The 113,471-nt window shown below is 60.3% G+C and carries 107 protein-coding genes, 2 tRNA genes and 2 pseudogenes (2 of these 111 only partly in view); 46 read left to right on the top strand and 65 right to left on the bottom strand.

Annotated features, from left to right (window positions below; all coding sequences use genetic code 11):
- The 16 genes from OC71_RS16700 to hutC form a co-directional block, all read right to left on the bottom strand.
- A protein-coding gene (locus OC71_RS16700) for a glucan biosynthesis protein G (protein ID WP_161794907.1) crosses the window boundary here: on the bottom strand, window positions 1-967 show its 5' portion. Its footprint begins 818 nt before the window's first position; only the first 967 of its 1,785 coding nucleotides appear in the window; the start codon lies at window positions 965-967; the stop codon falls past the left edge of the window.
- A 307-nt stretch (window positions 968-1,274) separates the two neighbouring features.
- A complete protein-coding gene (gene dtd, locus OC71_RS16695) occupies window positions 1,275-1,712 on the bottom strand; it encodes a D-aminoacyl-tRNA deacylase (protein WP_041071491.1) in 438 nt (145 codons plus the stop codon).
- Entirely contained in the window at window positions 1,709-2,680 is a 972-nt protein-coding gene (gene pip, locus OC71_RS16690; RefSeq protein ID WP_003220824.1) for a prolyl aminopeptidase, read from the bottom strand. Before pip ends, dtd begins: the two co-directional genes overlap by 4 nt.
- Window positions 2,681-2,784: 104 nt before the next feature.
- A complete protein-coding gene (locus OC71_RS16685) occupies window positions 2,785-3,702 on the bottom strand; it encodes an alpha/beta hydrolase (protein ID WP_041071488.1) in 918 nt (305 codons plus the stop codon).
- Window positions 3,702-4,649, bottom strand: a complete 948-nt coding sequence (locus OC71_RS16680) for a choline ABC transporter substrate-binding protein (protein WP_041071485.1) — start codon at window positions 4,647-4,649, stop codon at window positions 3,702-3,704. The genes OC71_RS16685 and OC71_RS16680 overlap by 1 nt, the downstream gene beginning before the upstream one ends.
- A 253-nt stretch (window positions 4,650-4,902) precedes the next feature.
- Entirely contained in the window at window positions 4,903-5,706 is an 804-nt protein-coding gene (gene hutG / locus OC71_RS16675) for an N-formylglutamate deformylase (RefSeq protein WP_041071482.1), read from the bottom strand.
- 10 nt (window positions 5,707-5,716) lie between these two features.
- Complete coding sequence (gene hutI, locus OC71_RS16670) at window positions 5,717-6,922, bottom strand: imidazolonepropionase (protein WP_041071479.1); 1,206 nt, start codon at window positions 6,920-6,922, stop codon at window positions 5,717-5,719.
- Between the two features lie 89 nt (window positions 6,923-7,011).
- The gene (gene hutH, locus OC71_RS16665) at window positions 7,012-8,544 is read right to left on the bottom strand and encodes a histidine ammonia-lyase (RefSeq protein ID WP_041071476.1); all 1,533 of its coding nucleotides are present in this window, start codon (window positions 8,542-8,544) and stop codon (window positions 7,012-7,014) included.
- 116 nt (window positions 8,545-8,660) lie between these two features.
- Entirely contained in the window at window positions 8,661-10,184 is a 1,524-nt protein-coding gene (hutH, locus tag OC71_RS16660; protein ID WP_041071473.1) for a histidine ammonia-lyase, read from the bottom strand.
- 144 nt (window positions 10,185-10,328) lie between these two features.
- The gene (locus OC71_RS16655) at window positions 10,329-11,159 is read right to left on the bottom strand and encodes a glycine betaine/L-proline ABC transporter ATP-binding protein (RefSeq protein WP_047601084.1); all 831 of its coding nucleotides are present in this window, start codon (window positions 11,157-11,159) and stop codon (window positions 10,329-10,331) included.
- Window positions 11,156-12,007 (bottom strand): proline/glycine betaine ABC transporter permease, encoded by an 852-nt coding sequence (locus OC71_RS16650; protein WP_007949591.1) that lies wholly within the window; start codon window positions 12,005-12,007, stop codon window positions 11,156-11,158. Before OC71_RS16650 ends, OC71_RS16655 begins: the two co-directional genes overlap by 4 nt.
- An 83-nt stretch (window positions 12,008-12,090) precedes the next feature.
- Window positions 12,091-13,059: an ABC transporter substrate-binding protein gene (locus OC71_RS16645; protein ID WP_041071468.1), complete on the bottom strand. Its 969-nt coding sequence runs from the start codon at window positions 13,057-13,059 to the stop codon at window positions 12,091-12,093.
- 69 nt (window positions 13,060-13,128) lie between these two features.
- On the bottom strand, window positions 13,129-14,601 hold the full coding sequence (locus OC71_RS16640) for a cytosine permease (RefSeq protein ID WP_041071465.1): 1,473 nt from the start codon (window positions 14,599-14,601) through the stop codon (window positions 13,129-13,131).
- 153 nt (window positions 14,602-14,754) lie between these two features.
- Window positions 14,755-16,440: a urocanate hydratase gene (hutU, locus tag OC71_RS16635; protein WP_041071463.1), complete on the bottom strand. Its 1,686-nt coding sequence runs from the start codon at window positions 16,438-16,440 to the stop codon at window positions 14,755-14,757.
- 481 nt (window positions 16,441-16,921) lie between these two features.
- The gene (locus OC71_RS16630) at window positions 16,922-17,494 is read right to left on the bottom strand and encodes a HutD family protein (RefSeq protein ID WP_041071461.1); all 573 of its coding nucleotides are present in this window, start codon (window positions 17,492-17,494) and stop codon (window positions 16,922-16,924) included.
- Complete coding sequence (gene hutC / locus OC71_RS16625; protein ID WP_230679353.1) at window positions 17,491-18,159, bottom strand: histidine utilization repressor; 669 nt, start codon at window positions 18,157-18,159, stop codon at window positions 17,491-17,493. The genes OC71_RS16630 and hutC overlap by 4 nt, the downstream gene beginning before the upstream one ends.
- A 188-nt stretch (window positions 18,160-18,347) precedes the next feature.
- Between hutC and OC71_RS16620 the strand changes: the two genes are divergently transcribed.
- Entirely contained in the window at window positions 18,348-19,712 is a 1,365-nt protein-coding gene (locus tag OC71_RS16620; protein ID WP_041071457.1) for a formimidoylglutamate deiminase, read from the top strand.
- 120 nt (window positions 19,713-19,832) lie between these two features.
- On the opposite strand, the gene OC71_RS16615 is transcribed toward OC71_RS16620, so the two are convergent.
- Window positions 19,833-20,402, bottom strand: a complete 570-nt coding sequence (locus OC71_RS16615; protein ID WP_041071454.1) for a lipocalin family protein — start codon at window positions 20,400-20,402, stop codon at window positions 19,833-19,835.
- Window positions 20,403-20,433: 31 nt separating this feature from the next.
- Window positions 20,434-20,688 (bottom strand): lipoprotein, encoded by a 255-nt coding sequence (locus tag OC71_RS16610; protein ID WP_041071451.1) that lies wholly within the window; start codon window positions 20,686-20,688, stop codon window positions 20,434-20,436.
- A 282-nt stretch (window positions 20,689-20,970) separates the two neighbouring features.
- On the opposite strand from OC71_RS16610, the pseudogene OC71_RS28775 reads away from it, so the two are divergent.
- Both OC71_RS28775 and OC71_RS28770 read left to right on the top strand, forming a co-directional pair.
- A pseudogene (locus OC71_RS28775) lies at window positions 20,971-22,005 on the top strand (sensor histidine kinase); the annotation flags it as partial.
- Window positions 22,006-22,098: 93 nt separating this feature from the next.
- Entirely contained in the window at window positions 22,099-22,863 is a 765-nt protein-coding gene (locus tag OC71_RS28770) for a methyl-accepting chemotaxis protein (RefSeq protein ID WP_371260421.1), read from the top strand.
- 107 nt (window positions 22,864-22,970) lie between these two features.
- Here the strand turns inward: OC71_RS28770 and OC71_RS16600 are convergent, their stop codons facing one another.
- The 5 genes from OC71_RS16600 to OC71_RS16580 all read right to left on the bottom strand — a co-directional run bounded on the left by OC71_RS16600 (window position 22,971) and on the right by OC71_RS16580 (window position 32,504).
- Window positions 22,971-23,573: a DUF924 family protein gene (locus OC71_RS16600; protein WP_041071448.1), complete on the bottom strand. Its 603-nt coding sequence runs from the start codon at window positions 23,571-23,573 to the stop codon at window positions 22,971-22,973.
- A gap of 3 nt (window positions 23,574-23,576) precedes the next feature.
- Window positions 23,577-24,587, bottom strand: a complete 1,011-nt coding sequence (locus OC71_RS16595) for a class 1 fructose-bisphosphatase (protein ID WP_007961744.1) — start codon at window positions 24,585-24,587, stop codon at window positions 23,577-23,579.
- Window positions 24,588-24,927: 340 nt separating this feature from the next.
- On the bottom strand, window positions 24,928-26,292 hold the full coding sequence (locus tag OC71_RS16590) for a DUF3999 domain-containing protein (RefSeq protein WP_041071445.1): 1,365 nt from the start codon (window positions 26,290-26,292) through the stop codon (window positions 24,928-24,930).
- Complete coding sequence (locus tag OC71_RS16585) at window positions 26,289-29,885, bottom strand: DUF2339 domain-containing protein (RefSeq protein WP_041071443.1); 3,597 nt, start codon at window positions 29,883-29,885, stop codon at window positions 26,289-26,291. The genes OC71_RS16590 and OC71_RS16585 overlap by 4 nt, the downstream gene beginning before the upstream one ends.
- A 168-nt stretch (window positions 29,886-30,053) precedes the next feature.
- On the bottom strand, window positions 30,054-32,504 hold the full coding sequence (locus tag OC71_RS16580; RefSeq protein WP_041071440.1) for a glycogen/starch/alpha-glucan phosphorylase: 2,451 nt from the start codon (window positions 32,502-32,504) through the stop codon (window positions 30,054-30,056).
- A gap of 259 nt (window positions 32,505-32,763) precedes the next feature.
- Here OC71_RS16580 and OC71_RS16575 point away from each other — a divergent pair, with 259 nt between their 5' ends.
- Window positions 32,764-33,201 carry a YkgJ family cysteine cluster protein gene (locus tag OC71_RS16575; RefSeq protein ID WP_007961740.1) on the top strand — a complete coding sequence of 146 codons (438 nt, stop codon included), beginning with the start codon at window positions 32,764-32,766 and terminating at the stop codon, window positions 33,199-33,201.
- Between the two features lie 215 nt (window positions 33,202-33,416).
- Here OC71_RS16575 and typA read toward each other — a convergent pair whose 3' ends face one another.
- Window positions 33,417-35,237, bottom strand: a complete 1,821-nt coding sequence (gene typA, locus OC71_RS16570; RefSeq protein ID WP_007961739.1) for a translational GTPase TypA — start codon at window positions 35,235-35,237, stop codon at window positions 33,417-33,419.
- Window positions 35,238-35,376: 139 nt separating this feature from the next.
- Window positions 35,377-36,831 carry a tRNA uracil 4-sulfurtransferase ThiI gene (gene thiI, locus OC71_RS16565; protein ID WP_041071437.1) on the bottom strand — a complete coding sequence of 485 codons (1,455 nt, stop codon included), beginning with the start codon at window positions 36,829-36,831 and terminating at the stop codon, window positions 35,377-35,379.
- A 328-nt stretch (window positions 36,832-37,159) separates the two neighbouring features.
- On the opposite strand from thiI, the gene glnA reads away from it, so the two are divergent.
- The 5 genes from glnA (at window position 37,160) to ntrC (ending at window position 42,728) form a co-directional block, all read left to right on the top strand.
- On the top strand, window positions 37,160-38,566 hold the full coding sequence (gene glnA / locus OC71_RS16560) for a glutamate--ammonia ligase (protein WP_003220788.1): 1,407 nt from the start codon (window positions 37,160-37,162) through the stop codon (window positions 38,564-38,566).
- A 285-nt stretch (window positions 38,567-38,851) separates the two neighbouring features.
- Complete coding sequence (locus OC71_RS16555) at window positions 38,852-39,364, top strand: DUF4124 domain-containing protein (RefSeq protein WP_041071434.1); 513 nt, start codon at window positions 38,852-38,854, stop codon at window positions 39,362-39,364.
- Entirely contained in the window at window positions 39,361-39,978 is a 618-nt protein-coding gene (locus OC71_RS16550) for a DUF4124 domain-containing protein (protein ID WP_041071431.1), read from the top strand. Before OC71_RS16555 ends, OC71_RS16550 begins: the two co-directional genes overlap by 4 nt.
- A 231-nt stretch (window positions 39,979-40,209) precedes the next feature.
- Window positions 40,210-41,295, top strand: a complete 1,086-nt coding sequence (glnL, locus tag OC71_RS16545) for a nitrogen regulation protein NR(II) (protein ID WP_007961730.1) — start codon at window positions 40,210-40,212, stop codon at window positions 41,293-41,295.
- Window positions 41,292-42,728 carry a nitrogen regulation protein NR(I) gene (gene ntrC / locus OC71_RS16540; RefSeq protein ID WP_007961729.1) on the top strand — a complete coding sequence of 479 codons (1,437 nt, stop codon included), beginning with the start codon at window positions 41,292-41,294 and terminating at the stop codon, window positions 42,726-42,728. The genes glnL and ntrC overlap by 4 nt, the downstream gene beginning before the upstream one ends.
- A 508-nt stretch (window positions 42,729-43,236) precedes the next feature.
- Here ntrC and OC71_RS16535 read toward each other — a convergent pair.
- Window positions 43,237-43,677 (bottom strand): hypothetical protein, encoded by a 441-nt coding sequence (locus OC71_RS16535; protein WP_041071428.1) that lies wholly within the window; start codon window positions 43,675-43,677, stop codon window positions 43,237-43,239.
- Between OC71_RS16535 and OC71_RS16530 the strand changes: the two genes are divergently transcribed.
- The gene (locus OC71_RS16530) at window positions 43,676-44,131 is read left to right on the top strand and encodes a tRNA (cytidine(34)-2'-O)-methyltransferase (RefSeq protein WP_041071426.1); all 456 of its coding nucleotides are present in this window, start codon (window positions 43,676-43,678) and stop codon (window positions 44,129-44,131) included. The two genes, OC71_RS16535 and OC71_RS16530, sit on opposite strands and share 2 nt — an antisense overlap.
- Window positions 44,132-44,319: 188 nt before the next feature.
- On the opposite strand, the gene secB is transcribed toward OC71_RS16530, so the two are convergent.
- Genes secB through OC71_RS16515 form a run of 3 tightly spaced genes read right to left on the bottom strand, consistent with a single transcriptional unit; the run spans window position 44,320 to window position 45,532 of the window.
- Entirely contained in the window at window positions 44,320-44,805 is a 486-nt protein-coding gene (gene secB / locus OC71_RS16525; protein WP_025110924.1) for a protein-export chaperone SecB, read from the bottom strand.
- Between the two features lie 57 nt (window positions 44,806-44,862).
- On the bottom strand, window positions 44,863-45,117 hold the full coding sequence (gene grxC / locus OC71_RS16520) for a glutaredoxin 3 (RefSeq protein WP_041071421.1): 255 nt from the start codon (window positions 45,115-45,117) through the stop codon (window positions 44,863-44,865).
- A 1-nt stretch (window position 45,118) separates the two neighbouring features.
- On the bottom strand, window positions 45,119-45,532 hold the full coding sequence (locus OC71_RS16515; protein ID WP_041071418.1) for a rhodanese-like domain-containing protein: 414 nt from the start codon (window positions 45,530-45,532) through the stop codon (window positions 45,119-45,121).
- A gap of 153 nt (window positions 45,533-45,685) precedes the next feature.
- Between OC71_RS16515 and gpmI the strand changes: the two genes are divergently transcribed.
- The 5 genes from gpmI (at window position 45,686) to OC71_RS16490 (ending at window position 52,289) form a co-directional block, all read left to right on the top strand.
- Window positions 45,686-47,212, top strand: coding sequence for a 2,3-bisphosphoglycerate-independent phosphoglycerate mutase (gene gpmI, locus OC71_RS16510; protein WP_041071415.1), 1,527 nt, complete (start codon window positions 45,686-45,688; stop codon window positions 47,210-47,212).
- Window positions 47,213-47,463: 251 nt separating this feature from the next.
- Window positions 47,464-48,750: a murein hydrolase activator EnvC gene (locus OC71_RS16505; RefSeq protein ID WP_041071412.1), complete on the top strand. Its 1,287-nt coding sequence runs from the start codon at window positions 47,464-47,466 to the stop codon at window positions 48,748-48,750.
- Window positions 48,751-48,781: 31 nt separating this feature from the next.
- A complete protein-coding gene (locus tag OC71_RS16500) occupies window positions 48,782-50,101 on the top strand; it encodes a S41 family peptidase (RefSeq protein ID WP_041071409.1) in 1,320 nt (439 codons plus the stop codon).
- 2 nt (window positions 50,102-50,103) lie between these two features.
- The gene (locus tag OC71_RS16495) at window positions 50,104-50,880 is read left to right on the top strand and encodes a divergent polysaccharide deacetylase family protein (protein WP_041071406.1); all 777 of its coding nucleotides are present in this window, start codon (window positions 50,104-50,106) and stop codon (window positions 50,878-50,880) included.
- A gap of 113 nt (window positions 50,881-50,993) precedes the next feature.
- Entirely contained in the window at window positions 50,994-52,289 is a 1,296-nt protein-coding gene (locus OC71_RS16490) for a Vps62-related protein (RefSeq protein WP_041071403.1), read from the top strand.
- Here the strand turns inward: OC71_RS16490 and OC71_RS16485 are convergent.
- The 7 genes from OC71_RS16485 to OC71_RS16455 form a co-directional block, all read right to left on the bottom strand.
- Window positions 52,270-53,025, bottom strand: a complete 756-nt coding sequence (locus OC71_RS16485) for an ABC transporter substrate-binding protein (protein ID WP_041071400.1) — start codon at window positions 53,023-53,025, stop codon at window positions 52,270-52,272. The genes OC71_RS16490 and OC71_RS16485 overlap by 20 nt on opposite strands.
- Window positions 53,026-53,098: 73 nt before the next feature.
- On the bottom strand, window positions 53,099-53,869 hold the full coding sequence (gene hisF / locus OC71_RS16480) for an imidazole glycerol phosphate synthase subunit HisF (protein WP_007909211.1): 771 nt from the start codon (window positions 53,867-53,869) through the stop codon (window positions 53,099-53,101).
- A gap of 9 nt (window positions 53,870-53,878) precedes the next feature.
- The gene (hisA, locus tag OC71_RS16475; protein WP_041071396.1) at window positions 53,879-54,616 is read right to left on the bottom strand and encodes a 1-(5-phosphoribosyl)-5-[(5-phosphoribosylamino)methylideneamino]imidazole-4-carboxamide isomerase; all 738 of its coding nucleotides are present in this window, start codon (window positions 54,614-54,616) and stop codon (window positions 53,879-53,881) included.
- 42 nt (window positions 54,617-54,658) lie between these two features.
- Window positions 54,659-54,919, bottom strand: a complete 261-nt coding sequence (locus OC71_RS16470) for a DUF2164 domain-containing protein (RefSeq protein WP_041071393.1) — start codon at window positions 54,917-54,919, stop codon at window positions 54,659-54,661.
- A complete protein-coding gene (hisH, locus tag OC71_RS16465) occupies window positions 54,920-55,558 on the bottom strand; it encodes an imidazole glycerol phosphate synthase subunit HisH (RefSeq protein ID WP_041071390.1) in 639 nt (212 codons plus the stop codon). It lies immediately after the preceding gene.
- Window positions 55,558-56,151, bottom strand: coding sequence for an imidazoleglycerol-phosphate dehydratase HisB (hisB, locus tag OC71_RS16460; protein WP_007909204.1), 594 nt, complete (start codon window positions 56,149-56,151; stop codon window positions 55,558-55,560). Before hisB ends, hisH begins: the two co-directional genes overlap by 1 nt.
- 271 nt (window positions 56,152-56,422) lie before the next feature.
- A complete protein-coding gene (locus OC71_RS16455; RefSeq protein ID WP_041071385.1) occupies window positions 56,423-58,087 on the bottom strand; it encodes an OFA family MFS transporter in 1,665 nt (554 codons plus the stop codon).
- A 224-nt stretch (window positions 58,088-58,311) separates the two neighbouring features.
- On the opposite strand from OC71_RS16455, the gene OC71_RS16450 reads away from it, so the two are divergent.
- The 6 genes from OC71_RS16450 (at window position 58,312) to OC71_RS16425 (ending at window position 63,049) form a co-directional block, all read left to right on the top strand.
- Window positions 58,312-58,716 (top strand): acetyl-CoA sensor PanZ family protein, encoded by a 405-nt coding sequence (locus tag OC71_RS16450; RefSeq protein ID WP_041071382.1) that lies wholly within the window; start codon window positions 58,312-58,314, stop codon window positions 58,714-58,716.
- Window positions 58,717-58,794: 78 nt separating this feature from the next.
- Complete coding sequence (locus tag OC71_RS16445) at window positions 58,795-61,020, top strand: AsmA family protein (protein ID WP_041071379.1); 2,226 nt, start codon at window positions 58,795-58,797, stop codon at window positions 61,018-61,020.
- On the top strand, window positions 61,017-62,084 hold the full coding sequence (mutY, locus tag OC71_RS16440) for an A/G-specific adenine glycosylase (RefSeq protein ID WP_041071376.1): 1,068 nt from the start codon (window positions 61,017-61,019) through the stop codon (window positions 62,082-62,084). Before OC71_RS16445 ends, mutY begins: the two co-directional genes overlap by 4 nt.
- Window positions 62,081-62,353, top strand: a complete 273-nt coding sequence (locus OC71_RS16435) for an oxidative damage protection protein (RefSeq protein WP_008024947.1) — start codon at window positions 62,081-62,083, stop codon at window positions 62,351-62,353. The genes mutY and OC71_RS16435 overlap by 4 nt, the downstream gene beginning before the upstream one ends.
- Before the next feature lie 103 nt (window positions 62,354-62,456).
- A tRNA-Phe gene (locus OC71_RS16430) sits at window positions 62,457-62,532 on the top strand.
- A 166-nt stretch (window positions 62,533-62,698) separates the two neighbouring features.
- A complete protein-coding gene (locus OC71_RS16425) occupies window positions 62,699-63,049 on the top strand; it encodes a hypothetical protein (RefSeq protein ID WP_041071369.1) in 351 nt (116 codons plus the stop codon).
- Between the two features lie 91 nt (window positions 63,050-63,140).
- Here OC71_RS16425 and OC71_RS16420 read toward each other — a convergent pair whose 3' ends face one another.
- A complete protein-coding gene (locus OC71_RS16420; RefSeq protein ID WP_041071366.1) occupies window positions 63,141-63,581 on the bottom strand; it encodes a hypothetical protein in 441 nt (146 codons plus the stop codon).
- Window positions 63,582-63,824: 243 nt separating this feature from the next.
- On the opposite strand from OC71_RS16420, the gene OC71_RS16415 reads away from it, so the two are divergent.
- From OC71_RS16415 to OC71_RS16405, 3 genes are read left to right on the top strand one after another with little or no spacing between them, the layout of a single operon-like run.
- Window positions 63,825-64,775, top strand: a complete 951-nt coding sequence (locus tag OC71_RS16415; protein WP_041071363.1) for an alpha/beta fold hydrolase — start codon at window positions 63,825-63,827, stop codon at window positions 64,773-64,775.
- A 28-nt stretch (window positions 64,776-64,803) separates the two neighbouring features.
- The gene (locus OC71_RS16410; protein ID WP_041071360.1) at window positions 64,804-65,217 is read left to right on the top strand and encodes a hypothetical protein; all 414 of its coding nucleotides are present in this window, start codon (window positions 64,804-64,806) and stop codon (window positions 65,215-65,217) included.
- Between the two features lie 6 nt (window positions 65,218-65,223).
- Window positions 65,224-65,676, top strand: a complete 453-nt coding sequence (locus tag OC71_RS16405; protein WP_041071357.1) for a hypothetical protein — start codon at window positions 65,224-65,226, stop codon at window positions 65,674-65,676.
- A 70-nt stretch (window positions 65,677-65,746) separates the two neighbouring features.
- On the opposite strand, the gene gabP is transcribed toward OC71_RS16405, so the two are convergent.
- Window positions 65,747-67,138, bottom strand: coding sequence for a GABA permease (gene gabP, locus OC71_RS16400; RefSeq protein WP_041071354.1), 1,392 nt, complete (start codon window positions 67,136-67,138; stop codon window positions 65,747-65,749).
- 552 nt (window positions 67,139-67,690) lie between these two features.
- Here gabP and OC71_RS16395 point away from each other — a divergent pair.
- The 7 genes from OC71_RS16395 to OC71_RS16365 all read left to right on the top strand — a co-directional run bounded on the left by OC71_RS16395 (window position 67,691) and on the right by OC71_RS16365 (window position 73,024).
- Window positions 67,691-68,464: an ABC transporter ATP-binding protein gene (locus OC71_RS16395; protein ID WP_041071351.1), complete on the top strand. Its 774-nt coding sequence runs from the start codon at window positions 67,691-67,693 to the stop codon at window positions 68,462-68,464.
- A gap of 13 nt (window positions 68,465-68,477) precedes the next feature.
- On the top strand, window positions 68,478-69,227 hold the full coding sequence (locus OC71_RS16390; protein ID WP_041071347.1) for an ABC transporter substrate-binding protein: 750 nt from the start codon (window positions 68,478-68,480) through the stop codon (window positions 69,225-69,227).
- A 77-nt stretch (window positions 69,228-69,304) separates the two neighbouring features.
- Window positions 69,305-70,000, top strand: coding sequence for an ABC transporter permease (locus tag OC71_RS16385; RefSeq protein WP_007961693.1), 696 nt, complete (start codon window positions 69,305-69,307; stop codon window positions 69,998-70,000).
- Entirely contained in the window at window positions 69,997-70,686 is a 690-nt protein-coding gene (locus tag OC71_RS16380; protein ID WP_003220713.1) for an ABC transporter permease, read from the top strand. The genes OC71_RS16385 and OC71_RS16380 overlap by 4 nt, the downstream gene beginning before the upstream one ends.
- Window positions 70,667-71,902, top strand: coding sequence for a methyltransferase (locus tag OC71_RS16375; RefSeq protein WP_041071342.1), 1,236 nt, complete (start codon window positions 70,667-70,669; stop codon window positions 71,900-71,902). Before OC71_RS16380 ends, OC71_RS16375 begins: the two co-directional genes overlap by 20 nt.
- A 419-nt stretch (window positions 71,903-72,321) precedes the next feature.
- A tRNA-Thr gene (locus tag OC71_RS16370) sits at window positions 72,322-72,397 on the top strand.
- A 387-nt stretch (window positions 72,398-72,784) separates the two neighbouring features.
- Window positions 72,785-73,024, top strand: coding sequence for a hypothetical protein (locus OC71_RS16365; RefSeq protein ID WP_041071339.1), 240 nt, complete (start codon window positions 72,785-72,787; stop codon window positions 73,022-73,024).
- A 285-nt stretch (window positions 73,025-73,309) separates the two neighbouring features.
- Here OC71_RS16365 and OC71_RS16355 read toward each other — a convergent pair whose 3' ends face one another.
- Together OC71_RS16355 and OC71_RS16350 are read right to left on the bottom strand one after the other, a co-directional pair.
- Complete coding sequence (locus OC71_RS16355) at window positions 73,310-73,735, bottom strand: type II toxin-antitoxin system HicB family antitoxin (protein WP_041071336.1); 426 nt, start codon at window positions 73,733-73,735, stop codon at window positions 73,310-73,312.
- 30 nt (window positions 73,736-73,765) lie between these two features.
- Window positions 73,766-73,948: a type II toxin-antitoxin system HicA family toxin gene (locus OC71_RS16350; protein WP_041071532.1), complete on the bottom strand. Its 183-nt coding sequence runs from the start codon at window positions 73,946-73,948 to the stop codon at window positions 73,766-73,768.
- A gap of 469 nt (window positions 73,949-74,417) precedes the next feature.
- On the opposite strand from OC71_RS16350, the gene OC71_RS16345 reads away from it, so the two are divergent.
- Window positions 74,418-74,699 carry a DUF3077 domain-containing protein gene (locus tag OC71_RS16345; RefSeq protein WP_041071333.1) on the top strand — a complete coding sequence of 94 codons (282 nt, stop codon included), beginning with the start codon at window positions 74,418-74,420 and terminating at the stop codon, window positions 74,697-74,699.
- A gap of 44 nt (window positions 74,700-74,743) precedes the next feature.
- Here the strand turns inward: OC71_RS16345 and OC71_RS16340 are convergent, their stop codons facing one another.
- From OC71_RS16340 to OC71_RS16325, 4 genes are all read right to left on the bottom strand, one after another.
- Window positions 74,744-75,424 (bottom strand): RES family NAD+ phosphorylase, encoded by a 681-nt coding sequence (locus tag OC71_RS16340; protein ID WP_041071330.1) that lies wholly within the window; start codon window positions 75,422-75,424, stop codon window positions 74,744-74,746.
- Window positions 75,421-75,828: an MbcA/ParS/Xre antitoxin family protein gene (locus tag OC71_RS16335; RefSeq protein ID WP_041071327.1), complete on the bottom strand. Its 408-nt coding sequence runs from the start codon at window positions 75,826-75,828 to the stop codon at window positions 75,421-75,423. The genes OC71_RS16340 and OC71_RS16335 overlap by 4 nt, the downstream gene beginning before the upstream one ends.
- Window positions 75,829-75,964: 136 nt before the next feature.
- Complete coding sequence (locus OC71_RS16330) at window positions 75,965-76,279, bottom strand: type II toxin-antitoxin system YafQ family toxin (protein ID WP_041071324.1); 315 nt, start codon at window positions 76,277-76,279, stop codon at window positions 75,965-75,967.
- The gene (locus OC71_RS16325) at window positions 76,245-76,535 is read right to left on the bottom strand and encodes a type II toxin-antitoxin system RelB/DinJ family antitoxin (protein WP_034151912.1); all 291 of its coding nucleotides are present in this window, start codon (window positions 76,533-76,535) and stop codon (window positions 76,245-76,247) included. Before OC71_RS16325 ends, OC71_RS16330 begins: the two co-directional genes overlap by 35 nt.
- A 469-nt stretch (window positions 76,536-77,004) precedes the next feature.
- Here OC71_RS16325 and OC71_RS16320 point away from each other — a divergent pair, with 469 nt between their 5' ends.
- On the top strand, window positions 77,005-77,931 hold the full coding sequence (locus tag OC71_RS16320) for a LysR family transcriptional regulator (RefSeq protein WP_007961685.1): 927 nt from the start codon (window positions 77,005-77,007) through the stop codon (window positions 77,929-77,931).
- Here the strand turns inward: OC71_RS16320 and OC71_RS16315 are convergent.
- The 9 genes from OC71_RS16315 to OC71_RS16275 all read right to left on the bottom strand — a co-directional run bounded on the left by OC71_RS16315 (window position 77,848) and on the right by OC71_RS16275 (window position 87,484).
- Complete coding sequence (locus tag OC71_RS16315) at window positions 77,848-78,165, bottom strand: AzlD domain-containing protein (protein WP_003220702.1); 318 nt, start codon at window positions 78,163-78,165, stop codon at window positions 77,848-77,850. The genes OC71_RS16320 and OC71_RS16315 overlap by 84 nt on opposite strands.
- Window positions 78,144-78,860, bottom strand: coding sequence for an AzlC family ABC transporter permease (locus OC71_RS16310; protein ID WP_027611235.1), 717 nt, complete (start codon window positions 78,858-78,860; stop codon window positions 78,144-78,146). Before OC71_RS16310 ends, OC71_RS16315 begins: the two co-directional genes overlap by 22 nt.
- Window positions 78,857-79,234, bottom strand: coding sequence for a GNAT family N-acetyltransferase (locus tag OC71_RS16305; protein WP_008080517.1), 378 nt, complete (start codon window positions 79,232-79,234; stop codon window positions 78,857-78,859). The genes OC71_RS16310 and OC71_RS16305 overlap by 4 nt, the downstream gene beginning before the upstream one ends.
- Window positions 79,235-79,313: 79 nt before the next feature.
- On the bottom strand, window positions 79,314-80,060 hold the full coding sequence (locus OC71_RS16300) for a 2OG-Fe dioxygenase family protein (protein WP_041071315.1): 747 nt from the start codon (window positions 80,058-80,060) through the stop codon (window positions 79,314-79,316).
- A 231-nt stretch (window positions 80,061-80,291) separates the two neighbouring features.
- Window positions 80,292-81,578 (bottom strand): OprD family porin, encoded by a 1,287-nt coding sequence (locus OC71_RS16295; RefSeq protein WP_041071313.1) that lies wholly within the window; start codon window positions 81,576-81,578, stop codon window positions 80,292-80,294.
- 296 nt (window positions 81,579-81,874) lie between these two features.
- Window positions 81,875-82,543 carry a DsbA family protein gene (locus OC71_RS16290; RefSeq protein ID WP_041071309.1) on the bottom strand — a complete coding sequence of 223 codons (669 nt, stop codon included), beginning with the start codon at window positions 82,541-82,543 and terminating at the stop codon, window positions 81,875-81,877.
- A gap of 237 nt (window positions 82,544-82,780) precedes the next feature.
- Window positions 82,781-82,993 (bottom strand): hypothetical protein, encoded by a 213-nt coding sequence (locus OC71_RS16285; protein ID WP_041071305.1) that lies wholly within the window; start codon window positions 82,991-82,993, stop codon window positions 82,781-82,783.
- Window positions 82,994-83,237: 244 nt separating this feature from the next.
- Window positions 83,238-84,344, bottom strand: a complete 1,107-nt coding sequence (gene aguA, locus OC71_RS16280; protein ID WP_041071302.1) for an agmatine deiminase — start codon at window positions 84,342-84,344, stop codon at window positions 83,238-83,240.
- A 227-nt stretch (window positions 84,345-84,571) separates the two neighbouring features.
- Complete coding sequence (locus OC71_RS16275) at window positions 84,572-87,484, bottom strand: aminotransferase (RefSeq protein ID WP_041071300.1); 2,913 nt, start codon at window positions 87,482-87,484, stop codon at window positions 84,572-84,574.
- A gap of 145 nt (window positions 87,485-87,629) precedes the next feature.
- On the opposite strand from OC71_RS16275, the gene rfbC reads away from it, so the two are divergent.
- From rfbC to OC71_RS16255, 4 genes are read left to right on the top strand one after another with little or no spacing between them, the layout of a single operon-like run.
- A complete protein-coding gene (gene rfbC, locus OC71_RS16270) occupies window positions 87,630-88,175 on the top strand; it encodes a dTDP-4-dehydrorhamnose 3,5-epimerase (protein WP_041071527.1) in 546 nt (181 codons plus the stop codon).
- Between the two features lie 42 nt (window positions 88,176-88,217).
- A complete protein-coding gene (locus OC71_RS16265) occupies window positions 88,218-90,026 on the top strand; it encodes an ATP-binding protein (protein WP_041071297.1) in 1,809 nt (602 codons plus the stop codon).
- Entirely contained in the window at window positions 90,023-91,408 is a 1,386-nt protein-coding gene (locus OC71_RS16260) for a sigma-54 dependent transcriptional regulator (RefSeq protein WP_041071294.1), read from the top strand. The genes OC71_RS16265 and OC71_RS16260 overlap by 4 nt, the downstream gene beginning before the upstream one ends.
- The gene (locus OC71_RS16255; RefSeq protein ID WP_041071291.1) at window positions 91,405-91,860 is read left to right on the top strand and encodes a thioesterase domain-containing protein; all 456 of its coding nucleotides are present in this window, start codon (window positions 91,405-91,407) and stop codon (window positions 91,858-91,860) included. The genes OC71_RS16260 and OC71_RS16255 overlap by 4 nt, the downstream gene beginning before the upstream one ends.
- A gap of 84 nt (window positions 91,861-91,944) precedes the next feature.
- Here the strand turns inward: OC71_RS16255 and cysQ are convergent, their stop codons facing one another.
- Both cysQ and nudE read right to left on the bottom strand, forming a co-directional pair.
- A complete protein-coding gene (gene cysQ / locus OC71_RS16250; protein ID WP_041071288.1) occupies window positions 91,945-92,772 on the bottom strand; it encodes a 3'(2'),5'-bisphosphate nucleotidase CysQ in 828 nt (275 codons plus the stop codon).
- A gap of 11 nt (window positions 92,773-92,783) precedes the next feature.
- Complete coding sequence (gene nudE / locus OC71_RS16245) at window positions 92,784-93,350, bottom strand: ADP compounds hydrolase NudE (protein WP_041071285.1); 567 nt, start codon at window positions 93,348-93,350, stop codon at window positions 92,784-92,786.
- 88 nt (window positions 93,351-93,438) lie between these two features.
- On the opposite strand from nudE, the gene yrfG reads away from it, so the two are divergent.
- Window positions 93,439-94,101 (top strand): GMP/IMP nucleotidase, encoded by a 663-nt coding sequence (yrfG, locus tag OC71_RS16240; RefSeq protein ID WP_041071282.1) that lies wholly within the window; start codon window positions 93,439-93,441, stop codon window positions 94,099-94,101.
- A gap of 103 nt (window positions 94,102-94,204) precedes the next feature.
- On the opposite strand, the gene lysM is transcribed toward yrfG, so the two are convergent.
- A complete protein-coding gene (gene lysM / locus OC71_RS16235) occupies window positions 94,205-94,645 on the bottom strand; it encodes a peptidoglycan-binding protein LysM (RefSeq protein WP_027611221.1) in 441 nt (146 codons plus the stop codon).
- Window positions 94,646-94,880: 235 nt separating this feature from the next.
- Between lysM and fdhD the strand changes: the two genes are divergently transcribed.
- The 3 genes from fdhD to OC71_RS16220 all read left to right on the top strand — a co-directional run bounded on the left by fdhD (window position 94,881) and on the right by OC71_RS16220 (window position 98,890).
- Window positions 94,881-95,720, top strand: a complete 840-nt coding sequence (gene fdhD, locus OC71_RS16230; RefSeq protein ID WP_041071279.1) for a formate dehydrogenase accessory sulfurtransferase FdhD — start codon at window positions 94,881-94,883, stop codon at window positions 95,718-95,720.
- Entirely contained in the window at window positions 95,717-98,065 is a 2,349-nt protein-coding gene (locus tag OC71_RS16225) for an FdhF/YdeP family oxidoreductase (protein ID WP_041071276.1), read from the top strand. Before fdhD ends, OC71_RS16225 begins: the two co-directional genes overlap by 4 nt.
- A gap of 345 nt (window positions 98,066-98,410) precedes the next feature.
- Window positions 98,411-98,890, top strand: coding sequence for a glycine zipper domain-containing protein (locus tag OC71_RS16220; protein WP_041071273.1), 480 nt, complete (start codon window positions 98,411-98,413; stop codon window positions 98,888-98,890).
- 64 nt (window positions 98,891-98,954) lie between these two features.
- Here the strand turns inward: OC71_RS16220 and OC71_RS16215 are convergent, their stop codons facing one another.
- From OC71_RS16215 to OC71_RS16200, 4 genes are all read right to left on the bottom strand, one after another.
- On the bottom strand, window positions 98,955-99,386 hold the full coding sequence (locus OC71_RS16215; protein ID WP_041071270.1) for a thioesterase family protein: 432 nt from the start codon (window positions 99,384-99,386) through the stop codon (window positions 98,955-98,957).
- Between the two features lie 61 nt (window positions 99,387-99,447).
- The gene (locus OC71_RS16210; protein ID WP_041071267.1) at window positions 99,448-100,674 is read right to left on the bottom strand and encodes a 3-hydroxyacyl-CoA dehydrogenase; all 1,227 of its coding nucleotides are present in this window, start codon (window positions 100,672-100,674) and stop codon (window positions 99,448-99,450) included.
- 146 nt (window positions 100,675-100,820) lie between these two features.
- On the bottom strand, window positions 100,821-102,749 hold the full coding sequence (locus OC71_RS16205; RefSeq protein WP_041071264.1) for an ATP-dependent DNA helicase RecQ: 1,929 nt from the start codon (window positions 102,747-102,749) through the stop codon (window positions 100,821-100,823).
- Window positions 102,750-103,141: 392 nt separating this feature from the next.
- Window positions 103,142-103,645, bottom strand: coding sequence for a hypothetical protein (locus OC71_RS16200; protein WP_041071261.1), 504 nt, complete (start codon window positions 103,643-103,645; stop codon window positions 103,142-103,144).
- A gap of 290 nt (window positions 103,646-103,935) precedes the next feature.
- Here OC71_RS16200 and OC71_RS16195 point away from each other — a divergent pair, with 290 nt between their 5' ends.
- Window positions 103,936-104,223: a hypothetical protein gene (locus tag OC71_RS16195; protein WP_041071258.1), complete on the top strand. Its 288-nt coding sequence runs from the start codon at window positions 103,936-103,938 to the stop codon at window positions 104,221-104,223.
- 94 nt (window positions 104,224-104,317) lie between these two features.
- Window positions 104,318-105,444, top strand: a pseudogene (locus OC71_RS16190) (hypothetical protein).
- Window positions 105,445-105,593: 149 nt separating this feature from the next.
- Here OC71_RS16190 and OC71_RS16185 read toward each other — a convergent pair.
- The gene (locus tag OC71_RS16185; RefSeq protein WP_041071255.1) at window positions 105,594-107,135 is read right to left on the bottom strand and encodes a phosphoenolpyruvate carboxykinase; all 1,542 of its coding nucleotides are present in this window, start codon (window positions 107,133-107,135) and stop codon (window positions 105,594-105,596) included.
- Between the two features lie 181 nt (window positions 107,136-107,316).
- Window positions 107,317-108,219: an Hsp33 family molecular chaperone HslO gene (gene hslO / locus OC71_RS16180; protein WP_041071252.1), complete on the bottom strand. Its 903-nt coding sequence runs from the start codon at window positions 108,217-108,219 to the stop codon at window positions 107,317-107,319.
- Window positions 108,220-108,322: 103 nt separating this feature from the next.
- Between hslO and OC71_RS16175 the strand changes: the two genes are divergently transcribed.
- Window positions 108,323-109,126, top strand: coding sequence for a phosphatase PAP2 family protein (locus OC71_RS16175; RefSeq protein WP_041071249.1), 804 nt, complete (start codon window positions 108,323-108,325; stop codon window positions 109,124-109,126).
- Window positions 109,127-109,293: 167 nt separating this feature from the next.
- On the opposite strand, the gene OC71_RS16170 is transcribed toward OC71_RS16175, so the two are convergent.
- A complete protein-coding gene (locus tag OC71_RS16170) occupies window positions 109,294-109,698 on the bottom strand; it encodes an RNA-binding S4 domain-containing protein (protein WP_041071246.1) in 405 nt (134 codons plus the stop codon).
- 234 nt (window positions 109,699-109,932) lie between these two features.
- On the opposite strand from OC71_RS16170, the gene OC71_RS16165 reads away from it, so the two are divergent.
- Both OC71_RS16165 and rimK read left to right on the top strand, forming a co-directional pair.
- Entirely contained in the window at window positions 109,933-110,394 is a 462-nt protein-coding gene (locus tag OC71_RS16165) for an ATP-dependent zinc protease (RefSeq protein WP_177327918.1), read from the top strand.
- The gene (gene rimK / locus OC71_RS16160) at window positions 110,391-111,296 is read left to right on the top strand and encodes a 30S ribosomal protein S6--L-glutamate ligase (protein ID WP_007949201.1); all 906 of its coding nucleotides are present in this window, start codon (window positions 110,391-110,393) and stop codon (window positions 111,294-111,296) included. The genes OC71_RS16165 and rimK overlap by 4 nt, the downstream gene beginning before the upstream one ends.
- Before the next feature lie 130 nt (window positions 111,297-111,426).
- On the opposite strand, the gene OC71_RS16155 is transcribed toward rimK, so the two are convergent.
- Window positions 111,427-112,740 carry an ATP-binding protein gene (locus OC71_RS16155; protein ID WP_027611205.1) on the bottom strand — a complete coding sequence of 438 codons (1,314 nt, stop codon included), beginning with the start codon at window positions 112,738-112,740 and terminating at the stop codon, window positions 111,427-111,429.
- A gap of 114 nt (window positions 112,741-112,854) precedes the next feature.
- Window positions 112,855-113,471, bottom strand: the 3' portion of a protein-coding gene (gene ompR / locus OC71_RS16150; protein WP_003220637.1) for a two-component system response regulator OmpR. The gene runs 124 nt beyond the window's last position; 617 of the gene's 741 nt are visible here — the last part of the coding sequence; its start codon lies off the right edge, out of view; the stop codon is at window positions 112,855-112,857.

Here is a 113,471-nt window from a genome sequence, read left to right as displayed (position 1 = left end):
CACGGCCACGCTGCAGCAGACCGAAACCACGCGGGTTCTCGACGCTGAAGTTGCTCACGGCCAGGTGTTTCGGGTTGTTCAGCGGACGCCAGATCCACTCGCCGTTGCCGGCATGGATCGACAGACCACTGGAATCGTGCAGTTCACGACGGTAGTTGAGGACTTTCGACGGCTGGTTGGCGCCGAACAGGAACATGCTGGTCAACGGCGCGATGCCCAGTTTGCCGACCTTGTCACGCAGGAACATCTGCGCCTTGACGTCGACAATGGTGTCGCTGCCCGGACGCAGGATCAGCCGATAGGCACCGGTGGCGCGCGGCGAATCGAGCAGGGCGAAGATCACCAGGTGCTTGTCGCCCGGCTTCGGCTGCTGAATCCAGAACTCGCGGAAACGCGGAAACTCTTCGCCCGACGGCAGCGCGGTGTCGATCGCCAGACCACGGGCCGACAGACCGTAGGTGTGACCCTTGCCGACGACGCGGAAGTAGCTCGCGCCAAGCATGGTCATGATTTCGTCTTGCTTGTCGGCCTTGTTGATCGGGTACAGCACACGGAAACCGGCGTAGCCCAGTTGCTCGGTGGCCTTCGGATCGAACTTGAGGTCGCCGAAATCGAAGCGGGTCGGATCGTATTTGATCTCTTCGACGGTGTTCGCCGTGATTTCGTTGATTTTCACCGGCGTATCGAAGTGCATGCCCTGGTGATAGAAGGACAGCTTGAACGGAGTCTTCTGATCGGCCCACTCAGCCTTTTCGGTGAGGAAGCGGATTTTCTGATAGTCCGCGAATTTCATGTCGCGGAATTCGTTCGGCAGGTTGCTGCGCGGGGCTTCGAACTTCTGCCCGGCGAGCTCTTTAGCCTTGGCTGATACATCGTCAAGATTGAACGCCCAAAGCTGGCCGGCGCTGAGCAGGCACAGGAGCGCCGAACCCGCTACCAGGGCACTTCGCATGCGTTTGGCAGACATTTTTGCTGCATTACAGGGACTAACAATCACGAGCAACCCTCGCCGAAAACAGATCAAAAAACCAACGGCCAGCTATCTATATGCCAGGTTGGCGAGCATTGTTCCGACTCCGCTGGGGCAAAATGATTCCCCAATCGGATCCAGACAAGTCTCTACCTAAGTCAAAAATGGACCAGCGAACGCTGATCCCCATAGCGCGCGATTATCTAGTAGCCCGCGTGACAACGCATCAGGGGTAACAAAGTATTTATCGCGAAAAACGCCTGTTTTCAGTCGAAAAGCCCTTGAAAAGATGTTTCAAGCGCTTTCATGTCTGTAACAGGAAGGTGACCGGGCCATCGTTGACCAGGTGCACCTGCATATCCGCGCCGAATCTACCTGATGCCACAGTGCCATGCATCTGTTTCGCTTTGCTGAATAGATAGTCGAACAATTCCTCGCCCAATGCCGGAGGGGCTGCGGTCGAGAAACTCGGACGCAACCCGCTCTTGGTGTCGGCAGCCAGGGTGAACTGAGAGACCAGCAGCAACCCGCCGCCCACATCCGCCAGGGACAGATTCATCTTGCCCTCGGCGTCACTGAATACTCGATAGTTAAGCAGCTTATGCAGAAGTTTGTCGGCACTGGCACGGGTATCGTCGGGTTCGACCGCCACCAGCACCAGCAAACCCTGATCCACCGCGCCGACTATTTCTCCCGCGACTTCGACCCGCGCACCGCGCACGCGCTGCAGAAGCCCCTTCATGCTTCTTCTGGCGGCAGGTCGAGCAGGCGGCGGGCCATGTTGCTCGCGGCACGCACCAGCGCGTCGGTAATGCCTGGCTCGGAGGCGGCGTGGCCAGCATCGCGAATCACCTGCAGCTCGCTGTTCGGCCAGGCCTGATGCAATTCCCAGGCGTTGTCCAGCGGGCAGATCACGTCGTAGCGACCGTGAATGATCACCCCCGGCAGATGAGCGATCTTGCCCATGTCGCGGATCAACTGGTTCGGCTCGAGGAACGCATTGTTGGTGAAGTAGTGGCATTCGATCCGCGCGATCGACAGGGCGCGCTGCGGCTCGGAGAAACGGTCGACCACCAGCGGGTTCGGCCGCAGGGTCGCGGTGCGCCCTTCCCACGTCGACCAAGCCTTGGCCGCGTGCATCTGGGCGATCTGATCGTTACCAACCAGGCGCTTGTGGAAAGCGCTGAGCAGATCGTCGCGCTCGTCCAGCGGGATCGGCGCGATGTAGTCCTGCCAGTAATCGGGAAACAGACGGCTGGCACCGGCCTGATAGAACCACTCGATTTCCTGCGGACGGCAGAGAAAGATCCCACGCAGGATCAGACCATGAACACGCTCCGGATGGGTTTGCGCGTAGGCCAGCGCCAGGGTTGAACCCCACGAGCCGCCAAACAGCACCCATTTGTCGATGCCCAAGTGCTTGCGGATACGCTCGAGGTCGGCGACCAGATCCCAGGTGGTGTTGTTTTCCAGGCTGGCGTGGGGGGTGGAGCGTCCGCAGCCGCGCTGGTCGAAGGTGACAATGCGATAGAGATTCGGGTCGAAATAGCGACGGCTCTGCGCATCGCAACCGGCGCCGGGACCACCGTGGATGAACACCACCGGCAAGCCTTCCGGTGAACCGCTTTCGTCGACGTACAGCGTGTGGGTGTCATCGACAGCCAGATCGTGCCGGGCATGGGGTTTGATCTGCGGAAACAATGTCTGCATTGCGTGCTCCGTAAGGGGTCGAGGTCATCCCTGGGGGGACTTCTATTATTCTGCCGTCCGGCATCATAAACCCGATTTACATCAATGAGCATGCCCGCACGCAGTCACAATTTGTCAGCCATGAACCTCAACAGGTTTTCGTAGAGCCGGTCGACCTCGGCGACCTGACCTCGCGCACGCAAACAACCGTGCACCAGCCCTTCGCCGTAATAAAGTGAAGCGTCTGTGCCGGCGCTGGCCAGTCGTTCAGCGTAGCCCACGCCGTCGTCGCGCAGCGGATCGAATTGCGCCACGGCGATCCAGGCAGGCGGCAATCCACTGAAATCGTCAGCGAGCAGCGGCATGGCATAAGCATCCAGCCGAGGGCTGCCGCGCAGGTATAACGCTTGATAGCTGTGCACATCATGGCTGCCGAGCAACGGTGCATCGGCGCATTCGCTGCGTGACGGCAACCGGTCGTCACCGCCAAGGCCGGGATAGATCAGCACTTGAGCCGCCGGCATCGCCTCGCCGGCATCGCGCAACGCCAGGCACAACGCGGCGGCGAGATTGCCACCGGCGCTGTCGCCGGCTACCAGCAGTTTCTGCGGGTCAAACCAGAACGGCCCGCTGCGCAACGCGCGCCAGACACTCAGGCAATCCTCGAACCCCGCCGGGTATGGATGTTCTGGCGCCAGCCGATAATCCACCGCCACCACCATCGCACCCAGCGCCATGGCCAGTTCGAAACAGATGAAGTCGTGAGAGCCGAGCCCACCGACGACCCAACCACCGCCATGCAAGTACAACACGCAAGGCCAGCCGCTGGCCGGTGGCTTGAGCGGCGGCCGGTAGGAACGCACCGGTACGCCGCTCAACTGGAAGTCGACGACCTCCAGCCCTGCGGGCCGTTCAGGGGTGAAGGCCCGACACATGGCGTCATAGGCCTGGCGCAGTCCTGCGAGACTACTGTCATCACTGACGAAACTTTCGGTTCGGGTAACGAAGGCCGCCATGGCCGGCGTCAGCAGATAATGGTTCATCAGTTTTTCAGACTGGCCTGAACCGCGCCCACGCCATCCTTGCCATCAAAACTGCTGACCCCGGCCAGCCAGCGCTGCAGATCCTCGGGGTGTTCACGCAGCCAGTTCTTTGCCACGTCCTGCGGCGTCTTGCGCGCCATGATCGGTACCATCAGCTGGCTTTCCTGGGCGGCAGTGAACGTCAGGTTTTGCAGCAGGCGATGGACGTTCGGGCAGCGTTCGGCGTAATCCGGCGCGGTCACGGTGGACACGGTGGCGGCGCCTTCGTTGGGGCCGTAGACGTCTTCGCTGCCAGTCAGGTAGGTGATCTTCATGTTGATGTTCATCGGGTGCGGGGTCCAGCCGACGAACACCACAAACTCCTTGCGATTCACCGCGCGTTGCACAGCGGCGAGCATGCCTGCCTCACCGGACTCGATGATCTTGAAATCCTTCAGACCGAAGTGGTTGGTCTCGATCATGTTCTTGATGGTGGTGTTGGCCCCACTGCCCGGCTCGATGCCGTAGATCTTGCCGCCCAACTGATCCTTGAACTTCGCGATGTCGGCAAAGGTTTTCAACCCGGCCGCCGCCACGTAATCCGGCACCGCCAGCGTCGCCTGAGCATCTGCCAGACTCGGCTTGTCCAGGACTTTGACCTGGTTGGCAGCGAGGAAGGGCGCAATGTTGTTGTCCATCGCCGGTTTCCAGTAGCCGAGGAAGATGTCCAGACGCTTGTCGCGAATGCCGGCAAAGATGATCTGCTGCACCGCGCTGGTCTGCTTGCTGTCGTAGCCGAGACCATTGAGCAACACATCGGCCATGCCGCTGGTGGCGATCACGTCGGTCCAGTTGACCACGCCCATGCGCACGGTTTTGCAGGAGGCGTCGTCATTGGCCATGACGCCAGCGCTGAACAGCGCGCTGCCAGTGAGGATTAACGCACAACGAGTGAAGAGCTTTTTCATTCGGGGGTTCTCGTGCGGCAGCGGATTATTGTCAGGTCGGTGTCTGGTGCACCGTGGCCGCAACATTACGCAGGCGACGAGAGGGAAAGATGAACGGTGGCGACTGTGTTTTGCACAGCGGCGACCCGGACGGACCACCGCCCCCTCGTGGGAGCGAGCTTGCTCGCGAATGCGGTGAATCAGTCACCTCATAATCGACTGACACGATGCTTTCGCGAGCAAGCTCGCTCTCACAGGGGGTGTGGGTCTGTGTTCAGGATGGGTAGTGGCTCTCGCCCCAGGCGAGCAAACCCTGCAGCAACGCCTTGAGCACCACCCGCGTCGGCTCCGCCAGATCGGCGCGGTAGCGGAACGGTTCGAACTCTTCCATGTAGGTGCTCTGGCACAGCTCCAGTTGCACGGCGTGGATGTGCTCGGCCGGGTTGCCGTAATGGCGGGTAATGTGGCCGCCCTTGAAGCGCCCGTTGAGCACGTGGCTGTAAGGGTCGTGACGGGCGCAGATGGCTTCCAGTTGCGTCGCCAGTTGTGGATCGCAACTGGCGCCGTTGAAGGTGCCGAGGTTGAAATCCGGCAGTTTGCCGTCGAACAGGTGCGGGATGACCGAGCGGATCGAGTGCGCGTCGAACAGCAGCGCATAGCCGAATTCAGCCTTCAGCCGCGCCAGCTCTTGCTGCAAGGTGCGGTGATAGGGCGTCCAGATCTGTTCCAGATAGGTCGCCCGCTCGGCTTTGGAGGGCTCGAGCCCTTCGCGGAACAACGGAATGCCATCGAACAGCGTCGCCGGGTACAGCCCGGTGGTGGCGCCGGCGTACAGCGGTTTGTCGTCGGACGGGCGGTTCAGGTCGATGACAAACCGCGAGTACTCGGCGGCCAACGTGCTGGCGCCCAACGCCTCGGCAAAATCGTAAAGCTGCGGAATGTGCCAGTCTGTGTCCGGCAGGCTTTTCGCGTCCGGGATCAATCCGGCCTCGACCGCCGGGGTCAGACGTACGCCAGCGTGAGGCATGCTGATCAGCAGCGGCACGCGACCTTGTTTGAAGTTCAGAACCTTATCCACAACCGCTCTCCTACAGACTTGATTCAACGCCGTGACGCACGACGCGTTTGTCCAGATCGCCCCCGAGCCAATAGGCCAGGTCCGCCGGGCGGTCGATCTGCCAGGCGACGAAATCCGCGACCTTGCCGACTTCCAGCGAACCGTGGGTGTCAGCCATGCCCAGCGCTTGTGCGGCATGGATGGTCGCACCGGCCAAGGCTTCTTCCGGAGTCATACGGAAGCAGGTGCAAGCCATGTTCAGCATCAGGCGCAACGACAGCGCCGGCGAGGTGCCGGGGTTGAGGTCACTGGCGATGGCGATCTTGACCTTGTGCTTGCGCAGGGCGTCCATCGGTGGCAACCGGGTTTCGCGAAGGAAATAGAACGCGCCCGGCAACAGCACGGCGACGGTGTCGGCTTTGGCCATGGCGATGGCGTCGTCTTCATCCATGAACTCCAGATGATCGGCGGACAACGCCTTATAGCGCGCGGCCAGGCTGGAGCCATGCAGCGACGACAATTGTTCGGCATGCAGCTTTACCGGCAGACCAAGCTTTTGCGCGGTGATGAATACCCGCTCGACCTGCTCCGGCGAGAACGCCAGGTACTCGCAGAACGCATCCACGGCGTCGACCAGACCTTCGGCGGCCAAAGCGGGAAGCATCTCGGCGCAGATGTGCTCGATGTAGTCGTCAGCGCGATCCTGGTACTCCGGCGGCAAGGCGTGGGCGGCCAGACAGGTGCTGCGCACGCTGATCGGCAGTTGCGCGGCGAGCCGGCGAATGACCCGCAGGATCTTGCGTTCGCTGGCCAGATCCAGACCGTAGCCGGACTTCATCTCGACCGTGGTCACGCCGTCGCGCATCAGGCTTTTCAAACGCTTGGCGGCGCTGGCGAACAGCTCGTCTTCGCTCGCTTCACGGGTGGCGCGCACAGTGCTGGCGATACCGCCGCCCTGCGCCGCGATCTCGGCGTAGCTGACGCCTTGCAGGCGTTTCTCGAATTCGCCGCTGCGGTTGCCACCGAACACCGTGTGAGTGTGACAGTCGATCAGGCCGGGGGTGACCCACGCGCCTTGCAGGTCGTTGACCGCCGGGTATTCGCCAGAGGGCAATTGATTGCGCGGGCCGATCCACTCGATGTGCGCACCGGACGTCACGATGGCCGCATCCTCGATGATCGAGTAGACGCCTTGCGCCATGGTTGCGACGTGGCAGTGTTGCCAGAGGGTTTTCATCCCAAGTCCTCGTCTTGTTCAAAATCGTATCGCTGGCAAGCCAACTCCCACAGGTATTTGTGGGAGCTGGCTTGCCAGCGATGAGGGCCTTACAGGCTCGGCAGCAGCCTGGCAGGAACCAGCTCGGTCAGACACCGCGAAGCCAACAGCTCAGTCGCCGCATTGATGTCCGGCGCAAAGAAGCGATCCTTCTCATAGAACGGTACTTCGCGGCGCAGAATCGCTCGCGCCTGTTCCAGCTTGGCCGAGGTCTTCAGACCATTGCGCAGGTCCAGCCCCTGCACCGCCGCCAGCCATTCCACCGCGAGAATCCCGCGGGTGTTTTCGGCCATTTCCCACAGGCGCTTGCCGGCGGCCGGGGCCATCGACACGTGGTCTTCCTGGTTGGCCGAGGTCGGCAGGCTGTCGACCGAATGCGGATGGGCCAGCGCCTTGTTCTCGCTGGCCAGTGCCGCGGCGGTCACCTGAGCGATCATGAAGCCCGAGTTGACGCCGCCATTGGCCACCAGGAACGGCGGCAGTTGCGACATGTGCTTGTCCATCATCAGCGAGATGCGGCGCTCGCTCAGCGAACCGATTTCAGCAATGGCCAGGGCCATGTTGTCGGCGGCCATGGCCACCGGCTCGGCGTGGAAGTTACCGCCGGAAATCACATCACCTTCAGCCGCGAACACCAGCGGGTTGTCTGACACGGCGTTGGCTTCGATGGCCAGCACTTCGGCGGCCTGACGGAACTGGGTCAGGCAAGCGCCCATGACTTGCGGCTGGCAGCGCAGCGAATACGGGTCCTGGACCTTCTCGCAGTTCTGGTGCGAATCGGAGACTTCGCTGCGCTCGCCGAGCAGATCACGGTAAGCGGCAGCGGCATCGATCTGGCCTTTCTGACCGCGAGCGGCGTGAATACGTGCATCGAACGGCGAGCGAGAACCGAGCACCGCTTCCACCGTCAGACCGCCGATTGCCAGCGCACCGGCAAACAGGTCTTCACCTTCAAAAAGACCGCGCAGGGCAAATGCAGTGGACACCTGAGTGCCGTTGAGCAGCGCCAGACCTTCTTTCGCCGCCAGCGTCAGCGGGGTCAGACCGGCGACTTTCAGCGCTTCGGTGGCTTCCATCCACTCGCCTTTGTAACGCGCCTTACCTTCGCCCAGCAGCACCAGCGACATGTGCGCCAGCGGCGCGAGGTCACCGGATGCGCCGACCGAACCTTTGAGCGGAATGTGCGGGTACACCTCGGCGTTGATCAGCGCGATCAGCGCGTCGATCACCACGCGGCGGATGCCGGAGAAACCACGGCTGAGGCTGTTGACCTTGAGCACCATGATCAGCCGCACCAGTTCATCGCTGATCGGCTGACCGACGCCGGCGGCGTGGGACAGCACCAGCGAGCGCTGGAGGTTTTCCAGGTCTTCACTGGCGATGCGGGTCGAGGCCAGCAGGCCGAAACCGGTGTTGATGCCGTAGGCGGTACGGTTCTCGGCGAGGATCTGCTCGACACACGCAACGCTGGCCTCGATCTGCGCGGAGGCGCTGTGGTCGAGGGTCAGCTTGACCGGTTGCTGATAAACGTCACGCAGTTGGGCCAGGCTCAATTGGCCAGGAATCAGGTTCAGCGCAGTCATTTAAATGCTCCTGTTTAGGCATTGTTATTAACTACCAGTCGCTCCGGAGCATTCCGTTATCCGTCGTTTCTCGTCTTGTGGACGATCCACGCCTTGGCACGCTGGTATGGGTATTGTCAGTGCAGATTCGGTAATACGTTGTGCAGCGAATCCGGGTGCTTCAGAACGCTTGCGGCGGCAGCGATGTCCGGCGCCAGCCAGCGATCCTGATCGTAGGCCGGGACGGTTTCACGCAGCAGGCGCCACGCCCGGTCGGTGCCCGCGCCAAAGCGCTGCGCCTTGAGAAATTCAAAGGCCTGCGCCGCCAGCAGGTACTCGATGGCGAGGATCTGCGTGCAGTTTTCCAGGGCGCGGTGCAGCTTCAGCGCAGCGCTGGTGCCCATGCTCAAGTGGTCTTCCTGCAGGCCCGAGGTGACGTAGTTGTCGAGCACCGCCGGTTGCGCCAGTTGGCGGTTCTCGGCACACAGCGAGGCGGCGACGTATTGCACGATCATCATCCCGGAGTTCACCCCCGGATTGGCCACCAGAAACGCCGGCAGACCGCTGACATGCGGGTTGACCAGGCGATCGAGGCGACGCTCGGCAATCGAGCCGATTTCGGCCATGGCAATCGCCAGCAGATCCGCTGCCATCGCCACTGACTGGCCGTGCGGGTTAGCCTGCGACATCACCCGGAAGTTGTCCGGCGTGCCCAGCAGCAACGGGTTATCGGTGCAGCCATTGAGTTCGGCTTCCACCTGCCTGATCGCATGTTCCAGTTGATCGCGCGCTGCGCCGTGCACCTGCGGGATCGAGCGGATGCTCAGCGCATCCTGAGTGCGAATGCCTTTGCTGGTCGCGATCACTTCACTGCCATCGAGTAACGCACGCAGATTGCTCCCGACCTGCTGCATGCCCGGGTGCGGTTTGAGCGCGATGATCTCGGCGTCGAACGCGGCGATCTGGCCGCGCTGGGCTTCGAAGCTCATGGCGCCGATCACGTCGGCCCATTGCACCAGTCGCGTCGCATCGGCAATCGCCAGGCAGCTGAGGCCGGTCATGCACGGCGTGCCGTTGACCAGGCACAAACCGTCCTTTGCGCCGAGCTGCACCGGTTGCAGGCCTTCTTCGGCCAACGCCTGCTGCGCCGAGATGATTTGCCCGCGATAGCTGACATTGCCCACGCCCAGCAGCGCGATGCCGATGTGCGCCATGTGCGTCAGGTAACCCACCGAGCCTTGCGACGGAACCTGCGGGGTGATGCCGCGATTGAGCAGCGCCAGCAGGCCTTCAACCACGCGGCGATGAATACCGGATTTGCCGTGACTGTAGTTGTGAATCGCCGCGCAGATGATCGCGCGGGTCTGCTCATCGGGCAGCACCGGGCCGACACCACAGGCGTGGCTGAGCAAGGTGTTGCGCGAGAGCTGGCTGAGTTGTTCGTCCTTCAGCGAGACATTGGACAAACCACCCAGGCCGGTATTGACGCCATAAGCACGCTCGCCGCTTTCGACGATGCGCTGGACGATGCCCTGAGCGTTTTCGATGCGCGCCCAGGTTTCGCTCGATAACTCCAGTTGCGCGCCGTGACGGGCGACGGCGACCACGTCCTGCCAACGCAGGGGGTTGCCGGTGATGATGATTTTTTCAGCCTGGGACATCTTCAACCTCATCCAAACATTGATGCAGCTTTACCGGCCTCATCGCTGGCAAGCCAGCTCCCACAGAGTTCTCATTGTTCACTCGATCCCTGTGGGAGCTGGCTTGCCAGCGATGAGGCCAGTCAATGCACTGCAAAACTCAAATCAAACCACCGCCGCCCGCCGCTGCACGAACCGGTCAACATACTCATCCGCCGGCGAATGCAGGATCTCTCTTGGCGTGCCGACCTGAATCAGGCGGCCGTCCTTGAGAATCGCGATGCGGTTGCCGATGCGCACGGCCTCGTCGAGGTCGTGGGTGATGAAGACGATGGTCTTGTGCAGGGTCTTTTGCAGCTCCAGCAACTGGTCCTGCATCTCGGCGCGGATCAGCGGATCGAGCGCACTGAACGCTTCGTCCATCAGGATGATGTCGGTGTCCGCCGCCAGCGCGCGGGCCAGGCCGACACGCTGACGCATGCCGCCGGAGAGCTGATGCGGGTATTTGTTTTCGTAGCCCTTGAGACCCACGGTGTTGATCCAGTGCAGCGCGCGTTCGGCGCACAGTTGCTTGCTCTCGCCGCGCACTTTCAGGCCGTAGGCGACGTTCTCGATCACGGTCTTGTGCGGCAGCAGGCCGAAGCTCTGGAACACCATGCTGATCTTGTGCCGGCGAAATTCGCGCAGCGCTTCCATGTCGTATTGCAGGATATCTACGCCATCGACCAGGATCGCGCCGCTGGTGGGGTCGATCAGGCGATTGAAGTGGCGCACCAGCGTCGATTTGCCGGAACCGGACAGGCCCATGATCACGAAGATCTCGCCAGTGCCGATGCTCAGCGACAGGTCATTGACCCCGACCACACAACCGGTTTCGTTCAGCACCTGATCCTTGGTCTTGCCCTGGCCGACCATCGCCAGTGCGTCCTTGGCGCGGTTGCCGAAAATCTTGAAGACGTTTTTGACTTCGATCTTGCTCACGGTTGCGTTGTTCATTTGCTCACCTCATGCCGTGGCCGACCGTACGCCTGAGTAATGCGGTCGATGACCACTGCGAGAATCACGATCGCCAGACCGGCTTCGAGGCCGCGTCCGACGTTGAGGGTCTGAATGCCCACCAGTACGTCTTCACCCAGGCCACGGGCGCCGATCATCGAGGCGATTACCACCATCGACAGGGCCATCATCGTGGTCTGGTTGATCCCGGCCATGATGCTCGGCAGGGCCAGCGGCAGTTGCACACCGAACAGTTGCTGCCAGCGGTTGGCACCGAAGGCGTTGATCGCCTCCATCACTTCACCATCGACCTGGCGAATGCCCAGATCGGTCAGGCGGATCAACGGCGGCGCGGCATAGATCACCGTGGCGAAAATCGCCGGGACCTTGCCCAGGCCGAACAGCATCAGCACCGGAATCAGGTACACGAAGCTGGGCATGGTCTGCATGATGTCGAGCAGCGGCATCAGCACCGAACGCAGGCGATTGCTGCGCGCCGAGAGAATCCCCAGCGGAATGCCGATCAGCACCGAAATGATCGTCGCGACCATCATCAGCGCCAGCGTCTGCATGAGTTTGTCCCACAGGCCGACAGCGCCCACCAGGAACAGCAGACCGACGATGACGGCGGTGGTCACGACTTTACGCGTGGCGTGCCAGGCGACGACGCCAACGATCGCCAGCATCAACCACCACGGCGCGGCACGCAGCAGGCCTTCGAGGTTGACGATGGCCCACAGCAGCGTGTCGGAGATATGGCGGAACACATCACCATAATTGGTGACCAGCGAATCGACCCAACCGTTGACCCAGTCGGCGATGGAAAAGGTAAAGCTTTCGGGAAACATAAGCGGCTCTCAATCAGAAATCTCAATCAAGCGATGACGGCATATCTCCCGGCCAGCCTCACGGTTGACCGGGAGGTATCGACCTACAGCGCCGCGTCGATTTTCTTGGCTGCGTCGTCACTGACCCACGCGTGCCAGACCTCAGGATGTTCCTTGAGGAAGATTTTCGCCAGTTTTGGCGACTCGATACGTTCCTTCGCCATGCGGCCCAGGTTCTGGTTCAGCAGATCGATCGGCAGATTGACCTTCTCCAGCACGGCCACCAGTTCCGGCGCCTGTTCGTGGAAGGTTTTCGACAGACCGACCTTGATGCTCACGCTCTTGTCGACGCCCGGTTTTTCTTCAAGTTTGACCGCGTCGATCTGGCCCATCAGCGGGGTTGGCGACCAGTAGTAGAACAGGATCGGCTCGCCACGCTTGTAGCTCGACAGCACCGCCGCATCCAGCGCCGGGCCGGTGCCCGGACGGAAGTTGGTGTAGCTGTTTTCCAGGCCGTAGCTCTTGAGCATTTCGCTGTTGTCCAGCTCACAGGTCCAGCCCGCCGGGCAGTTGTAGAAACGGCCCTTGGACGGCTCTTCGGCGTCCTTGAAAATCGTCGCGTATTTGCCCAGATCGGCAATGTTTTTCAGGTCCGGGGCTTTTGCCTCGATCTTGCGTTTGGCGTCGCCTTCGATCACGTAGCGCGGCACGTACCAGCCTTCGATAGCGCCGACGATCGGGGCGCCGACACCGACGACTTTGCCGGCCTTCTCAGCCTTGTTCCAGACTTCGCTGCGGCCGACCCACTCTTCGGCGAACACTTGAATGTCGTTGCTGCTCAAGGCGTTCTCCATGGTGATGGAGTTGCCCGGCAGACTGTCGGTCTTGCAGTCGTAACCTTTCTCCAGCACCACTTGCAGCACGTCGGTCAGCAGCATGCCGCTTTCCCAGTTCAGGCCGGCGAATTTCACCGGTTTGCCGGATTCGCACCAGCCGGCAGCCTGGGTGGCGCCGGCACTGGCCAGCAGGCCCATGGACAGCAGTGTGGTGAGCAGGGTCTTGTTCGATTTCATTATTGCGACGCTCCTAATCATGAATTGGCTTACGGCAGTCAAGAGGCATCCAGCCCTGTCCACGTCCAATCAGGCCTGCGCCGCAGCGCGCCCGGCCCCACTTTTTTCAGGTTGTACAACACTGTTCTGCTCGAGCGGCAAAATCAGCTGATCAGGCACCGAGCCGTGCCATTTTTTTGCGCACAGGTAATACAGCGCGGCAGGCAGCACCAGGCCGATGATCCAGGAAATATCCACGTCACCGAGGGCAGCCACTAGCGGGCCGGTGTAGAACTTGGTGGAGATGAACGGCAGCTGCACCAGCACACCGAACACATAGACGCTGATCCCGAGCAGGTTCCAGCGGCCGTAGCGACCATTCGGATCGGCCAGCGCCGGTACGTCATAGCGTTCACGAGTGATGCAGTAGTAGTCGACCAGGTTGATCGCGCTCCATGGCGTGAAGAACGCCAGCAGAAACAGGATGAACGACTTGAACGCACCGAGGAACGAGTGCTGGCCAAGCAGTGCGATCAGGGTCGCCGCACCGACAATCACCAGCACGAACACCAGACGCTGCAGGCGCGAGACCGTCAGGTGCCCACGGAAGCCGCTGATGATCGTGGCGATGCACATGAAACTGCCGTACGAGTTCAACGTCGAGATGGTGACCTTGCCGAAGGCGATGCTGAAGTACAGCAGCGCCGCCGTGGCACCGGTGCCGCCCAGCCCGACGATGTAGGCCACTTCATGCCCGGCGAACTGGCCGTTGGCCGATGCCGCAGCGAACACGCCAAGGACCATCGCCACCTGCGCGCCGATGACCGAACCGGCGCCAGCGGCAAAGAAGGTTTTCACCGAGGAAACCTTGCTCGGCAAGTAACGCGAATAGTCCGCCACATACGGGCCGAAGGCGATCTGCCAGGACGCCGCGAGCGACACCGCCAGCAAGAAGCTGCTCCAGCTGAAGTGACGGATCTGCAACAGGGCGCCCACATCCACCTGACTCAGCAGACGGCTGAACAGATACACGAAGGCAATCACGCCGATGACACTGGCGACCCGCCCGATCCAGTGGATCACCCGATAACCGAGCACGGTGACCACCACGATGACACTGGCAAACAGCAGGATGCCGACGGTGTCGCTGACCCCGAATAACTGGCCCAGCGCCTGACCGGACAGCACGGTGCCGGTGGCGGTAAAGCCCAGGTACATCAGGCACACCAGCACGATCGGGATCGCCGCGCCATACACGCCGAACTGCACCCGGCTGGAAATCATCTGCGGCAAGCCAAGCTTCGGCCCTTGCGCCGCGTGCAGCGCCATCACGCCGCCGCCGAGCAGTTGACCGATCAACAGACCGATCAACGACCAGAACACATCACCGCCCAGCACCACGGCCAAGGCCCCGGTAACAATCGCGGTGATTTGCAGATTCGCACCCATCCACAGGGTGAACTGGCTCAACAGACGACCGTGTCTTTCCGCTTCCGGGATGTAGTCGATCGAACGCCTTTCGATCAACGGTTTGTTACCTGCACGATCGGGGGTTACAGCCATGATTCAACCTCTGTGGATTGTTTTGATTGTTCTCTCGAGCCTACTCGAACCCTTGTGGGAGCTGGCTTGCCAGCGATGACGTCGGCACCTTCAACATCAATTCCGGCAGTGCCACCGCTATCGCTGGCAAGCCAGCTCCCACAGGAATCTGTGTTACTTGCCGCCGGTAATCATCGGCAGGTTCAGCCCCTGCTCCTTGGCGCAGTCGATGGCGATCTGGTAACCAGCATCGGCGTGGCGCATGACACCGGTCGCCGGGTCGTTGTGCAGCACGCGCGCAATACGCTCGGCCGCTTCGTCAGTACCGTCGCAGACGATCACCATGCCCGAGTGCTGCGAGAAGCCCATGCCCACGCCACCACCGTGGTGCAGTGAGACCCAGGTCGCGCCGCTCGCGGTGTTCAGCAGCGCATTGAGCAGTGGCCAGTCGGACACGGCGTCGGAACCGTCCTGCATCGATTCGGTTTCGCGGTTCGGGCTAGCGACCGAGCCGGAGTCGAGGTGGTCGCGACCGATCACGATCGGTGCCGACAGCTCACCGCTGCGCACCATTTCGTTGAACGCCAGACCGAGCTTGGCACGCAGGCCCAGGCCGACCCAGCAGATACGTGCCGGCAGACCCTGGAAGCTGATGCGCTCGCGGGCCATGTCCAGCCAGTTGTGCAGGTGGGCGTCGTCCGGGATCAGCTCTTTGACTTTGGCGTCGGTCTTGAAGATGTCCTGCGGATCACCCGACAGCGCCGCCCAACGGAACGGGCCGATGCCACGGCAGAACAGTGGGCGAATGTAGGCCGGGACGAAGCCCGGGAAGTCGAACGCGTTTTCCACGCCTTCTTCCTGCGCCATCTGACGGATGTTGTTGCCGTAGTCGAAGGTCGGGATGCCTTGCTTCTGGAACGCCAGCATCGCTTTGACGTGGACCGCCATCGATTGCTTGGCGGCTTTGATCACGGCAGCCGGCTCGGTCTTGGCGCGGGCGCGGTACTCTTCCCAGGTCCAGCCCGCCGGCAGGTAGCCGTTCAGTGGGTCGTGGGCACTGGTCTGGTCGGTGACCATGTCCGGACGCACGCCGCGCTTGACCAGTTCCGGAAGGATTTCTGCGGCGTTACCCAGCAGGGCGATGGAGATCGCTTTGCCTTCGGCGGTGTATTTGGCGATGCGCGCCAAGGCGTCGTCGAGGTCTTTGGCTTGCTCGTCGACATAACGGCTTTTCAGGCGGAAATCGATGCTCACCTGCTGGCATTCGATGTTCAGCGAGCAGGCGCCAGCCAGAGTTGCAGCCAGCGGCTGAGCACCGCCCATGCCGCCCAGACCGGCGGTCAGGACCCACTTGCCTTTGAGGTTGTCGTTGTAGTGCTGACGACCGGCTTCGACGAAGGTTTCGTAGGTGCCCTGAACGATGCCCTGGCTGCCGATGTAGATCCAGCTGCCGGCGGTCATCTGGCCGTACATGGCCAGGCCTTTGGCGTCGAGTTCGTTGAAGTGTTCCCAGCTCGCCCAGTGCGGCACCAGGTTGGAGTTGGCGATCAGTACGCGCGGGGCGTTGCTGTGAGTCTTGAACACGCCGACCGGTTTGCCGGATTGCACCAGCAGGGTTTCGTCGTCGTTCAGATTGGTCAGGCTTTCGACGATCTTGTCGTAGCACTCCCAGTTACGCGCAGCGCGACCGATACCACCGTAGACCACCAGCTCTTTCGGGTTCTCGGCCACTTCCGGATCGAGGTTGTTCATCAGCATGCGCAGCGGCGCTTCGGTCAGCCAGCTCTTGGCGGTCAGCTTGTTGCCGCGTGCAGCGCGGATCTCGACGTCACGGTACTTAGTAGGTTTTGTGTCAGTCACGAAAAAGACTCCTCAGCGATCAATTCAAACCAACCCTGGCAGTGGGCAAGCAGCCTGTGCGCCTCAATGCGCGACAAGCGAATCAGTGGACGCTGCGGACTTATACGCATACGTCTTTACTTGTACATACAAGCATATGCAATCAAGCGGCCAACTCACTGAAGAGCCGTTCAAGAAAAATCGCGAACAGGTCTACAGAGCGCTGGAAACAAGGGTTGTGGCGTGGATGAAATTTTTTGCGGGGGAGAATTGAGGTCGCGGGGGATCGTTACGAACCCGTGGCTTTGCGCCACGCTGGGGCGTTCGGTAACAAGTTGGTGCGTGAAGGGAAACAGCTTGTGTGAATGCCATTGTGGCGAGGGAGCTTGCTCCCGCTGGAGGCCGAAGGACTCCCATTCCGGCGTTCACCGAAATGGGGCCGCTTCGCAGCCCAGCGGGAGCAAGCTCCCTCGCCACAATGTGTTTTACATGAGCAGGAAGATCAGCGTGCCGTCAGCTCGATCACGCAGCACGCGGCATTGACCGCGACTTCAACCAGACCGGTGTTACCGTCCAGCTGCAGGCAATCATGTCGGGCCAGTTGCGCAGTGTTGTCACCGACCTGCACTTGCAGCAGCTCGCTGACACTGAACACCAGCACCGTCGAGGCCGAGCTGAAAAACCGCTGTTCACCGTCCAGCCACTGCAAACGCGCGTGGTAACGCTGCGGTGCGTAAATCAGGTTGAAGTCGCGTATCGCGCCGCCGAGCAAGGTGCAGGACACCTGGCTTTCGCCGCTGAACGCAAACGGGTCCAGCGGTAACAATGGACGCGTGTCATCACCATCGACGCACAAGGTCATGCCGTCACCCTGCAATACCGTGATCACTCGCTGGTAACCGGCAAAGGTCGAGAAACCGCCCGACTCGGCAATGTCGGCAATCGACAGACGCCAGCCAAAACCATCCAGGCCAGCACCGGCGTCACGGGTGATCTCTTCGGTGCTGCCGCCGCCGTTTTTCCACGGCATGCGTGGGTAACCTTCGGCGCGTAAAACTTTCACTTCACTGCTCATTTATGAAAGCGTCCTTCCAGACGATGACGAGAACCGGGATGAATCAGGCGCGCCGCCGTCACCGGCTGACGGCCCGACCACGTACGACGACGGATCAACAGGCACGGCTCGCCTTTCTCGATCTGCAGCAACTTGCACTCGGACGGCTCGGCGAGGATCGCTTCGACCACGTGCTCGCCTTCAGTCAACGGCGCGACCTGGTTGAGATAGGCGTAAGGGGTTTGCAGGGTGAAATCCTGCTTGAGGTATTCCGGAGCGACCAGCGCGTTGACGAAACGGTCTTCGATTTGCACCGGGATGTCGTTTTCGTAATGCACGATCAGCGAATGGAAGACCTTCTGCCCTTCGCGCATGTCCAGCGCCAACGCGCGCTCGGAGCCGGCGGCCTCTTCTTCGAGGGTGATCACCTGACAGGTGTGGCGATGCCCACGGGAGGCAATTTCGTCGGCGATGTTGTGCACTTCGAACAGCGCAGACTGGCTCTTCGGTTCGGCGACGAACGTGCCGACACCTTGCATGCGCACCAGCAGGCCGTCGGCGGTCATTTCGCGCAGCGCGCGGTTGATGGTCATGCGGCTGAAACCGAGCTGGCTGACCAGTTCGCTTTCCGACGGCACGCGGTAGTGCGGTGGCCAGTTACCGCTGTCGATCTGCTGGGTGATCATCTGTTTGACGCGGGCGTACAAGGGCGCCGGACTGTCGCCCAGGTTCGCGGCCAACGGGGAGACTGGAGGCGGAGTCGGCACGGTGGATCCCTGTTCATTGGATGAAGGTTGCTAGCTTGCCGGAGTTTACCGGGCAGGCAAACGTCTGTATATGTATATACAAATAACACACGATGGGGTGCTGAACCATGTCCGCCTTCTTTGCCGAACGCGCGCTGCTGCCTAACGGATGGGCCAACCATGTACGTCTCGAAGTCAGTGCCGATGGCATGCTGACCCGAATCCAGGCCGATTCCACCGCAGATGGCGCCGAGCGGCTGAGCGGTCCGCTGCTGCCGGGCATGCCCAATCTGCATTCCCATGCCTTCCAACGCGCGATGGCGGGACTGGCCGAAGTGGCTGGCAATCCCAACGACAGCTTCTGGACCTGGCGCGACCTGATGTATCGCCTCGTCGGAAAAATCAGCCCGGAGCAGCTCGGCGTGATTGCCCGTCAGCTGTACATCGAAATGCTCAAGGCCGGTTACACCTCGGTTGCTGAATTCCACTATGTGCACCACGACAACAACGGTCAGCCGTATGCCGATCCGGCCGAACTGGCACTGCGCATCAGCCAGGCAGCGAGCGACAGCGGCATCGGTCTGACCCTGTTGCCGGTGCTTTACAGCCATTCCGGATTCGGCGGCCAAACGCCCAATGACGGGCAGCGCCGCTTTATCAACAGCACCGAAAACTATCTGAACCTGCAAGCGCGCCTGCAGCCGCTGCTGGCTCAGCAAAAAGCGCAATCGCTGGGGCTGTGCTTCCACTCGTTGCGCGCGGTCACCCCGCAACAGATCAGCGAAGTGCTGGCGGCGAGCGACAAGCAGTGCCCGGTGCACATCCACATCGCCGAACAGCAGAAGGAAGTCGATGACTGCCTGAGCTGGAGCGGTCGTCGGCCGCTGCAATGGCTCTATGAAAACACCGAAGTCGATCAGCGCTGGTGCCTGGTTCACGCCACCCACGCCAATCCCGAGGAAGTCACGCTGATGGCCAAGAGTCGCGCCATCGCCGGCCTGTGCCTGACCACTGAAGCGAATCTGGGCGACGGGATTTTCCCGGCGGTGGATTTCCTCGCCCAGGGCGGACGCATGGGCATCGGTTCCGACAGCCATGTGTCGCTCAGCGTGGTCGAGGAATTGCGTTGGCTGGAATACGGCCAGCGTCTGCGTGATCAGCGGCGCAACCGTTTGTATGGCGCGGATCAGCCGATGGTCGGGCGCACGTTGTATGACGCGGCGCTGGACGGCGGCGCCCAGGCGTTGGGGCAGCCGATTGGCGCGCTGGAAGTCGGCAAGCGTGCCGACTGGATTGTGCTCGATGGCAATGATCCGTATCTGGCCACGGCCAGTGGTGACGGGATTTTGAATCGCTGGTTGTTCGCTGGCGGTGACCGACAGGTGCGCGATGTATTGGTCAATGGCCAGTGGGTGGTGCGCGATGGCCGGCATGCAGGCGAAGAGGAAAGCGCACGCGCCTTCACCCAGGTACTGCGCGAACTTTTAGGCTGACACAAAACAAAAATGTGGGAGCGAGCCTGCTCGCGAAAGCGGTGTATCAGCAACATTTTCGTTAACTGACACACCCTCTTCGCGAGCAGGCTCGCTCCCACATTTGATTTGTGGTGGTCTTTAATTCGAAGTCTTCGCCATCTGCCGATCCGACGCTCGCCAGATCAGTCGCGTGGTGTCGTAACCCTGCTGACGCGCCTTGCTCAGCAACTCCTCACGCACCACACCGTTGACGGTCGGCGTGCGGGACAGCAACCACATGTACTTGCGGCTCGGGTCGCCGACGATGGCGGTCTTGTAGTCGTCGCTGACGTACAACACCCAGTATTCGCCTTTCGCCACTCCGGGAATCAAGCGCGAGAACCAGGTATCGAATTCGACCCACAACTTGTCGGTCTTGCCCGGCACCTGTGGATAAGCCTTGCCTTTGGCTTCTTCCCATTGCCAGTCGGCGGTCAGGCAGCGATTGAGCACGTCGACATTGCCGTCCGGCCTGAGCGAATAATGGGCTTCGGATTGCGCGCAGTTGCGCTGGAAGTACATCGGCAGGCGCGCCAGTTCATACCAGGTGCCCTGATAACGCTTGAGGTTGACACTGTGAGCCGTCTTGGGCGCCAGCGGATCTTCACCGTGAGTGGCGCAGCCGGCCAGTACCAGGCCGGCAAAAAGGACGAACAATAACCGCTTCATTATTTTTCTCCCGTGGGCGCTTGGCCCCGGTTTACTTCAGGCCTTGGCCAGAAAACATCAGCACTTTGTCACCGGCGTACTGCACGCTGATAAAGCTGTTTTTGTCGCCCCAGGTACAACTGGACATGCCGAGCGCACCCGAACAGTCGGTGGGTTTGCCGAGCAGCGTCTCAACTTCGGCCTTGGCCATGCCGGCCGAAAGCTTGGAATAGTTTTCCTGATTGACCTTGCTGCACGCGGCCAACAGCACGCAAAAAGTCAGAAGGGTGATAGATCGCAGCGACATGAAGTAACTCCTGGAGCGGAAGGGGGATGGCATGGTGCCAACCAGAAGCTTAGAAGAGAAAACCCTCATCTGGTTCCCTTCAGAAATGGCTATTTATCGCTCCGCTCGTCTGGCATTTATCGGCAAATCAGACACTTTCTGCGGCTATTGAGCATTTCGTCGCATTTCACCAAAGACGCCTAATCTTTGGCGCACAGCGGTCGAAATAAGAGCAGCGCAAAGCCCCCGAGTGTGGCAAATTGCCGCCCTTTCTCGACCAGCCCCTTCGCGGTAGTTCATTCGATGACCAGAAACATGAAATTCAGCCACAAGATCTTGTTGGCTGCCGCCCTCGTGGTGGCCGTTGCGTTCGCCTGTTTCATTTTGTTCAACGACTATCGACAACGCGAAGCCCTGAGCAGCAGCACAGAAGCCTCGATGCAGGAGCTGGGGAGTCTGACGACCAGCAACATCCAGACCTGGCTGGAAAGCCGCATCCAGTTGCTGCAATCGCTGTCGCAGCAGGTCGCCGCCGACGGCAGCGCGCCGGCCAGCCTCAAGCGCATCATCGACCTGCCCGCCTACACCGGCAATTTCCAGCTCAGCTATTTCGGCGGCGCTGACGGCGTAATGTTCTCGGTACCCGCCGGTAACCGTGCACCGGATTACGACCCGCGCGCCCGTGGCTGGTACAAGGCCGCCAACAGTGCGCAGCAGACCATCGTCACCGAACCCTACATCGCCGCTTCGTCGGGCAAACTGGTGATCACCGTCGCCACCCCGGTGCAGCGTCAAGGCCAGATGATCGGTGTGGCCGGCGCGGATATCGACCTGACCAGCGTCAGCGCGATCATCAACTCGCTCAACTTCGGTGGCCACGGCCATGCGTTCATCGTCAGCGCCGATGGCAAGATCCTGATTCACCCGGACAGCAAACTGGTGCTGAAAACCCTTGCCGAGGCTTATCCGAACGGTGCGCCGAAAGTCAGCCCGGGCCTGAAAGAAGTCGAATTCGACGGCAAGACCCAACTGATTTCGTTCACCCGCGTCAACGGCGTGCCATCAGCTGACTGGTACGTGGCGCTGGTGCTGGACAAGGACACCGCGTTCTCGATGCTCAGCGAATTCCGCACCTCGGCGCTGATCGCCATGGTGATCGCCGTGGTGATCATCATCGCCCTGCTCGGCATGCTGATCCGCGTGCTGATGCAACCGCTGCTGACCATGGGTCGCGCCATGCATGACATCGCCGAAGGCGAAGGCGACCTGACCAAGCGTCTGGTGATCCACGGCCACGACGAGTTCGGCGCGCTGGGTCTGTCGTTCAACCGCTTCGTCGAGCGTATTCATACCTCAATCCGCGAAGTGTCGTCGGCCACCGGGCAAGTCAACGAAGTCGCCTTGCGTGTGGTCGCGGCCTCGAACTCGTCGATGTACAACTCCGACCAGCAGGCCAGTCGCACCAACAGCGTGGCCGCGGCGATCAACCAGCTCGGCGCTGCCGCCCAGGAAATCGCCCAGAACGCCGCCCTCGCCTCGCAGCACTCCAGCGATGCGCGCAGCCTGGCGGTCGACGGCCAGCAGGTTGTGGATAAAACCATTCACGCGATGCAGCAGTTGTCGGCAAAAATCAGCGACTCCTGCGGCAACATCGAAACCCTCAATAGCAACACGGTGAACATCGGCCAGATTCTGGAAGTGATCACCAGCATCTCGCAGCAGACCAACCTGCTGGCACTCAACGCCGCCATCGAAGCGGCCCGCGCCGGTGAGGCTGGCCGAGGTTTCGCCGTGGTCGCTGACGAAGTGCGCAACCTCGCACACCGCACCCAGGACTCGGCGCAGCAAGTGCAAAAGATGATCGAAGAACTGCAAGTCGGCGCACGTCAGGCCGTGAGCATCATGACCGAGAGCCAGCGCGAGAGCGAAAGCAGCGTCGGCATCGCCAACCAGGCCGGCGAACGCCTGGGCAGCGTGACCCAGCGCATCGGCGAGATCGACGGGATGAACCAGTCGGTGGCTACCGCGACAGAGGAGCAGACCGCTGTGGTCGAGTCGATCAACGTCGACATCAACGAGATCAACACGCTGAATCAGGAAGGTGTCGAGAACTTGCAGGCAACCTTGCGTGCTTGCTCGGATCTGGAGCAGCAGGCAGCGCGTCTCAAGCAATTGGTCGGCAGCTTCCGCATTTAAAGCGCTGCCACTGACCCCTTCGCGAGCAGGCTCGCTCCCACATTGGAATGCATTTCAACTGTGGGAGCGAGCCTGCTCGCGAAGCGGGATTCAGCCGCAGTGAAGATTTAGAACCTGGAACCTGGCTCAGAAAGAAACACCAACTCCTCAGCCGTCGACTCCCGCCCCAACACCGCATTGCGATGCGGAAACCGGCCAAACCGTGCAATCACCTTCTGATGCCGCTCGGCATAGTCCAGGTTATCGGCAAACACCGCCCGCTCGGCTTCCGGCTGTTCAGCTACCAGATCGATAAAACGCGAAACGGCTTCGTTCTGCACCGCGAGGTTTTCGCAGTGTTCGAACACCAGATAAATGAATACCCGCTGAATCGGCTTCAGTTGCCGGTCGAAGTCCGCCGCAATGCCCTGCGCGACAAGTTTCTGCGCACGCAGATCACCCGAGAATGCTTTGGGCGTGTCGCGAAAGATCATGCGCGGCAGTTGATCAAGCAGCAGCACCAGCGCCAGCCAACCTTCGGGAAGTTGCGTCCACTCGGCCAATTCGCCAGCGAGGGCCTGATCGACAAAGACCCCGAAACGCTCACGCGCTTCGAGGTCTTGACTGTCTTTCTTGCCGAACCACAACTTGCCCTTGTCAGCCGCAATCTCGTCCGGTGATTCGGCATGTCCGAACCACCAATCGAGCAACGGCTGCCAGGGCGCAGTCATGGTTTATTCCTTGTGGTAAGCCGTGGCGCGGGCGACTTCTTCTTTCGAGCCGAGGAACACCGCTACGCGCTGGTGCAGGCCTTCCGGCTGAATGTCGAGGATGCGCTGGTGACCGTCGGTGGACGCGCCGCCGGCCTGTTCCACCAGGAACGACATCGGGTTGGCTTCGTACATCAGACGCAGTTTGCCCGGTTTGGATGGCTCACGGCTGTCGCGTGGGTACATGAACAGACCGCCACGGGTCAGGATGCGGTGCACATCGGCCACCATCGCGGCGACCCAGCGCATGTTGTAGTTCTTCTTCAGCGGGCCTTCTTCACCGGCCAGCAGTTCGCTGACGTAGCGTTGTACCGGGGCTTCCCAGTGGCGCTGGTTGGACATGTTGATCGCGAATTCCTGGGTGGTTTCAGGAATGGTGATGTCTTCGTGGGTCAGCACGAAGCTGCCCATTTCGCGGTCGAGGGTGAAGCCTTTGACGCCGTCGCCCAGGGTCAGTACCAGCATGGTCTGCGGGCCGTAGATCGCGTAACCGGCAGCAACCTGCTGGGTGCCTGGCTGCAGAAAGGCTTTTTCGTTCAGCGGCTCGTTCTGGCTCAGGTATTCGTTCGGGCAGCGCAGTACCGAGAAGATGGTGCCAACCGGGGCGTTGATGTCGATGTTCGACGAGCCGTCCAGTGGGTCGAAGACCAGCAGGTAAGCGCCTTTCGGGTATTTGCCGGGGATCTGGTAGGCATTGTCCATTTCTTCGGACGCCATGCCGGCCAGGTGACCGCCCCATTCGTTGGCTTCGAGCAGGATCTCGTTCGACAGCACGTCGAGTTTCTTCTGCACTTCGCCTTGGACGTTTTCAGTGCCCATGCTGCCCAGAACACCGCCCAGGGCGCCTTTGGACACGGCGTGGCTGATCTCTTTGCAGGCACGCGCCACCACTTCGATCAGGAAGCGCAGATCGGCAGGAGTGTTATTGCTGCGGGTCTGCTCAATCAAATAGCGACTCAGGGTAACGCGGGACATGGACGGCTCCGGTGGAATGGGGGGCTAAAAACCCGCGCAGTTTACAGGGAGTCTGAAAACCTAGCGAGCGAAGACGCCCGGTAACGTGCGTTGGGGCGCAATTGCTTGTATCAGACGTGATCGGGTCGAGAGAGTTCAGGCACCGGATTGAGCGTAGTCCGGTTCGGGACGGATGGTGGCTGGGTTGATAGCGACAGTTTGAGAATTTTTGTTGATTGATCGGCCGTCATCGCTGGCAAGCCAGCTCCCACCAGGATTTCGGTCGTTCACCTGTTTTGTGTACACCAAATAACCTGTGGGAGCTGGCTTGCCAGCGATTGGCGCACAGCGCCAGCCGCTCTCAGGAACGGGTCGGTGGCTTGCGCAACAGACTCGCCGCCATCACCCCGAGGAACACCACACTCACCAGCAACACCGCCCACAAGCCGATTTTCTTCCAGTTGGTTTCGGCCACCGCCGCTGTAGTGGCCGGGGCGGTCGGCGTGGGGATCACGTCGCCCTGCACCGTCGCCTTGCCCAGCGTCGCGAGCTTCTGCGGTTTGAAATCCGGAATCAGCGTGCTCAGCGGCAGATTCGCGGTTTTCACCGTCGGATTGCCCAGCGCCAGGCTGTAAGGTCCGTCACCGCGCGCGAGGAAAATTACCTGCGTCGCCCGCACCGCGTATTTCAGGCTCGGTGCCTGCTCGCCCAGACCACCGCCGCGCTCATCCACGCTCAGTTTCAATTGCTGCACGGTTTGCCCGTACAACTGCAATTCGTTCTGCACCACGTCCTGACCGTTCTGGGTCAGGCGATACAGCAAACCGTTGCTCAGGGGCTGCCACGGCAGGCTGCTTTCGCGGCGACCCGCGAGGGTGACCGGCGCCAGACTGTTCGGTTGTTTCAACTCGACCTGCACCCGCTCGACATTCAACCCCATCGGCAACTGCCAGGTGTACTCGCCGGATTGGGTGCTGCTGCCCGTCAACGCTTGCGACCAGACCAACGGCAGCGGCACGTTGCGTGGATCGCTGCTTTTCAATTGCACTGCAGTGAGGATGGGTGCCGAGGTGGACGCCTCCCACAGCAGACGCAGATAGCGCGCCGATTGCCCCGGCAGCGTCACCTCATGCTGTTCGATGCGCTCGTCGGAGAACGTCAGGCGCGCGACCTGCCCTTCGCCCCACGCCTGCCAATGCTGCAAGTCATCACTGGCCTCGATGCTGAAGCGCTGGAAACCGTCGCGTTCGCTGGTCCAGTCGAGGATCAGTTGCTGCAGCGGCGCCTTGATCGCGCTGGCATCGAGCAGCCAGCCGCGCAGCACCTCTTCGCCGGCCTCCAGTTGCGTCGACGGCTGCACTTCCACCAGTGTGCCGGTGGTGGTCGATTGCACGCGTACGTTCGGCGCGCGCTCGCTGGCGTCGGCGGCGTTGTACAGCGGGAACCACTTCACCTCATGCAACTGCCCGTCGTCGCGGGTCTGCGCCGATTCCCGGGCCAGGGCGTAGGCCTGCGGCTCGCCAGCAGCGTTGAATACGCGCAGGTCGCTGAGATCGGTCTGGCGTGCCTGCAATTGCGCGCTCAGCGGCAGATCGAGGCGATACCAAGGGCCGTTGCCGCTCACCGTCAGCGGCACCTGCGTGGCGAAGTCCGCCGGTTTTTCCTGCGCGCCGGCAACCATCACCACGCCCAACGCCAACCACCCCAGATTCAGCATGCGACTCAAGATGAAACTCCTTCGGTATCCGGCACGGGTTTGTCCGCCACCGGTTCGGCTTCGACACGTTTCGGTGGCAGCGGTGCAAAGTAGCCCACCACCAGCAGCAACACGCCGACGCCGATAAACGAGACGATCCGGGCGAGGCCGCCACGGTTGCTCAATTCGACAAAAATCAGTTTGGCCACCACCAGCGCAATCAGCGCCGCGCCGATCAGCCACACTTCGCGACGATGGCGCAGATGTCCGCCGATCATCAGACCCAGCGCCATCAGGGTCCAGACGATGGACAACCCGGCCTGCACCAGCATCGACTCAAGCAAAAGATCCAGCTCGAACGGGATCCCCGCCCAATGGTGCGCAGCGCGGGTCACCAGCGCGGTGCAGAAAGCGAACAGCGAAACCCCGGCGACCAGTTGTGTGGCGTACTCGGCGTAATCCTTGCGCAGGGCAAACTGCGTAACCGCATGACGCGACCAAACGTACACCCCGAACAAGGCGAACAGCAGGCCCAATTCCAGCGGGTTGATCAGCGGTACGTACGGCAGCGGTTCGGCATTGCCGTCGCTGAAGCCGTTGGCCAGCCAGAACCACGCCAGCATCAGCACTGCCAACGGCGCAGCGGCATACAAACGATATTCGCGCGGGAACGCGGCCACCGGCCAAGGCCAGTTGCGTGGAGCCGCCGCCAGCAACAGATACAGGCTCGGCAGGACCGCCCAGCCGAGCCAGCGCCAGGCGTTGTATTGCTCGGACAACAGCAGCAAGCCGTAGCGCAATTCCAGCGCCAGTACGCCGATCAGCAGCCAGCAACCCAGCACATGCGCCGTGCTCAAGGCCCGTGCCGGCAACATCGGCGCCAGACGCCGCAAGCTGAAGAAGTGCACGACGAACACCAGCACCCACGCCAGCCAGCCGACATTCGCCGCCGGGTGATAACGCGAATGCCACGCCGCCAGCAGCACCAGCCCCGCCGCCGGGATCAGCAAGGTGCAGAGCAGGCCCAGCGCCGGCCATTTCAGGCGCAGCGCCAACAGCGTCCACAACGCCACGCTTAGCGCGGCGACCAGCAGCAACAGCGGCGCCTGCACATTCAACGGTGCAAAACGCAGCACCTCACTGACCCACGCCAACGCCCACCAACCGGCGCCCCACACCAGCAGCACTTCGGACAGGCGCTGCAAGCTCAGCGCATCGAACGCCGAGGCATGATTGCCCAGTTGCAAACGCCAGGCACCGACCAGCGCGGCCAGCCCCAATACCAGTGGCGTCCAGAAGCTGCCATGGGCCAGCGGCCGCAATCCTTCGCTGGCCAGCGGCCCGAGCAACTCGGGGCCGGCCAACAAGAACGCCGCGCCGCCGATCAACTGCAATAACAGGCCGAAGACAAAACTCACGCGCTGCTTGAGGTACAGGCTCAACCAGATGATCAGCAAGCCGCTGGCCGCCCACACCGCACTCGCGGTTTGCCACGGCAGCACGAACAGCACCGCCAGGTTGATCAGCACCAACCCCGCCAGCAACACCACCGACAAGCCGCGCAGCAGCCGCACATCACCGCGCACCATCTCGTCCCGTGCCGCCAGCAACATCCCGGCGATCAACGCCAGACCGATCAGCGATGCGCTGAGCAACCCGCTCCACCCGGCGCTGAACACCGCCGCCGAATCCTCGCCCGCGCCTTGCAGACGCAAAAGGAACAGCGCACCGCCGAGCAACTGCACGGCGAACGCGGTGAACAGGAACGTACGCGATTGCAGGCGCAGGCCGACAAACAAGGTCACCAATCCGGCCAAAGCCCAACTGATCGCTGTCGCCTGAACAAAGAAAAACAACGGCGCCAGCAAATACAGGAAGGTCAGGCCCAGCGCCGCCAGCACCGGCAAACCCTGGCGCTCCCACAGCGAAGCCTGCTCCGCCGAGGCTTTGCGCAATTGATAGAAACTGAACAGCAGCGCGAGGCCAAGCATCAACGCCCCCAACGGTGCGCCGTCGAGCAGACTGCTTTCGCCGACCCGCAACTGACTGAGGAACGCCAGCGCCGAACCCAGTTGCAGCAACAGGGCAAACGCTCGGGCGAACGGCCGCTGCTGACGCAGACCGAGCCAGAAAATCCCCGCGCCCTCCACTGCCCACGCTGCTGAGGTCCAGCGTGCATCGAGGCCTAGCGGGATCGCCAGACTGGCGAAAATCACCCCCAGCGCCAGACAGGTTTCACCCAATAACAAGGCGCGACCACCCATCAGTAACCGGGCCAGGCCCATGTAGATCACGCCCAGTGCGAGAGCACTGAACGCAGCGGCGAACTCCAGGTGCTGCACCAGCGCAAACTGCAAACCGAAGCCCACGAGCGGCGGCCCGAACAGCATTGTGCCGTCGACGTAGTCGCCCTTGCGCGCCGACCAGTGCAACAGTGCTTCGCGATCGCCGTCTGCCGGTGCATCGGGCATGTCGAGCAACTTGCGCCGGGCAAACAACAGGCCGATGGCCAGGTACATCAGGAAGAACAGAATCAGGAACGGTTCGGTGCTCCACAGCAACTCGGGCGCATACCATCGCAGCCCCCAGGCGAAACCGATGCCGAACGTGCCAACGAATCCGATCAGGTTGAGCAGGCGCCAGGCCTTGAACCAGGCGATGGCGAGAATGCCGGCATTGAGCAAGGCGAAATAGCTGAACAGCGCGACGTGGTTGCCGGCACCGGTCGAGGTCAGGATCGGCGCGGCGAAACCGCCCAATGCTGCAGCCGCTGCCAATCCCAGCGCATCTTGGGTGATGGAGAGAATGGCCGAAAACACCGTGACCGCCACCAGCAACCCCAGCGCGGCGGACGGATCGAGCAACGGATGCAGACGCATCGCCGCAAACACCGTCAGGTACAGCACCGCGATCCCGGTGCCCTGCAGTATCAGCGCATAGCTGCTGTTGCGCCGACGCAACCACCAGCCCAACGCCAGCAGGGCCAACGCCGCCGCCGCAACGCCGGCATAACGCAATTCGATCGGCACCACCATGCCTTCAGTGGCATAGCGCAGCAGGAACGCCAGACCGAAAAACAACAGCACCACGCCGACCCGCAACACCGTGTTGCCGCCGAACAGCCAGTTGCGCGCAGCACGGATGCCGCGCTCGATCAGGTTCGGGCCACGGGGTTCGGCCGGTTGTGTGGGGACTGCGGGCTCGTCGGTGACGGCGTCCAGACGCCAGACATCGGCCGGCAGCGGCTGGCTGGTTTCGCTGGCAACGGCAGAGATAGGTTCGAGTTCCGGCGGCAGTTCCCAGACCAGCTCAGGGGTGGCGGCGGATGCTTGTTCGGCAACGATGACGGGGTCGACGGCAGCGTCCGGCGTCGGCGCCATGCTCGGCGGCGTAGTGCGCACGCCGGCACCTTCAAGCAGGAACAGACGCTGCTCGACAGCCTGCAAGGCGACTTTGGCCTGCTCCAGTTGGCGCTGTTGTTCGGTGGCCTGCGAGCCAAGCCGGGCAAGGCGCAGCGTTTGCCCGATCGCCAGCCCGAGCAGCGCCCCCAATAGCGCGGCACTGAACGACTCATCAAGCAGCCAGCCGAGCAGCAGCCCGATCAACATGAACATCCATTGCATGGTCGATATCCCTAAGCGCAAAGGCCAATCCGGGAAGATTAGCGCAGCCTGATCCAAAAAGATCGCAGCCTTCGGCAGCTCCTACAGGGTTATGTGAACACCTGTGTAGGAGCTGCCGAAGGCTGCGATCTTTTCCGGCGCGCCGATTATATCGAGCCCAGCGAAAAGTTACTCCAGTGCCTTCCAGATATCCGTGGCGTACTCACGAATGGTCCGGTCAGAGGAAAACCAGCCCATCCGCGCCGTGTTGAGCACTGCCGAACGCCACCAGTTGTTGGCGTCGTGCCAGTGCGCATCGACGCGTTTCTGTGCTTCCCAGTAGGAATCGAAGTCGGCGCAGACCAGGAAGCGGTCGTAGTCCACCAGCGAATCAATCAGCCCGGTATAGCGCGACGTGTCATCCGGCGAGAACACGCCACTGCGGATCGCTTGCAGCACGTCGCTCAAACGATGCGACGCGGCGATGTCCGGCGCGGCGCTGAACTCGTGGTTCTGTTTGCGCGCTTCAACCTGCTGCGCGCTGAGGCCGAAGATGAACATGTGCTCGGCGCCGATGCGCTCGCACATTTCTACGTTGGCACCGTCGAGGGTGCCGATGGTCAGTGCGCCGTTGAGACCGAACTTCATGTTACTGGTGCCCGACGCTTCGAAGCCGGCCGTGGAAATCTGCTCGGACAAGTCCGCCGCCGGAATGATGCTCTCGGCGAGGCTGACGTTGTAGTTGGGCAGAAACACCACCTTCAGCAAACCACGCACGGTCGGGTCGTTGTTCACTACACGGGCGATGTCGTTGGTCAGCTTGATGATCAGTTTGGCCTGGTGATAACTCGCCGCTGCTTTACCGGCGAAGATTTTCACCCGAGGTACCCAGTCGACTTCCGGCTCGGCACGAATCGCCTGATACAGCGCCACCGTGTGCATCAGGTTGAGCAACTGGCGCTTGTATTCGTGGATCCGTTTGACCTGCACGTCGAACATCGCCGCCGGATTGACCGCGATCCCCAGCCGCTCGTGAATCAGATAGGCCAGGGCCTTTTTGCTGTGCAGGCGCTGTTCGGCGAAGGCTTTGCGGAAGGCGGGTTGCTCGGCGAACGGTTCCAGATCGAGCAAGCGCTCTTCCGGGTTATCCAGCACCTGCGGGCCGAGGGAGTCGACCAGCATCGAGGTCAGTTCGGAGTTGGCCTGGAACAACCAGCGGCGGAAAGTGATGCCGTTGGTTTTGTTGTTGATCCGCTCCGGGTAGAGCTTGTGCAGTTCGGCGAACACGGTCTTGCGCATCAATTGCGTGTGCAGCCCGGAAACGCCGTTGACGCTGTGCGAACCGAGGAACGCGAGGTTGCCCATGCGCACCCGACGACCGTTGTCTTCTTCGATCAGCGACACCGCGCGCAGCACGTCGAAATCATGAATGCCCTTGGCGCGCAGCGAGTCGATGTGCTGCGCGTTGATCAGGTAAATGATCTGCATGTGCCGCGGCAGCATGCGCTCCATCAGGCCGACCGGCCAGGTCTCCAGTGCCTCGGGTAACAGCGTGTGGTTGGTGTACGACAGCGTGTCGACGGTGACTTGCCACGCCGCATCCCAGGCCACGTCGTAGACGTCGACCAGTTGCCGCATCAATTCAGCAACGGCAATCGAGGGGTGGGTGTCGTTGAGCTGGATCGCCGCGTGATCGCCCAGGGTCAGCACCGAGGTGTGCATGTTGCGATGGCGACGCAGCAAATCCTGCAGCGAAGCCGCGACGAAGAAATATTCCTGACGCAGGCGCAGCTCCTGCCCCGCTTCGGTGCTGTCCGCCGGGTAAAGCACCCGGGAAATACTTTCGGCGCGGGCTACCTCAGCCACCGCGCCCAAGTGGTCACCGGCGTTGAAGCGCTCAAGGTGCAAGTCTTCCATGGCGCGGGCACGCCACAGGCGCAAGGTGTTGACGCTCGCCCCACGCCAGCCGACCACCGGCGTGTCGTAGGCAATCGCCCGTACGGTTTCTGCCGGCGACCAGACCTGTTTGGTCTTGCCACTGGCATCGGTGACGGTTTCGACGCTGCCGCCGAAGCCGATGGTGTACACCACTTCCGGACGCTCGAATTCCCACGGGTTGCCGAAATCCAGCCAGTGTTCGGTCTGCTCCTGCTGCCAGCCATCGACGATGGCTTGGCGGAACAACCCGTGCTCATAACGAATGCCGTACCCGTGCCCGGCAATGCCGAGGGTCGACATGCTTTCCATGAAGCACGCCGCCAGACGCCCGAGACCACCGTTGCCGAGCGCCGCATCGGGTTCCAGCAGACGAATGCGTTCCAGATCGACACCCAGTTCAGTCAGCGCTTCACGCGCGACGTCGAGCAGGCCGAGATTGCTCAGGCTGTCGTAGAGCAAACGACCGATGAGAAATTCCAGCGAGAGGTAATACACTCGCTTCTGGCCTTTGCGGTAGATCTGCCGGGTGTGGTCCATCCAGTGTTCGACCATGTGGTCGCGTGCCGCCAGAGCAATGGCTTCGAACCAGTCATGGTCAAAGGCGTGATCCGGGTCTTTGCCCACCGCATAGGTGAGCTTGGTCAGGACGGCATCGCGGAATGCGGCCACCTCTGCTTCGCGAACTAGTGGTTCTTGAGTCATCGATAGGACCTCGAGCGAGCGGGGAATTGTCTGAGCCTAGACGGTCTGACCGACGGTAGAGGCGCAGGTTCGGCAGTTTTTCCGAAGACGGTGAGATAGCCCGGCATTACCTTGGCGAGTGGGCTAATGAATGCAGGGGCCGTGCCGGACTGAATGGCATTTACACGGCGTTTGCAAAAATCTGGCGAAAGGTTGTTCAAAAATCCACCAGTCCCGGTATGATCGCGCGCCCTGATGCACACACGCCTGGTAACCCCCGATGATGAAGCCCAACCTGATTGCCGCCGCCGAGATCGACCGCCTCGATACGTGGGCCAAATATTCGGCCCCGATGTGCGGCTCTTGTGTCTCCAGCTGCTGCACCCTGCCGGTCGAGGTCAAGATCAAGGACCTGGTACGCATCGGCGTGGTCGACGAGTTCGAGCTGGGCGATCCGCCGAAGAACATCGCCAAGCGCCTGCAAAAGGAAGGGCTGGTCGAGCGCTTCAACCAGAAATCGGGGATCTTCACCCTGCAGCGCATGAGCAACAACGATTGCTACTACCTGGATCGTAAGAGCCGCCTGTGCACCATTTATGACAAGCGCCCGGACACCTGCCGCAACCACCCGAAAATCGGCCCGCGGCCAGGGTATTGCGCGTACAAGCCGAAAGAAGTCGAGCGGGTGCAGAATTCGCGGTCGATCGAGAAGTTCTGACCCTTCCTGATATTTTCGGCGCCTGTCCGGCCGCCATCGCTGGCAAGCCAGCTCCCACATTGATTGTTGTCGTACACAAGATTCATGTGCGACGCAAAACCCTGTGGGAGCTGGCTTGCCAGCGATGAGGCCAGCACAAACCCCGAACAAATCCCGGACAAACAAAAACGCCCCCGGTCTCGCGACCGGGGGCGTTTTTTCAAGCTCGGGCTGAATTACGCCTTGGCTTTCTTGGCAGCGCGGGTACGCTCGCTTTCGTCCAGGATCTTCTTGCGAAGACGGATGGACTTAGGAGTGACTTCGCACAGCTCGTCTTCCTGGATGTATTCCAGAGCCTGTTCCAGAGTGAAGCGAACAGGTGGTACCAGAGCGATGGTTTCGTCTTTACCCGAAGCGCGCATGTTGTCGAGCTTCTTGCCTTTGGTAGGGTTCACACCCAGGTCGTTGTCGCGGCTGTTCTGACCAACGATCTGACCGTTGTAGATCTCTTGGCCGTGTTCTACGAACAGCTTGCCACGAGCCTGCAGGGTTTCCAGCGAGTAGGTCAGTGCCTTGCCGGTTTCAACCGAAACCAGAACGCCGTTCTGACGGCCGGACATGTGGCCCGACTTCACTGGCGCGTAACGGTCGAAGATCGAGGTCAGGATGCCAGCGCCGTTGGTCAGGGTCAGGAACTGGTTACGGAAACCGATCAGACCGCGAGCAGGGATGTTGTATTCCAGACGAACACGGCCCTTGCCATCCGGCACCATGTTGCTCAGGTCGCCTTTACGCAGACCCATCTCTTCCATGACCTTGCCCTGCGATTCTTCAGGGATGTCGATGGTGACGTTTTCGAACGGTTCCTGCTTCACGCCGTCAACTTCACGGATGATCACTTCAGGACGGCCCAGGGCCAGCTCGAAGCCTTCGCGACGCATGGTTTCGATCAGTACCGAGAGGTGCAGCTCACCACGGCCGGAAACCTTGAACTTGTCAGCCGAGTCGCCTTCTTCAACGCGCAGTGCAACGTTGTACAGCAGCTCTTTGTCCAGACGATCCTTGATGTTACGGGAGGTCACGAACTTGCCTTCTTTACCGCAGAATGGCGAGTCGTTTACCTGGAAGGTCATGGAAACGGTTGGCTCGTCAACGGTCAGCGGCTTCATCGCCTCGACGGTGTTGATGTCGCACAGGGTGTCGGAGATGAACAGCTCGTCGAAGCCGCTGATGCAGACGATGTCGCCGGCTGCTGCTTCTTCAACGTCAATGCGGTGCAGGCCGTGGTGACCCATCAGCTTCAGGATACGACCGTTGCGGCGCTTGCCGTCGGCGCTGATCGCGACAACCGGGGTGTTCGGCTTGACGCGACCACGAGCGATACGGCCAACACCGATAACACCCAGGAAGCTGTTGTAGTCCAGAGCGGAGATCTGCATCTGGAACGGACCGTCACGGTCAACGGCCGGAGGCGGAACGTGGTCGACCACTGCCTGGTACAGCGCAGTCATGTCTTCGCCCATGGCGGTGTGGTCCAGACCGGCGATGCCGTTCAGGGCCGAAGCGTAAACAACCTGGAAGTCCAGTTGTTCTTCGGTCGCACCGAGGTTGTCGAACAGGTCGAAGATCTGATCCAGAACCCAGTCCGGACGCGCGCCTGGACGGTCAACCTTGTTGATGACCACGATTGGACGCAGGCCGGCTTCGAACGCCTTCTTGGTCACGAAACGGGTTTGCGGCATAGGGCCGTCTTGAGCGTCAACCAGCAGCAGAACGGAGTCAACCATCGACATTACGCGTTCTACTTCGCCGCCGAAGTCGGCGTGGCCCGGGGTGTCCACGATGTTGATGTGGTAGCCGTTCCAGTTGATGGCGGTGTTTTTCGCCAGGATGGTAATACCGCGCTCTTTTTCCTGGTCGTTGGAGTCCATCACGCGCTCGTCGTTGAGCTCGTTGCGCTCCAGGGTGCCGGATTGACGCAGGAGTTTGTCTACCAGGGTGGTCTTACCATGGTCAACGTGGGCAATGATGGCGATGTTACGTAGATTTTCGATCACTTGTGTATCTCGATCAGAGGATTCGGTTTGCTGACAAGTCTTGGCAGCGATTAACAGTAGTGTCCGGCATGGCCGTTACAGCTTGACGGCGGTGTCGGGGGGCCGGTGACGCAGGCCACAGGCAAACAGCCCCGGGCACTTAGCTCGGTCGATAAACGCGCACATTGGCATGCCCCTCACTGAGCAAATGGTGAGCATGCAGGCGACTCATCACGCCTTTGTCGCAATACAGCAGGTACTGGCGAGTCGGATCCAGCTCCTTGAAACGAGCGTTCACTGCATAGAACGGCATCGTCTGTACTTCTATGCCGGCGAGTTCCAGCGGGTCATCCTCGGCCGCATCCGGGTGACGGATGTCGATGACGATCTGACCGGCCAGCGCTTCGCCGACTTCTTCGATCTGCAAGTCCTGGCCCAATTCGTCGATCACTCGATCGATCGGCACCAGTTTGGCGTTTTCGAGCGCACGCTCGAGAACCGCCATGTCGAATTCTTTCTCTTCGTGCTCAACACGGTGGCGCTTGGCGGCGGTCTTCGGATTGACCGAGATGACCCCGCAGTACTCCGGCATGTGCCGGGCGAAATCGGCGGTGCCGATCTCGTTGGCCGTGTCGATGATGTCCTGCTTGTGCGCAACGATCAGTGGGCGCAGGACCAGTTTGTCGGTCACGCAGTCGATCACCGACAGGTTCGGCAGCGTCTGGCTCGATACCTGGGAAATCGCTTCGCCGGTGACCAGCGCGTCGATGTGCAGCCGGTCAGCGATGGCCGACGATGCGCGCAACATCATACGCTTCAATACGACGCCCATATGACTGTTATCGACTTTGCCGAGAATTTCGCCCAACACTTCTTCGAACGGAACACTGACAAATAGCACGCGTTGCGAGCTGCCGTACTTCTTCCAGATGAAATGCGCGACTTCCATCACGCCCAATTCGTGGGCACGCCCGCCGAGATTGAAGAAGCAGAAATGCGCCATCAGGCCGCGGCGCATGATCTGGTACGCAGCAACCGTCGAGTCAAAGCCGCCGGACATCAATATCAGCGTCTGCTCCAGGGCGCCGAGCGGGTAACCGCCGATGCCGTTGTGCTGGCTGTGGATGACAAACAACCGTTGGTCGCGAACTTCGATGCGAACTTCGATTTCCGGGTCTTTGAGGTCGATTCCGGCCGCACCGCACTCACGACGCAGCTTGCTGCCGACGTATTTTTCGACGTCCATCGAGCTGAACGGATGCTTGCCTGCACGTTTGCAGCGCACCGAGAAAATCTTCCCGGCCAGCACATCGCCGTAGTGTTGTTTGCACTTCTCGGTGATGTCGTCGAAGTCGCCCAGCGGGTATTCGTCGATCTGCAGAAAGTGCGCGACACCGGGAGTACAAGTGAGGCGCTCGCCCATCTCTTTCAAGGCTTTGGGGTCAGTAACGCGGGTTTCCAGCTCGAGATTGTCCCACACACCGTTCACCACCACGGCCGGGTCCAGATCGCGGAGCACGGCGCGGATGTTCTTGGCCAGCTGGCGGATGAAACGCATCCGGACAGGGCGGCTTTTGATGGTGATCTCGGGGAAGACTTTTACGATTAGTTTCATGAAAACAGCGCGCGCAGGGCCAGCCGAAAAAGGGGGGCGCGGATTATAGCGGAAATTGCTCAAGGTTTAACCAGTTAATATGCAGAAGGTTTCACTTGCACCAAAACGGGTCATTTCTGATTTGAAGCGCTACATTAAGGGGCGATAATTTCGCCTTTATGGCGCTTTCTTGCTTTGAAAGCGTGAAATTGGGGCAAAAAACCCATGCTGGGGCACTGGCATGCAATTTGCTCCCTTGTGAGGCAGGTTGCCTTGGCAGAGTATCTGCGCCGGCATCACCCAAATTAAGGGCATCCACTACCAAGCCCTAAGCCACCCGGAGGACACTATGTCGAAGTCGGTTCAACTCATCAAAGATCATGACGTCAAGTGGATTGATCTGCGCTTCACGGACACCAAAGGCACTCAGCACCACGTGACCATGCCGGCTCGCGATGCGCTGGAAGACGACTTCTTCGAAGTCGGCAAGATGTTCGACGGTTCCTCCATCGCTGGCTGGAAAGGCATCGAAGCCTCCGACATGATCCTGCTGCCGGACGACGATACTGCCGTTCTCGACCCGTTCACCGAAGACGCGACCCTGATCCTGGTTTGCGATATCATCGAACCTTCGACCATGCAAGGTTACGATCGCGACCCGCGCGCCATCGCACACCGCGCCGAGGAATACCTGAAGACCACCGGTATCGGTGACACCGTCTTCGCCGGTCCAGAACCAGAATTCTTCATCTTCGACGAAGTGAAGTTCAAGTCCGACATCTCCGGCTCGATGTTCAAAATCTACTCCGAGCAAGGTTCGTGGATGTCCGACCAGGACATCGAAGGCGGCAACAAAGGCCACCGTCCTGGTATCAAAGGCGGCTACTTCCCGGTTCCGCCGTTCGACCACGACCACGAAATCCGTACTGCCATGTGCAACGCACTGGAAGAGATGGGCCAGACCGTTGAAGTTCACCACCACGAAGTGGCGACTGCCGGTCAGAACGAAATCGGTGTCAAGTTCAACACCCTGGTGAAAAAAGCTGACGAAGTTCAGACCCTGAAATACGTTGTCCACAACGTTGCCGACGCTTACGGCCGCACTGCGACCTTCATGCCGAAGCCACTGTACGGCGACAACGGCTCGGGCATGCACGTACACATGTCCATCGCCAAAGACGGCAAGAACACCTTCGCTGGCGAAGGCTATGCCGGCCTGTCCGAAACCGCCCTGTACTTCATCGGCGGCATCATCAAGCACGGTAAGGCCCTGAACGGCTTCACCAACCCGGCCACCAACTCCTACAAGCGTCTGGTGCCAGGTTTCGAAGCGCCGGTGATGCTGGCCTACTCGGCTCGCAACCGTTCCGCCTCGATCCGTATTCCTTACGTCAACAGCCCACGCGGCCGTCGTATCGAAGCTCGCTTCCCGGATCCGGCTGCCAACCCGTACCTGGCTTTCGCAGCACTGCTGATGGCCGGTCTGGACGGTATCCAGAACAAGATCCACCCAGGCGATGCCGCTGACAAAAACCTGTACGACCTGCCGCCTGAAGAGGCGAAAGAGATCCCACAAGTTTGCGGCAGCCTGAAAGAAGCCCTGGAAGAGCTGGACAAGGGCCGTGCGTTCCTGACCAAGGGCGGCGTATTCTCCGACGACTTCATCGACGCTTACATCGCGCTGAAATCCGAAGAAGAAATCAAGGTCCGCACCTTCGTACACCCACTGGAATATGAGCTGTACTACAGCTGCTGATCCGGTAGCGCTGCGCTACGCGGCGTGACAAAAGAGGCCTCCTTCGGGAGGCCTTTTTATTGCCCACGATTTATGAAGCTACACAAATCCCCGGTGGGAGCGAGCCTGCTCGCGAAGGCGGCGTATCAGTCGCCATCCCCGTCAATGACCCACCGTATTCGCGAGCAGGCTCGCTCCCACAGGGGATTTTGGCGTCTGAATGATCTCCGGATATGTCCCGGGCTGGGCCAACCGCCGCACCCTGGCCTATGCTGCAACCCATCGCTTTCTTTCCCGGTCGATTTCATGGGTCGCACCTTTCTCTACATTCTGCTGCTGATCGCCCTGCCCGCCGCCGCGCAGATCTACAAGTACACCGACGCCAACGGCAACACGGTTTACAGCGATCACTCGCCGGACGGTGTTCAGGCGCAGCCGGTCGAGTTGCCGCCACTCAACCGCGTCGAGCCACAGGCACCGAGCGCGCCAGCGCCTTCAAGCACCGACACACGCCCCGCGGCACGCAGTGCCTACGAGGTGCTGGAACTGACCGGCCTGCCCAGCGAAGAAGCGCTGCGCGCCAATAACGGCACCTTCACCGTCAGTGTATTGATCAAGCCGCGTTTGCAGGCGCCGCACCAATTGAGGCTAGTGCTGGACGACGCGCCTTACGGCCAGCCGAGCAACGTGCCGATCCTGCAACTGGTGAATGTTGATCGTGGCGAGCATCGTCTCGCGGTGCAGGTGATCGACGGCGAAGCGATCATCCAGCAGAGCCCAACGGTCGTGTTCACCGTGCAGCGGGTGCACAAGCCATGAGGATTTTCTGGCTGATCCTGTGCCTGTTGGCCCTGCCCGTTTCGGCGGAGGTCTTCACCTACGTCGATGCGCAGGGTAATCGCGTCTACACCGATCAGCCGCGCGGCAACGCCAAGCGCGTACCTATCGCGACCAGCAATCGCATGTCGGCCAACCCCACGGCTGCAGCACCGATCAGCACCGCGAAAAAGGTCGCGGAACAACCGCTGTTCCACTACGACATGCTGCGCATCCTGATCCCCGAGCCGGACGCGACCCTTCGCAGCAGTGCGGGCGAGATGATCGTCAGTGTCACCAGCGAGCCCGGTTTGCAGCAGGGCCATCGCTACCGCTTGCTGCTCGACGGCCAGGCCACTGGCGAGCCGAGCCTCAGTCCGGTGTTTCCGTTGAGCAACATCGACCGGGGCAGCCACAACCTGTCGGTGGAAATCCTTGATCAATTGGGTCGCACCGTCGAACGCACCGCCAACCAGCCGTTCCACATGCTGCGCATCTCGCTGGCACAGAAACGCCAAGTCAAACCCTGCGTCAGCGAGGACTACGGCGTGCGCCCGGAATGCCCATTGAAAGACAAACCCGCCGAAGAAAAAAATCCCTTCCTGCGCTTCTTCTAACGCTGTTCAGCTTTGCGCACTATATTGGTGCATAAGACTGCACCGTACTCACATTGCAACCCATTTTGGTTCGAAACTTCCCGCTGGCGTGTGTGGAGCGCCACGCAAGCGAGCGTCAAACGCCTGTTTCAGGGGACAAACGCTTCTTTTCGGAGCCTTGGTTTGGTTTTTGCATTTTCCGTTTAACGACGCCTGCTTCTTGCGCACGCTCCGCCCCCAAAAGAGGCTCCGATGACTATTAGCGACGCAATCCACCGTTTGCTGCTCGACAACCTGACCACCGCTACCATCCTGCTCGACGCGGAATTGCGCCTTGAGTACATGAACCCGGCGGCCGAGATGCTGCTGGCCATCAGCGGCCAGCGCAGCCATGGGCAGTTCATCAGCGAGTTGTTCACCGAGTCCACCGAAGCGCTCAACTCGCTGCGTCAGGCGGTCGAACAGGCACACCCGTTCACCAAGCGCGAAGCGATGCTCACCGCCCTCACCGGCCAGACCCTGACCGTGGACTACGCGGTGACGCCGATCCTCAGCAACGGCGCAACCATGCTCCTGCTGGAAGTGCACCCGCGTGACCGCCTGCTGCGGATCACCAAGGAAGAGGCGCAGTTGTCCAAACAGGAAACCAGCAAAATGCTGGTGCGCGGCCTGGCCCATGAGATCAAGAATCCGCTCGGCGGCATCCGTGGCGCCGCGCAATTGCTGGCCCGCGAACTGCCGGAAGACAGTCTGCGCGACTACACCAACGTGATCATTGAAGAGGCCGACCGCCTGCGTAATCTGGTCGACCGCATGCTCGGCTCGAACAAGCTGCCATCGCTGGCGCTGTGCAACGTCCACGAAGTGCTGGAGCGCGTCTGCCAACTGGTCGAAGCGGAAAGCCAGGGCTGCATCACCTTGGTGCGCGACTACGACCCGAGCATTCCCGACGTATTGATCGACCGCGAACAAATGATTCAGGCCGTACTGAACATCGTGCGCAACGCGATGCAGGCGATCAGCAGCCAGAACGAGCTGCGTCTGGGGCGCATCAGCCTGCGCACCCGGACCATGCGCCAGTTCACCATCGGCCATGTCCGCCATCGCCTGGTGACCAAGATCGAGATCATCGACAACGGCCCGGGGATCCCGGCGGAACTCCAGGAAACCATCTTCTTTCCCATGGTCAGCGGCCGCCCGGACGGTACCGGGCTGGGCCTGGCCATCACCCAGAACATCATCAGCCAGCACCAGGGCCTGATCGAGTGTGACAGCCACCCCGGCCACACCACGTTCTCGATCTTTTTGCCACTGGAACAAGGAGCCACATCGACATGAGCCGTAGTGAAACCGTGTGGATCGTCGATGACGACCGTTCTATCCGTTGGGTTCTGGAAAAAGCCTTGCAGCAGGAAGGCATGACCACGCAGAGCTTCGACAGCGCCGATGGCGTGATGAGTCGTCTGGCCCGTCAGCAGCCTGATGTGATCATTTCCGACATCCGCATGCCGGGCGCCAGTGGCCTCGATCTGCTGGCGCGCATCCGCGAACAGCACCCACGGTTGCCGGTCATCATCATGACCGCTCACTCCGATCTGGACAGCGCCGTCGCCTCCTATCAGGGCGGCGCGTTCGAGTACCTGCCCAAGCCGTTCGACGTTGACGAGGCGGTATCGCTGGTCAAGCGCGCCAATCAGCATGCGCAGGAACAGCAAGGCCTGGAAGTGGTACCCGCGCTGACCCGCACCCCGGAAATCATCGGTGAAGCACCGGCGATGCAGGAGGTGTTTCGCGCCATCGGCCGCTTGAGCCACTCCAACATCACCGTGTTGATCAACGGCGAATCCGGTACCGGTAAAGAACTGGTGGCCCACGCCCTGCACCGCCACAGCCCGCGCGCGGCCTCGCCGTTCATCGCGCTGAACATGGCGGCGATCCCCAAGGACCTGATGGAATCCGAGCTGTTCGGCCACGAGAAAGGCGCGTTTACCGGCGCGGCCAACCTGCGCCGTGGACGTTTCGAACAGGCGGACGGCGGCACGCTGTTCCTCGACGAAATCGGCGACATGCCAGCCGATACCCAGACCCGTTTGCTGCGGGTGCTGGCCGACGGCGAGTTCTATCGCGTTGGCGGGCATGTGCCGGTCAAGGTCGATGTGCGGATCATTGCCGCGACCCACCAGAACCTGGAAACCCTGGTGCACGCCGGCAAATTCCGTGAGGACTTGTTCCACCGCCTCAACGTGATCCGCATCCACATTCCGCGCCTGTCGGACCGTCGCGAAGACATCCCGACCCTGGCCAAACACTTCCTCAGCCGCGCCGCGCAAGAACTGGCGGTGGAACCGAAGCTGCTGAAAAGCGAGACCGAGGAATACCTGAAGAACCTGCCATGGCCGGGCAACGTGCGGCAGCTGGAGAACACCTGCCGCTGGATCACCGTGATGGCCTCCGGTCGCGAAGTGCACATCAGTGACCTGCCACCGGAACTGCTGAGCCTGCCGCAGGATTCGGCACCGGTGACCAACTGGGAGCAGGCGCTGCGTCAGTGGGCCGATCAAGCCTTGGCCCGCGGCCAGTCGAGCCTGCTCGACAGCGCCGTGCCGGCGTTCGAGCGGATCATGATCGAGACCGCGCTGAAGCACACGGCCGGACGCCGGCGTGATGCGGCGGTATTGCTCGGCTGGGGGCGTAATACCCTGACCCGCAAGATCAAGGAATTGGGGATGAAAGTGGACGGTGGGGATGATGATGAGGGGGATGAGGGTTAAGCCCCTCCTCTAATCGTCCGCGAAAAGATCGCAGCCTTCGGCAACTCCTGCAGAGAACGCATATCCCTGTAGGAGCTGCCGAAGGCTGCGATCTTTTTTTGTGTGCACCGCCACAAGGCACGGCGAACCGCAATTGGGCATAAGTTACTGATCAAAAAAACACCAAGCAGGTTCAAAGCTCCAGCCACACAGAAGCATCAAAGCCACGATTTACGGGGCTTTCGCGCATCTGAAGCTTTTTTCTGTTTCGAAATACTAAAACTGGCACGCCGCCTGCAATATCCCTCACAGGTGATTCGATTCACCACCCGTTTCGGGGGCCTTGGTACAGGCAGGCCGGGGATTCCCCTCTTTACACCGGGTTCAAACCGCAACGCGGCGAACCCACCCTTTTGGGATCCTTGGTACAGGCAGGCCGGGGGTTCCCTCTTTACACCGGACCGACGCTCTCAGCGAAGTCCACGCCGTTTTGGGAACCCTGGTACAGGCAGGCCGGGGATTCCCGCTTTTATTGCTCCCGGAGATGGATCTCCAGCCGCCAGCGGTCACCGACCTTGCTCCCGGCCCATTCCCCTTGCAGCGGCCGCGCCGCCAGCACTGTCAACAACAGCCCACCGTCACTCACTCGCGTACGCCAGTTCACATCCTTGCCATTGAGCTTGAGCTGGCCCTTCTGCGCGCGGCCTTCAGCCTGAAACAACAAAGCCACAGTACCGTCGATGATCTCGCCGTGCAGCTTCGGCTCATTGTTGAACCACACCACCAAGCCGTCAGCGGTCACGTCGACCTGCTGCAGCACGCTCGGGTCCGGCGTGGTCAGGCGACCGATCATCAAGCCGACCATCAAGCCGAAAATCGCCAACGAACCGATCACCCGCGGGAATAGTTTCGAACGCGGGTCGGCTGGCGGCGTAGAATGCGCGTCATCTTTACCTTCGGAGCCGTGCATGTTTCACGTCATCCTTTTTCAACCAGAAATTCCGCCGAACACCGGCAACGTTATCAGGCTGTGCGCCAACAGTGGCTGCCACCTGCATTTGATCGAACCGCTGGGTTTCGAGATGGACGACAAGCGCTTGCGCCGGGCCGGTCTCGACTACCACGAATATGCCACGTTGCAGCGCCACGCCGACCTCGCCAGTTGCTTGGAGAGCCTCGGCCACCCACGGTTGTTCGCGTTCACCACCAAGGGCTCGCGGCCGTTTCACGATGCCGCGTTCGTCCCGGGCGATGCGTTCATCTTCGGCCCGGAAAGCCGTGGCCTGCCGCCGGAAGTGCTGGACGCCCTGCCCGCCGAACAGCGCCTGCGCCTGCCGATGCGTGAAGGCTGCCGCAGCCTGAACCTGTCCAACACTGTGGCGGTGGCCGTGTACGAAGCGTGGCGGCAGAACGACTTTAAATAACCACCCGCCCGCAAAAACATCACCCCTGTAGGAGCTGCCGAAGGCTGCGATCTTTTGATCCTGTTTTTGAAGATCAAGATCAAAAGATCGCAGCCTGCGGCAGCTCCTACATGAAGTCATGAAGTCTGTATTCCAACCCAAGAAAAAAGCGCCCGTTACGGCGCTTTTTTCGTTGTCGCTCAAACCGCTTATTGTACGGTCGGCGTCTCGCCCGCAGCCTGCATGCGCTGCAGCTCTTGCGCGTACAGGGCGTCGAAGTTCACTGGCGCCAGCATCAGGGCCGGGAACGAACCGCGGGTCACCAGGCTGTCCAGGGTTTCGCGAGCATACGGGAACAGGATGTTCGGGCAGAACGCACCCAGGGTGTGGCTCATCGAAGCCGCGTCCAGGTTCTTGATCAGGAAGATACCGGCCTGCTGCACTTCAGCGATGAAGGCCACTTCGTCGCCGTTTTTCACGGTCACGGACAGGGTCAGCACGACTTCGTAGAAATCGCCTTCCAGTTCTTTCTGACGGGTATTCAGGTCCAGACCGACGGTAGGGTCCCACTGCTGGCGGAAGATCGCCGGGCTTTTCGGGGCTTCGAAGGACAGATCGCGTACGTAGATGCGCTGCAAGGAGAATTGCGGTGCGGTTTCTTCTTCGCTGGCTGCAGTGTTCTGTTGGTCAGTCATCTCAGATCCTTTCTGATCTTGGGTCTTTTAGGGATTGCTGTACGTGGGTGCAGCCGTTCAGGCCTTGAGCAGCGCGTCGAGCTTGCCGGCGCGCTCCAGGGCATACAAATCATCACAACCACCGATGTGCTTGTCGCCGATCCAGATCTGCGGCACGGACGTGCGTCCGGCCTTCTGGCTCATGGCAGCACGAATCTGCGGCTTGCCATCGACCTTGATCTCTTCGAAGGCCACACCTTTGTTCGCGAGCAATTGCTTGGCTCGCATGCAATAAGGGCAGTAATCGCTGGAGTAGACGATGACTTCGCTCATATCACTTCACCAACGGCAGGTTGTCGCCTTTCCAGCTGGAGATCCCGCCGGACAGCTTGGCGGCGGTGAAGCCGGATTTCATCAGCTCGCGAGCGTGGGTACCAGCGGTCTGGCCCAGGGCGTCCACCAGAATGATGGTCTTGGCCTTGTGCTTTTCCAGCTCACCGGCACGCGCGGCCAGCTTGTCTTGAGGAATGTTGATCGCGCCAACGATATGACCGGCGGCGTAATCTTTCGCCGGACGGATGTCCACCACCACGCCTGCGTCCTTGTTGACCAGTGCGGTCAGCTCGCCAGTGCTCAGGCTTTTACCGCCGCCCTGCATCGTGTGCGCCAGCAGCAGAGCCAGCAGTACGACGAAGATACCGACAAGAATGTAGTGGTTAGTGGCAAATTCAATCAGGTGAGCAACCATCGAAGGAGGTTCCAGGGCGTTAAAATGTCGGCCAGTATACACAGCCACTATGGTGGGCCAAACCCCGTCCGGCGGTGACGCCGCAGGAACTTCGCTTTAAACTGCCACTCCCTTTTCCATCGCCCTCTTCTTTATTAGCCACGAGTGGATTCCATGACTACCACGCCTAAACCTTTGGTCCTGATGATTCTCGACGGCTTCGGTCACAGTGACAGCCACGAATCCAATGCCGTGTATGCGGCGAAGAAGCCAGTGCTCGATCGCCTGTGGGCCACGGTGCCGAACGGCCTGATCTCGGGCAGCGGCATGGACGTTGGTCTGCCGGACGGCCAGATGGGCAACTCTGAAGTCGGCCACATGAACCTCGGCGCCGGGCGCGTGGTGTATCAGGACTTCACGCGCGTGACCAAAGCGATCCGCGACGGTGAGTTTTTCGAGAACCCGACCATCTGCGCCGCTGTGGATAAAGCCGTGGCCGCCGGCAACGCCGTGCATTTCATGGGCCTGCTGTCCGATGGCGGCGTGCACAGCCACCAGGATCACTTGATCGCCATGGCCGAGCTGGCATTCAAGCGCGGCGCCGAAAAAATCTACCTGCACGCCTTTCTTGATGGCCGCGACACGCCGCCAAAGAGCGCCGCTTCGTCGATCGAACTGCTCGATGCGACGTTCCAGGCGCTCGGCAAGGGCCGCATCGCCAGCCTCATCGGTCGCTACTACGCGATGGACCGTGACAACCGTTGGGACCGTGTATCACAGGCCTACAACTTGATCGTCGACGGTAACGCCGAATTCAACGCCGCCACTGCTCAGGAAGGCCTCGACGCTGCCTACGCCCGTGGCGAAAGCGACGAATTCGTCAAAGCCACCACCATCGGCGAGCCGGTCAAGGTTGAAGACGGCGACGCCGTGGTGTTCATGAACTTCCGCGCCGACCGCGCCCGCGAGCTGAGCCGCGTGTTCGTCGAAGACGATTTCAAGGAATTCGAGCGCGCGCGCCAGCCAAAAGTGCAGTACGTCGGCTTGACCCAATACGCCGCCAGCATCCCGGCCCCGGCCGCCTTCGCTCCGGGCAGCCTGGAAAATGTACTTGGCGACTACCTGGCAAAAAACGGCAAGACCCAGCTGCGCATCGCCGAAACCGAAAAATACGCACACGTCACTTTCTTCTTTTCCGGTGGCCGTGAAGAACCGTTCCCGGGCGAAGAGCGCATTCTGATCCCGTCGCCGAAAGTCGCCACCTACGACCTGCAGCCGGAAATGAGTGCACCGGAAGTGACTGACCGCATCGTCGACGCCATCGAACACCAGCGTTACGACGTGATCGTGGTCAACTACGCCAACGGCGACATGGTCGGCCACAGCGGCGTGTTCGACGCAGCAGTGAAGGCCGTGGAATGCCTGGACACCTGCGTCGGGCGCATCGTCGAGGCGCTGGAAAAAGTCGGCGGCGAAGCGCTGATCACCGCTGACCACGGCAACGTCGAAAAAATGGCCGATGAAGAAACCCACCAGGCGCACACCGCGCACACCACCGAGCCTGTGCCGTTCATTTATGTCGGCAAGCGTGACCTCAAGGTCCGTGACGGCGGCGTACTGGCGGACGTGGCTCCGACCATGCTGATGCTGCTGGGCCTGGAAAAACCGGCGGAGATGACGGGTACGTCGATTCTGGTGTAATTCGCCAGATCAAACACCGCCAAACCCTGTGGGAGCTGGCTTGCCAGCGATAGCAATCTGACAGCCAACAGCTATGTTGAATGTGTAGACGCCATCGCTGGCAAGCCAGCTCCCCAGTGGTTTATGGGGTTTTCGAAATGGAAATGGGCCTCTGCGCCGCTCCAGTTATCACACAAGCCCAATTGGGCGTTTTTTTTGCAGCCCCGGGCGGGCATACTAGGCCGTCCATTACCCTGGTGCCGCCCGCCTCTATGCTCCGCGTCCTGATCGCCCTCGCTCTGACCTGCCTGCTCCAACCGGCCTTCGCTGACGAGCGCGCGCAAACCCAACAGCAGTTGGATGCCACGCGTCAGGACATTGCCGAGCTGAAAAAGCTGCTGGGCAAGCTGCAGGAAGAAAAATCCGGTGTGCAGAAAGAGCTCAAGGGCACTGAAACCGAAATGGGCAAGCTCGAGAAGCAGGTCGATGCCCTGCAGAAAGAGCTGAAGAAGAGCGAATCCGAGCTGCAGCGACTCGATGCGGAGAAAAAAAAACTCCAGAGCGCGCGCACTGAACAGCAGCGACTGATCGCCATCCAGGCCCGCGCGGCCTATCAGAACGGCCGTCAGGAATACCTCAAGCTGCTGCTCAACCAGCAGAATCCCGAGAAATTCGCCCGCACCCTCACCTATTACGATTACCTGAGCCAGGCCCGCCTGGAGCAGTTGAAGAACTTCAACGAAACCCTGCGCCAACTGGCCAATGTCGAAAAAGACATCGCCACGCAGCAGGCGCAATTGCTGGTGCAGAAAAGCAGCCTCGACAGCCAGCGCGACGAGCTGGAAAAAGTCCGCAAGGAGCGCCAGCAAGTCCTCGCCAAACTCAACGATGACGTGAAAGCCCGCGACCAGAAACTGGCCGCCCGCGAGCAGGATCAGGCAGACCTGTCTAAAGTCCTTAAAACCATTGAAGAAACCCTGGCCCGTCAGGCCCGTGAGGCAGAAGAAGCGCGGCAGAAAGCGCTGATCGCCCAGCAGGAAGCGGAAAAAAAGCGTTTGCGTGAGGCGCAGGCTGACACCAGCGACGCCCCACGAAAACCAGTCAAGTCAACGCCAGGCGCGCTGGTATCCAGCAGCGGCGAGACCTTCGGTGGCCCTTTTGCTGCAACCCGGGGAAAACTTCCGTGGCCGGTTGATGGTCGATTGCTGGCACGCTTCGGCGAAAGCCGGGGCGACGATGCCCGCACCAAGTGGGATGGCGTGATGATCAGCGCCGCCGCCGGCAGCCAGGTGCATGCCGTACACGGCGGGCGCGTGGTGTTCGCCGACTGGTTGCGCGGTGCCGGGCTGCTGGTGATCCTCGATCACGGCAATGGTTATCTGAGTCTTTACGGTCACAACCAGACGCTGCTCAAGTCGGCCGGTGACGTGGTAAAAGCCGGTGAGTCGATCTCCACTGTGGGTAACAGTGGCGGTCAGGACACACCAGCGCTGTATTTCGCAATTCGTCAGCAGGGTCACCCGAGTGATCCGGCGCAATGGTGTCACGCGCAAGGATAAGCGCGTCGCCTAATTCAGGAGTTCGTTCGACATGCTGCATTTGTCCCGCCTTACCTCGCTGGCCCTGACGATCGCTCTGGTGATCGGCGCGCCTCTGGCGTTCGCCGCTCAACCGGCCCCGGCCGTCGCTCCGGCAGGCACTGCCGCGACCGCCAAGGCACCGTTGCCGCTGGAAGAGTTGCGCACCTTTGCCGAGGTAATGGACCGGATCAAGGCCGCCTATGTCGAGCCGGTGGACGACAAGACCCTGCTGGAAAACGCGATCAAGGGCATGCTCAGCAACCTCGATCCGCATTCCGCCTATCTCGGCCCTGAAGACTTCACCGAATTGCAGGAGAGCACCAGCGGCGAATTCGGCGGCCTGGGCATCGAAGTCGGCTCCGAAGACGGTTTCATCAAGGTCGTCTCGCCGATCGACGACACCCCGGCATCGAAGGCCGGCATTCAGGCCGGGGACTTCATCGTCAAGATCAACGGCCAGCCGACCCGCGGCCAGACCATGACCGAAGCCGTGGACAAGATGCGCGGCAAGATCGGCCAGAAAATCACCCTGACCCTGGTGCGCGATGGCGGTACGCCGTTCGACGTGACTCTGGCCCGCGCCGTGATTCAAGTGAAGAGCGTCAAGGCGCAACTGCTGGAGTCGGGCTACGGCTACATCCGCATCACTCAGTTCCAGGTCAAGACCGGCGAAGAGGTCTCCAAGGCCCTGGCCAAGTTGCGCAAGGACAACGGCAAGAAGCTCAACGGCATCATCCTCGACCTGCGCAACAACCCGGGCGGCGTGTTGCAGGCCGCCGTGGAAGTGGTCGACCACTTCATCAAGAAAGGCCTGATCGTTTACACCAAAGGCCGGATCGCCAACTCCGAACTGCGCTTCTCCGCCACCGGCAAGGATGAAAGCGAAGCCGTGCCAATGGTCGTATTGATCAACGGTGGCAGCGCCTCGGCCTCGGAAATTGTCGCCGGCGCCCTGCAGGATCAGAAACGCGCCGTGGTCATGGGCACCACCAGTTTCGGCAAAGGCTCGGTGCAGACCGTGCTGCCGCTGAACAACGACCGCGCACTGAAGATCACCACGGCGCTGTACTTCACGCCGAACGGTCGCTCGATCCAGGCCCAGGGCATCGTCCCGGACATCGAAGTGCGCAAGGCCAAGATCACCAACGAAGCCGACGGCGACTACTTCAAGGAAGCCGACCTGCAAGGTCACCTGGGCAACGGCAACGGCGGCGCGGACAAGCCGACCGGTTCCGGCGCCAAGGCCAAGGCCATGCCGCAGGATGACGATTACCAGTTGGCCCAGGCGCTGAGCCTGCTCAAAGGGCTGAGCATCACGTCCGGCCGTTGAGGATGTCGTTGCGTTTCTTCTTCGTCCTGCTGTGCTGTCTGGCGGGTGCTGCTCACGCAGAGCCTGCCAGAACCACCCCGCCAAAAGCCTACCTGACGCTGATCATCGACGACCTGGGGCAGAACCTGCCCCGGGATCGCCGCGTGCTGGCCCTGCCCGGCCCGGTGACCACAGCGATCATGCCCGACACGCCGCACGCTACCGAATTCGCCCGCGAAGCGCATCGCGCCGGCAAGATCGTGATTCTGCACATGCCGATGGACCCGGCCACCGGCCCGTACGCCTGGCATCCTGAACTACCGCTCGAGGAACTGCAAAAGCGCCTCGACGCCGCCTTCAAAATGGTCCCCTACACGGCGGGCATCAACAACCACATGGGCAGTCGCATGACCGCCCAGCCGGTGGCAATGGCGTGGCTGATGGGTGAGTTGCAACGTCGGCACAAATTCTTCGTCGACAGCCGCACCAGCGCCCAGACCGTCGCAGCGCAGCAGGCACAGAAGATCGATCTGGCGAGTGTCTCGCGGGATGTGTTCCTCGATGACGAGCGCACCGAAGCCGCCATCTTCACCCAACTGCAGACCGCCATCAGCCTGGCGCGCAAGCAGGGGTCAGCGGTGATGATCGGTCACCCGTATCCACAGACCCTGGCAGTCCTGGAACGTGAATTGCCGAAGCTCAAGGCACAAGGCATCGAGTGGATCGACATCAAGCAGATGATCAGCGTGCGCAGCAATCGCGCCACCGCCGCCCATGGCAAGGACGGCGTCTACCGTTGAACAGCCTCGCCCGCTATACATAATTACCGCCAAACGGCCCGCCCATGGCCGGATAGTGAGCCCTGCAACCGTGACGACTCTTCCCGAGTCGTCTTTCACTATCAGGGCTGATTATGAATACCGAAGACAAGGACGCAGGCGTCCCGCAACAGGCAAAACCGATCACGCTGGACAATCTGCTGATCAACTTCACGACTGATTTCCAGCGAATCTGGGACAGCAGCGGATCGAAAGCGGCACCCGGGAGCTTTTGGCGCCCGACGCCCTCTCCCGAGATGCTGCCGGGCTACTTTCCTTTAGGCGATGTCGTGGTGGGCAGCCACGACAACATCAACGCAAAACACGTCGTGGCCGTTGTCAGCGAGCGCGAGACCGACCCGACAAAAGCCAAAGCCCTCAGTGCGCCCCTCGACTTTGAACAAGTCTGGAAAGATACCGGCTCGGGCGCCAAAACCAACTGCACGGTCTGGCGACCGCTGCCCCCGGCCGGCTACGTTGCCTTGGGCCAGGTGTGCTCCAGCGGCGACGACAAGCCACTGCTCAGTAGCGTGCGCTGCGTCAGGGCCGACCTGGTGATCGCTTCAACGGTCGGCAATATGCTCTGGAGCGACAAGGGCAGCGGTGCACGGCAGAGTTTCAGTGCCTGGAGCGTCACACCGCCCAGCGCACCGCCGGGAGACATTCACTTCGCGCCGGGGACCTTCATTGCGGCAGACAGCTTCAACCGACCACAGGCCGATGTCAGTGTCTTTGCCCTGCGGATGCAGATCGCGCCGCTGATCAAATCATCGCCAGTGTTGCCGGCGCTCCGCGCAGCGGACGCTCCGCAAAGCAACGGAGCGGCCTCCCTCGCTCAAGTGGTGGAACTTCCGTGGTTCGTGGTCAAGGATGACCTGTCACCGCTCGAACAATTACGCACCACGCCCTTTTATCGCCTGGAAAGAACCGACCAGTATTATCTGGTCGGGAGCGGACACAACACGGGCGACAAGGCGCGGGCATTCAAGTGGACTGCGCAACGGTTGCAGAATCCGAAGGTGCTGCGCCTGTTCACTCAGGTTACCGCCATCAGTTTTGTGAGCGCCTGGGCAACGAAGGGCGACGTCCATCCGTCACTGCCATTCTCGGCGAGACTCGACAGCCAGTTCACGCACTGCGAAACCTCAACCAGCGGCTGGCTGACACCGTTCGTCAGCCACGTCCTCGCCATGGCCGGCAAAGGCAAATTCGTCGCGGCTTATCAGCAGGAGAGTTTCTACGAGCTGCTTCGTGCAGATGGCTCGCAAGCGGGGATCAACCTTGGTTACACCCAGTTCGAGAGCCTGGAACTGCTGCAGTATCCGCCGCAAGAATGCATCCACGACACAGCGGGCAAGGTGTTGCCGACGGCTACAGATAGCGCCCCATGATTTCGTCGACCACACCGTCCTTGCGCATCTGATCCAGCGCCGCCTGCAGCTTGGCGACCGTTGCATCCGACACGTCCTTGTTCAGCGCCAGGTACAACTCGGCGCTGTTGAAGCGCAATACGGTCTTGAGACCGGTGACCCCGTCCTGCCGCGCCAGGTAACGCCCGGCAGGATCACCGGTGGCCCACAGGTCGATCTGGCCGTTGACCAGTTTTTTCGCGTTGTCCTGATCGCGCAACACCACCATTGGCTTCAAGCCCTGCTTGGCCAGGGTCTCGGCAATTGCGTCGCCCTTGTAGGCACCGATCTTGTATTTGCGCGCATCGTTGAGGGTTTCGAGGGTGATCTTGCTGTCGGCCCGGGCCAACATGATCCAGTCGTCCGGACCGATCGGGCCGACCCATTTGAACAGGTTTTCGCGATCCGGCAGGCGCGCCATCACGAAAGCACCGTAACCGGGATTTTCCAGTGCCAGTTTGTAGACCCGCTCCCAGGGAAAGCGCAGCGTCAGGCTGTAAGTGAGCCCGGCGCGCTTGAACATTTCACGCACGATGTCGGCGGCAATGCCGTTGATGTTCTCGCCCTTGGCGAAATTCTTGCCGTCTTTCGCCATGTTGTAGGGCGGAAAGTTTTCGGTGAGGAGCACCAGATCGGTGTCGGGACTGTTTTCGGCCCGCGCCGTGTTGAGCAACAACACAGAAGCACTGGCGAGAACAAGAAGCAGGCGTTTGATCATGTCGGGCTACCGGAATCCATGGCGTGCCCAAGAGTGCCTTGGGTACGCCATGCTGTCCACTGGCCTGTACGGTTTAGCGCATCACAATGCCGCGTTTGGCCATGTACGCTTTCGCTTCCTGCACGGTGTATTCGCCGAAGTGGAAAATACTCGCCGCCAGTACCGCGCTGGCGTGGCCTTCAAGGATGCCGTCGGCCAGATGCTGCAGATTGCCGACGCCGCCGGAAGCGATCACCGGAATGCCCAGCGCATCGCTGATCGCGCGAGTCACGCCAAGGTCGAAGCCGTTTTTCATGCCGTCCTGATCCATGCTGGTCAGCAGGATCTCGCCGGCACCCAGGCCTTCCATCTTCTTCGCCCACTCGACTGCATCGAGACCGGTCGGCTTGCGCCCGCCGTGGGTGAAGATTTCCCAACGCGGGGTTTCACCCGGGCCGGAGACCTTCTTCGCGTCGATAGCGACGACGATGCATTGCGAGCCGAAATGCTGCGCCGCTTCACCGACGAATTCCGGGTTGAACACCGCTGCGGTATTGATCGAGACCTTGTCCGCACCGGCGTTGAGCAGGTTGCGGATGTCCTGCACGGTGCGCACGCCGCCGCCGACGGTCAGCGGAATGAACACCTGGCTGGCCATGCGCTCGACGGTATGCAGCGTGGTGTCGCGGCCATCGACGCTGGCGGTGATGTCGAGAAAGGTAATCTCGTCGGCACCCTGCTCGTCATAACGACGGGCGATTTCCACCGGGTCGCCGGCATCGCGGATGTTCTCGAACTTCACACCTTTGACGACCCGGCCGTTGTCCACGTCCAGGCAAGGGATGATGCGTTTGGCCAGCGCCATGGTCAGTCCTCAGCCTTGGTACGAATCGCAGAAAGCTTGCGCTTCGGCGACGTCGAGGGTGCCTTCGTAGATCGCCCGGCCAGTGATTGCGCCAATGATGCCCGGCGCCTTGGCGTCGAGCAGCGACTTGATGTCACCCAGATTGTGGATACCGCCGGAGGCAATTACCGGGATCTTCGTCGCAGCAGCCAGCGCAGCGGTGAACGGTACGTTGCAGCCCTGCATCATGCCGTCTTTGGCGATGTCGGTATAAACGATCGACGATACACCGTCAGCTTCGAACTGCCTGGCCAGGTCGATGACCTGCACGGTGCTGATTTCAGCCCAGCCATCGGTGGCGACGAAGCCGTCTTTGGCATCCAGACCGACGATGATCTTGCCCGGGAACGCACGGCAGGCTTCAGCGACGAACGCCGGATCCTTCACCGCTTTGGTGCCGATGATCACATAACTCACGCCCGCCTTGACGTAATGCTCGATGGTTTCCAGCGAACGGATACCGCCGCCGATCTGGATCGGCAGGTTCGGGTAGCGTTTGGCAATCGCGGTCACCACTTCGCCGTTGACCGGCTGACCTTCGAACGCGCCGTTCAGATCGACCAGATGCAGACGACGGCAACCGCCCTCCACCCACTTGGCAGCCATGCTCACCGGGTCATCGGAGAACACTGTGGAATCTTCCATGCGGCCCTGGCGCAGACGTACGCAGGCACCGTCTTTAAGATCGATAGCGGGAATAATCAGCATCTGGCAAACCTTCAAATTTGAATGTTCAGCTTGGCTCGGAAATCAGTTTTTCTCGAGCGCCCACAGGTCGCTTTCGATGCTTTCAAACCGCTCTTTGAGGTGGGTCTGCACATCGAAAATCGCCCTGTTGTAATAGTGCGGAGCAATTTCGCGGGTAAACAGCTCAAGAATTTCCGCCGCTTCGAACGAACCCAGGTCGAGTTCGAACCGATCCTCCATGAACCGCTGAATCTTGCGATTGGCCTCGCTCTCCTGTTCGGGAGTGAGGGTCAGGATCGGCGGCTTGGATTTCCTGGCAGCCATTTACCAGCGACCGTCCCACGCGGCGAAGTTCTGCAGCAATTGCAGGCCATGGGTATGGCTCTTCTCCGGGTGGAACTGCACAGCGAAACGCGAGCCATCGGCCAGCGCGGCAGCGAAATCGACCCCGTAATGACCGCTACCGACTACCTGCCGCGCATTGGCGGCAGCGATGTAGTAGCTGTGCACGAAGTAGAAACGCGCCCCGTCCGGAATGTCGTGCCACAGCGGGTGGCTGACCTTCTGCTGCACCTCGTTCCAGCCCATGTGCGGGACTTTCAGATGCTCGCCGTCTTCATGTAGGTCTTTGCCGAAGAACTTCACCGCGCCCGGGAACAGGCCGATGCAGTCGACGCCGTCGTTCTCTTCGCTGCTGTCGAGCAGAGCTTGCATGCCGACGCAGATGCCGAGGAACGGACGATCCTGGCTGACTTCACGCACCAGTGCGTCGAAACCGAGACGACGGATCTCCGCCATGCAATCGCGAATCGCACCAACGCCGGGGAACACCACGCGGTCGGCTTCGCGGATCACGTCGGCATCGCTGGTGATCAGCACTTTGCCGGCGCCGACGTGCTCGAGGGCCTTGGCCACCGAGTGCAGGTTGCCCATGCCGTAGTCGATAACTGCAACCGTCTGCATTACAGAACGCCTTTGGTCGATGGCATTTGCCCGGCCATGCGCTCATCCAGCTCGACGGCCATGCGCAGCGCGCGGCCGAAAGCCTTGAACACGGTTTCGATCTGGTGGTGGGTGTTGGTGCCACGCAGGTTGTCGATGTGCAGGCTGACCAAGGCGTGGTTGACGAAGCCCTGGAAGAATTCCTGGAACAGGTCGACGTCGAAGCCGCCCACGGTGGCGCGGGTGTACGGCACGTGCATCTGCAGGCCCGGGCGACCGGAGAAGTCGATCACCACGCGCGACAGCGCTTCATCGAGCGGCACGTAGGCGTGACCGTAGCGACGGATGCCTTTCTTGTCGCCGATGGCTTTGGCGAAGGCCTGGCCGAGGGTGATACCGACGTCTTCCACGGTATGGTGGTCGTCGATATGCAGATCGCCCTTGCATTCAATATCCAGGTCGATCAACCCGTGACGGGCGATCTGATCCAGCATGTGCTCAAGAAAAGGAACACCGATATCGAATCGGGCCTTTCCGGTGCCATCAAGGTTGATCGAGGCTTTGATCTGGGTTTCCAGAGTGTCGCGCTCGACAGACGCCTTACGTTCGGCCATCACCAGCTCCGCAAAATCATTGGGCGAAAAAGGCAGCCATTATAGGCACGCGGGGCCGAAACAGAAACACGCGACGTGATATGCCTGACGGACAGAAGCCCCGGCTGTCGCGGGTAGACATGTCCATACAAGCCATTACAGCCACCCCGAAAACAAATGTGGGAGCGAGCCTGCTCGCGAATGCGGTGAGTCAGCCAACACTTATGGCAACTGACAGTCCGTCTTCGCGAGCAGGCTCGCTCCCACAGGGGTACTGCGTTTTACCCATTACTTAGTGAAACAGTACCGCCGTCTTCTGCAGGGTCACCCACACACCCCACGCCAACGGAATGCCCACCACCAGCCACGCGGCAATTGCCAGCGGCTTGCTGCCCGGCGCGGCTTTCCACTCCAGCACAGTGCTTGCATCAGCACCTTTGTCGTGGCCCAGCGCCTGTTCGGCGGCCAGTTCGGCGTCGGTCATGAAGTACTTGTCGGCCACCGGACGCACCAGCAGGTTGCACAGGAAGCCCAGCACCAGCAGGCCGGCGAGGATGTACAGGGTGATGTCGTAAGCAGCCGCGCGTTCAACGCCGATGCTCAACTGATACTCACGCAGGTAGTTCACCAACACCGGACCGAGCACGCCGGCGGCGGCCCAGGCAGTCAGCAGGCGACCGTGGATCGCGCCGACCATTTGCGTACCGAACAGGTCGGCCAGATACGCCGGAACGGTCGCAAAACCACCGCCGTACATCGACAGGATGATACAGAACGCCGCCACGAACAGTGCAACGTTGCCCAGATGGCCCATGTTCGGGATCAACGCGTACAGGGCAAAACCGAGGGCGAAGAACACGAAGTAAGTGTTTTTGCGACCCAGGTAGTCCGAGAACGAGGCCCAGAAGAAACGGCCACCGATGTTGAACAGGCTCAGCAGACCGGTGAAGCCGGCAGCGATCGCGGCGATCGAAGCCAGTTGCCCGGCGTCCAGTTGACCGAACGGCACGTCAACGCCCAGCAGCTTGCCGCCGAACACTTCCTGCAGCAGGGGCGAGGCCATGCCGAGGATGCCGATACCGGCCGACACGTTCAGGCACAGCACCAGCCACACCAGACGGAACTGTGGGGTTTTCCACGCTACATTCACGTGGACGTGACGGTGAGTGATCATCGAGTTCGAGGCTTTTTTCGCCGGAGCGGTCCAGCCTTCAGGCTTCCACCCGGTTGGCGGCACGCGGTAGGCCAACGCGCCACCGATCATGAACACGAAGTAGATCGCGGCCATGGCCACGAAGCTCTGCCAGACGCCGACACCGGCAGGCGAAGCGAAGTGGCTCATCAGCGCAGTCGCCAACGGTGCACCCACCATCGCACCGCCGCCGAAGCCCATGATCGCCATGCCGGTCGCCATGCCGCGCTTGTCCGGGAACCACTTGATCAGGGTCGAGACCGGCGAGATATAGCCCAGGCCCAGACCGATACCACCGATCACGCCGGAGCCGATCCACATCAGCCAGATCTGGTGGGTATAAATCCCCAGTGCCGAGATCAGCAGACCGCCGCACCAGCACAATGCCGACACAACGCCAGCCTTGCGTGGCCCGGCGTGTTCCAGCCAGCCACCCCAGATCGCGGCCGAGCAGCCGAGGAAGATGAAGAACAAGGTGTAGATCCAGCCGAGCATGGAGATCGGCCAGTCGCATTGCGAAGAGAAGACCTGAGCCATGAAGCTCATGTCCGGCGCGCAAGCCACGGGCGCGGTGACACCCAATGCCTTGGACAGCGGCAGCCAGAACACCGAGAAACCGTAGGCCATGCCGATGCACAGGTGGATGGCCAGAGCGGCCGGTGGAACCAGCCAACGGTTGAAACCGGGCTTGGCGATAATGCGTTCCTTGGACAGGAACGCAGGCTGGTCGGCGCGAAGGCCGTCCGCCGTGATGCTCGTGCTCATTGTGTATCCCCCAATTATTAGTATGGTTCGCCAGCCACTGCTCACCCTCGGCCTTTATGCACGCCGGCATGACCGTTTTTTCGGGTGAAGCTCCTTGAAGGCGCGACGTTAAGTCGCAGAAGGACGGACGAACCGGCGAAGGTTACCATTTGCACGTGACAGAAAAACCAAACTGATATCACCTTTTTCATGTCATCTGATCTCCTCCCCCACAGGAAAAAGCCATGCCGATCGTTGTCCAAGCGCTGCACGATGCCAGTTACCAGGATCAACAGGATCTGCAGAAAATCTATCGGGACGCCCCGCAATGGCTGTTCGCACCGTATTCCGGGGACGCTCAACTGATCGAAAATAGCCTGGCTGACGGCTCTTTGATTGCAGGACGTTTCAATGATCGCCTGCTGGGCGCAGCACGCCTGACAAGGCACGACAGGATTTGGTACTTGTCACATTTGTGTGTACGAAAAGTCACCCGGCGCCGTGGGGTGGCTGAGCGATTGGTGAACCAAGCGCAGAAAATGGCGTCGCAAGCGGGTGCGCAACTGCGCCTGCTGGCACCGGCCGGACACCTTGAAACCCAGGCGCTGACCACCAAATTGCAAGTGCCGCTGGACGTCATCGCGACATGACAGCGCCCCGAACCGGGCGGATGCAGCGCTATACTCCCCGGCTAAATTACGAATTCGACTAACTACAAGGACTCGCCCATGAAAGCGTTCGGCAAAATCCTGGGTCTGGTACTTCTCGGGCTGTTGCTGATCATTGTGGCGGCGGGCTTCGCCCTGACCCACCTGTTTGATCCCAACGACTACAAAGACGAGATTCGCCAGATAGCCCGCGACAAGGCCCACATCGAGCTGACGCTCAATGGCGATATCGGTTGGAGCCTGTTCCCGTGGCTGGGCCTGGAACTGCATGAAGCCAGCATCGCCACCCTGATCAATCCGACCGAGCCGTACGCCGATCTGCAAATGCTTGGTCTGTCCGTGCGCGTGCTGCCATTGCTGCGCCGCGAAGTGCAAATGAGCGACGTGCGTGTCGAAGGCCTGAACCTGCGCCTGAAACGCGACAAGAACGGCCACGGCAACTGGGAAGACATCGGCAAGCTGCCGCCTCCTGCCGTGCCTGCCGGCAGCCCTGCGCCAGCCAGCCCGCCTGTCGCAGAGGCCACCGCCCAGCCGGAAAAACCGCCGCAGCCGATCCGCCTCGACATCGACAGCCTGACCGTCAACAACGCCCGGGTTGAATACAACGATGAGCAGACCGGCAAACAGTACAGCGCCGAAAGCATCCAACTGAGCACCGGTGCGGTACACGACTCGACCAACATTCCGCTGAAAGCCACGGCGTTCCTCAGCACCAATCAGCCTGTGCTGCGCGTGCGTACCGAACTCAATGGCGAGCTGCGCATCGAGCGTGCATTGCAACGCTACAAGTTCGAAGACATGAAGTTGTCCGGCGAGCTGACTGGCGATCCACTGCAGGGCAAGGCCATGACCTTCTCCGCCCAAGGGCAGATCTTGCTGGACAAGGCAGCGAACGTCGCCGAATGGACCGGGATCAAGATATCTGCCAACCAGTTGCGCGCCTTGGGTGAGCTGAAAGCCAACGACCTCGACAAGACTCCGCAGATCACTGGCGGCATCTCCATCGCCCAGTTCGATCTGGCCAAGTTCGTCGACAGCATCGGCCAGACACTGCCAGCGATGGCGCCTGGCAGCCTGAGCAAGGTCGAGCTGGTCAGCCGCGTGGCAGCCACGCCCAGCAGCGTTGCCTTCGACAATATCAACCTGAAACTCGACGACAGCAGCTTCAGCGGGCGCATTGCCGTGGAAGACTTCGCCAAGCAGTCGCTGCGGGCGATCCTCAAGGCTGACACGTTCGACGTCGACCGCTACCTGCCGCCGAAATCGGAAAAAGCCAAAAACGCCACGCAAGTGCGTCAGGCCGAAGTCGCCAGCACCGAAGCCGATGCCATGGCCGGCGCCGGCAGCACACCGTTGCCGGACAAACCAAGCAAAAGCGCCTGGAGCACCGAGCGCCTGCTACCGGTCGAGCGCCTGGCCAAACTCGACGTTGATGCCGATCTGAGCTTCGGCCAACTGACCCTCGATAAACTGCCGATCCAGAACGCCGCGCTCAAAGCCACCGGCCAGGGCGGCCTGCTGACTCTGGAAAACCTGCGCGGCGGGCTGTACAACGGCGACTTCGAAGCCAAGGGCACCCTCGATGTGCGCCCGAGCGCGCCAGTGTTGAATCTGCAAACCCGGATCAACCGCGTGCCGGTGGAGAAAATCCTCGAAAGCCAGGGCAAGAACCCGCCAGTCAAAGGCCTGGTCACACTGACCAGCAGTCTCACCGGCAGCGGCAACAGCCAGCAGGCGCTGATCGAAACCCTCAATGGCAACGCCAGTTTCGTGATCAACAACGGCGTGCTGCTCAACGCCAACCTTGAACAGCAACTGTGCAAAGGCATCGCCACGCTTAACCGCAAAACCCTCAGCGGCGAGCCACGGGGCAAGGACACGCCGTTCCAGGAACTCAAGGGCAACCTGACCTTGCGCAACGGCGTGGCCAGCAACCCGGACCTGAAGGTGCGCATCCCCGGCATGACTGTCAACGGCGACGGCGACATCGACCTGCGGGTGCTGGGCATGGATTACCGCGTCGGCATCATCGTCGAAGGCGACACCAGCGCGATGCCGGACCCGGCCTGTCAGGTCGGCGAGAAGTTCGTCGGCATCGAGTGGCCGCTGCGCTGCCGTGGTCCGCTGGAGCTGGGCGCCAAGGCCTGCCGTGTGGATAACGAACGCCTCGGCCAGGTCGCGACCAAAATCGCCGGTGACAAACTCAGCGAGAAGATCGATGAAAAACTCGGCGAAAAGGTCAGCCCGGAATTGAAAAACGCATTGAAGGGGCTGTTCAAGCGATGAGAGCGGAGCAGTTTTCCACGGCGGTGCTGGAATGGTTCGACCGCCACGGCCGCCACGATTTGCCTTGGCAGCAGGACATCAACCCGTATCGGGTATGGGTGTCGGAGATCATGTTGCAGCAGACCCAGGTCAGCACCGTGCTCAATTACTTCGACCGCTTCATGACCGCGCTGCCGACGGTACAAGCATTGGCCGAAGCGCCGGAGGACGAAGTGCTGCATCTGTGGACGGGGCTGGGTTACTACACCCGCGCGCGCAATCTGCAGAAGACCGCAAAGATCGTCGTCAGCCAGTACGGCGGCGAATTTCCGCGGGACGTTGAAAAGCTCACCGACCTGCCGGGTATCGGCCTGTCCACCGCCGGGGCCATTGCCAGCATCAGCATGGGCCTGCGCGCGCCGATCCTCGATGGCAACGTTAAACGCGTTCTGGCGCGTTTTACTGCGCAAGAGGGTTACCCGGGTGAACCGAAGGTCGCCAAACAGCTGTGGGCCAACGCAGAGCGTTTCACGCCGCATGATCGGGTCAATGCCTATACCCAGGCGATGATGGATCTCGGCGCCACGTTATGCACGCGCAGCAAACCGAGCTGCCTGCTGTGTCCACTGGAAAAGGGCTGCGAGGCGCACATGCTCGGCCTGGAAACACGCTACCCGATCCCCAAACCGCGCAAAGCGATCCCGCAAAAACGTACGCTGATGCCGATGCTCGCCAATGGCGACGGCGCGATTCTGCTTTATCGCCGTCCCTCCAGCGGTCTGTGGGGCGGTTTGTGGAGCTTGCCGGAACTCGAAGATCTCGACGACCTGCAACATCTGGCCGACCAGCACTCGCTGACCATGGGTGAGCAGCAGGCACTGCCAAGCCTCGTTCACACCTTCAGTCACTTCCAGCTGTCCATCGAACCCTGGCTGGTTCAGGTACAGGAGGCCACCCATCACGTGGCCGAGGCCGACTGGCTCTGGTATAACCTCGCCACCCCGCCGCGCCTGGGCCTTGCCGCCCCGGTCAAAACCTTGCTCGAGCGCGCGGCCGCCGTATTGAACGCAGGAGAGTCGTCATGACCCGCACCATCATGTGCCGCAAGTACAAAGAAGAATTGCCCGCGCTGGAACGCGCTCCTTTCCCGGGCGCCAAAGGTCAGGACATTTTTGACCACGTCTCGGCCAAGGCCTGGGCTGACTGGCAGAAACACCAGACCCTGCTGATCAACGAAAAGCGCCTGAACATGATGAATGCCGAAGACCGCAAATATCTTCAGGGCGAAATGGACAAGTACTTCTCCGGCGAGGAATACGCCAAGGCCGAAGGCTACGTTCCGCCTGCAGAGTAAACCTGCAAAATCAGGGGTCGGATCGTAAGCGACGGAATTAATTTAAGAAATTTTAAAAAAGTCGTTGACGTAAATCCGAAAAACCCTTTTAATGCGCCCCGTTGCCCAGATAGCTCAGTCGGTAGAGCAGGGGATTGAAAATCCCCGTGTCGGCGGTTCGATTCCGTCTCTGGGCACCAAATACCGAAAACCCTGAATCGCAAGATTCAGGGTTTTTTTATGCCTGCGATTTGATGGCGGCTCACTCCAGCCTTTTTACAGGGCTGCGCAAATGCGCGACGGGTTTCGAACAAAGGCGATCCGCGCTACTTTGGCCGCACCTTATGGAAGAGGGTCATCCGCTCGATGAACCAGAAAAGAACCCGCGTGCCCCTGCCCCATCCGCCACCCTATCGCCAGAGCCGGATTGCATTCTGGCTGATGATAGTGGTCGGCATACTGATCGCCCTCCTCATCGCCGCGTCGACTTATCTGATCATCCACAGTTTGATGAGCGGCTCCATCGCCACCTGGAACCGATCCGGCCCACGCCACACCTACACCCTGGCGCAGCAACCCCGAATGTTCTGGTTCGAGATCGTGTCGCAGTGCGTCGGCACTCTGTTCCTGATAGCCGTCGGCTGGATTGGATTGTGGATTCACCGAATGGCGCGCGAGCCCGGTGACAAGCAAAAGGCCAAGCGCACGCGGCAGTGACACTTTCAGAAAATGCCAGAGCGGTCCAACACATCAGGCGCGGGACTGCACCGCGCCTGATGTGTTGCCAGTGCATCATCCATTAACCACTTCAACTCCAGTGAAACACCAGATTGCGCGCCGTGCCGCTGCCAACGTCAGTCACGTCGCGCCGCTCCTGGCCATTGAGCGTGGCCCGCACAATGTATTTGCCTGGCGGCAACTGCACATACACCAACGGCCCTGCCTGATTGAGGGTCAGCACGGTTTGTCCCGAGGCTTTTTCAATTGTCACGTCGACGTTGGCGGCGTACTCGTTTTGCATGCCGACCGAGTAGGTCATATGGAGGTTGTAGCCGGGGGTTTGCTGAATGGCTTTTGACTCGTCCAGGCCGATCCCGCCGGACAGATAATTGATGCCGTTTTGCTGTTGTTGCTGGACTTGCACACCGGCACTGTCGATCGGGTCGAGATTGGCCGCCTGCAACATCGCCGGAAAAGTCAATGCAGCCATCGCCGCGATGGGCAGCAGGAATGAAAGAACACGTTTCATGATGACAACTCCCGGGCTCTTATAGAGCCCTACCGTTACTCCTTATTTGATCCGGCCAGGGAAGCACGTGTTTTAGAATGATTGGCACTTGGCCAGGGTGCGAAAGGGACTAATTCGAGACGCACCGCGGCTCGAATTTACAGAGTCGCTAACCTTCAATCCGGAACGCACTGCGTTCCGAGTGATTGCGCAGGCCGGCGTTGAAGCTCATTCTCGATCCGTCTTCGCCAAGGACAGGTCCATATGAATTCACGCAGTCCCGCGTTTACGCCCGACACAGCAACCGTGAGCGAACCTTTCAAAGAAGCTGCCGCAGATGGCTTTATGCTCGGCGGCTTCACCTGGCGTCCCGCCCTGCCCGATGCGCAACGCCCGGTAGTCATCATCAACGCCGCCACCTCGGTACGCTGCCGACACTATTCACGCTTCGCCGATTACCTGTTCGCCAACGGCTTCGACGTGATCACCTACGACTATCGAGGCATCGGCGAATCGCGTCCGGCAACCCTGAGAGGCCTTGTGGCTTCATGGACCGACTGGGGCGCGCTGGATTTCGAGGCGATGCTCAAGCGCGCGCAACGAGAGTTCCCCGGCCAGCCCATCGATGTGGTCGGCCACAGTTTCGGCGGTTGCGCGGCGGGACTGGGTGAGTCCGGGCAGGTCATTCGTCGGCTGGTGACGGTCGGCGCGCAGTTCGCTTACTGGCGCGACTACGCGCCGGAACAGCGCTGGCGCATGTTCGGCAAATGGCATGTGCTGATGCCGCTTCTGACGCGCCTCTGTGGCTATTTCCCAGGCAAACACCTTGGCTGGCTGGAGGACACGCCAGCAGGCGTCGTGCGCGACTGGAGCACGCCTGCCGCGCGCTACGAGCAGCGTCCGAGTGGCCGCCGACTGCTGAAAACAACCGGCCGCCTGCCCTTCGCCAATGTCCGCGCGCACATCCTGGCGATCAGCATCAGCGACGACCCGTACGGCACGATCCCGGCCATCGAACGCCTGCTCGGCTACTTCAGTCATGCGCACAAAACCCACCTGCGCATCGCGCCGCAGGACATCGGCGAACAACAAGTCGGACATTTCGCCTTTTTTCGTAGGGCATACCAAGCCACACTATGGCCCATCGCTCTGACCTGGCTGCAAACCGGCGAACTGCCCCCCGACACACCCGGGCGGACAGTGCCGCGCAGCTGAGCCCTTCCCACGCACGACGGAACACACCATGGCCTCCGCCAACAAGCAGCAAAAACGCGCCGCCCGGGCCAAAACCAAGGCCAAGCAGAACCGCACCAAACGCGCCGAGGCGCCGCTCGAGCTGGACCCGAACGATGACCGCATCGACTTCGAATCGGTGGACCTGACCGAGCTGTTCAAGAAAATGATCGACGCCGAGAAGATCAGCCAGCAAGCCATGTGCAGCGCATTCCTCGAAGACCCGCTGCTGGAGCTGGTCTACGAGCAGGAAGGCGAAGAAGGCGCGATGGATTTCATCCTCGCCGCGCTGATCGAGTATCGCCAGTGGTCGCAAGAAACCGACGAAGCCGGCGCCCTGGCGTGGATCGAATCCCCGGCCTTCCAGGCCGACTATGTGGCGGCGTCCGACGCGATCGCCGCACACACCCAACAGAAGAACTGAGTTCCCATGGCATCCCTGAACAAGCAACAGAAACGCGCCAAACGCGCCAAGGCCAAAGCCAAGCACATCCGCATGGTCGGCCGTAAGCCGCTGGACCAGGACGACAACCCCGGGCATCTGGACGAGCCGATCCCGGAATACACCCTGGCGATGTTCAGCAAAATGCGCGACGCCGAAGCCGTCAGTCGCAACGAAATGCTGCTGACCCTGCTGCGCGAACTGGCGTTCATCATCGTTGACCATCCAGAACTGCTGGACATGGAAAACGCCGAGAACGAAGGCATGGCCGCCACTCACCTGGCCGCCGACATGCTGATCGACTACCGCATGTGGGCCGACGGCATGGACATCGAAACCGCCCAGGCCTGGCTGACCGAGCCACAGTTCATCACCGATTTCGGGATTGCGCTGGATACTTACGGCAAGTCGCTGGACACCCAGGAAGACAAGGGCGAATAAACCTCGCGCACAAACAAAAACGGCCGCTCGTCATCACTGACAGCGGCCGTTTTGCATTACGCGTGACGGATCAGTTCAACACCACCGCACCACGGTTTTCCAGCTTGCGGCGGCGCGCCACCAGCAGGCCTGCGGCAACGACCATGAGGCTCAGCAGGCCGGTTGCGAGGATTTCCACGCGGTGGGCTTCCTGGAACAGCATGATGGTCAGGGCCGCGACGATGAAGATGATCACCGCGTAGGTCAGGCCCGGGAACAGCCACATGCTGAAGACGATTTTCTCGCCGCGGGCCATGCGTTGTTTACGCATGCGCAGTTGCGAGAACGCGATCACCAGGTACACCAGCAGCGCGATGGCGCCGGAGCTGGCCAGCAGGAATTCGAACACGGCAGCCGGGGCCACGTAGTTGGCGAAGGTGCAGAGGAACGCCGCGCCGGTCGACAGCATCACCGCCCAGTAAGGTGTGCCGCTTTTGTTGACCCGAGTCGACATCGCCGGTGCGTCACCGCGCTTGCCGAGGGAGAACAACATGCGCGACGAGGTGTACAGCGCCGAGTTCAGGCAACTGGTGACCGCGACCAGCACCACGATGTCGACGATCATTTTCGCGTTCGGAATGCCCATGCGCTCAAGCACGGTCTGGTAAGAACCGAGGTTGGCCAGCGTCGGATCGTTCCACGGCACCAGGGCCACAACGATGAAGATCGAGACGAGGTAGAACAGGCCGATCCGCCAGATCACCGAGTTGGTGGCCTTGGAAATCTGCTTGCCCGGGTTCTTCGATTCCGCAGCCGCGATGGTCACGATTTCGGTTCCCATGAACGAGAACATGGTGGTCAGGATCGCACCCAGTACCGCACCCATGCCGTTTGGCAGGAAGCCGCCGGAGTCGAACAAGTGCGAAACGCCGCTGACCTGACTGTTCGGCAGGAAACCGAAGATCGCCGCGAGGCCGAGGATGATGAAGCCGATGATCGCCAGGACTTTGATCAGGGCAAACCAGAATTCGAATTCACCGTAGTTTTTCACGCTGAACAGGTTGGTCACCGTGAGCAACATGGTGATGACCAAGGCAAAGGCCCAGATCTCCACGCTCGGAAACCAGGCGTGCAGGATGGTCGCGGCAGCGTTGGCTTCCAGTGGAATCACCAATACCCAGAACCACCAGTACAACCAGCCGATGGTGAAGCCAGCCCAGTGCCCGATGGCACGGTCGGCGTACGTCGAGAACGAGCCGGTGTCGGGCGAAGCGACAGCCATTTCACCGAGCATGCGCATCACCAGCACCACCAGGGTACCGGCGGCGGCGTAGGCCAGCAGCACGGCAGGGCCGGCGGCAGCGATGGCGTGGCCGGAGCCAACGAACAGACCGGCGCCGATAACACCGGCGATCGACAACATGGTCACATGACGCGGTTTGAGCCCCTGTTCGAGGCCATTGGAGCTTGGGGTACTGCTCATCGAAACTACCTTTGCGAGGAAAGCGATTGCGTCCGACCTGCCTGATTTTCCTTCTCGTAAAAAGAAACCAACAGGGCGTTCCAGATTCTGCACGCAATAAATGCGCCAAAATGTTTCAAACTCTTCTGGCCCGCGGCTTTGAACGCGACCGGACAGTCATCGCAAGTCCTTAAAATTAATGGCAATTCGCCAGAGCGTTACCCTGCGACTCACTTTTCAAGCGAACAGGCGCACCAGAAACACACTGAAAAAGTGTGAGATGCACAATAAAAGGGCGAATCAGGAACGTTCGGCCGGATAGCGCTTCCAACACCCCGCCAAAGCTGGCAACATCGCGCCTTTTTTTACGCAACACCCACGGGCCTGCACGTTCAAACACCCGTTCGGTTGTTGATGGGGCGACAGTCTGCTGTGCCGATGCGACAACCCGCCACACGCCATCCGCTTACCGCCCGTAGCGCTGTTGGCTGCCATTGAAACGCTATGCTAGCTTGGCCGCCTCGCCAGGAAGGCCCGCCAACAGCAGGAGCGCAACATATATGAGGAACGCACATGGCTGAGGCCACGCCCGCGCTTGAAATCCGCAACTTGCACAAACGCTACGGACAGCTTGAGGTGCTCAAAGGCATCTCGCTGACCGCCCGCGACGGCGATGTGATCTCGATCCTCGGTTCCTCCGGTTCCGGCAAGTCCACGTTCCTGCGTTGCATCAACCTGTTGGAAAACCCGCACCAGGGTCAGATTCTGGTGGCCGGTGAAGAACTCAAGCTCAAGCCCGCCAAGAATGGCGAACTGGTTGCTGCGGATGGCAAACAGATCAACCGCCTGCGTTCCGAGATTGGTTTTGTATTTCAAAACTTTAATCTGTGGCCGCACATGAGCGTGCTCGACAACATCATCGAAGCCCCGCGCCGCGTGCTCGGCCAGAGCAAGGCCGAGGCGATCGAGGTCGCCGAAGCGCTGCTGGCCAAGGTCGGCATCGCCGACAAGCGCCACGCCTACCCGTCGCAATTGTCCGGTGGTCAGCAACAACGCGCCGCGATTGCCCGCACGCTGGCGATGCAGCCGAAGGTGATTCTGTTTGACGAGCCCACCTCTGCCCTTGACCCGGAAATGGTTCAGGAAGTACTTAGTGTCATCCGCGCACTGGCCGAAGAAGGCCGCACCATGCTGTTGGTGACCCACGAAATGGGCTTTGCCCGTCAGGTCTCCAGCGAAGTGGTGTTCCTCCACCAAGGGCTGGTGGAAGAGCAAGGATCGCCTCAGCAGGTGTTCGAAAACCCGCTTTCGGCGCGCTGCAAACAATTCATGTCCAGCAACCGCTAACGGAGCAACATGCATGCAGAATTTTAAAAAGGTCTTCCTGGCCGCCGCCGTCACTCTCGCATTCAGCGCCGGGGCCATGGCCGAGACCCTGAAGATGGGCATCGAAGCGGCTTACCCGCCGTTCAACAACAAAGACGCCAGCGGCAACGTGGTCGGCTTCGACAAAGACATCGGCGACGCCCTGTGCGCCAAGATGAAAGTCGAGTGCTCGGTTGTCACCTCTGACTGGGACGGCATCATCCCTGCGCTGAACGCCAAGAAGTTCGACTTCCTGGTGTCCTCGCTGTCGATCACCGAAGAGCGCAAGGGCGCGGTGGACTTCACCGACCCGTACTACTCGAACAAGCTGCAGTTCATCGCGCCGAAAGATAAAGAGTTCAAAACCGATAAGGATTCGCTCAAAGGCAAGATCATCGGCACCCAGCGCGCCACCCTCGCGGGCACCTGGCTTGAGGACACTTACGGCAGCGATATCGAAGTCAAACTCTACGACACCCAGGAAAACGCCTACCTGGACCTGACCTCCGGTCGCGTCGACGCCATCCTCGCCGACAAGTACGCCAACTACGACTGGCTGAAAACCGATGCAGGCAAGGCCTACGAGTTCAAAGGCGACCCGGTCGTGGAAAGCGACAAAATCGGCATCGCCGTGCGCAAAGGAGACCCGCTGCGCGAGAAGCTGAACGCCGCACTGAAGGAAATCGTCGCCGACGGTACCTACAAGAAGATCAACGACAAGTATTTCCCGTTCAGCATCTATTGATCTGACCTGCGGGACCGGCGCCATCCACCGACGGCGCCGGCTCCCGGCCTTGCCTGCCGCGATTTGAAAAGAAATCCATGATTATCGACCTCTACGGATTCGGCCCGGCCCTCGCCGCCGGTGCGCTGATGACCGTCAAACTGGCGCTGACGGCCCTGTGCCTGGGACTGGTACTCGGTCTGCTCGGCGCCTTGGCCAAGACTTCCCCGTACAAGCCGCTGCAGTGGCTTGGCGGCACTTATTCGACCCTGGTGCGTGGCGTCCCGGAATTGCTCTGGGTGCTGTTGATCTACTTCGGTACGGTCAACCTTATGCGTAGCCTCGGTGAGTTTTTCGGTAACCCCGACCTGCAACTCAGCGCCTTTGCCGCTGGCGTAATCGCGCTGGGTCTGTGCTTCGGCGCCTACGCCACGGAAGTGTTCCGCGGCGCGATCCTCGCCATTCCCAAAGGCCACCGTGAAGCCGGTGTGGCGCTGGGCCTGTCGAAATGGCGGATCTTCACCAAACTGATCATGCCGCAGATGTGGCGCATCGCCCTGCCCGGCCTGGGCAACCTGTTCATGATCCTGATGAAAGACACCGCGCTGGTGTCAGTCATCGGTCTGGAAGAAATCATGCGTCACGCGCAGATCGGCGTGACCGTGTCGAAACAACCGTTCACCTTCTATCTGGTGGCCGCAGTCATGTACCTCGGCCTGACGGTGCTGGCGATGACCGGCATGCACTTCCTGGAAAAACGCGCCGCTCGCGGCTTTGCGAGGAGCGCTTCATGAACTGGGAAGTGATCATCAAGTGGCTGCCGAAACTGGCGCAGGGCGCGACCCTGACCTTGGAGCTGGTGGCGATTGCCGTGATTGCCGGCCTGCTGCTGGCGATTCCGCTGGGCATCGCCCGCTCGTCGAAGCTGTGGTACGTGCGCGCCTTGCCCTACGCCTACATCTTCTTTTTCCGTGGCACACCGCTGCTGGTGCAACTGTTCCTCGTCTATTACGGCCTGGCGCAGTTCGATGCGGTGCGCAGCAGCGCGCTGTGGCCGTACCTGCGCGATCCGTTCTGGTGTACCACCGCGACCATGACCCTGCACACGGCGGCGTACATCGCGGAGATCCTGCGTGGCGCGATCCAGGCGATTCCGCCGGGCGAAATCGAAGCGGCGCGAGCACTGGGCATGTCCAAGCCCAAGGCGATGTTCTACATCATGCTGCCGCGTGCAGCGCGCATCGGCCTGCCGGCCTACAGCAACGAAGTGATCCTGATGCTCAAGGCCAGCGCACTGGCGAGCACCGTGACTCTGCTTGAACTGACCGGCATGGCCCGCACGATCATCGCCCGCACCTACCTGCCGGTGGAAATCTTCTTCGCCGCCGGCGTGTTCTATCTGCTGATGTCCTACGTGCTGGTGCGCGGCTTCAAGCTGCTGGAGCGCTGGTTGCGCGTCGATGCCTGCCAAGGGCGTTGAAACTTCCCACGTGCTGACGGGCGAGGAGTTACTCGCCCGCTTCACCGCGCTGGATGATTTTCTTACGGCGCATCAGGCGCTGTGGAAACCTCGTCCGTTCACTCATCTTTCGCTTCCATGGGAAACCGCCTACCCCGAATTGGCTTCGTGGCTACGCGGACGGTCACTGGAAGATGCAGAGCGGGCGCACAACCATCCTGCCGATCTCGTCGATGCCCCGGAGCCGTTCGCCTCTTTGGCGGCGTTGTCGGCTGAGCTGAGCGCAGTGGGTGAGTTGCCGGGACATGCGCTGGAAACTGCAGGCCATCGATTGAATGTCGACGTGCCGGGACGCAAGTGGCAGCAGATTGAAGCGTTCGGCAGCCGTTTGTCTTTCGCCTCGCCGCCAACGCATTGGCTGGACTGGTGTTCCGGCAAGGGGCATTTGGGCCGGCGCCTGCTGGGCGCCGGGCAACAGCTGACCTGTGTTGAATACGATCCGACGCTGGTCGCCAGCGGTCAGGCATTGAGTCAGCGCCATCATTTGCACGCCTTGCATGTCGAGCAGGATGTGCTGGCAGCAGACGCCACAACTGCTTTGAGCGCTCAACACACCCCGGTCGCCCTGCACGCCTGCGGCGACCTGCATGTGCGCCTGATGCAACTGGCGAGCGCTGCCGGATGTCAGCAGATGGCCATCGCCCCGTGCTGCTACAACCGGATCAATCGCGGCGAGTACCACGCATTGTCCTCAGCGGGTTTGCGATCCGCCCTACAGCTCTCGCTCGAAGATCTGGCGCTGCCCATGAGCGAAACCGTCACCGCCGGTGCACGGGTCCGACGTCAGCGCGACACCTCCATGGCCCGACGTTTGGCCTTTGATCTGCTGCAACGACAAGTGCGCGGAGTAGACGAATACTTGCCCACCCCGTCCCTGCCCAGCGCCTGGCTGGACAAAACCTTCGCCGATTACTGCCGCGATTTGGCAGCACTGAAAGAGTTATCCACAGTCGGCACGCCAGATTGGCAGGCACTGGAAGCCGCCGGTTGGCAGCGATTGGCCGAAGTTCGCAACCTGGAATTACTGCGCGGACTATTCCGACGACCACTGGAGCTTTGGCTGATTCTTGATCGAGCCATTTTCCTCGCCGAACAGGGGTACGTCGTACGACTCGGCACCTTCTGCGACAGCTCGCTGACGCCGCGTAATTTTCTGCTGCTGGCCGAACGCGCCTGAAACTTTTACAGCCTGTGGATAACTCTGTTGATGGTTTTCCCGTGGATCCAATATCCACGGCCATTGCATGACCAAAACAGCATTGGTCATTTTTTGTTCATATTGATAAAAAACCTGTAAAACAGGGCTTTGCACACAAAATGAGAATGTGTCCACAAAATCCCCTGCAACGCCAAGGTCGCGCCGACCCGTTGTGCATAAGCTTCCAATCAAAAGGACATAAACGGGGGAAATGGGTGCTTGAACAGCGCAGAAATCCTGCCAACACTCGCCCGCTGGATTGACGTCGAACAGCCCGATTTTGCGGCTTAAAACCCAGCGACATAGCCCATGCCGCGCCTGATACAGCGCGTGCGTAAAAATAGTCTGAATTCAGGGGTTTACAGAACCCACCCAATCGCTATAATCGTCGCCCACACGCCGGTATAGCTCAGTTGGTAGAGCAACTGACTTGTAATCAGTAGGTCCCGGGTTCGACTCCTGGTGCCGGCACCATACAAAACGAAGCCCCTGCAGAAATGCAGGGGCTTTGTTGTTTCTGGCGTTTGAATATGAAAAGCGCAACAGCTGAGTGATCATGACTTTGACCCTGAGGTTATGAGCGCTCACCCTATCTAAAAGATCTTTGCTGTAGATCGCGGCAACCCACACAAGACCGCCTGACTTCATCAGCGCAAAAGGCCTCCCCATGGAGCAAAGCCAACAATCTGCAGACACGCCATTCAGCACCTTGTCAGCAGTTGAGATATCGAACTCCCCCACCGACAAAATTCAAATAAGCGAACGCTGAAGATCCGTCACAAGTTGATACGCGAAGTTGATTTTGACGCAGAGCTTTGCGCATAAACTCGCCGCCGACAACATGGAACAGGGAGTCAACTGATGTCTACATGCAAAAAAGCCTTGGAAATCCGCGAAGCATTTGAGGAGGCCGGAAACGCGCTCTCGTTATTCATCGATCTGTGCACATCTGATATTCAACTCACCCAACGCAGCATACTGGCCTTGTCGGCTTATGGCAGAACCTGCATGAACACCTTTGAGGACGCCGAACGCTGGTTGCGCAGTCAAGACGAGGCACGAGCCAACGTCCTCCCTGAACAGACCAAAGCAGGGAAATAAGGGACAGACCACTTTTTGAGCTGAGACTGTGGTCTGACTCTATTTTTCCCCACCTTATTTTGCTCGTGTCACTACGGAGCTTAGGTTGGCGAAAACGCTTTGAGAAACCCCGGCCTTCCTTTGCTCTTCAGTGGCCGCCGAGAGCGGCAGCAGCGTTACGCGCGAGGCCTTTCCAGCCATCATCTGACGTACAGATTCCATCACGTCCGTCTGAAATCGCCCTAGTTCATTTGCCATGCCTTTTTTTCGCCTTCAGCTATTTTCTCCAACGCACGCTTGCTGAACTTATGCAGCTTGAACCGAAAGCGAAATCCGCCTTCCAAGTTGCTGCAACGCACGCTCAACATTCTCGATTTTGGAGTGATGCAGAAAATCTACCAAGCGATCGACCTGAGGCCGTTGTACGCCGAGACGACGTGCCAACTCGGCCTTGCTTAAACCTGACTCCAAAAGCGTATTCCACAGAGCAACCTTTGCTGCAGTCAGCGCAGGCAGACGCAATACGACGTCACTTGCCTGTTCTCCTGCCTGCCCGGTCGGAATCAACCGGCGATCATCAACGTATATCGAGAGCGCCGTCTCGATTGCATCAATGGCGGTGTCCAACGCTTGCTCGAGGGTGTCGCCAACGGCGTGCATCTCAGGAATTTCTGCGCAGGTCAGCCAGACACTGCCCGGCTCTTCGTGAACTTCCAACGCATATTCGAACATCACACTTCCTCAGATGGGTACAGCCGGGTCTCAATCCTTGAGGCCCAGCTGCTTGATTATCGATTTTCTCAACCCTTCGCCCATTTCCTTGGCTCCATGGTCGGGAAACACAGTTGATTTGCCATTCAAGGAAACCTTGAAGTGACTGCCCTTGCCGGTTTGAAACTCAACGCCTTGGGCTTTCAACCATCGCCGAAACTCGCTGTACTTCATGTGCATCACTCGCCGTTTCGGTAAAGCGAATGTGCAACATATTTGCTGCGATCGCAACATAAGTGTTGCACTACACAGAGATGGCAACGGCCACCACCTGGCCACGATTGCGCCCCCGTCCTCCGCAAGCTACCGTCAAACCCGTCGCTGCCAATTCAGCGACCGGGCCTGAGAACCCGCGTAAGATACAGGCGCACCAGCGCCTAAAATCACGATTGCCGGCGCTTTTTTGTGTCCGCACTCACGTGTAATGGCGGCTGTGCGTGGGAGACCTTCGGGTCTGCCGGGTTCCTGTATCTCCGGTTTCTCAGCCTGCGCATAGCTGTCACCCTTTCGCCTGAGAACGAAAATGGCGGCTCTCATTTGATACAGGGAGTTCACAAATGAATGCCATCGATCCATCCGTAATCCGCCGCGCTGCCACACCGGTCACCTCACACCACGCCTTACGTACGGCAGGTGAAGCGAAATGACCGACTACCTCGATTTGAAAACCCCAGGCCTCACGCACTTTTCCTTCCAGGCCAATCAAGCGCTGTTCCGCACCAATCGTGGTGTGCCATTAATCGCCGCCCTTTCGCACGCCTCACACTTGCTTCACATCTCGAAGCTACTCACTGCAGATTCCACAGTCTCTCGCGACCCTGATCTTCACGCTTATGCCTCACAGTATTTGCAGGAATTGAGCAAGGCGCTGATCGATGATGTCGTGAAAGTGATGGATGCGCCGCCGGACAAGCCGTTGATGTAAATCACCCACATGAAGCCCTCGTTGATGCGAGGGCTTCTTGTGTTTCAAACCTGACTGATCTCAAACACAAACGAAATCCTGCGTTGACTCGCACTCCACACATACCGCAAATGCTTGCCCTGCTTCGGAATCGATACCGCCGGCGGCCGAAACGCGGCGACGCATTCATGGCCCGGCAGACGAACGCTGTTGTAGAGCAGGCCCCAGGATTCAGACTCGCGCAGTTGTCGGGCAAACGCCTGTGACGGGCCATAGGCTTCCGGATCGGGTTGATGCAAATGTGCAAAACCATCACGAACATCGTGCAGCGGCTTAACCACACGATTGACGTAAGTACGCATGGTCAACTCAAGATCCGCTTCGTTGGTGGCCGCGAGGAAACGTTCCTGGTGATAGCAGGTTTCGGCGATGGCCGCGGCCTGGCTGCTGGCGGCGTAGTAGACGCCGAAGGTGCCATCGGTGAAGCGGCTGCTTTTGCCGATGTGGGTAAACGCCGCCATCACCGGGGTTGAACCGGGGCCGGAGAGCCGATCTTCGGGGCGCACGCGGGCGAGGACGCCGGCCTGCTCGATCAGGCGATCATTGGTCAGTGCTTCCAGCGCGTAGGCGACTTCCAGGTCTTCGGGGTCGAGCACGTCTTCGAACAACGCAATCGGCGGGAAGCTGCTGTTGACGATCCGGTAGGCCTTCGGCCATTGCGGCTCGGCCAGCGGCGGGGCCTTCAACCGCGCACCCCGTCGAGGTAGCGGCGTACGTCGGCGATGTCGACCACCCTCCCCGCCAGCATGTAATCCAGCGCGGTCCGGCCATTGAATGGCGCAGCCGTGTTGGGGCTGCTGACCCATGTATAGGCGCGCTCGCGGCTATTGCTGAAGATGATGCTCAGCGCCTTGTGAATACCCATCAGGTAGGAGATCCGCTCAAGGGTGTCGTTAGGCAGACGTATGTTCGGCAGGTGTTTGTACTTGTAGAACGTGGTGTTGCCGACGCCGCCCAGCAGCGTGCGCTGCTGCTCGGCGTTGCAACCCCAGCGCTCCATGAGGTTGAAGAAGAACTTCAGCGCGACGCGCCCGGCCTCGGGGACGTCGAGTTGTTCACGCGGGGTGAGGGCTGGGGATGAGGTAGGCATAGACGCCTCCTGATTTTTTGTCTTAGCTGAAGACTAGTACATAACTGTAATTTTTTTGAGTTTTGATACACAAACGAACAATCGTAACTATCAACGCATAGACGCCGGAGTTAAGCCCGGCTGATGTATTTCTGCGCTATTTAAACAATTCTGAATGGCTCCCTAGATCCACAAACGTGATCAGGTCTGGGCGCGTGTTCTCGTAAATCATCAGAAAATCGCCACCGATATGACACTCGCGGAATCCAGACCAATCTCCAGTCAGCGCATGATCCAGATATTCTGCCGGTAACTGCTGCCCCAAAAACAACATCGCCATCACCTTCCGGACGTCGTTCATGTCTCGCCTTCCGGCGCGGTTATAACGATCCCAAGACTTCTTGAATTCAGAAGTCTGCGCACACTGTTTAGGCCGATCAGCGCGTTTTTGCGTTTTCTCCGGTTTCGCCATCAGCAGTCCTCAGCATGTCGTCTATCGAGTCGAAACGCTGACGGATTTCTCGTGCTTCCATCATTGCGCGGGCCGTTTTCTCTGATGGAACTCGCACCTCGAAGGGAAGCCCCTGAGTGGCAACAACCTGCCGCAGAAAAAGTCGCATGGCGTCGCTAATGCTCAGCCCGCAAGCGTTCAAGACTTCAGTGGCACGCGCTTTCAAATCCTCATCAATGCGGCAGCGCACATCGGTAGTTTTCAGTAGTGCAGCCATTTCCATTACCTCATCGTGATTTTGTAGCTACATAAGCGCTACCTCTACATTGTTGTCGGAGGGATCTTCGTCGGTCAACGCGAAGTTGATAGGTGGTTATCTACCGCCATGGCTCGCATGCCAGACGACCATTTCAACTCCTTTGACAGGTAGGTGCTATCAGCTGAATCGTTACTTTTCCTGAGACCTATCTGCGCATGACGCAGGGAAAAACCCCGGATGATGTAAGCTGTTTCTCTTCAAAAAAAATCGTCCCACGCATCAAAACCACGCACTTTTCTTGACCCCAATCACCCCCACGTCATCAAAAATCCCGATCCTGTGTCAGCTTCCAGCCATCGGCAGGGACATCAATTCGCTACTAAACCCGCGACAACTATGCTCAGGTGCTGGAATATAGCCGGCATATGACGCCGGACCGGCAGTCTCGTAAACAACAATACCCAGCCCACTTCAGAGGGCATTACCCATGGATAGCAGAACCTTACGCAACCTCATGCGCATCGTGCAGACCGGCTCGTTGTCGGCCGCAGCCGAGCATTCGTGCCTGACTGTGCAGGCCCTGGCCGCGCAGTTGAACAAGGTCGAAGAGCAGTTCGGTTTCCGCTTGTTTCGACGTTCCAACAAAGGGTTGACGCTTACGCCGCAAGGCACGGAGCTGACGCCCTACATGGACAAAGTGCTGATTGCCACGCGACAGATGGAAGAAAAGGTCGAGGCGCTCAAGGTACCCGGCCAGCGCACATTGAAGGTTGCGTTGAACAACACGTTGTCGTCTGACTTCAACCGGCGAATGATCGGACGCCTGATTGAGGTGTTTCCCGATTACCAGATGGAATTCAGCTACGCCGAGTCGATGGAAAACCTCAGCAAGCTGAAGAATGAGGACTTTGACCTCGCGGTGCTGATCGGCCCGCAGCGGCCGGGTTTGCCGAGCATTGTTTTGCCGGATGTGCAGGTGCAGGTGGTCGGTGCCCATTGCGGGCAGGAAAACGATCCACTGACGTTGCTGGGCAACAAGTTTCAGGTGCGTCCTGCGGAAGATTGTCCGTATTCCCACAGCTTCCTGCGTTTTCTCGACGCCGGACTGGGCAATCACGAGAACGGTCAGCGCATGGTTTATTCCTGCAGCGAGACGCTGACGCTGTCGTTGATCACGCAGATGGACGCGGTCGGCATGGTGTCGCGTGAGGCCGCGCAAAAGAACGGCCTGACGATCTTCCCCGGTTTCGAGGATTTTCTCGAAGTGCGTCTGGCGGTGAACAACCCTAACCTGTCAGGCCAGGCCCTGAACGACGTGGTCGATCTGCCGCTACATGAACGAGCCGAGCGCAATGTACGCAGCCGTCCCAACCGCCACACTGAGAAAGAGGTTTTTGCTGAAATACGCACATAACAACGTCGGAATGGCTGCATAAAATTCCGGGCGATCGAGCTGTAGGTGCTGATCCTTGATCAACAAGGGTGTCAGGCTGATCGCAGCGACGATCGCCACCGGCAGGTATTCCAGCGCCCGCGCAACGAATGGCGGCCAGTGCTCGGTGTTGACTTGCAGCGGCAGCGCGCGTGGCAGGAAGGTCACGGCCATCATCAGCGCGACCACCAGGATCAGGAACGTTTGGTCAGGCATACACCCACTCCGCAGCCCACAAACGTGGCGATGAATACGTTGAATGGCGAAGTGCCGACCAGGCTCAGCGCGCCCATGCAAACGACGGCAGCCGCGGCGGCGATGAGTTTGTTGCGGGTGTTGCACAGCGACACCAGCACGTAGAGCATCATCGCGGTCAGTGCGTAGTCGAGCTGATATTTGATCAGGTGCGATGCATATTGCGCGCAGACGGCACCCAACAATCCGCCCAGCACCCATGAGGTGTGGCAGAACAGGTTGAAGCCGATCAGGTAACGGATGTTGACCGGCGCGCCGGTGCCCAGCTTGACGCTGTGAAACGCGAAGGATTCGTCGGTCAGTCCACCGGCGTAGGCCCAGCGTTCCATGCGGCTGAGGCCCAGTGCGCGCAGGGCCTTGGCCATGTACACCGACATCAGCATGTGCCGCGCATTGATCAGGAAGGTGGTCAATACGATGGTGGTCAGCGAAGCACCGCTGGAGATCAGCGCCAGCGCGGCGAATTGCGAAGCGCCGGCGTAGACGAATAAACACATCGCCACCGGCAGCCACATCGGCAGCCCGGCATTGACGGCCATCAGCCCGAACACGAATGACACCGTGAAGTAACCGGCCACCACCGGGCTGGCTTCGGCAAACGTGCGCGATGGCTGATGGGCAGCCATCAGCGGCGCACTGCCGGACGTTTCATTCATAGATCCCTCTCAAATGTCCGCTCGCCGTGGGGTTCGCAAAAACCCTGGGCAGTCCAGAATCGCTTGCCCGCGAGGTTAGCATCGTCGACGAACAGAAACATCCGTAATACACCGACCCGTTTCATGTCGGACGACGCCGCTTCCACCAGCCGCTGGCCGACGCCTTGGCTGCGATAGCGTGGGCTGACCGCCAAGTGGTTGATGGTGCCGCGACTACCAAGCATGCCGCCGAGCACCGCACCGACGATCTCGCCCGCGACATCGAAGGCCAAATAGGCCGTGGTGGTCTTCTGGATCAACACGCCGCGCAGGCATTTGGCATCCTGCCATTCGCAGAACGACACTTCGTCGAACTGGCGGAAGAAGCGCTCCATGCGCTGCGCGTCCTTGGCGGTGGCGCGTCGCAGCACCACCGGCGTCGAGCACTCGACGCCGTCGATTGGGGTGATCTGATTAGCGAACAATGTCGAAAGCGGTCCCGGGCCGCGAGAAGGAAATCGCCAGAATCTGCCGGTACGCCATGGCATGCGTGTGAGGGTTGCGCGCGGGGGTTACGTAGTGGCGCATATCGCGATCAAGGAAGTAGGTGGTGTCGAGAATTTCCTGGTAGGTGGTCGACGCCAATTGATGCTCGTGGATATCGTAAAGACGACTCTCCGCCCCCTCGACATTGTTGCGCCCCCAGAAGTGCACGCCGCTGAACGGATAACCGTCGCAGTGGATACCTTCCGGGGTGATTTCCAGTTGCTTGCCGGGTTTGATCTCGATGCGGATCTGATGGATCTGGCATTGCCAGATTTCATCGTGCAGTTCTTCCGGCAGCACGCTTTTGTACACTTCAAAATCGGTGTCGATCAGGCTGCGCATCACCGGCGAAGTGATCACTTCATCAGAGAAGTCCTGAAAGTGCCGCACAACACCGCCCACGTAGGCGTTGTTTTCCTTGGACTGCACGTAGGCGCGATGCTCGAGTTGCTTGAGCTCACGTGTTTTCGGGTTGTATTCAAAGTCGCTGTAACGACGGTAACGCATGCCGGCTTCGGCCTGACCGTAGTAACTGTCAGGCTCCATGTTTTCCCAACTTTTGGTCAGTCTGACGAAGTCGGCAAAATGACCGTAGAGATTGAAGTCACCACCCTGGACGTTGACATATTTGTCGCGCCGTAGCGATTCGCCCACTTCTCTGTTCAAAACGATCATTACCAAATTCTCCGCTGCGTTGAGCGGCCTAATCTATTAGGTGGAGAATTTGCGTCCATGAGAAAGAATTTCAGGCATTTAAAGCCCTGTTTGAAACGGTACTTGAAGGCGCTTCAAAACAACTTTTACGTGACAAAAACACGGGTTTTTTACGGTTTTTGCGAAAAAGACGTCGAAAAAAAACCCCGAGCCAGTCGGGGTTTTCTCATGTTTCTTACACCGGATCGTTCATCAGAAGATGTTGATCGGGTAGTCCACGAATACACGCAGCTCGTTGCCGCTGACGTTGTACTCGCTGGATTTCTGCGACACGCGCAGGATCGAGCTGCGCAATTTCACGCTCAAGTCTTTCGCCGGACCACTTTGTACGACGTATTTGACCTGGTTGAAGATCTCGCGCTCGGTGCCGCCTTCGCTGGTGGATGTGGTGATGTTGTCGCCACGCACGTAAGCGAAGTTGTAGCTCAGACCCGGTACGCCAAATGCGCCGAAGTCCAGGCCGTAGCCCAACTGCCAGCTGCGCTCGTCTTCAGCGTTGAAGTCCGACCAGTAGGAGTTGGCCAAGTAGATAGTGTTGCCACCGTCACCGACACGACCTTGCTCTTTCTGATAGCCGCCATAGGCGTAGCCCAGATTGCTGTCGCCGGTGGAACGCTGGTGCGCCACGGTGAAGGAGTGAGGGCCGGTAGCGAACGTCGCTGCCAGGCTCCAGATCTTGTTGTCATCGCCGGTAGCGCCACTTTCGCGGACGTAGGAGTCGTCCAGCTTGGTGCGATAGCCGTTGAAGTCCAGGGTCAGGGACTGATCCTTGTCGATCGGGAACACGTAGTTGGCGTTCACGTATTGCTTCTTCAGCACGTCTTCGACGTCGGAAGCGTACAGCGCCGCCTTGAATTGTTCGGTGAACTGATAGCTGCCGCCCAACACGTTGATCGCCTTCAGACCACCGCTGTCACGGCCTTCAGCGCTTTTGCGCGACTCGGCAGTGAAACGACCGGCGTCCAGTTGCAGGCCTTTGATCTCTTTGGAAGTGATCAAGGTACCGGTGTAGCTTTCCGGCAGCAGACGCGAATTGTCATAGTTCAGCACCGGCAGGGCCGGCATCTGGTCACCGTAGGTCAGCACGGTGTTGGACAGACGGAATTTGACCGCAGCGCCGCCCTTGGACAAGTCATTGGCAGGCTTGCCGCTGTCGCCACGTTTGAAGAAGTCGATACCGCCGGCACCGCTGCGATCTTCGCTGCGTTCCAGGTTCAGGGCGTACAGGCCGAAAGCATCAACACCCACGCCGATGGTGCCTTGGGTGAAGCCGGACGAGAACGTACCGATAGCTGCTTGGCCCCACTCGGATTTGTCCGCGTTGCCGTCTTTGTAATCACGGTTGATGTAGGCATTGCGCAGCAGCACTTTGAGGCTGCTGTCTTCTACAAAACCCTTGGACTCGGCCTGGCCGTCAGCCATGGCCTGTGTGGCACTCAACATCCCCAGTGCGATCAGGCTGATTCGCTTGTTCAACATTTTGTTTTCCTTATTACGGGTTGAAACGCGCTGTGTCGAACGGCTGAAACGGCGCTATTGCACTCTTTTTTCACCCCGAAACAAAAAGACCCGCCCACGGTAAAACCGTGTCGGGCCCTTTTATTATTTTTGAGTCATGGCGGTTGGCCACAGGCGTTGGGCCGAATCGTAGCCGCGCCCTCAATAATGTGTCAATTTCAAGAATCGTCTTTAAATAGGTAAAAATCGTCTAAGAATCGTAAATTTTGCGATAGCGCATTGCTCGGAAATGCGCTTAACCAGTGAATCCGGCGCGATTACGCGCAGCCATCGAGATCGCATAGAGCGGGGGATTGAGCCGGCTCATCGGCCACAACCGCTTGCCCTAACCAATCAGCAAAGGCCTGCGGTTTACCTAACCACGGGCTGATGTCGATCAAGGTGAATTGCCCGTCCTGCTCCAGCGCCAATGTCGGAAAGCCCTGGCCGCCGAGTCGGGCCAGCAACGCGCGACTGGCTTTTACCTGCGCCTGGGGATCAACGGACTTAAACACCGTCACGAAAGTTGTCTGTACGTAACCCATCTGCGCCGCGACATCGAACAGTACAGACTCATCGGCAATCCGCCGCCCCTCCACGTAATGAGCGGTCTGCAAACACCCGAGCATCTGCAAACCGCGACCGTCGATGGACTCTGCCGCCATGACCGCAGCGATGGGTGGCGTTGAATCGAACACCGCCGAGTGATCACGCAACAGACCTTCGAAATACGCTTCGCCAAACGGCTGACCGGTGTATTCGGCAATGCGCCGGTCGTGGGGCATGACGTAATCGCGCAGTTGCGGCGAAACACGCTGGCGATTCGCGCCGCTCATCATTCCGCCCGCATGGGCAACGACCGGCAGCACTTGCTGCGCCGCTTGCACCAGCGGTTTGGCGCCGTAGCACCAGCCGCACAATGGATCGTAAATGTAGTGAAGGATCATGAGAGAACTCCGGCAACCAAACGGGGAAAATCGATGGCGGCAGATTATCCCTGCGTGCATTGGGGAAAAACGCCGGAATGGCTCTCAGACTGTTTCGCGAATCGGTCGAATGGGTTGCCTTGTTCGGCTACCGCTTCAAGCCCCCTCCCACAGGTTCAATGTTCGCCATGGTTTTCCAGCGCGCATAAAAAAGCGCCGCCATCCCGGCAGCGCTTTTACCAATCCTTGTTGTTTTTCTTATCCTTGCATCACAGCCCACAACGCTTCCAGTTCGGCCTCGCTGAACAGGTCAGCGGGATAGCGCTCAATCATCATCCGGCGCGGATCAGGTTCCCTGATCTGACGCGTTCCATTGGACTTCAAAAAGTGCGCGACAATCTGGAGCGATTCGCCGTTTACGGCCATGGGATGCAAATTCCGCTCGCTGATTACGTTCACTTCGGCGTTCATTTCAGCGCTCTCTCCCCGTTCGTGAGCGGCTAAGTTATCCAAGGTATATGACAGAACTGTTGAAGTTCCCCCCCTCCCTAGTGCGCGGTATCCGATACAAGAGCTATGCCAAGGTTTCCGATTTGTCGACAGGCGGATACAAAGAAGCCCGCGGTCCAGCAGGACCGCGGGCTTCTTCGCACCCATCGAAAATAACTTGCTGCCCGGGTGATTTATTAATCAACTCAGGCTGTTACGTCTCAACTCACTCTTTGTGCGGAGCTGGCTGCTGTTGGGTAAGGCAGTGAATATTGCCGCCGCCCAGTAACAATTCGCGGCCCGGCACCATCACCACTTCGTGCTGCGGGAACAGCTTCTGCAGGATTTCCCGCGCAGGCGCGTCCATCGGATCGTCGAAGCTCGGCGCGATGACGCCACCGTTGACGATCAGGAAGTTCACGTAGGAACCGGCCAGGCGCACGGAAGGGTTGCGCTCCTGCGTACCGTCCACCGGATCGACACCGGCGCACTCTTCTTCAGTCGCGTACAGCGGCCCTGGAATTGGCATCTTGTGCACCGTGAATGGGCGGCCCTTGGCGTCGGTGCTGCTTTGCAGCACGTTCATTGCGGCCTGGCAGCGCGGGTAATTCGGATCCTGCGGATCGTCGGTCCACGCCAGCAATACTTCGCCCGGGCGCACGTAGCAGCAGAAGTTATCCACATGGCCGTCGGTTTCGTCGTTGAACAGGCCATCCGGCAACCAGATGATCTTATCCACCGACAGATTGTCACGCAGCACCGCTTCGATCTCTTCGCGACCCAGATGCGGATTGCGGTTGTGGTTGAGCAGGCACTCTTCGGTGGTGATCAGCGTGCCTTCACCGTCGACGTGAATCGAACCGCCTTCCAGCACAAAACCTTCGGTGCGATAACGCGGGCTGCGCTCGATTTCGAGGATCTTGCCACCGACCTGCGAATCACGGTTCCACGGCGAATACAGACCGCCTTCAAAACCGCCCCAGGCATTGAAATCCCAGTTCACACCGCGTACTTCGCCGCTGTTGTTGATGACGAAAGTCGGGCCGCTGTCACGCACCCAGGCGTCATCGCTGGACATCTCGACCACCCGAATATTCGGTACATCGAGGCGTGCACGAGCGTTCTCGTACTGACCGGCCGACACCGCGACCGTCACCGGTTCGAACCGCGCGATGGCTTTGGCCACGGCCGCATGCGCGGCTTGCGCCGGCTTGCCACCCAGGCGCCAGTTGTCCGGACGCTCGGGCCAGATCATCCAGGTCTGGGTCTGCGGCGCCCACTCGGCCGGCATGTAGAAGCCATCGTCACGCGGGGTACTTTTCAAGGTGGTCATCGGATCAGGACTCCAGGGAACCGTCGAGGGGATGCGAAGCAATGGCGACTTTATAACCGATAAATATCGGCATTAAAAGCCAACAAACATCCAGACATCTAAAATCAAACAACTATTATCGATATAAATCTGAATCTCTGTAGGAGCTGCCGCAGGCTGCGATCTTTTGATTTTGAAGAGCCAGATCAAAAGATCGCAGCCTGCGGCAGCTCCTGCAGGGGTCTGGTTTAGAGGCCTTCCTCGAGCACCCGATCCAGCATGTCGACAAAGAAATCCACACTGCGCTGCGAGGTGACCATCGGCGGTTTGATCTTGAGAATGTTCAGGTCATCCCCGGTCGGCTGCATGAAGATCCCCAGCTCGCGCAGGCGATCGCACAACAGCGTGGTCTCCTCGGTGGCCGGCTCCAGCGTCTCGCGGTTGCGGATCAGCTCCACCCCCAGATAGAAACCCGAACCATGCACCGCGCCCACCAGCGGATGTTTATCGATCAAGGCTTCCAGGCGCGCCTTGAAATGCCCGCCCACCACCCGGGCGTTTTCCCAGAGCTTTTCTTCTTCCATCACATCCAGCACCGCCATGCCGATCTGGCAGCTCACCGGACTGCCGCCGGCCGACGAGAAGAAATAACCTTCCGCTTCCAGTGCCTCGGCGATTTCCCGACGCGTAATCACCGCGCCCAGCGGCTGGCCATTGCCCATGCCCTTGGCCATGCAGATGATGTCCGGCACCACGCCTTGCTCTTCGAAGCCCCAGAAAAAGTGACCCATGCGCCCATATCCGACCTGCACTTCATCGGCGATGCACACCCCGCCCTGGGCCCGCACCAGCGCATAGACCTGTTTCAGATAACCGGGCGGCAGGGAAATCCCGCCGGCGTTGCCATACACCGGTTCACAGATGAAACCGGCCAATTGGCGCTCCTGCGCGGCGATATGCGCCAGTTGCGTTTCGACGCTGCGTACATAATCCGGCGCAGAATCCAGGCCACGGAATTCGCCACGATAGAGGTTCGGCGCAGTCACCGGATGTACCCAGTCCGGGCGGCTTTCCAGCGCTCGCGGGTTGTCGGCAACCGACGTCGACACCGCATCGGCGCCGACCGTCCAGCCGTGATAGGCCTCCAGCACGCTGAGCATGTCGCGGCCGCCGCTGTAGGCCCACGCCAGCCGGATCGCCAGGTCGTTGGCCTCGCTGCCACTGTTGACCAGAAACACCCGGTCCATGCCTTCCGGCGCCAGCTTCAGCAAGCGTTCGGAAAACTCCGCCACCGCCGCATAGTTGAAGCGCGAGTTGGTGTTGAGCAGCGACCACTGTCGCGCCGCCACCTGCGCCATGCGCGGATGACCATGGCCGAGCACTGCGACGTTGTTGAGCATGTCGAGGTAGGAACGGCCCTGCATGTCGATCAGGTGATTGCGCCAGCCACGCTCGATGCGCGGCGGGTCGACGTAATAATGTTTTTGCGTGCGGGCGAAACTGGCGTCACGTCGTTCGAGCAGGGATTTGGCGTCCAGCTCCGGTTCGGCATCGCAGGCCAGCCCCAGCAGCGTGGCTGGCGAAGGACACAACGCCTGCCATGCGGCCGCGCGCGAAGGGCTGCAGAACAACGGCGCATCCAGCGACGCAACGCGGCTCAACTGCACCTTCAACGGGCCATCGACCGACCCCAGCACCTGACCTTTGACCAGCGCCGCGCCACCGTGCAACGAGGCGCTCACACCCCACAGGCGCACGCTGAGCTGGGGTCCGTCGAGTTGCAGCACACCGTCCGCCGCGCCATGCAGCACACCGGCAAACGGTGCTTCCACCGCCGCACCCTGCGGCACGCGCAACTCAACGTGCAGCGGGAACGTCTGGGGCTCGACCGCACTGTCGGGTCGCGTCTGCGACAAGCGATATTGTCCGTAACGGCTCGCCGCCAGACCATGCGCGGCAGCGGCTTCGGTCAGCAACTGTTGATCAATGCCCGGTTGCTCCCAGTTGCCCGCTTCGAAATGCGGACTCAGGACGCCAAGATCGATCAGCGCAAATTCTCGCCCGACCAGTTCCGGCAGCAGCGGCGCGAAACCTTCACCGCCGATGGCCGGCAGCGGCTGGCCGACCGCCGTGAGAATCGCCGCCTCCATCAGCGCCAGCGGCACTGAAGTCGCTACGTGGAAGATTTCCCACTCATGTTCAAGGTTGTCGCGGCTATAGGTGTTGCCCGGATCGATGCTGACCTGTTGCTCGCCACTGAGCACCAGCACCGCCGCCCGCGCCACGATCAACGGCCACAACGCCAGCAGCTCTTCATGTTGCAGCGGATTGACCGCGTGATAGGCCTGCACCGCCGGCAGAATCACAAACGGATCACCCCCGGCATGGTGCAGCAGCGCCGCGCACGTCACCGACAGGTCAGTGATGCGCCAGGTGCGCACCAGATCACCGAAGTCGATCACGCCCTGCAATTGCCAATGACGCTTGGCATCACGTTGCCAGACGGCATTATCGTCGGTGATGTCCATGTGGATCGCCTGCACCGGCAGCTTGTCCTGCAGCGGCTGCAAGCGACGTTCGGCCTGCTCGGCGGCGCCCGCGATCAGTGCGCGCTGGCGTTCATCCTTGATCACCGGCAGCAGGTGGCTGATCAACGCACTGGCATGGCGCGCGTCCCATTGCAGCGTGCGCTGCAGGCCCGGGTGATCGAAGCCGGCCAGGGCCAGATCCATCTCGCCACACAGCCGACCGAAACCGGCCACCACGTCGTGGCCCAAGTGATCAAGATGCGTCAGCGGCTGACCTTCGATGTAGTCCAGCAATCGCACGTGCACCGGCTCGCCGTCGGCTTCCAGCGACAACAGATCCGCGCCATTGCTGGCAGGGATCACCCGGGGTACGTGCACTGACGAGTGTTCGGCAAGGTACTTGAGGCCTGCATGCTGAGCCTGCAACTCGACCAGTGCATAGTCGCCGCGGCAGATTTTCAGGACAAAGCGCCCACGCTCGCTGTCGACCCGATAGTTCAGATCCTGCTGACTGCCCAGCGCCTGTAACGTGCCGCTGAGCCCGTAATGCTCCGCCAACCACTGCCGGGCCTGCGCCTCAGAGACCTGTGGGCTGGGCAAACTGGCGCGATGAATCAACGTGGCGAGCGGCATGGGACGACCCCTGAAATTTTATTAGGCGCCTATATCGCCATTGCTGCAGACGATGCGCAACCCCCGACCGGAGATATTCAGGCGCTCGCATCCGCCGGCACTTTGCGCAAGAATGTCGGCCATTCACACCTATCTGGACAACCTCATGAATGTAATCACCACCGATCTGCCCGGTGTTCTGATCATCGAACCCAAGGTATTTGGTGACGAGCGCGGCTACTTCTACGAGAGTTTTAACGCCAAGGCATTCCAGGAAGCGACCGGCCTGGACACTCGGTTCGTTCAGGACAACCACTCGCGCTCACAGAAAGGCGTGCTGCGCGGCCTGCATTACCAACTGCAGAACACTCAAGGCAAACTGGTTCGGGTCACCGCCGGTGAAGTGCTTGATGTGGCGGTGGACATTCGCCGCAGCTCGCCGCACTTCGGTCAATGGGCTGCCGTACGCCTGTCGGCTGAAAACCACCGTCAACTGTGGATCCCGGAAGGTTTTGCCCATGGTTTCGTGGTGCTGAGCGAATTCGCCGAATTCCTCTACAAAACCACCAACTACTACGATCCATCGTCCGAGCGCAGCATTCGTTGGAACGACCCCGCACTGGGCATCGACTGGCAACTGGACGAAGCGCCGAAGCTGTCGGCCAAGGATCAGGTCGGCGCGCTGCTCAAGGACGCTGACGTCTTCGCCTGAGCCTAGGCATAATGCGCCTGTCACTACAGGCGCATTCGGCTCATGAAACCTACCCTTCCCCGCAGACCCCGCTGGCGCAGCCTCGCCCTGCTGGCCCTGTGTCTGGCGCCGCTGCTATGGCCGCTTGAGCATCTGGCCGAGCGCTATTACCGCAGTGAACTGGCCGGGCAAAACCGCCAGACCCTCGACCTCTACGTCGCCAACCTGCTGGGCACCCTGCACCGCTATGAAGTGTTGCCGCAGATCCTCGGCGACCTGCCGGCCCTGCGCGCCGTACTCGGCGCACCGGACGACGGCGTCACCCAGGGCAACGCCAATCGCCTGCTGAAAAACATCGCCGCACAGACCGGCGCCGAAGTCATGTACCTGATGGACACCAGCGGCCAGACCCTGGCGGCGTCGAACTGGGACAAACACGACAGTTTCGTCGGACGCAATTTCGCTTTCCGTCCGTATTTCAGCGAGGCCATGGCTGGGCGTCTGGGACGCTTCTTCGGCCTCGGCACTACGTCGGCCAAACGCGGTTATTTCTTCGCCGCCGCCGTGCGCAACGGCGAAAAAATCATCGGTGTGCTGGTGATCAAGGTCGACCTCGATCACACCGAAAGCCTGTGGGGCAAAACCCCGGAACAACTGTTGGTGACCGACCATAACGGCGTGGTCATCCTCACCTCGCGCCCGGAGTGGCGTTTTCGTTCGACCCGGACGTTGAGCGACACCGAGCGCTCGGCGATCACCGCGATCCTGCCCTATCCGACCCGCGAGCCGCGTCCGCTGAACCTCAGCGAAAACGCCTGGTTGACGCAGACCGTGAACATCGCCGAAACCGGCTGGAGCGTCAGCATCCTTGCCCCGCGCACGCTGATCGATCGTCCGGTGCGCACCGTTGTCGCCATCGGTGGCGCCACGCTGTTGGTGGTGATGCTCCTGCTCGGCTTGATGATGCAGCGCCGTCGACATTACCTGGAACGTATTGCCTTCGAAGCCAAGGCCCGCCGTGAACTGGAAGGCCGGGTGGCCGAGCGGACCAGCGATCTGGAAGGCCTCAACCGGCGCCTCAAGCAGGAAGTGCTGGAGCGCGAACAGGCTCAGCAGGAGCTGGTGCGTGCCCAGGACGATCTGGTCCAGGCCGGCAAACTCTCGGCACTGGGCACGATGTCGGCGAGCATCAGCCACGAGCTCAACCAACCGCTGGCGGCGATCCGCAGCTACGCGGAAAACGCCGAAGTACTGCTTGATCACCAACGCACCGAAGACGCCCGTGGCAACCTCAAACTGATCAGCGAACTGACCGGGCGCATGGCCTCGATCATCGCCCACCTGCGTGCCTTCGCCCGCCGCGACCGCCATGCTCCGGAAAGCGTCGCCCTGCAACCGGCGCTGGATGATGCATTGGCATTGCTGGCCAAACGGCGCCGCAGCATGGAAGTCGAGCTGATCCGCGACCTGCCCGCCGCCACCCTGTGGGTAGAGGCCGGGGAAACCCGACTGCGCCAGGTGCTCGGCAATCTGCTGGCCAACGCCCTCGATGCGCTGACCGAAAAAGGCCCGCCGCGCAAATTGTGGCTGAGTGCCGAATCCACGGCCGAAGGCGTCAATCTGTACATTCGCGACAACGGCCCGGGCTTTTGCATGGAAGCCCTCGGCCGCGCCAGCGAGCCCTTCTACACCACCAAGACCCGCACTCAGGGGCTTGGTCTGGGGCTGGCGATCTGTGAAACCCTGATGCGCGCCTTCGGTGGTGAACTGTCGTTCGCCAACCACAAGCAAGGTGGCGCCTTGATCACCCTGCGGCTGCGCGCCGGCGCGCCCGGGGTCAGCCTGCAACCGTCCGAGGATCGAAGTGCATGACCATCGACAATCGTATTCAGGTGGTGTTGATCGACGACGATCCGCACCTGCGTCAGGCCCTCGGCCAGACCTTGGACCTGGCCGGGCTGAAAATCCTCCCGTTGTCCGAGGCCAAAGGTCTCGCCGCGCAACTGGAGCGTGACTGGCCCGGCGTGGTGGTCAGCGACATCCGCATGCCGGGCATGGACGGCCTGGAGCTGTTGAGCGAATTGCACGCTCAGGATCCGGAGCTGCCGGTGCTGCTGATCACCGGCCACGGCGACGTGCCGCTGGCAGTGCAGGCGATGCGTGCCGGCGCCTATGACTTTCTGGAAAAACCGTTCGCCAGCGATGCCCTGCTCGACAGCGTGCGCCGCGCCCTCGCCCTGCGCCGGCTGGTGCTGGACAACCGCAGCCTGCGCCTGGCCCTCAGCGACCGTAACGAATTGAGCGCGCGACTGGTCGGCCATTCGGCGCCGATGCTGCGCCTGCGCGAGCAGATCGGCGCGCTGGCGGCGACCAAGGCGGACGTGCTGATTCTCGGTGAAACCGGCGCCGGCAAAGAGGTCGTGGCCCGTGCGCTGCACGACTTGTCGAGCCGACGTAACGGGCCGTTCGTGGCGATCAACGCCGGCGCCCTGGCGGAATCGGTGGTCGAAAGCGAGCTGTTCGGGCATGAACCGGGCGCCTTCACCGGGGCGCAGAAACGCCGGATCGGCAAGTTCGAATTCGCCAACGGCGGCACACTGTTCCTCGATGAAATCGAAAGCATGAGCATGGACGTGCAGGTGAAACTGCTGCGCATGCTGCAAGAGCGTGTGGTCGAACGTCTGGGTGGCAATCAGTTGATCCCGCTGGACATCCGCGTCATCGCCGCGACCAAGGAAGACCTGCGGCAAGCCGCCGATCAAGGACGCTTCCGCGCCGACTTGTATTACCGCCTGAACGTGGCGCCGCTGCGCATTCCGCCACTGCGCGAGCGAGGCGAAGATGCGCTGGTGCTGTTCCAGCACTACGCCGATGAAGCCAGCGCCCGCCATGGTCTGCCGCCGCACGAACTGCAACCGGCGCAACGCGCCTTGCTGTTGCGCCACACCTGGCCCGGCAATGTGCGCGAACTGCAGAACGCCGCCGAACGTTTCGCCCTCGGTCTGGAGCTGGCGCTGGACAACAGTGGAAGTGAAGGCGGCGGCACCGCCGTGGAAGTCATCAGTGGCGGCCTGAGCGAGCAAGTGGAAAACTTCGAGAAATCGTTGATTGCCGCCGAACTGGCGCGCTCGCACAGTTCGGTGCGCAGCCTCGCCGAAGCCCTGGGCATTCCGCGCAAGACCCTGCACGACAAACTGCGCAAGCACGGCTTGAATTTCGCCGACAGTAACGCCCATGGAGACGAAGCCGAATGAGCCGCGACAGTCGCTATCTGGAATCGGTGCTGCATCACGACATTCCCCTGACCCGCGAGATGGGCCTCAAGGTCCTCGGCTGGCACGAGCAGCAGTTGAGCCTGCACTTGCCGCTGGAGCCGAACGTCAATCACAAGAGCACCATGTTCGGCGGCAGTCTCTACTGCGGCGCGGTGCTGGCGGGTTGGGGCTGGCTGCACCTGCGCCTGAAGGAAGAAGGCATTGAAGACGGGCACATCGTGATTCAGGAAGGGCAGATCAGCTATCCGCTGCCCGTGACCGGTGATGCCACGGCGATTTGTCCGGCCCCGCAGGCGGCGGTCTGGAAGAAGTTTCTGGCGATGTATCAGCGCTACGGACGCGCGCGATTGACCCTCGATACGCGAATCGTCAACACCGGCAGTGATGAGGATGCAGTGACGTTTCGCGGGCAGTACGTTTTGCACCGCTGAAGCAAAAGATCGCAGCCTTCGGCAGCTCTACAGGGAAATGCTAAATCCTCTGTAGGAGCTGCCGCAGGCTGCGATCTTCTGATCTTATGAGCGGGCCAGCTCCAATAGTCTCGCGCGCCAAGCCGCTTTCGCCGGCAACGCCAGAAAGAACTCATTGAGCAGCGATTCCCGCGCCGGGTAACAGAACGCGTCGCCCTGCAGATCCAGCACCTCGCCGCCTGCACCTTCGAGCACGCCCTGCGCCGCCGCGGTGTCCCACTGCGAAGTCGGCGCCAATCGCGGATAACAATCCGCCGCCCCTTCAGCCAACAGACAAAACTTCAGCGAACTGCCGATGTTTGCCAGTTGCAACTCGCCCAGGCTGGCGCTCAAACCGGCGAGCAGACGTTCCTGCTCCGCACTGGAGTGGCGACGGCTCGCCACCACGGTAAACGCTTCACCCGGCGCAAGCGCGTCACGCACCTGAATCGCCACCGGCGAACCGTCCTTGTCCCCACGCCACGCGCCGAGACCGGCACCGCCGACATAGAACCGGCCATTGGTCGGCATCGACACCACGCCAAACACCACCCGCCCGTTTTCGATCAGGGCGATGTTGACGGTGAATTCTTCGCTGCCTCTGATGAACTCCTTGGTGCCATCCAGCGGATCCACCAACCACCAGCGCTGCCACCCGGCGCGCACGCTCTGCGGGATGCTGGCGTCCTCCTCGGACAGAATCGGAATACTGGAGTCCAGTGCGGTCAGCCCGGCGACGATCACGTGGTGCGCGGCCATGTCTGCTGCGGTCACCGGTGAATCATCGGACTTGGCGGTGACCTCCACGCCAGAGCGCCAGAACGGCAGAATCGCCTCGCCAGCCTGCAAGGCCAACGTAACTACCGGCGCCATTAACGGATGGGGAAACTTCATCGATATCTCACTCATGACTGAAAATACCCGCGCTGTCCCAGCAGATCGCGGGTCAGGTACAACGCCGCCAAGGCGCGCCCTTCGGAAAATTGCGGATTTTGCGCCAGCGCCGCCAGTTCACGCAGGTTAACCTTGTCGACCCGCATCGGCTCGGGCTCGTCGCCCTCCAATCGCTCTTCATACAGGTCGGTGGCCAGCACCACCTGAATCTTCTGGCTCATGTAACCGGGCGACAGCGACAACTCGGTCAGATGCTCCAACTGACGAGCGCCATAACCGGCCTCTTCCTTGAGCTCACGCTCGGCCGCGGCCAGCACATCCTCACCCGGCTCGATCAAGCCTTTGGGCAAGGACAATTCGTATTCATCAGTGCCGCCGCAGTACTCCTCGACCAGCACCGCGTGCTCACTGTCGAGCATTGCCACGATCATCACCGCGCCGTAGCCCGCGCCTTTGCCCACCAGACGCTCGTAGGTGCGTTCCACGCCATTGGAAAAACGCAGCTTCAGTTCTTCGACGCAAAACAGGCGACTGGTGGCGACAATCTCGCGGGCGAGTACAGTGGGTTTCTGGCGCATGCAAAGCTCCTTGGCGTGAACGCGCTACTATAACGCGGCTTTCCCGATTGTTTGTGTCGGATATCTTTCTACCGCTTGAGACGTTGCCATGCCTTCTTTACCGTGGTCTGACATCGATACCGTCCTGCTGGACATGGACGGTACCTTGCTGGACCTGCACTTCGACAACCACTTCTGGCTGGAACACCTGCCACAACGCTACGCCGATCTGCACGGAGTGAGCCGGGCCATGGCCGACATGGAACTGCAGCCGCTGTTCGAGCGCCATGCCGGGCAGCTGCAGTGGTACTGCCTGGATTTCTGGAGCACCGAACTGAAGCTCTCGGTACGAGAACTGAAACTGGAGACCGCGCACCTGATCGCGCTGCGTCCGGATGCCGATACCTTTCTGCAGGCGATCAAAGAGGCCGGCAAACGGGTGATCATGATCACCAACGCGCATCGCGATTCACTGTCGCTGAAACTCGAGCGAGTCGAACTGGCGCCGTATTTCGAACGGCTGATCAGCTCACACGATTACGGTTATCCCAAAGAGAACCCGCAGTTCTGGGATGCCTTACAGGCGGATATCGATTTTGATCCGGCGCGCAGTCTGTTCATCGACGATACGTTGCCGATTCTGCGCAGTGCACGGGAATTTGGTGTGACGCATTTGTTGGCGGTGAAAGAGCCGGACAGTCGCAAGGGGCCGAAGGACACGGCCGAGTTTGCGGCAGTTGAAGATTACCGCGATTTGCTTCGGGGTCTCTGACTTCCTGCAGGAGCTGCCGAAGGCTGCGATCTTTTGACTTTGATTGAAAAAAAAACAAGATCAAAAGATCGCAGCCTTCGGCAGCGCCTACAGGGGGTGTGAGTTATTCCGGGATACGCAGGGTCTGGCCCGGATAGATTTTGTTCACGTCCTTGAGCATCGGTTTGTTGGCTTCGAAAATCTTGTTGTATTGGTTGGCATTGCCATACACCGCCAGGGAAATCGCGCTGAGGGTATCGCCTTTCTTCACTACGACAAAACGTGCCGCAGCCACAACCGGCCCGGTCACTGTGATCTGATCATCAACACTGCCCACGCCTTCGATGTTACCCACCGCCAGCAGAATTTTTTCCTTCTCTTCCTGGCTCGCTACCTCACCGGTCACCGTGACCTTGTCGCCATCCACGGTTGCCTGAACATTCGGATTGCCCAGCCCGACCTTACTGATGTGTTCCTTCAACTGCTCGCTGGCATTGGCATTACCAGGGGTCAGCAGATCGATCAGTTTCTCACCGGCCTCTTTCACAAAGCTCAACAGACTCATGGCACACACTCCTTGATTTGGATTCCAGACGTCCAAGCCTAGACCACGTTTGCCGAACCCGGTTCCAGCCCGACCAATGACCCGGCTCCGCCGCTGGCTCAAGCGGCTGGCGCGCGTCCCGCAGGTCGCGGCCCCTTGCTTGATCGACGGCGTCTATCAATAGATCGACAGTAGCGATTAGACGCGACAAGTTGCCGCGCCTAGTCTTAGCGTTGATCAATCCGTCGGTGATGCCATGAACGCCAAGCGCCCCACTTGCGCGGCGCCTGCACTTCAAACGCCCGCGCCCGCCGCCAGCCAGACCTACAGTTACAGCGATCTGCCCCTTGTGGAATCGGCCAGCACCGCGCTCGCCGAGGAAGTCGCGCTGGCGATCGCCTACAACGGCATCAGTCAGGCAGTGATGCTGGTGACGCCGACGGATCTGGAAGATTTCATCGTCGGTTTCAGCCTCGGCAGCGGCATCATCGCAGACGCCAGCGACATTTATGACCTGCAACTGACCGTCGCCGGCTCGGCGCAATACGCGCAGGTAACCATAGCCAACCGCGCGTTCTGGAACCTCAAACAACAGCGCCGACAACTGGCCGGCACCAGCGGCTGCGGTCTGTGCGGCGTTGAAGCTGTCGAGCAGGCCCTGCCCGATCTGCAAGTCCTGCCCGGTGCACCACTGCCGCCCGCCGCATGGCTCGACGGTCTGCGCCAGCGCATCGGTGCGTTCCAGCCCCTCGGCCAGCACTGTGGTGCGGTACACGCCGCGGTGTTCATGAACGCCAGTGGTGAATTGCTGCTGGGCCGTGAAGACATCGGTCGGCACAACGCACTCGACAAGCTGATTGGCGGGCTGATCCGCCAGAAGATTTCCACCGACGGCGGCCTGGCGATTGTCACCAGCCGGTGCAGTCTCGAATTGATCCAGAAAGTGTTGCGCGCCGGGATCCAGACGCTGGTCAGCCTGTCCGCGCCCACGGGCCTTGCCGTGCAATGGGCCCGTCGCCACAACCTCAATCTCATCCACCTGCCGCAGAAGAATGCGCCGCGGGTCTACAGCCCAGCGATGGAGAACCAAGCGTGAGCCAACATCATCAAGCCGACCAGAAACCTGTCCCGCGCTACAAGCCTTACAAGGGCCCTGCCGGCGGCTGGGGTGCACTGATCAGTGTGGCTCAGGCCTGGTTGACCAGCGACAACGCGCTGAAAAACCTGCGCATGATGCTCAAGACCAACCAGAACGGCGGCTTCGACTGCCCGGGCTGTGCCTGGGGCGATTCGCCGGAAAGCGGCATGGTCAAGTTCTGCGAGAACGGCGCCAAAGCGGTGAACTGGGAAGCGACCAAGCGTCGAGTGGACGGCAAGTTCTTCGCCAAACACAGCGTCACCTCGTTGCTGGAGCAGAGCGACTATTGGCTTGAATACCAGGGCCGCCTGACCGAGCCGATGGTCTACGACGCGCAGACCGATCGCTACAAGCCGATCGCCTGGGACGACGCCTTCGCCCTGATCGGCAAGCACCTGCAAGCGTTGTCGAGCCCGGATCAAGCCGAGTTCTATACCTCGGGCCGCGCCAGCAACGAAGCGGCGTACCTGTATCAACTGTTCGTGCGTGCCTACGGCACCAACAACTTCCCCGACTGCTCGAACATGTGCCACGAGGCCAGCGGTGTGGCGTTGGCGCAGAGCGTTGGCGTCGGTAAAGGCACGGTCACCTTCGACGACTTCGAACACGCCGATGCGATTTTCGTCTGGGGCCAGAACCCCGGCACCAACCATCCACGGATGCTCGAGCCGCTGCGCGAAGCCGTGAAGCGCGGCGCACAAGTGGTGTGCATCAACCCGCTGAAAGAGCGTGGTCTGGAACGTTTCCAGCATCCACAGCATCCGCTGGAAATGCTCACCAATGGCGACAAACCGACCAACACCGCGTACTTCCGTCCGGCACTGGGCGGCGACATGGCGGTGCTGCGCGGCATGGCCAAGTTCCTCCTGCAGTGGGAGCGCGATGCGCAGAAGGCCGGTGACCCTGCAGTGTTCGATCACGACTTCCTCAATGCCCACAGCACCAACGTGCTGGAGTATCTCGGCGTGGTGGATGACACGCCGTGGGAGCAGATCGTCGCGCAGTCCGGTCTGACCCTTGTGGAAATCGAACAAGCGGCGCGCATGTACGCCAAAGGCAAGAACGTGATCATGTGCTGGGCGATGGGTATCACCCAGCATCGTCACTCGGTGCCGACCATCCAGGAAATCGCCAACCTGATGCTGCTGCGCGGCAACGTCGGCAAACCCGGTGCCGGCCTGTGTCCGGTGCGCGGTCACAGTAACGTGCAGGGCGACCGCACCATGGGCATCAACGAGCGCCCACCGGTGGCGTTCCTCGACGCTCTTGAGCGGCGTTTCCAGTTCAAGGTGCCGCGTGACAACGGGCACAACGTGGTCGAGGCGATCCATGCCATGGCCGAGGGCCGCGCCAAGGTCTTCATCGGTCTGGGCGGCAACTTCGCCCAGGCCACGCCGGACAGCCCGCGCACCTTCGCGGCGCTGAGCAACTGCGACCTCACGGTGCAGATCAGCACCAAGCTCAACCGCAGCCACCTGGCCCACGGCAAGGACGCGCTGATCCTGCCGTGCCTCGGCCGCACCGACATCGACATCCAGACCGAAGGCCCGCAGGCAGTCACCGTGGAAGACTCGTTCAGCATGGTCCACGCCTCAAATGGTCAGTTGCAGCCGCTGTCGAACCAGATGCGCTCGGAACCGGCGATCATTGCCGGGATCGCCGCCGCCACGCTGGGCAGCAAACCGGTGGACTGGAACTGGCTGGTGGCCGATTACGGGCGCATCCGCGACCTGATCGCCGATACCATTCCGGGCTTCAAGGACTTCAACGAGAAGGTCAAGAATCCAGGTGGGTTCTACCTCGGCAACAGTGCTGGCGCACGCAAGTGGAACACCCCGTCGGGCCGGGCCAATTTCCGCGCCAACCGGCTGCCCAAGGATCTGGTGCACGAACGCACCCGCGCCACCGGGCAACTGCCGGACCTGATCCTGCAATCGATGCGCTCCCACGATCAGTACAACACCACCATCTATGGCCTCGACGACCGTTATCGTGGGGTCAAGGGCCAACGCGACGTACTGTTCGCCAACGAGGCCGACATCATTCGTCTGGGCTTCCGTCCCGGGCAGAAGGCGGACATCGTGTCGCTGTGGGACGATGGCCGTGAACGTCGGGTGAAGGGCTTTACCTTGCTGGCGTTTGATATTCCGGCGGGTCAGGCGGCGGCTTACTATCCGGAAGTGAATCCGCTGGTGCCGCTGGAGAGCACCGGCGATGGCAGCCATACGCCGACGTCGAAGTTCATTGCGATCCGCCTTGAGGCGGCGAGTGAGACGGGTTTGATCATGGCCAAGTCTGCTTGAACACGCTGCCCTGTGGCGAGGGAGCTTGCTCCCGCTGGAGGCCGCAGGACTCCCTCCGTTTTGCATTTTTTTGGGGCCGCTTCGCGGCCCAGCGGGAGCAAGCTCCCTCGCCACAAGATTTGTGTTGAATCTCTGTCCTGAAGCTTTCATACGCCCACAAAAAAGCCGCTTTTGCATAAAAGCGGCCTGTCCGAAGTAGCTAAAGACCGGCGAAAATCGCTTAAGTTCCGCATACAAAACAGCAACTTGCAGAATTGTATACAGGTCGTGTTATTCGTCGGATTTCGATTGTCAGTCTTGATACAGAGCCTCAGGATCGCGCCGTCATCCCTTTGAGGCTCCTCTATGAAGTTCTCCTCGATTCTCTTGTTGTCCCTTGGCCTGGTCAGTGGCTTCGCTTCTGCCGGAGGCACCACCGAAGCAGGTGTGGGCGGCGCATTGGGCGGGGTTCTTGGCTCGGTCGTCGGTCAGTCTTTAGGCGGCAATACAGGTTCAACCATTGGCGCAGCCCTGGGCGGCGCGGGTGGTAGCGCGGTCGGCGCCAACAAGCACAGCCGTGGCGAAGCGGCCATTGGTGGTGCGCTGGGCGCAGCCGGCGGTAACGTGGTCGGCCGCAGCATGGGCGGCACCACCGGCAGCCTGATCGGCGCCGCAGCAGGTGGCGGCGCCGGTGGCGCGCTGGGCAACTACATGGGTAACGAAAGCCGTGACGATGATCGTCATTACGATCGCGGCCGCGACGACCGTCGCTACTACCGCGACCGTCATCCTGGCCGTGGCCACGCTTATGGTCACCGCAAGCATCACCGCTACTATCGCGACTAATCCGTTGCGTTAAGCCGGAAAGCAAAAATCGCAGCCCAAGAGCTGCGATTTTTTTTGCTCTGGTTCAAACCACCAGACGCTCCAGCGCTTCACGCAATCTGCCTGGAATCGACACCGGCTGATTGCTCGTTCGTTCCACGAATACATGGACGAAACGCCCCGCCGCACAGGCCTCAGTTTCACCGACCTTGAACACCGCCAGTTCGTATTGCACCGAACTGTTGCCCAGCTTGCCGACCCGCAGACCGATCTCGATCAAGTCCGGAAAAGCAATCGAGGCAAAGTAGTCACAGGCCGAACTGACCACAAACCCCACCACCTCGCCGTCATGAATATCCAGGCCGCCGACCTGGATCAGGTAAGTATTCACTGCAGTGTCGAAGAAGCTGTAATAGGTGACGTTATTCACATGCCCGTAGACGTCGTTGTCGTGCCAGCGCGTGGTGACCGGCTGGAAATGCGGGTAATCGGAGCGTTGTGGCATCGGGTTGGACATCAGCATTGATCCAGGAAGTTTTACGAGCAGTCTAAAGGCGAAACCGTGGTGGCTCTAGCAATCAGCGTTCGGCAAACCCCTTGCCCTGAGCCGCCAGCTCGCCAATCAAGCGCGCCGGTTGCCACTGATCACCCTGCCGCGTTTGCAGTGCCAGCAAGCGCTGATGAATGTCCACCAGCCCCTGCTGATCCGCCCAGGCCATCGGACCGCCCTTGTCGGCCGGGAATCCGTAGCCGTTCAGGTACACCAGATCAATGTCATGGGCCGACCCGGCAATGCCTTCCTGAAGAATCTTTGCGCCCTCGTTGACCAGCGCCAGCAGGCAGCGCTCCAGAATCTCCTCCGGACCGATCGCGCGGCGCTGGAAGCCCAGCTCTTCGCTGACCCGCAGCACCAGTGCATCGACTTCGGGATCAGGCTCGGCCTGTCGACTGCCCGGCTCATAGTGATAATAACCATTGCCGGATTTCTGCCCGAAGCGGCCCATCTCGCACAAACGGTTGTCCACCTGAACCTCCGGCGCATCCTGCCCCTTGCCGGCCAGTTCGCGTGCGCGCCATTCCAGATCAATACCGACGACGTCATACATGCGGAACGGCCCCATGGCGAAACCGAACCCCTGCAGCGCCGCATCCACCTGTTGTGGATAAGCGCCCTCGAGCAGCATCTTGCGCGCCTCCAGCACGTACGGATGCAGCATGCGATTGCCGATAAAGCCGTGGCAGTTGCCCGACACCACACTGACCTTGCCCATGCGCTTGCCCAGCGCCAGCGCCGCTTCCAGTGCAGGCGGCGAAGTCTGTGCCCCACGGACGATTTCCAGCAGTTTCATGATGTGCGCGGGGCTGAAGAAATGCAGGCCGAGCACTTGCGACGGACGTCGAGTCGCAGCAGCAATCGCGTCGATATCCAGCGCCGAAGTGTTACTCGCCAACAACGCCTCAGGCTTGAGCAGGCCATCCAGCTCGCGAAAGATCTTCTGCTTGAGCTCAAGGTTTTCGTATACCGCTTCGATCACCAGATCGACATTGCGAATCGCCGGGTAATCCGCCGCCGCGCTGATCCGGGCAAGGCGTGCGTCGGCTTCGACCTGATCGATCCGGCCCTGGCGCACATTGTGTGCATAGGTGTCGGCCACCGTCGCCAGTGCCTGCTCAAGCATCTGTGGATTGTTATCGACCCACTGCACGGCGATGCCAGCATTGGCCAGGCACATGACAATGCCGCGGCCCATGGTGCCCGCGCCGATCACGGCAGCTTGCTGAATATCGAAGGATGTCTGGCTCATGTTGTTCTCTTGTTGGCGATCCAAAGACAGCCTTCACCATAGTCACGCACCGGACGTTTTTGAAGTTTATTACCGTGATGAGCGACATTCAGCGCATGGATAAACCTCAATCGCCCTGAAATCGCACACTGCAGGAGCTACCGACATCAGAGATGTTCTTGAGCCCAACTGCGAACCTCGGCGTACGGATACTCCTCCAGCGCCGCATACCCCGAAATCGTCCGTGCCTTTAACCTGGTGAACAACGGCACACTGATCCCGCACAGAAACCGCGTCAGGCGCTCCGCCGCCGGCACACTGCCAGTGTGCTGTTCGTGCCTGTGGATAAAATCACCGCACAGCGTCGCGAAGCTTTTATCCACAAGCGCTGGCAACTCGGGAGGCGCCGGAAGGCGCGCGACATCACCGTGGCACACCGAACAGTGCCCGCATCGCTCGGGGGCGTTGTGATCGCCGAAGTGTTCGGCCAGGCGATGGCCCAGGCAGCGCTCAGTGCCGAACAGTTCGAGCATGGCGTGAATCCGCACTATTTCAGTCTGTTCATGCCGGGTGAAATACGCATGCAGTTCGGCGCTCAAAACAGCGCTGTCGAAATCACTGTGCAGCACGGTGTAGACCTCGGTCATCTGCTTGCTTTCAAGCTCGACCCAGCCCTTCTCCTGAAAGTAATCCAGCGCCTTCACCACCCGGTTGCGCTCAGCCGAATACTGCGTGTACATCGCTTCGAAATTCACCGTGGCCCAGGTGCGTGCGCGACTGGAGGTGTGGATGATGGCCGCGACGAAATCCCTGCGCTCACCGTCGAAACGCTCAAGCAAGGCTTCCGGCTCCAGCAGGTATTTGAAACGGTATTCGGCGTAATAGGCATAGCGCGGCGCGATCAAACCGCGCAGCTCCATTTGCACCAACAACGTCTTCAGCGGCAACGCGCGAATGTTGCTCTGATCGGCCAGCGGCCCGAGCAGAAACTCCCACTGCCCTTCGGCTGCGGCAGCCTGCATTTCTTCCAGCACACAACGAATCCCTTCACGCTCCGGGGTATCGCCGTAGACGAAGTTTTCCAGCACGTTGAGGCTGTCGCGGTTGGCCAGCACCAGGCAATCCGACGGCTGCCCGTCGCGTCCGGCGCGACCGATTTCCTGACTGTAGTTTTCGATGGATTTCGGCAGATCGAAATGCACCACGTTGCGGATGTCGCTCTTGTCGATCCCCATACCAAAGGCAATGGTTGCGACGATGCAATTGGACTGCCCGGCCATGAATGCCTTCTGAATCGCCTCGCGCTGATCATTGGGCAAACCGGCGTGATAGGCCTGGGCCTGTATGCCGTTGCGCCCCAGATGCTCGGCGATGTGTTCGGCAGTTTTCTGCAGCGTCACGTAGACAATGCTCGGCTGGCCTGGACGCTCGCTCATCCACTCCACCAGGCGCCGGCGTTTGTCCTCGCCGCGTACCGGTTCCACCAGCAGATTGAGGTTGGGTCGATAGAAACCGGTGGTCACCACATCAGCGGCGGCGATGGCGAACCTGGCCTGCATGTCGGCGACAACTTTCGGCGTCGCCGTGGCCGTCAGCAGCAGGGTTTGCGGGATGTTGAACTGGCGCTGATAGTCCGGCAGCTTCAGATAGTCGGGGCGAAAGTTGTGGCCCCATTCCGAGATACAGTGCGCTTCATCAATCACCAGCAACGAGATCGGCACCTGCTGCAAAAAGTTGCGGAAACGCTCGTTCTTCAGGCGCTCCACCGAAATCATCAGAATCTTCAATTCACCCGAACGGGCGCGGGCCATCACATCATTGGCATCATCGCGACTTTGCGCCGAATCGATGCTGCCGGCACTGATACCGTGACGTTTGAGGAATGCCAGTTGATCCTGCATCAACGCCAACAGCGGCGACACCACCAGGGTCAGATGCGGCAGCAACAGCGCCGGCACTTGATAGCACAGTGACTTGCCGGATCCGGTGGGGAAAATCGCCGCCGCCGAGCGCCCGGCCAGTACAGCGCTGATTGCCGCTTCCTGTCCGGGTCGAAACTGTGGATAACCGAAAACCTGTTCCAGGGTGTGGTGCATGCGCTGTCACTCCGTTGACCGCTGTGATGCCAACAGCCTAGCGGGCGATCACAGCGAGTCGAGAAAAGGTCGGGGTCAATTCGATACGGGATGATACAGCGCCGGGGCGGGTGCCACCGGATCAAACAAGGAAACAATTTGCCTCTCGCCGGCCTGACCGCAAGGCAGGTAACGTGCGCCGCATCCACGAAACGAGCGTCGTGCCAGGACGGCCGACACCCGTGGATCAACTCAAGGAATAAACATGTCCGACAGACTGAAACGGCTCCTCACCCTGACCCTCGCATCGCTGTTGCTGGGCGGATGCATGCAACTACCCGATGACATTCCACCCCTCGCCATTCGCGCCACTGCAGATCACGTAGTCACCTAGGTCTCGTCGCAACGACGGGCTAGGGACGCAGCACGGCCACCCGAAGTTGCGCATTCAGTTCCTGTTCATGCACCCCCAGGCTCTTGCTCGCCCACTGTGCATGGGCCGGACTGATGTCGCCGGTAAACGCCGCCGCCAGTTGTCGCAGGTCCGCCACACTGCGCACTCGTGCACAGAACAGCTGTTCGCCACAGTCCTGACTGGCGTTGCGATAAATGCCCAGCAAACGCTCCCACAGTCCCTCGCGCACCTGCCGGATCGGTTTGAGCCGCACATGCGGCACATCCAGTTGCCGTTGCAGTGCGCCTGCATCCAGCGTTTCACTCGCCAGCAGGACTTTGGCGAACATCAACACTTCGGCACGTGAAGCAGTATCGATGCGGGCCTGGCTGGACAGCGCGTCGGGCCAGCCGGTGCGTTGCAGATCGACAAACATCCAGCCGTTGCCGGCATCAGCAGCTACGGCCAAGCGACAACCCATGGTTCCCAGCAATAAAATCGAGGCTATTCGTAGCCACCGCATACTCAATTCCCTTTAAGCGCGCATCGGACGTATGGAAACGTCCTACAGTTTCTGGCGCGCACCATACAGAGGATTCTCAAGAAACGCCTGTGAATCCCGTGGGAAATTTCTGCGCTAAGGGTTTTACCTCGAAAAAGCTGCAAAACCTTGTAGGGCAATTGCCCGAGTCTCGGAAAAACCCCTACGAACTCCGTCCATCACGGCGGTCTTGTGACCCCTTGCCACGCACTTCTATAGTGGCCGGCGCGGCTGCAACCACTGGAGCGACTTCGTACAGGACACGTCTGAACATGAACATGCATAACCCGCTGGCCAATCGTTATCACCCGCTCAAAAGCACCGACGGCGATCATCCGGTGCTGACCATAGATACCCAAGCCAGCCACGGCGAACTGCTCGACGCTGCGCATCAACGCCTCCGTGCCGCCAGCGATTTGCTGGAGACTCTTTACTGTTTGTGTTTCAAACAGGCCGATGTCAAAGACATCCCGAACATCGTCAACGCCCTGTATTTATTGACCCAAGACGGCTGCGAACTTCTGGAAGTAGCAAAACTTCAACTTGCAAACGCTTTATAAAATCACGCACACAAACAACGCAACAACTAACCACTTCATATCCGCAATATAAAAAACTAGCCTGCTTGCTCTTAATTCATTCAAGAGCAACATTATGAGCACATTGACTATTTTCTTTTGCGGCACGGGTTCCACCAAGTTCGACGCCAGCAACAACAACTATTGGAACGGCGAGTTGGTGTCCACTCTCGCTTCGCACCACGCGGGCCGCGAGTTCGCCGAATGGATTGTCGTCGACGGCCCCGGCTCCAGTAACCTGCAGGCCGATGAGCTGTTCACCAAATCTGCCGACTACGGTCTCAGCGGCACGTTGTTCGGCAAGGGCTGGGAGGAAAACGTACTGCACGCAATGAACATCATCAAAGGCAAGTGCGACTGGCAACGCCAACAACTGACCGAAGCGGAATACAACCGTCTCAAAGCGGCCGGTATTCCCATTGAAGATGTAAAAATCGAAGGCTCCTGGTTTTGGCGTAAATACAACTACGGAGAACGCAGCGTGACCCAGCAGAAGTTGCAGGAGCAAATTATTAAACGTTCCGCAAGGATGGCATTATTCCCACTCAGGTCAACCTGGTCGGCTGGAGTCGAGGCGGTATAAGTTGCCATATGCTGGCCAACGCCATGTTCAATGACAGTGCTTTGAAAAGCATTCCGGTGAAGATCTTCGCTATTGATCCGGTGCCCGGCATCGGTAACTTCCAGGAACATCGGGTCAAACTCAACAGCAACGTCAAAGAGTACGTTGGCTTCTATGCCCGCGACGAGCGTTCGAAAGGTTTCAGTTGCGTTATCCCGCAAACGGCTACCGGTACGCGCACGCATATCTTCCCGATCCCCGGCCGCCACGCCACCCTGGTCGGCAACGCTGCCGCTGACGGCAACGCCGGCCCGAAGGCCCTCGCCGAACCCGGCCAATTCGTGCGTCACTTCGCCGAGACCTGCCTCAAGCGTTGGGGCACCCCGCTGACCAACTCCCTGAACCTGAGCGATGCCGCCCTGAAGCAATGCGGCGATGCGATGGTCAGGGACGCCGCGAAATACAAGGCCATGGAAAAGTACTCCTACACCTGGTTCACCGAACTGGACCAAGGCGAACGCTACGTTTCGCTGGGCAGCAGAGGCGTGCCTTTCTCGTCGGTGAAGGGCGGGATCTACGCGCCGGATAGTGGATTGACCACCAGCGTGCTGGACTTGGCGGCATACCGGCATATCCGTTGAGGCCGGTGGGGTGGTGATCGGCGTAACGCGAAAAATCTACAGCAAAATTCTGCGGGAATAATGGCAGTTAAACCGATAACAACAGCTAAGCCATGACCCACAAAAAAGCCGCCCCTATAGGCGGCTTTTCAGTTCACAACAAACCACTCTTACAACTTAGGACCCGCAGCCTTGATCGCGTCGCTCACTTCGAACTTTTTGAAGTTCTCGATGAACAGACCGGCCAGGGCCTTGGCCGCTTCGTCGTAGGCAGCTTTGTCAGCCCAGGTGTTGCGTGGGTTGAGCAGGTTGGTTTCAACGCCCGGTACGGCCAGTGGCACGTCGAGGTTGATGGTGTCCAGGTGCTCGGTGGCGGCACCGATCAGTGCGCCGCTCTGGATCGCGGCGATCACGGCACGGGTGGTCGGAATGTTGAAGCGTTTGCCGACGCCGTAGCCACCGCCGGTCCAGCCGGTGTTGACCAGGTAGACCTTGGAGCCGAAGCCGCGGATGCGCTTGATCAACAGTTCTGCGTATTCACCAGCCGGACGCGGGAAGAACGGTGCGCCGAAGCAGGTGGAGAAGGTCGACTTGATGCCGCTGCCCGAACCCATTTCAGTCGAGCCCACCAACGCGGTGTAGCCGGACAGGAAGTGGTAGGCCGCTTGCTCTTCGTTGAGGATCGACACTGGCGGCAGCACGCCGGTCAGGTCGCAGGTCAGGAAGATCACCGCGTTTGGCTCGCCGCCCAGGTTCTTCGCGGAACGCTTGGCAACGTGCTCCAGCGGGTAGGCTGCGCGGCTGTTCTGGGTCAGGCTGACATCGGCGTAGTCGGCGTGCTTGGCATCGTCGATGACCACGTTTTCCAGGACTGCGCCGTGCTTGATGGCTTTCCAGATGACCGGTTCGTTCTTCTCGGACAGGTCGATGCACTTGGCGTAGCAGCCGCCTTCGATGTTGAAGACAACGCCTTCGCCCCAGCCGTGTTCGTCGTCACCGATCAGGTAACGGCTTTCATCGGCCGACAGGGTGGTTTTACCGGTGCCCGACAGACCGAAGAACAGGGTCACATCGCCTTCTTCGCCGATGTTGGCAGCGCAGTGCATTGGCAGCACGTCAGCGGCCGGCAGCAGGAAGTTCTGCACGGAGAACATGGCTTTCTTCATCTCACCGGCGTAACGCATGCCGGCAATCAGCACTTTCTTCTGCGCGAAGTTGATGATCACGCAACCGTCGGAGTTGGTGCCGTCACGCTCAGGCACGCACTCGAAGTTGGCCACGTTGAGCACTTGCCACTCTTCACGACCGGCCGGGTTGTACTGGGCCGGGTTGATGAACAGGCAACGACCGAACAGGTTCTGCCAGGCAGTCTGGGTGGTCATTTTCACGGCAAGGTAGTGATCTTCAGCCGCGCCTACATGCACGTGGGAAACAAAGTGCTCTTGCGCGTTGTTGAACGCCTCGACACGAGCCCACAGCGCGTCGAACTTGTCGGCCGGGAACTTGCGGTTGATCGGGCCCCAGGCGATAGCGGCCTGGGTGGAAGGCTCTTCAACGATGAAACGATCGACTGGCGAACGGCCGGTGCGGTGACCGGTGCGAACAACCAGAGCGCCGGTATCGGCAAGCTCGCCCTCACCGCGTTGCAGGGCTTCTTTTACCAGATCATCAACACTCAGATCGGTGTACACGGCGTTATTGGCTTGCGTCATGAGGTTCCCCGTCGGCCAGTGGCCGAGTGTGCTCCAAACGTTTTGTAGTAGAAAGTCGTGCACTACTACCGCGAAAAAAGTGGGCCGGATTATGCCAGAAAAGCCCAAAAAGAGTAGGGTCCTCCCGTCGTAACGGCGAAATTCCGTCGTTACGCAGTGAATTTACCTGCGCTGAACCGTTTTAGTGCCGGGTATCTGACGGCGTGTCGACGCCCGCACCAGCGAACAATTGAGCAATATCGGCCGCATCGAACAGGTAACGCTGGTTGCAGAACTGGCAATCGATCTCGACTTCGCCACCGCGTTCGGCCACCAGTGCCTGCGCGTCTTCCAGACCCAGGCTGACCAGCGCATTACCCGAGCGTTCCCGCGAGCAGCTGCAACGGAAGCGCAGGTTTTGCACATCGAACAGGCGCACCTGCTCTTCGTGGTAGAGGCGATGCAGGACGGTTTCGTTGTCCAGGCTGAGCAATTCATCGGCGCTCAGAGTGCTGGCCAGCGCGGTGATGTGCTGCCAGCTGGCGGCGCGCTCTTCTTCGTCTTTCAGGCGGTCGGCCGGCAGTTGCTGCAGCAGCATGCCGCGGGCACGACGGCCGTCGGCGAACAGCTTGAAGCGGGTGCCAACCTGCTGAGACATGACGAAATAATTGGTGAAGCATTCCGACAGGGTTTCACCGTCGAGGTCGACGATACCCTGGTAACGCTGGCCGATCGTCGGGTCGACGGTCAGGGTCAGGTCACCGCCCGGCATCAGGTCGGCAAGGGTCGCATCCGGGGCGATCTGCTCGGCGTTATAACGCGCCAGACCACGGATCTCGCGCTCGCTGGAGCATTCGATCATCAGCAGCGGAATCGGGCCTTCGGAGCGCGCCTGCAGAATCAGCAAGCCGTCGAATTTCAGGGTGCCCACCAGCAACGAAGCGGCCGCCATCAATTCGCCCAGCAATTGCGCGACCGGCTCCGGGTACGGGTGCTTGGCGAGGACTTCGGCGTAGCTGCGTTCCAGCGCAACCAGCTCGCCGCGAGTGTCGCTGTCATCGAAGATGAAGCGTTGGGTGTAATCGGTATCCGGGAGATCAGTCATAGGTCTGGGTATCTGAATTGATGACAAAATGGTTACAAAAGATGAAAATCCCGCGCTTCTCCGCACCCATTTGGTGCGAATGTTCAGCCACGGGAGGCATTTTATGAACAATCCGGGTTTGTTCCAATCAAGGTGGAACCTCGGCCGGCTGGTTCTGTGTAACGTGGTGCCGTTGGCGCTACTGGCTTTCTGGTTATGGCCTACGGGCCAGATGCTGTGTGTGATTTTCGACGAGTGGCTGTTCCGCTCACTCAATGCACCACTGGCCAGCAACCCCATATGGCTCCACATCTGGGCAATTGCAAGTCTGCGCCCGTTCGACATCGTTGTAGGTCTGATTCTGCTGACGCTGCTGATCAAGGGTGACTGGGTGTTCAAGGCGATTGATGTACGTCGCGCCTTTTTCGGTTTTTTCTCGATTCTGCTGTTGATGGTGGTGATTCGCGCGCTGTTTTCCAAATTCGCCGACTACATGGACTGGCAGCACAGCAGTCCATCGATGGTGCTGGAAGACGCGGTGCACCTGAGTGATTACTTCCCGCACCTGGAAAAAGCCTGGGAACTGAAGGATCGCTCGAGCCAGAGCTTCCCCGGTGACCACGCTTCGGTGTTGCTGATCTGGGCACTGTTCATGGGCGTGTTCAGCCGCTCGATCGGCCAGTTCCTCACGGTCTGGGGATTGGCGCTGCTGTTCATGCTGCCGCGTCTGGTGGCCGGCGCGCACTGGGGACAGGATGATTACATCGGCGGCATGCTGCTGGCGGTGTGGGCGTTGGGCTGGGGTTATTACACACCGTTCGCTTATCACGCCGCCAACTTCTGGCTGAAGGTGACTGCGCCGGTTTTCAATCTGCTGGGCAAGCTGCCGGTGGTTTCGCGGATGAGTGTGGTGTCTGCCGCGAACTGACAGTTGTGTGAAGACCTGTGGCGAGGGAGCTTGCTCCCGCTCGGCTGCGTAGCAGTCGCTTTACCCGTCGATGCAGTTGTATTTTGAAATACGTGCTCGCCTGTACAGGGCGTCCTTCGGCCGCCAGCGGGAGCAAGCTCCCTCGCCCCAAGTGTGTTCGTCGCACACTACTCGTTGCTGCTGCCACGAAACTTAAACAGATCCCGCCGTTGCTTCTTGCTCGGCTTGCCATCAGTGCTCACGCCCAATGCTCCGGCCTTGCGCATCGCCGCTGCCGCTTCACGCTTGGCAATACTCACCTCGGTCTCGGTATACAGTGTCTGCGCCTCGGGTGCGCCACGACGTACGATCGACAAGGCGTCGACCCTCACCGTGCGCTCTTCAAAACCGGTACGAATCTCGAATTCATCGCCAATGCGTGGCTCTTTGCCAGGCTTGCAGCGCTCCCCTCGGCAGTGCACCTTGCCACTTTCGATGGCTGCTTTGGCCAGGGCCCGGGTTTTATAAAAGCGCGCCGCCCACAACCACTTGTCGAGACGGACCTTGTCGTCCTCTTCGCTTTTTTGTGCCATGGAATTTCCTCATTCTGAAATATTGATGAACTGTACTACCGTTTCTGTCGTGCCATGAATGACGCCGCCGCGGATTACAATGCGCACCAGCCGACACCCGCTTGAGGCGTCGGCGATCCGGGCCGTAGAAATCTGTCGCCTTTTAACCCTTATTCTGCGTGAATACCGCGAATCCGGCCCTTGCGGGCTGAGCGGTTGCCACGGTTGAGCATTTTTTTGAAGACATTTGACCATTTGACCGTTGTCGGTCTGCGCGAATGGGTGGCGCTCCCGGATCTGGGAGTCGCGGGCCTGCGGGCGAAAATCGACACCGGCGCCAGCACCTCCAGCCTGCACGCCACCGACATTGAACCGTTCGAACGCGATGGCGAGAAGTGGGTGCGTTTCACCGCGCATCTGGGCACGGTGGTGCAGTTGCGTCATCGGCGTTGCGAAGCACCGCTGGTGACGCGCAAAACCATCAAAAGCTCCAACGGCCAGGCGCAGGTGCGCTATGTGATCAGCACCACCCTGGCCCTCGGTGATCGGGTCTGGCAGGTCGAGTTCACCCTCGCCTGCCGCAAGTCCATGCGCTATCGCCTGTTGCTCGGGTCCAAAGCCTTGATCGACGGCCAGCTGGTGGTCAATCCGGGCGTCAAATATGTACAAGACAAGCCGGTGTTCCCGGTATCTACCTCCTCCACAGGTGTTGCATGAAGATCGCTGTGCTGTCGCGGAATCCGCGTCTGTATTCCACCCGTCGCCTGGTCGAAGCCGGCACCGAGCGCGGGCATGAAATGGTCGTGATCGACACCTTGCGCGCCTACATGAACATTGCCAGCCACAAGCCGCAGATCCACTATCGCGGCAAACCGCTGGAAGGCTTCGACGCGGTGATTCCGCGAATCGGGGCGTCGGTAACGTTCTACGGTTGCGCCGTGTTGCGCCAGTTCGAAATGATGGGGGTGTTTCCGCTCAACGAATCGGTGGCCATCGCCCGCTCGCGAGACAAATTGCGTTCGCTGCAACTGCTGTCGCGTCGCGGCATCGGCCTGCCGGTCACCGGCTTCGCTCACTCGCCGGACGACATTCCCGACCTGATCGACATGGTCAACGGCGCGCCGCTGGTGATCAAGGTGCTGGAAGGCACTCAAGGCATCGGTGTGGTGCTGTGCGAAACCGCAACCGCAGCCGAATCGGTGATCGAGGCGTTCATGGGTCTGAAGCAGAACATCATGGTTCAGGAATACATCAAGGAAGCCGGCGGTGCGGATATCCGCTGTTTCGTGGTCGGCGACAAGGTGATCGCAGCCATGAAACGTCAGGCCAAACCGGGCGAGTTCCGCTCCAACCTGCACCGTGGCGGCAGCGCCAGCCTGATCAAGATCACCCCGGAAGAACGCATGACCGCGTTGCGTGCAGCCAAGGTCATGGGCCTGGCGGTGGCGGGTGTGGATATCTTGCGTTCGAACCACGGGCCATTGGTGATGGAAGTGAACTCGTCGCCGGGCCTGGAAGGCATCGAGACCACCACCGGCAAGAACGTGGCGGGAATCATCATCGAACACCTTGAGAAGAATGGCGGGCCGAACATGACCCGGACAAAGGGCAAGGGTTGATCCGTTTGAAATGTGGCGGCTGACAGGCCGCCTTCGCGGGCAAGCCCGCTCCCACATTTTGGAATGCGTTCCCCTGTGGGAGCGAGCTTGCTCGCGAAGGGGCCATCAACCCCGCTGAACATCCCGACTGTTAGACCGCATCCCGCGGCAACATCAACCCCAACGGCAACCTTACCCGCGCTTCCAGCCCGCCACCGGAACGGTTGCGCAACTCGACATTGCCGCCATGCATCGAAGCAATCCGCTTCACAATCGCCAACCCCAACCCGGTACCTTTGCCACCCCGGGCACGGTCGCCACGGGTGAACGGGTTGAAGATCGCCTCAAGCTCTGACGGATCAATCCCCGCGCCACGGTCCATCACGCTCAACACCACGTACGGCGCGCTGGTATCGCCAGACACATAAGCCGCGACCTCGACGCCACTGCCGGCATGGTTCAGGGCGTTGCCGATCAGGTTGTTCAGCAGGCGTTTCATCGACACCCGGCGCAGTGGAAACGGCTGGATCGGTTCCAGTCGCAGGCGCACTTTCTCTTCGCTCTGGTTATAGGGTGCGGCCACCTCACGCACCAGATCGCTCAGGTCCACTTCTTCCACCGACTCGTCACGACCGTCACGAATGAACGCGAGGAACTGGTCGAGAATCGCGTCCATGTCTTCGATATCGCGGACCATGTCGTCAGTCAGGTCATTGCGATCGCCCATCAGCTCCAGCGACAGCCGCAAACGGGTCAGCGGCGTACGCAAATCATGGGAGACCCCGGCCAGCATCAGCTCGCGCTCGCGACCGGCCTGTTCGACGTCTTCGGCCATCTGGTTGAAGGCGCGGTACACCTCGGTCATCTCGCTCGGTGTATCACTGATCGGCAGACGCACGCTGCGGCCCTGACCGAGTTGTCGGGCGGCATACACCAAGCGTTTCAACGGCTGGTTGAGCTGACTGACGAAAATCCATGCCGACGCGGTCGACAACAAACCGATAGCGAGGAACCAGCCGAGCACGTTCCAGATTTTCTGGCCGCGCAATGGATGCGGGTACAGCGGCACTTTCAGCCAGCCATCGCCCAGGCTCGGTGCACGCACCCACAGCGCCGGCGGCGAATGCATGCGCAAACGCACTTCGGTATCGGCGCCCAGCTCCGCCTGCATTTGCCGCTGATAAATTTCACTGTACGGCCAGTGCTGTTCGCCCTCCGGCACACCGGCGCCGACCACCCGGATCAGCGTCGCGGCATCGGCGATCTTCGCGCGGTTTTCTTCATCGGCCGCCCAATAGGCACGCAGCGTCAGGGCGACGCCGTGGCTGTATTGGCGATCCACCAGCACGTCCTCGTTCATCAACAGATAAACCAGGGTCAGCGCCTTGGAAAACAGCACGACGATGAGCACCAGCCAAAGGGTGCGGGAGAAAAAACTTTGGGGGAACCAGACGGGGGTTTTCATCGATAACCGTTACACACTTGCAGGAGCGAGCCATGCTCGCATATTGCGGATTGCGAGTCTGCGCAGAGGGTCGATCAACCCGATCTGCGCAGACCCGCTCCTACAAATCGCCGATCACTTGGTGGCGGCGCCATCCGGCACGAACACGTAGCCCACGCCCCAGACCGTCTGGATGTAGCGCGGTTTCGACGGATCCGGCTCGATCATCCGGCGCAGACGGGAGATCTGCACATCGATGGAACGCTCCAGGGCATCCCACTCGCGACCACGGGCCAGGTTCATCAGTTTGTCGCGGGTCAGCGGCTGACGCGCGTTCATCACCAGCGCCTTGAGCACCGCAAACTCACCGGTGGTGAGCATGTGCACTTCTTCGCCACGTTTCAGTTCGCGGGTCGCCAGCGACAGCACGTAATCACCGAAGGTGACATTTTCGTCTTCACTGCCCGGTGCACCTGGCACCGGTGCGGCCTGACGACGCAGAACAGCCTTGACCCGAGCCATCAGCTCGTCCGGGTTGAACGGCTTGGCCAGGTAGTCATCAGCGCCCAGTTCCAGGCCCTTGATGCGGCTCATCTCATCGCCCTTGGCGGTGAGCATGATGATCGGAATCTGATTGTTCGCGGCCCGCAGGCGACGGCATGCGGTGAGGCCGTCTTCGCCCGGCAGCATCAGGTCGAGGACCACCAGGTTGAACACTTCACGCGACAGCAGGCGGTCCATTTGCTCGGTGT

Source organism: Pseudomonas sp. W15Feb9B (assembly GCF_000828175.1).
GTDB classification, from domain to species: domain Bacteria; phylum Pseudomonadota; class Gammaproteobacteria; order Pseudomonadales; family Pseudomonadaceae; genus Aquipseudomonas; species Aquipseudomonas parakoreensis.
This window is presented reverse-complemented; position numbering and strand designations above follow the sequence as displayed.

Bases quoted from the DNA above. Each gene is read 5' to 3' on its own strand.
- OC71_RS16555 (WP_041071434.1), top strand. From the start codon at position 38,852: ATGGGTCGCACCTTTCTCTACATTCTGCTGCTGATCGCCCTGCCCGCC.
- OC71_RS16170 (WP_041071246.1), bottom strand. From the start codon at position 109,698: ATGGCACAAAAAAGCGAAGAGGACGACAAGGTCCGTCTCGACAAGTGG.
- gabP (WP_041071354.1), bottom strand. From the start codon at position 67,138: ATGAGCAGTACCCCAAGCTCCAATGGCCTCGAACAGGGGCTCAAACCG.
- OC71_RS16410 (WP_041071360.1), top strand. From the start codon at position 64,804: ATGGCCTCCGCCAACAAGCAGCAAAAACGCGCCGCCCGGGCCAAAACC.
- OC71_RS16365 (WP_041071339.1), top strand. From the start codon at position 72,785: ATGTCTACATGCAAAAAAGCCTTGGAAATCCGCGAAGCATTTGAGGAG.
- OC71_RS16535 (WP_041071428.1), bottom strand. From the start codon at position 43,677: ATGCACGGCTCCGAAGGTAAAGATGACGCGCATTCTACGCCGCCAGCC.
- OC71_RS16435 (WP_008024947.1), top strand. From the start codon at position 62,081: ATGACCCGCACCATCATGTGCCGCAAGTACAAAGAAGAATTGCCCGCG.
- cysQ (WP_041071288.1), bottom strand. From the start codon at position 92,772: ATGAAGTTTCCCCATCCGTTAATGGCGCCGGTAGTTACGTTGGCCTTG.
- gpmI (WP_041071415.1), top strand. From the start codon at position 45,686: ATGACTACCACGCCTAAACCTTTGGTCCTGATGATTCTCGACGGCTTC.
- OC71_RS16175 (WP_041071249.1), top strand. From the start codon at position 108,323: ATGAACAATCCGGGTTTGTTCCAATCAAGGTGGAACCTCGGCCGGCTG.
- hutH (WP_041071476.1), bottom strand. From the start codon at position 8,544: ATGACTGCGCTGAACCTGATTCCTGGCCAATTGAGCCTGGCCCAACTG.
- OC71_RS16185 (WP_041071255.1), bottom strand. From the start codon at position 107,135: ATGACGCAAGCCAATAACGCCGTGTACACCGATCTGAGTGTTGATGAT.
- OC71_RS16485 (WP_041071400.1), bottom strand. From the start codon at position 53,025: ATGATCAAACGCCTGCTTCTTGTTCTCGCCAGTGCTTCTGTGTTGTTG.
- secB (WP_025110924.1), bottom strand. From the start codon at position 44,805: ATGACTGACCAACAGAACACTGCAGCCAGCGAAGAAGAAACCGCACCG.
- OC71_RS16615 (WP_041071454.1), bottom strand. From the start codon at position 20,402: ATGAAGCGGTTATTGTTCGTCCTTTTTGCCGGCCTGGTACTGGCCGGC.
- OC71_RS16390 (WP_041071347.1), top strand. From the start codon at position 68,478: ATGCAGAATTTTAAAAAGGTCTTCCTGGCCGCCGCCGTCACTCTCGCA.
- OC71_RS16415 (WP_041071363.1), top strand. From the start codon at position 63,825: ATGAATTCACGCAGTCCCGCGTTTACGCCCGACACAGCAACCGTGAGC.
- OC71_RS16455 (WP_041071385.1), bottom strand. From the start codon at position 58,087: ATGAGCACGAGCATCACGGCGGACGGCCTTCGCGCCGACCAGCCTGCG.
- OC71_RS16575 (WP_007961740.1), top strand. From the start codon at position 32,764: ATGATGAAGCCCAACCTGATTGCCGCCGCCGAGATCGACCGCCTCGAT.
- OC71_RS16210 (WP_041071267.1), bottom strand. From the start codon at position 100,674: ATGAGCCAGACATCCTTCGATATTCAGCAAGCTGCCGTGATCGGCGCG.
- OC71_RS16260 (WP_041071294.1), top strand. From the start codon at position 90,023: ATGACCATCGACAATCGTATTCAGGTGGTGTTGATCGACGACGATCCG.
- OC71_RS16445 (WP_041071379.1), top strand. From the start codon at position 58,795: ATGAAAGCGTTCGGCAAAATCCTGGGTCTGGTACTTCTCGGGCTGTTG.
- OC71_RS16200 (WP_041071261.1), bottom strand. From the start codon at position 103,645: ATGCGGTGGCTACGAATAGCCTCGATTTTATTGCTGGGAACCATGGGT.
- nudE (WP_041071285.1), bottom strand. From the start codon at position 93,350: ATGCGCCAGAAACCCACTGTACTCGCCCGCGAGATTGTCGCCACCAGT.
- OC71_RS16580 (WP_041071440.1), bottom strand. From the start codon at position 32,504: ATGACTCAAGAACCACTAGTTCGCGAAGCAGAGGTGGCCGCATTCCGC.
- OC71_RS16500 (WP_041071409.1), top strand. From the start codon at position 48,782: ATGCTGCATTTGTCCCGCCTTACCTCGCTGGCCCTGACGATCGCTCTG.
- OC71_RS16610 (WP_041071451.1), bottom strand. From the start codon at position 20,688: ATGTCGCTGCGATCTATCACCCTTCTGACTTTTTGCGTGCTGTTGGCC.
- mutY (WP_041071376.1), top strand. From the start codon at position 61,017: ATGAGAGCGGAGCAGTTTTCCACGGCGGTGCTGGAATGGTTCGACCGC.
- OC71_RS16515 (WP_041071418.1), bottom strand. From the start codon at position 45,532: ATGGTTGCTCACCTGATTGAATTTGCCACTAACCACTACATTCTTGTC.
- OC71_RS16375 (WP_041071342.1), top strand. From the start codon at position 70,667: ATGCCTGCCAAGGGCGTTGAAACTTCCCACGTGCTGACGGGCGAGGAG.
- OC71_RS16685 (WP_041071488.1), bottom strand. From the start codon at position 3,702: ATGAACCATTATCTGCTGACGCCGGCCATGGCGGCCTTCGTTACCCGA.
- OC71_RS16255 (WP_041071291.1), top strand. From the start codon at position 91,405: ATGAGCCGCGACAGTCGCTATCTGGAATCGGTGCTGCATCACGACATT.
- OC71_RS16600 (WP_041071448.1), bottom strand. From the start codon at position 23,573: ATGACTGCGCCCTGGCAGCCGTTGCTCGATTGGTGGTTCGGACATGCC.
- OC71_RS16195 (WP_041071258.1), top strand. From the start codon at position 103,936: ATGAACATGCATAACCCGCTGGCCAATCGTTATCACCCGCTCAAAAGC.
- aguA (WP_041071302.1), bottom strand. From the start codon at position 84,344: ATGACCACCTTGAAAAGTACCCCGCGTGACGATGGCTTCTACATGCCG.
- OC71_RS16490 (WP_041071403.1), top strand. From the start codon at position 50,994: ATGAATACCGAAGACAAGGACGCAGGCGTCCCGCAACAGGCAAAACCG.
- OC71_RS16405 (WP_041071357.1), top strand. From the start codon at position 65,224: ATGGCATCCCTGAACAAGCAACAGAAACGCGCCAAACGCGCCAAGGCC.
- OC71_RS16585 (WP_041071443.1), bottom strand. From the start codon at position 29,885: ATGCAATGGATGTTCATGTTGATCGGGCTGCTGCTCGGCTGGCTGCTT.
- grxC (WP_041071421.1), bottom strand. From the start codon at position 45,117: ATGAGCGAAGTCATCGTCTACTCCAGCGATTACTGCCCTTATTGCATG.
- OC71_RS16550 (WP_041071431.1), top strand. From the start codon at position 39,361: ATGAGGATTTTCTGGCTGATCCTGTGCCTGTTGGCCCTGCCCGTTTCG.
- OC71_RS16320 (WP_007961685.1), top strand. From the start codon at position 77,005: ATGGATAGCAGAACCTTACGCAACCTCATGCGCATCGTGCAGACCGGC.
- hisH (WP_041071390.1), bottom strand. From the start codon at position 55,558: ATGCAGACGGTTGCAGTTATCGACTACGGCATGGGCAACCTGCACTCG.
- OC71_RS16305 (WP_008080517.1), bottom strand. From the start codon at position 79,234: ATGGAGCGCTTCTTCCGCCAGTTCGACGAAGTGTCGTTCTGCGAATGG.
- OC71_RS16425 (WP_041071369.1), top strand. From the start codon at position 62,699: ATGAACCAGAAAAGAACCCGCGTGCCCCTGCCCCATCCGCCACCCTAT.
- hisF (WP_007909211.1), bottom strand. From the start codon at position 53,869: ATGGCGCTGGCCAAACGCATCATCCCTTGCCTGGACGTGGACAACGGC.
- hutC (WP_230679353.1), bottom strand. From the start codon at position 18,159: ATGATCACCCAGCAGATCGACAGCGGTAACTGGCCACCGCACTACCGC.
- rimK (WP_007949201.1), top strand. From the start codon at position 110,391: ATGAAGATCGCTGTGCTGTCGCGGAATCCGCGTCTGTATTCCACCCGT.
- hisA (WP_041071396.1), bottom strand. From the start codon at position 54,616: ATGCTGATTATTCCCGCTATCGATCTTAAAGACGGTGCCTGCGTACGT.
- OC71_RS16655 (WP_047601084.1), bottom strand. From the start codon at position 11,159: ATGAACAACGCAACCGTGAGCAAGATCGAAGTCAAAAACGTCTTCAAG.
- OC71_RS16325 (WP_034151912.1), bottom strand. From the start codon at position 76,535: ATGGCTGCACTACTGAAAACTACCGATGTGCGCTGCCGCATTGATGAG.
- OC71_RS16650 (WP_007949591.1), bottom strand. From the start codon at position 12,007: ATGTTTCCCGAAAGCTTTACCTTTTCCATCGCCGACTGGGTCAACGGT.
- glnA (WP_003220788.1), top strand. From the start codon at position 37,160: ATGTCGAAGTCGGTTCAACTCATCAAAGATCATGACGTCAAGTGGATT.
- OC71_RS16350 (WP_041071532.1), bottom strand. From the start codon at position 73,948: ATGAAGTACAGCGAGTTTCGGCGATGGTTGAAAGCCCAAGGCGTTGAG.
- hslO (WP_041071252.1), bottom strand. From the start codon at position 108,219: ATGACTGATCTCCCGGATACCGATTACACCCAACGCTTCATCTTCGAT.
- OC71_RS16680 (WP_041071485.1), bottom strand. From the start codon at position 4,649: ATGAAAAAGCTCTTCACTCGTTGTGCGTTAATCCTCACTGGCAGCGCG.
- OC71_RS16380 (WP_003220713.1), top strand. From the start codon at position 69,997: ATGAACTGGGAAGTGATCATCAAGTGGCTGCCGAAACTGGCGCAGGGC.
- OC71_RS16530 (WP_041071426.1), top strand. From the start codon at position 43,676: ATGTTTCACGTCATCCTTTTTCAACCAGAAATTCCGCCGAACACCGGC.
- OC71_RS16630 (WP_041071461.1), bottom strand. From the start codon at position 17,494: ATGAGCAGTGAAGTGAAAGTTTTACGCGCCGAAGGTTACCCACGCATG.
- OC71_RS16505 (WP_041071412.1), top strand. From the start codon at position 47,464: ATGCTCCGCGTCCTGATCGCCCTCGCTCTGACCTGCCTGCTCCAACCG.
- OC71_RS16315 (WP_003220702.1), bottom strand. From the start codon at position 78,165: ATGCCTGACCAAACGTTCCTGATCCTGGTGGTCGCGCTGATGATGGCC.
- OC71_RS16205 (WP_041071264.1), bottom strand. From the start codon at position 102,749: ATGCACCACACCCTGGAACAGGTTTTCGGTTATCCACAGTTTCGACCC.
- ntrC (WP_007961729.1), top strand. From the start codon at position 41,292: ATGAGCCGTAGTGAAACCGTGTGGATCGTCGATGACGACCGTTCTATC.
- OC71_RS16470 (WP_041071393.1), bottom strand. From the start codon at position 54,919: ATGGCTGCCAGGAAATCCAAGCCGCCGATCCTGACCCTCACTCCCGAA.
- OC71_RS16595 (WP_007961744.1), bottom strand. From the start codon at position 24,587: ATGTCCCGCGTTACCCTGAGTCGCTATTTGATTGAGCAGACCCGCAGC.
- OC71_RS16215 (WP_041071270.1), bottom strand. From the start codon at position 99,386: ATGTCCAACCCGATGCCACAACGCTCCGATTACCCGCATTTCCAGCCG.
- dtd (WP_041071491.1), bottom strand. From the start codon at position 1,712: ATGAAGGGGCTTCTGCAGCGCGTGCGCGGTGCGCGGGTCGAAGTCGCG.
- OC71_RS16355 (WP_041071336.1), bottom strand. From the start codon at position 73,735: ATGTTCGAATATGCGTTGGAAGTTCACGAAGAGCCGGGCAGTGTCTGG.
- OC71_RS16450 (WP_041071382.1), top strand. From the start codon at position 58,312: ATGCCGATCGTTGTCCAAGCGCTGCACGATGCCAGTTACCAGGATCAA.
- OC71_RS16645 (WP_041071468.1), bottom strand. From the start codon at position 13,059: ATGAAATCGAACAAGACCCTGCTCACCACACTGCTGTCCATGGGCCTG.
- OC71_RS16420 (WP_041071366.1), bottom strand. From the start codon at position 63,581: ATGAAACGTGTTCTTTCATTCCTGCTGCCCATCGCGGCGATGGCTGCA.
- OC71_RS16290 (WP_041071309.1), bottom strand. From the start codon at position 82,543: ATGATCCTTCACTACATTTACGATCCATTGTGCGGCTGGTGCTACGGC.
- OC71_RS16300 (WP_041071315.1), bottom strand. From the start codon at position 80,060: ATGATCGTTTTGAACAGAGAAGTGGGCGAATCGCTACGGCGCGACAAA.
- OC71_RS16295 (WP_041071313.1), bottom strand. From the start codon at position 81,578: ATGTTGAACAAGCGAATCAGCCTGATCGCACTGGGGATGTTGAGTGCC.
- lysM (WP_027611221.1), bottom strand. From the start codon at position 94,645: ATGAGTCTGTTGAGCTTTGTGAAAGAGGCCGGTGAGAAACTGATCGAT.
- yrfG (WP_041071282.1), top strand. From the start codon at position 93,439: ATGCCTTCTTTACCGTGGTCTGACATCGATACCGTCCTGCTGGACATG.
- hutI (WP_041071479.1), bottom strand. From the start codon at position 6,922: ATGAAAACCCTCTGGCAACACTGCCACGTCGCAACCATGGCGCAAGGC.
- OC71_RS16285 (WP_041071305.1), bottom strand. From the start codon at position 82,993: ATGAACGCCGAAGTGAACGTAATCAGCGAGCGGAATTTGCATCCCATG.
- OC71_RS16335 (WP_041071327.1), bottom strand. From the start codon at position 75,828: ATGCCTACCTCATCCCCAGCCCTCACCCCGCGTGAACAACTCGACGTC.
- OC71_RS16265 (WP_041071297.1), top strand. From the start codon at position 88,218: ATGAAACCTACCCTTCCCCGCAGACCCCGCTGGCGCAGCCTCGCCCTG.
- OC71_RS16220 (WP_041071273.1), top strand. From the start codon at position 98,411: ATGAAGTTCTCCTCGATTCTCTTGTTGTCCCTTGGCCTGGTCAGTGGC.
- OC71_RS16330 (WP_041071324.1), bottom strand. From the start codon at position 76,279: ATGGCGAAACCGGAGAAAACGCAAAAACGCGCTGATCGGCCTAAACAG.
- pip (WP_003220824.1), bottom strand. From the start codon at position 2,680: ATGCAGACATTGTTTCCGCAGATCAAACCCCATGCCCGGCACGATCTG.
- glnL (WP_007961730.1), top strand. From the start codon at position 40,210: ATGACTATTAGCGACGCAATCCACCGTTTGCTGCTCGACAACCTGACC.
- OC71_RS16310 (WP_027611235.1), bottom strand. From the start codon at position 78,860: ATGAATGAAACGTCCGGCAGTGCGCCGCTGATGGCTGCCCATCAGCCA.
- OC71_RS16640 (WP_041071465.1), bottom strand. From the start codon at position 14,601: ATGGCTGTAACCCCCGATCGTGCAGGTAACAAACCGTTGATCGAAAGG.
- OC71_RS16275 (WP_041071300.1), bottom strand. From the start codon at position 87,484: ATGCCGCTCGCCACGTTGATTCATCGCGCCAGTTTGCCCAGCCCACAG.
- rfbC (WP_041071527.1), top strand. From the start codon at position 87,630: ATGAATGTAATCACCACCGATCTGCCCGGTGTTCTGATCATCGAACCC.
- hutH (WP_041071473.1), bottom strand. From the start codon at position 10,184: ATGTCCCAGGCTGAAAAAATCATCATCACCGGCAACCCCCTGCGTTGG.
- OC71_RS16155 (WP_027611205.1), bottom strand. From the start codon at position 112,740: ATGAAAACCCCCGTCTGGTTCCCCCAAAGTTTTTTCTCCCGCACCCTT.
- hisB (WP_007909204.1), bottom strand. From the start codon at position 56,151: ATGGCCGAACGTAAGGCGTCTGTCGAGCGCGACACTCTGGAAACCCAG.
- OC71_RS16495 (WP_041071406.1), top strand. From the start codon at position 50,104: ATGTCGTTGCGTTTCTTCTTCGTCCTGCTGTGCTGTCTGGCGGGTGCT.
- thiI (WP_041071437.1), bottom strand. From the start codon at position 36,831: ATGAAACTAATCGTAAAAGTCTTCCCCGAGATCACCATCAAAAGCCGC.
- OC71_RS16345 (WP_041071333.1), top strand. From the start codon at position 74,418: ATGACCGACTACCTCGATTTGAAAACCCCAGGCCTCACGCACTTTTCC.
- OC71_RS16395 (WP_041071351.1), top strand. From the start codon at position 67,691: ATGGCTGAGGCCACGCCCGCGCTTGAAATCCGCAACTTGCACAAACGC.
- fdhD (WP_041071279.1), top strand. From the start codon at position 94,881: ATGAACGCCAAGCGCCCCACTTGCGCGGCGCCTGCACTTCAAACGCCC.
- OC71_RS16620 (WP_041071457.1), top strand. From the start codon at position 18,348: ATGTCCGCCTTCTTTGCCGAACGCGCGCTGCTGCCTAACGGATGGGCC.
- OC71_RS28770 (WP_371260421.1), top strand. From the start codon at position 22,099: ATGTACAACTCCGACCAGCAGGCCAGTCGCACCAACAGCGTGGCCGCG.
- OC71_RS16385 (WP_007961693.1), top strand. From the start codon at position 69,305: ATGATTATCGACCTCTACGGATTCGGCCCGGCCCTCGCCGCCGGTGCG.